Annotated in this window: 103 protein-coding genes, 1 tRNA gene and 1 pseudogene (1 of these 105 running past the window's edge); 42 read left to right on the forward strand and 63 right to left on the reverse strand. The window is 66.3% G+C overall.

Features of this window, described 5'->3' with window-relative positions; all coding sequences use genetic code 11:
* On the forward strand, positions 1 to 578 hold the 3' portion of the coding sequence (locus L5G33_RS18655) for an SDR family oxidoreductase (protein WP_236999679.1). The gene continues 199 nt to the left of window position 1, outside the view; only the last 578 of its 777 coding nucleotides appear in the window; its start codon lies beyond the left edge, outside the window; its stop codon occupies positions 576 to 578.
* Positions 579 to 636: 58 nt separating this feature from the next.
* On the opposite strand, the gene L5G33_RS18660 is transcribed toward L5G33_RS18655, so the two are convergent.
* The 3 genes from L5G33_RS18660 to L5G33_RS18670 form a co-directional block, all read right to left on the reverse strand.
* The gene (locus L5G33_RS18660; RefSeq protein ID WP_236999680.1) at positions 637 to 1,470 is read right to left on the reverse strand and encodes a PDDEXK family nuclease; all 834 of its coding nucleotides are present in this window, start codon (positions 1,468 to 1,470) and stop codon (positions 637 to 639) included.
* A 126-nt stretch (positions 1,471 to 1,596) separates the two neighbouring features.
* Positions 1,597 to 2,214 (reverse strand): phosphoribosylanthranilate isomerase, encoded by a 618-nt coding sequence (locus L5G33_RS18665; RefSeq protein WP_236999681.1) that lies wholly within the window; start codon positions 2,212 to 2,214, stop codon positions 1,597 to 1,599.
* A gap of 23 nt (positions 2,215 to 2,237) precedes the next feature.
* Positions 2,238 to 4,265, reverse strand: coding sequence for a PTS sugar transporter subunit IIABC (locus L5G33_RS18670; RefSeq protein ID WP_236999682.1), 2,028 nt, complete (start codon positions 4,263 to 4,265; stop codon positions 2,238 to 2,240).
* 164 nt (positions 4,266 to 4,429) lie between these two features.
* Between L5G33_RS18670 and L5G33_RS18675 the strand changes: the two genes are divergently transcribed.
* The 6 genes from L5G33_RS18675 to L5G33_RS18700 are packed head-to-tail and all read left to right on the forward strand — an operon-like array spanning position 4,430 to position 10,688.
* Positions 4,430 to 5,449, forward strand: a complete 1,020-nt coding sequence (locus tag L5G33_RS18675; protein ID WP_236999683.1) for an iron-siderophore ABC transporter substrate-binding protein — start codon at positions 4,430 to 4,432, stop codon at positions 5,447 to 5,449.
* Positions 5,446 to 6,435, forward strand: a complete 990-nt coding sequence (locus tag L5G33_RS18680; RefSeq protein ID WP_236999684.1) for a FecCD family ABC transporter permease — start codon at positions 5,446 to 5,448, stop codon at positions 6,433 to 6,435. Before L5G33_RS18675 ends, L5G33_RS18680 begins: the two co-directional genes overlap by 4 nt.
* Positions 6,432 to 7,490: a FecCD family ABC transporter permease gene (locus tag L5G33_RS18685; RefSeq protein ID WP_236999685.1), complete on the forward strand. Its 1,059-nt coding sequence runs from the start codon at positions 6,432 to 6,434 to the stop codon at positions 7,488 to 7,490. The genes L5G33_RS18680 and L5G33_RS18685 overlap by 4 nt, the downstream gene beginning before the upstream one ends.
* The gene (locus tag L5G33_RS18690; protein ID WP_236999686.1) at positions 7,487 to 8,287 is read left to right on the forward strand and encodes an ABC transporter ATP-binding protein; all 801 of its coding nucleotides are present in this window, start codon (positions 7,487 to 7,489) and stop codon (positions 8,285 to 8,287) included. The genes L5G33_RS18685 and L5G33_RS18690 overlap by 4 nt, the downstream gene beginning before the upstream one ends.
* Complete coding sequence (locus L5G33_RS18695) at positions 8,277 to 9,245, forward strand: siderophore-interacting protein (RefSeq protein WP_236999687.1); 969 nt, start codon at positions 8,277 to 8,279, stop codon at positions 9,243 to 9,245. The genes L5G33_RS18690 and L5G33_RS18695 overlap by 11 nt, the downstream gene beginning before the upstream one ends.
* A gap of 42 nt (positions 9,246 to 9,287) precedes the next feature.
* A complete protein-coding gene (locus tag L5G33_RS18700) occupies positions 9,288 to 10,688 on the forward strand; it encodes a class II fumarate hydratase (protein ID WP_236999688.1) in 1,401 nt (466 codons plus the stop codon).
* Between the two features lie 9 nt (positions 10,689 to 10,697).
* Here the strand turns inward: L5G33_RS18700 and L5G33_RS18705 are convergent, their stop codons facing one another.
* The 5 genes from L5G33_RS18705 to L5G33_RS18725 all read right to left on the reverse strand — a co-directional run bounded on the left by L5G33_RS18705 (position 10,698) and on the right by L5G33_RS18725 (position 16,191).
* Positions 10,698 to 11,825: an NAD(P)/FAD-dependent oxidoreductase gene (locus L5G33_RS18705; RefSeq protein WP_236999689.1), complete on the reverse strand. Its 1,128-nt coding sequence runs from the start codon at positions 11,823 to 11,825 to the stop codon at positions 10,698 to 10,700.
* Between the two features lie 98 nt (positions 11,826 to 11,923).
* Positions 11,924 to 13,621, reverse strand: a complete 1,698-nt coding sequence (locus L5G33_RS18710) for a fumarate hydratase (protein WP_236999690.1) — start codon at positions 13,619 to 13,621, stop codon at positions 11,924 to 11,926.
* A 65-nt stretch (positions 13,622 to 13,686) separates the two neighbouring features.
* Positions 13,687 to 14,460: a patatin-like phospholipase family protein gene (locus tag L5G33_RS18715; protein ID WP_236999691.1), complete on the reverse strand. Its 774-nt coding sequence runs from the start codon at positions 14,458 to 14,460 to the stop codon at positions 13,687 to 13,689.
* A 13-nt stretch (positions 14,461 to 14,473) separates the two neighbouring features.
* Entirely contained in the window at positions 14,474 to 15,649 is a 1,176-nt protein-coding gene (locus L5G33_RS18720) for a MalY/PatB family protein (protein WP_236999780.1), read from the reverse strand.
* Positions 15,649 to 16,191: a DinB family protein gene (locus L5G33_RS18725; RefSeq protein ID WP_236999692.1), complete on the reverse strand. Its 543-nt coding sequence runs from the start codon at positions 16,189 to 16,191 to the stop codon at positions 15,649 to 15,651. Before L5G33_RS18725 ends, L5G33_RS18720 begins: the two co-directional genes overlap by 1 nt.
* Before the next feature lie 366 nt (positions 16,192 to 16,557).
* On the opposite strand from L5G33_RS18725, the gene L5G33_RS18730 reads away from it, so the two are divergent.
* Genes L5G33_RS18730 through L5G33_RS18740 form a run of 3 tightly spaced genes read left to right on the forward strand, consistent with a single transcriptional unit; the run spans position 16,558 to position 18,141 of the window.
* On the forward strand, positions 16,558 to 17,469 hold the full coding sequence (locus L5G33_RS18730; RefSeq protein ID WP_236999693.1) for an aminoglycoside phosphotransferase family protein: 912 nt from the start codon (positions 16,558 to 16,560) through the stop codon (positions 17,467 to 17,469).
* 7 nt (positions 17,470 to 17,476) lie between these two features.
* Positions 17,477 to 17,830, forward strand: coding sequence for a DMT family transporter (locus tag L5G33_RS18735; RefSeq protein ID WP_236999694.1), 354 nt, complete (start codon positions 17,477 to 17,479; stop codon positions 17,828 to 17,830).
* Positions 17,827 to 18,141 carry a DMT family transporter gene (locus tag L5G33_RS18740; RefSeq protein WP_236999695.1) on the forward strand — a complete coding sequence of 105 codons (315 nt, stop codon included), beginning with the start codon at positions 17,827 to 17,829 and terminating at the stop codon, positions 18,139 to 18,141. Before L5G33_RS18735 ends, L5G33_RS18740 begins: the two co-directional genes overlap by 4 nt.
* A 5-nt stretch (positions 18,142 to 18,146) precedes the next feature.
* On the opposite strand, the gene L5G33_RS18745 is transcribed toward L5G33_RS18740, so the two are convergent.
* From L5G33_RS18745 to L5G33_RS18770, 6 genes are all read right to left on the reverse strand, one after another.
* Entirely contained in the window at positions 18,147 to 19,583 is a 1,437-nt protein-coding gene (locus tag L5G33_RS18745) for a cytochrome P450 (protein ID WP_236999696.1), read from the reverse strand.
* A 112-nt stretch (positions 19,584 to 19,695) separates the two neighbouring features.
* Positions 19,696 to 20,475: an oxygenase MpaB family protein gene (locus tag L5G33_RS18750; protein WP_236999697.1), complete on the reverse strand. Its 780-nt coding sequence runs from the start codon at positions 20,473 to 20,475 to the stop codon at positions 19,696 to 19,698.
* Positions 20,472 to 21,245: an oxygenase MpaB family protein gene (locus tag L5G33_RS18755; RefSeq protein WP_236999781.1), complete on the reverse strand. Its 774-nt coding sequence runs from the start codon at positions 21,243 to 21,245 to the stop codon at positions 20,472 to 20,474. Before L5G33_RS18755 ends, L5G33_RS18750 begins: the two co-directional genes overlap by 4 nt.
* Positions 21,246 to 21,416: 171 nt before the next feature.
* Positions 21,417 to 23,057 carry an MFS transporter gene (locus L5G33_RS18760; protein ID WP_236999698.1) on the reverse strand — a complete coding sequence of 547 codons (1,641 nt, stop codon included), beginning with the start codon at positions 23,055 to 23,057 and terminating at the stop codon, positions 21,417 to 21,419.
* Positions 23,054 to 24,598, reverse strand: coding sequence for an MDR family MFS transporter (locus tag L5G33_RS18765; RefSeq protein ID WP_236999699.1), 1,545 nt, complete (start codon positions 24,596 to 24,598; stop codon positions 23,054 to 23,056). The genes L5G33_RS18760 and L5G33_RS18765 overlap by 4 nt, the downstream gene beginning before the upstream one ends.
* Positions 24,599 to 24,715: 117 nt before the next feature.
* On the reverse strand, positions 24,716 to 25,342 hold the full coding sequence (locus L5G33_RS18770) for a TetR/AcrR family transcriptional regulator (RefSeq protein ID WP_236999700.1): 627 nt from the start codon (positions 25,340 to 25,342) through the stop codon (positions 24,716 to 24,718).
* Positions 25,343 to 25,424: 82 nt separating this feature from the next.
* Between L5G33_RS18770 and L5G33_RS18775 the strand changes: the two genes are divergently transcribed.
* The 3 genes from L5G33_RS18775 (at position 25,425) to L5G33_RS18785 (ending at position 28,338) form a co-directional block, all read left to right on the forward strand.
* The gene (locus L5G33_RS18775) at positions 25,425 to 26,597 is read left to right on the forward strand and encodes an alpha/beta hydrolase family protein (protein WP_236999701.1); all 1,173 of its coding nucleotides are present in this window, start codon (positions 25,425 to 25,427) and stop codon (positions 26,595 to 26,597) included.
* Between the two features lie 110 nt (positions 26,598 to 26,707).
* Complete coding sequence (locus tag L5G33_RS18780; protein WP_236999702.1) at positions 26,708 to 27,547, forward strand: mycofactocin-coupled SDR family oxidoreductase; 840 nt, start codon at positions 26,708 to 26,710, stop codon at positions 27,545 to 27,547.
* Positions 27,547 to 28,338, forward strand: a complete 792-nt coding sequence (locus L5G33_RS18785; protein WP_236999703.1) for an SDR family NAD(P)-dependent oxidoreductase — start codon at positions 27,547 to 27,549, stop codon at positions 28,336 to 28,338. Before L5G33_RS18780 ends, L5G33_RS18785 begins: the two co-directional genes overlap by 1 nt.
* A 2-nt stretch (positions 28,339 to 28,340) precedes the next feature.
* On the opposite strand, the gene L5G33_RS18790 is transcribed toward L5G33_RS18785, so the two are convergent.
* Both L5G33_RS18790 and L5G33_RS18795 read right to left on the reverse strand, forming a co-directional pair.
* Positions 28,341 to 28,739: a hypothetical protein gene (locus tag L5G33_RS18790; protein WP_236999704.1), complete on the reverse strand. Its 399-nt coding sequence runs from the start codon at positions 28,737 to 28,739 to the stop codon at positions 28,341 to 28,343.
* A gap of 113 nt (positions 28,740 to 28,852) precedes the next feature.
* Positions 28,853 to 28,926: transfer RNA gene (locus tag L5G33_RS18795), tRNA-Leu, on the reverse strand.
* Positions 28,927 to 28,999: 73 nt separating this feature from the next.
* Between L5G33_RS18795 and L5G33_RS18800 the strand changes: the two genes are divergently transcribed.
* Positions 29,000 to 29,854, forward strand: coding sequence for a 3-hydroxyacyl-CoA dehydrogenase (locus tag L5G33_RS18800; protein ID WP_236999705.1), 855 nt, complete (start codon positions 29,000 to 29,002; stop codon positions 29,852 to 29,854).
* Here L5G33_RS18800 and L5G33_RS18805 read toward each other — a convergent pair.
* Positions 29,839 to 30,444 carry a TetR/AcrR family transcriptional regulator gene (locus L5G33_RS18805; RefSeq protein ID WP_236999706.1) on the reverse strand — a complete coding sequence of 202 codons (606 nt, stop codon included), beginning with the start codon at positions 30,442 to 30,444 and terminating at the stop codon, positions 29,839 to 29,841. The two genes, L5G33_RS18800 and L5G33_RS18805, sit on opposite strands and share 16 nt — an antisense overlap.
* Positions 30,445 to 30,514: 70 nt before the next feature.
* Between L5G33_RS18805 and L5G33_RS18810 the strand changes: the two genes are divergently transcribed.
* Together L5G33_RS18810 and L5G33_RS18815 are read left to right on the forward strand one after the other, a co-directional pair.
* A complete protein-coding gene (locus L5G33_RS18810; protein ID WP_236999707.1) occupies positions 30,515 to 31,891 on the forward strand; it encodes an MDR family MFS transporter in 1,377 nt (458 codons plus the stop codon).
* Between the two features lie 126 nt (positions 31,892 to 32,017).
* Positions 32,018 to 32,728, forward strand: coding sequence for a DsbA family oxidoreductase (locus tag L5G33_RS18815; protein ID WP_236999708.1), 711 nt, complete (start codon positions 32,018 to 32,020; stop codon positions 32,726 to 32,728).
* 7 nt (positions 32,729 to 32,735) lie between these two features.
* Here L5G33_RS18815 and L5G33_RS18820 read toward each other — a convergent pair whose 3' ends face one another.
* Positions 32,736 to 33,872, reverse strand: coding sequence for an Rv3169 family protein (locus tag L5G33_RS18820; protein ID WP_236999709.1), 1,137 nt, complete (start codon positions 33,870 to 33,872; stop codon positions 32,736 to 32,738).
* Positions 33,869 to 35,002: a phosphotransferase family protein gene (locus L5G33_RS18825; RefSeq protein ID WP_236999710.1), complete on the reverse strand. Its 1,134-nt coding sequence runs from the start codon at positions 35,000 to 35,002 to the stop codon at positions 33,869 to 33,871. Before L5G33_RS18825 ends, L5G33_RS18820 begins: the two co-directional genes overlap by 4 nt.
* A 217-nt stretch (positions 35,003 to 35,219) precedes the next feature.
* Here L5G33_RS18825 and L5G33_RS18830 point away from each other — a divergent pair, with 217 nt between their 5' ends.
* Positions 35,220 to 36,110: a Bax inhibitor-1/YccA family protein gene (locus L5G33_RS18830; RefSeq protein WP_236999711.1), complete on the forward strand. Its 891-nt coding sequence runs from the start codon at positions 35,220 to 35,222 to the stop codon at positions 36,108 to 36,110.
* A 100-nt stretch (positions 36,111 to 36,210) separates the two neighbouring features.
* Here L5G33_RS18830 and L5G33_RS18835 read toward each other — a convergent pair whose 3' ends face one another.
* From L5G33_RS18835 to L5G33_RS18870, 8 genes are all read right to left on the reverse strand, one after another.
* The gene (locus L5G33_RS18835; protein ID WP_236999712.1) at positions 36,211 to 37,218 is read right to left on the reverse strand and encodes a glycine betaine ABC transporter substrate-binding protein; all 1,008 of its coding nucleotides are present in this window, start codon (positions 37,216 to 37,218) and stop codon (positions 36,211 to 36,213) included.
* A complete protein-coding gene (locus L5G33_RS18840; protein WP_236999782.1) occupies positions 37,215 to 37,928 on the reverse strand; it encodes an ABC transporter permease in 714 nt (237 codons plus the stop codon). Before L5G33_RS18840 ends, L5G33_RS18835 begins: the two co-directional genes overlap by 4 nt.
* Before the next feature lie 107 nt (positions 37,929 to 38,035).
* A complete protein-coding gene (locus L5G33_RS18845) occupies positions 38,036 to 39,280 on the reverse strand; it encodes an ATP-binding cassette domain-containing protein (protein ID WP_236999713.1) in 1,245 nt (414 codons plus the stop codon).
* Positions 39,277 to 39,921: an ABC transporter permease gene (locus tag L5G33_RS18850; protein WP_236999714.1), complete on the reverse strand. Its 645-nt coding sequence runs from the start codon at positions 39,919 to 39,921 to the stop codon at positions 39,277 to 39,279. Before L5G33_RS18850 ends, L5G33_RS18845 begins: the two co-directional genes overlap by 4 nt.
* A 177-nt stretch (positions 39,922 to 40,098) precedes the next feature.
* Positions 40,099 to 41,376: a competence/damage-inducible protein A gene (locus L5G33_RS18855; protein WP_236999715.1), complete on the reverse strand. Its 1,278-nt coding sequence runs from the start codon at positions 41,374 to 41,376 to the stop codon at positions 40,099 to 40,101.
* Positions 41,377 to 41,432: 56 nt separating this feature from the next.
* Positions 41,433 to 42,056 carry an MspA family porin gene (locus tag L5G33_RS18860; protein WP_236999716.1) on the reverse strand — a complete coding sequence of 208 codons (624 nt, stop codon included), beginning with the start codon at positions 42,054 to 42,056 and terminating at the stop codon, positions 41,433 to 41,435.
* A gap of 37 nt (positions 42,057 to 42,093) precedes the next feature.
* Entirely contained in the window at positions 42,094 to 42,726 is a 633-nt protein-coding gene (locus tag L5G33_RS18865; protein WP_236999717.1) for an MspA family porin, read from the reverse strand.
* A 336-nt stretch (positions 42,727 to 43,062) separates the two neighbouring features.
* Positions 43,063 to 44,286 (reverse strand): acetyl-CoA C-acetyltransferase, encoded by a 1,224-nt coding sequence (locus tag L5G33_RS18870; RefSeq protein WP_236999718.1) that lies wholly within the window; start codon positions 44,284 to 44,286, stop codon positions 43,063 to 43,065.
* Positions 44,287 to 44,383: 97 nt separating this feature from the next.
* Here L5G33_RS18870 and L5G33_RS18875 point away from each other — a divergent pair, with 97 nt between their 5' ends.
* Together L5G33_RS18875 and L5G33_RS18880 are read left to right on the forward strand one after the other, a co-directional pair.
* The gene (locus L5G33_RS18875; protein ID WP_236999719.1) at positions 44,384 to 45,793 is read left to right on the forward strand and encodes a cystathionine beta-synthase; all 1,410 of its coding nucleotides are present in this window, start codon (positions 44,384 to 44,386) and stop codon (positions 45,791 to 45,793) included.
* Between the two features lie 4 nt (positions 45,794 to 45,797).
* Positions 45,798 to 46,955, forward strand: coding sequence for a cystathionine gamma-synthase (locus L5G33_RS18880; RefSeq protein ID WP_236999720.1), 1,158 nt, complete (start codon positions 45,798 to 45,800; stop codon positions 46,953 to 46,955).
* Between the two features lie 75 nt (positions 46,956 to 47,030).
* Here the strand turns inward: L5G33_RS18880 and L5G33_RS18885 are convergent, their stop codons facing one another.
* Both L5G33_RS18885 and L5G33_RS18890 read right to left on the reverse strand, forming a co-directional pair.
* The gene (locus L5G33_RS18885; protein ID WP_236999721.1) at positions 47,031 to 47,930 is read right to left on the reverse strand and encodes a DUF559 domain-containing protein; all 900 of its coding nucleotides are present in this window, start codon (positions 47,928 to 47,930) and stop codon (positions 47,031 to 47,033) included.
* Between the two features lie 154 nt (positions 47,931 to 48,084).
* Positions 48,085 to 48,582 carry an SRPBCC family protein gene (locus L5G33_RS18890; RefSeq protein WP_236999722.1) on the reverse strand — a complete coding sequence of 166 codons (498 nt, stop codon included), beginning with the start codon at positions 48,580 to 48,582 and terminating at the stop codon, positions 48,085 to 48,087.
* A gap of 295 nt (positions 48,583 to 48,877) precedes the next feature.
* On the opposite strand from L5G33_RS18890, the gene L5G33_RS18895 reads away from it, so the two are divergent.
* Positions 48,878 to 49,240, forward strand: a complete 363-nt coding sequence (locus tag L5G33_RS18895) for a helix-turn-helix domain-containing protein (RefSeq protein ID WP_236999723.1) — start codon at positions 48,878 to 48,880, stop codon at positions 49,238 to 49,240.
* Between the two features lie 110 nt (positions 49,241 to 49,350).
* On the opposite strand, the gene greA is transcribed toward L5G33_RS18895, so the two are convergent.
* The 3 genes from greA to L5G33_RS18910 all read right to left on the reverse strand — a co-directional run bounded on the left by greA (position 49,351) and on the right by L5G33_RS18910 (position 51,144).
* Positions 49,351 to 49,842, reverse strand: a complete 492-nt coding sequence (greA, locus tag L5G33_RS18900) for a transcription elongation factor GreA (RefSeq protein WP_236999724.1) — start codon at positions 49,840 to 49,842, stop codon at positions 49,351 to 49,353.
* 97 nt (positions 49,843 to 49,939) lie between these two features.
* The gene (locus tag L5G33_RS18905; protein ID WP_236999725.1) at positions 49,940 to 50,689 is read right to left on the reverse strand and encodes a queuosine precursor transporter; all 750 of its coding nucleotides are present in this window, start codon (positions 50,687 to 50,689) and stop codon (positions 49,940 to 49,942) included.
* Positions 50,686 to 51,144 (reverse strand): DUF4307 domain-containing protein, encoded by a 459-nt coding sequence (locus L5G33_RS18910; RefSeq protein ID WP_236999726.1) that lies wholly within the window; start codon positions 51,142 to 51,144, stop codon positions 50,686 to 50,688. The genes L5G33_RS18905 and L5G33_RS18910 overlap by 4 nt, the downstream gene beginning before the upstream one ends.
* Positions 51,145 to 51,192: 48 nt before the next feature.
* Here L5G33_RS18910 and mca point away from each other — a divergent pair, with 48 nt between their 5' ends.
* The 5 genes and pseudogenes from mca to L5G33_RS18935 all read left to right on the forward strand — a co-directional run bounded on the left by mca (position 51,193) and on the right by L5G33_RS18935 (position 57,801).
* A complete protein-coding gene (mca, locus tag L5G33_RS18915) occupies positions 51,193 to 52,074 on the forward strand; it encodes a mycothiol conjugate amidase Mca (RefSeq protein ID WP_236999727.1) in 882 nt (293 codons plus the stop codon).
* Positions 52,071 to 52,409, forward strand: coding sequence for a hypothetical protein (locus L5G33_RS18920; protein WP_236999728.1), 339 nt, complete (start codon positions 52,071 to 52,073; stop codon positions 52,407 to 52,409). The genes mca and L5G33_RS18920 overlap by 4 nt, the downstream gene beginning before the upstream one ends.
* A gap of 99 nt (positions 52,410 to 52,508) precedes the next feature.
* Positions 52,509 to 54,503, forward strand: a complete 1,995-nt coding sequence (locus tag L5G33_RS18925) for a thioredoxin domain-containing protein (protein WP_236999729.1) — start codon at positions 52,509 to 52,511, stop codon at positions 54,501 to 54,503.
* Positions 54,504 to 54,672: 169 nt separating this feature from the next.
* Positions 54,673 to 56,389: pseudogene (locus tag L5G33_RS18930) on the forward strand (FAD-binding dehydrogenase).
* Positions 56,390 to 56,667: 278 nt separating this feature from the next.
* Entirely contained in the window at positions 56,668 to 57,801 is a 1,134-nt protein-coding gene (locus tag L5G33_RS18935) for a 3-deoxy-7-phosphoheptulonate synthase (RefSeq protein WP_308191600.1), read from the forward strand.
* Between the two features lie 143 nt (positions 57,802 to 57,944).
* On the opposite strand, the gene L5G33_RS18940 is transcribed toward L5G33_RS18935, so the two are convergent.
* From L5G33_RS18940 to trhA, 18 genes are all read right to left on the reverse strand, one after another.
* Positions 57,945 to 60,038: a xanthine dehydrogenase family protein molybdopterin-binding subunit gene (locus L5G33_RS18940; protein WP_236999731.1), complete on the reverse strand. Its 2,094-nt coding sequence runs from the start codon at positions 60,036 to 60,038 to the stop codon at positions 57,945 to 57,947.
* On the reverse strand, positions 60,035 to 61,033 hold the full coding sequence (locus L5G33_RS18945) for an FAD binding domain-containing protein (RefSeq protein ID WP_236999732.1): 999 nt from the start codon (positions 61,031 to 61,033) through the stop codon (positions 60,035 to 60,037). Before L5G33_RS18945 ends, L5G33_RS18940 begins: the two co-directional genes overlap by 4 nt.
* A complete protein-coding gene (locus tag L5G33_RS18950; protein ID WP_236999733.1) occupies positions 61,030 to 61,554 on the reverse strand; it encodes a 2Fe-2S iron-sulfur cluster-binding protein in 525 nt (174 codons plus the stop codon). Before L5G33_RS18950 ends, L5G33_RS18945 begins: the two co-directional genes overlap by 4 nt.
* Positions 61,555 to 62,169 carry a nucleotidyltransferase family protein gene (locus L5G33_RS18955; protein ID WP_236999734.1) on the reverse strand — a complete coding sequence of 205 codons (615 nt, stop codon included), beginning with the start codon at positions 62,167 to 62,169 and terminating at the stop codon, positions 61,555 to 61,557.
* Positions 62,156 to 63,265 carry an XdhC family protein gene (locus L5G33_RS18960; RefSeq protein WP_236999735.1) on the reverse strand — a complete coding sequence of 370 codons (1,110 nt, stop codon included), beginning with the start codon at positions 63,263 to 63,265 and terminating at the stop codon, positions 62,156 to 62,158. The genes L5G33_RS18955 and L5G33_RS18960 overlap by 14 nt, the downstream gene beginning before the upstream one ends.
* Positions 63,266 to 63,491: 226 nt before the next feature.
* A complete protein-coding gene (locus L5G33_RS18965) occupies positions 63,492 to 65,225 on the reverse strand; it encodes a sigma-54-dependent Fis family transcriptional regulator (protein ID WP_236999736.1) in 1,734 nt (577 codons plus the stop codon).
* A 200-nt stretch (positions 65,226 to 65,425) separates the two neighbouring features.
* Complete coding sequence (locus tag L5G33_RS18970) at positions 65,426 to 65,746, reverse strand: putative quinol monooxygenase (protein WP_236999737.1); 321 nt, start codon at positions 65,744 to 65,746, stop codon at positions 65,426 to 65,428.
* Between the two features lie 15 nt (positions 65,747 to 65,761).
* Entirely contained in the window at positions 65,762 to 67,411 is a 1,650-nt protein-coding gene (groL, locus tag L5G33_RS18975) for a chaperonin GroEL (protein WP_236999738.1), read from the reverse strand.
* Between the two features lie 30 nt (positions 67,412 to 67,441).
* A complete protein-coding gene (locus L5G33_RS18980; RefSeq protein ID WP_236999739.1) occupies positions 67,442 to 68,467 on the reverse strand; it encodes an NAD(P)-dependent alcohol dehydrogenase in 1,026 nt (341 codons plus the stop codon).
* Positions 68,464 to 69,234: an iron-sulfur cluster assembly protein gene (locus tag L5G33_RS18985; protein WP_236999740.1), complete on the reverse strand. Its 771-nt coding sequence runs from the start codon at positions 69,232 to 69,234 to the stop codon at positions 68,464 to 68,466. The genes L5G33_RS18980 and L5G33_RS18985 overlap by 4 nt, the downstream gene beginning before the upstream one ends.
* A 10-nt stretch (positions 69,235 to 69,244) precedes the next feature.
* Positions 69,245 to 70,285 (reverse strand): amidohydrolase family protein, encoded by a 1,041-nt coding sequence (locus L5G33_RS18990; RefSeq protein WP_236999741.1) that lies wholly within the window; start codon positions 70,283 to 70,285, stop codon positions 69,245 to 69,247.
* Positions 70,286 to 70,430: 145 nt separating this feature from the next.
* On the reverse strand, positions 70,431 to 70,775 hold the full coding sequence (mimD, locus tag L5G33_RS18995) for a propane 2-monooxygenase effector subunit MimD (protein ID WP_236999742.1): 345 nt from the start codon (positions 70,773 to 70,775) through the stop codon (positions 70,431 to 70,433).
* The gene (locus tag L5G33_RS19000; RefSeq protein ID WP_236999743.1) at positions 70,772 to 71,875 is read right to left on the reverse strand and encodes an aromatic/alkene monooxygenase hydroxylase subunit beta; all 1,104 of its coding nucleotides are present in this window, start codon (positions 71,873 to 71,875) and stop codon (positions 70,772 to 70,774) included. Before L5G33_RS19000 ends, mimD begins: the two co-directional genes overlap by 4 nt.
* An 82-nt stretch (positions 71,876 to 71,957) precedes the next feature.
* Positions 71,958 to 73,001, reverse strand: coding sequence for a 2Fe-2S iron-sulfur cluster-binding protein (locus L5G33_RS19005; protein WP_236999744.1), 1,044 nt, complete (start codon positions 72,999 to 73,001; stop codon positions 71,958 to 71,960).
* 93 nt (positions 73,002 to 73,094) lie between these two features.
* On the reverse strand, positions 73,095 to 74,744 hold the full coding sequence (locus L5G33_RS19010; protein WP_236999745.1) for an aromatic/alkene/methane monooxygenase hydroxylase/oxygenase subunit alpha: 1,650 nt from the start codon (positions 74,742 to 74,744) through the stop codon (positions 73,095 to 73,097).
* A 213-nt stretch (positions 74,745 to 74,957) separates the two neighbouring features.
* Positions 74,958 to 76,340, reverse strand: a complete 1,383-nt coding sequence (locus tag L5G33_RS19015) for a PepSY-associated TM helix domain-containing protein (protein ID WP_236999746.1) — start codon at positions 76,338 to 76,340, stop codon at positions 74,958 to 74,960.
* Between the two features lie 114 nt (positions 76,341 to 76,454).
* Positions 76,455 to 76,961, reverse strand: a complete 507-nt coding sequence (locus tag L5G33_RS19020) for a hypothetical protein (protein ID WP_236999747.1) — start codon at positions 76,959 to 76,961, stop codon at positions 76,455 to 76,457.
* A gap of 43 nt (positions 76,962 to 77,004) precedes the next feature.
* Positions 77,005 to 77,706 carry a PAQR family membrane homeostasis protein TrhA gene (trhA, locus tag L5G33_RS19025; protein ID WP_236999748.1) on the reverse strand — a complete coding sequence of 234 codons (702 nt, stop codon included), beginning with the start codon at positions 77,704 to 77,706 and terminating at the stop codon, positions 77,005 to 77,007.
* A 60-nt stretch (positions 77,707 to 77,766) separates the two neighbouring features.
* Between trhA and L5G33_RS19030 the strand changes: the two genes are divergently transcribed.
* Together L5G33_RS19030 and L5G33_RS19035 are read left to right on the forward strand one after the other, a co-directional pair.
* Complete coding sequence (locus tag L5G33_RS19030; protein ID WP_236999749.1) at positions 77,767 to 78,543, forward strand: isoprenyl transferase; 777 nt, start codon at positions 77,767 to 77,769, stop codon at positions 78,541 to 78,543.
* Positions 78,540 to 79,025, forward strand: coding sequence for an aminoacyl-tRNA deacylase (locus L5G33_RS19035; protein ID WP_236999750.1), 486 nt, complete (start codon positions 78,540 to 78,542; stop codon positions 79,023 to 79,025). Before L5G33_RS19030 ends, L5G33_RS19035 begins: the two co-directional genes overlap by 4 nt.
* 31 nt (positions 79,026 to 79,056) lie before the next feature.
* Here L5G33_RS19035 and coaA read toward each other — a convergent pair whose 3' ends face one another.
* On the reverse strand, positions 79,057 to 79,998 hold the full coding sequence (gene coaA, locus L5G33_RS19040) for a type I pantothenate kinase (RefSeq protein WP_236999751.1): 942 nt from the start codon (positions 79,996 to 79,998) through the stop codon (positions 79,057 to 79,059).
* Positions 79,999 to 80,069: 71 nt separating this feature from the next.
* On the opposite strand from coaA, the gene L5G33_RS19045 reads away from it, so the two are divergent.
* From L5G33_RS19045 to phoH2, 4 genes are all read left to right on the forward strand, one after another.
* Entirely contained in the window at positions 80,070 to 81,293 is a 1,224-nt protein-coding gene (locus L5G33_RS19045; protein WP_236999752.1) for a DUF885 domain-containing protein, read from the forward strand.
* 9 nt (positions 81,294 to 81,302) lie between these two features.
* Positions 81,303 to 82,595: a serine hydroxymethyltransferase gene (gene glyA, locus L5G33_RS19050; protein ID WP_236999753.1), complete on the forward strand. Its 1,293-nt coding sequence runs from the start codon at positions 81,303 to 81,305 to the stop codon at positions 82,593 to 82,595.
* Positions 82,596 to 82,645: 50 nt separating this feature from the next.
* The gene (locus L5G33_RS19055; RefSeq protein ID WP_236999754.1) at positions 82,646 to 83,515 is read left to right on the forward strand and encodes an acyl-ACP desaturase; all 870 of its coding nucleotides are present in this window, start codon (positions 82,646 to 82,648) and stop codon (positions 83,513 to 83,515) included.
* Positions 83,516 to 83,865: 350 nt separating this feature from the next.
* On the forward strand, positions 83,866 to 85,167 hold the full coding sequence (gene phoH2, locus L5G33_RS19060; protein WP_236999755.1) for an RNA 5'-3' helicase PhoH2: 1,302 nt from the start codon (positions 83,866 to 83,868) through the stop codon (positions 85,165 to 85,167).
* 27 nt (positions 85,168 to 85,194) lie between these two features.
* On the opposite strand, the gene L5G33_RS19065 is transcribed toward phoH2, so the two are convergent.
* Positions 85,195 to 86,052 carry a putative endonuclease domain-containing protein gene (locus tag L5G33_RS19065; protein ID WP_236999756.1) on the reverse strand — a complete coding sequence of 286 codons (858 nt, stop codon included), beginning with the start codon at positions 86,050 to 86,052 and terminating at the stop codon, positions 85,195 to 85,197.
* A gap of 167 nt (positions 86,053 to 86,219) precedes the next feature.
* Entirely contained in the window at positions 86,220 to 86,825 is a 606-nt protein-coding gene (locus tag L5G33_RS19070) for a class I SAM-dependent methyltransferase (protein ID WP_236999757.1), read from the reverse strand.
* 119 nt (positions 86,826 to 86,944) lie between these two features.
* Here L5G33_RS19070 and L5G33_RS19075 point away from each other — a divergent pair, with 119 nt between their 5' ends.
* Positions 86,945 to 87,814: a L,D-transpeptidase family protein gene (locus tag L5G33_RS19075; RefSeq protein ID WP_236999783.1), complete on the forward strand. Its 870-nt coding sequence runs from the start codon at positions 86,945 to 86,947 to the stop codon at positions 87,812 to 87,814.
* 69 nt (positions 87,815 to 87,883) lie between these two features.
* On the opposite strand, the gene L5G33_RS19080 is transcribed toward L5G33_RS19075, so the two are convergent.
* From L5G33_RS19080 to L5G33_RS19090, 3 genes are read right to left on the reverse strand one after another with little or no spacing between them, the layout of a single operon-like run.
* On the reverse strand, positions 87,884 to 88,561 hold the full coding sequence (locus L5G33_RS19080) for a PIG-L deacetylase family protein (RefSeq protein WP_236999758.1): 678 nt from the start codon (positions 88,559 to 88,561) through the stop codon (positions 87,884 to 87,886).
* Between the two features lie 39 nt (positions 88,562 to 88,600).
* Positions 88,601 to 89,230 carry a response regulator gene (locus L5G33_RS19085; protein WP_236999759.1) on the reverse strand — a complete coding sequence of 210 codons (630 nt, stop codon included), beginning with the start codon at positions 89,228 to 89,230 and terminating at the stop codon, positions 88,601 to 88,603.
* A complete protein-coding gene (locus L5G33_RS19090) occupies positions 89,230 to 90,405 on the reverse strand; it encodes a sensor histidine kinase (protein ID WP_236999760.1) in 1,176 nt (391 codons plus the stop codon). Before L5G33_RS19090 ends, L5G33_RS19085 begins: the two co-directional genes overlap by 1 nt.
* Before the next feature lie 131 nt (positions 90,406 to 90,536).
* Between L5G33_RS19090 and L5G33_RS19095 the strand changes: the two genes are divergently transcribed.
* Both L5G33_RS19095 and L5G33_RS19100 read left to right on the forward strand, forming a co-directional pair.
* Positions 90,537 to 91,583 (forward strand): FtsX-like permease family protein, encoded by a 1,047-nt coding sequence (locus L5G33_RS19095; protein WP_236999761.1) that lies wholly within the window; start codon positions 90,537 to 90,539, stop codon positions 91,581 to 91,583.
* A gap of 37 nt (positions 91,584 to 91,620) precedes the next feature.
* On the forward strand, positions 91,621 to 92,307 hold the full coding sequence (locus tag L5G33_RS19100; protein WP_236999762.1) for an ABC transporter ATP-binding protein: 687 nt from the start codon (positions 91,621 to 91,623) through the stop codon (positions 92,305 to 92,307).
* A 79-nt stretch (positions 92,308 to 92,386) separates the two neighbouring features.
* Here the strand turns inward: L5G33_RS19100 and glpX are convergent, their stop codons facing one another.
* Entirely contained in the window at positions 92,387 to 93,376 is a 990-nt protein-coding gene (gene glpX, locus L5G33_RS19105; RefSeq protein ID WP_236999763.1) for a class II fructose-bisphosphatase, read from the reverse strand.
* A 103-nt stretch (positions 93,377 to 93,479) separates the two neighbouring features.
* Between glpX and L5G33_RS19110 the strand changes: the two genes are divergently transcribed.
* Positions 93,480 to 94,061, forward strand: a complete 582-nt coding sequence (locus L5G33_RS19110) for a DUF4245 domain-containing protein (protein WP_236999764.1) — start codon at positions 93,480 to 93,482, stop codon at positions 94,059 to 94,061.
* Positions 94,062 to 94,070: 9 nt separating this feature from the next.
* On the opposite strand, the gene L5G33_RS19115 is transcribed toward L5G33_RS19110, so the two are convergent.
* The 3 genes from L5G33_RS19115 to L5G33_RS19125 are packed head-to-tail and all read right to left on the reverse strand — an operon-like array spanning position 94,071 to position 96,271.
* The gene (locus L5G33_RS19115; protein WP_236999765.1) at positions 94,071 to 94,289 is read right to left on the reverse strand and encodes an exodeoxyribonuclease VII small subunit; all 219 of its coding nucleotides are present in this window, start codon (positions 94,287 to 94,289) and stop codon (positions 94,071 to 94,073) included.
* Complete coding sequence (gene xseA / locus L5G33_RS19120) at positions 94,286 to 95,536, reverse strand: exodeoxyribonuclease VII large subunit (protein WP_236999766.1); 1,251 nt, start codon at positions 95,534 to 95,536, stop codon at positions 94,286 to 94,288. The genes L5G33_RS19115 and xseA overlap by 4 nt, the downstream gene beginning before the upstream one ends.
* 36 nt (positions 95,537 to 95,572) lie before the next feature.
* On the reverse strand, positions 95,573 to 96,271 hold the full coding sequence (locus tag L5G33_RS19125) for a lipid droplet-associated protein (RefSeq protein ID WP_236999767.1): 699 nt from the start codon (positions 96,269 to 96,271) through the stop codon (positions 95,573 to 95,575).
* Here L5G33_RS19125 and L5G33_RS19130 point away from each other — a divergent pair.
* The 6 genes from L5G33_RS19130 (at position 96,270) to L5G33_RS19155 (ending at position 100,919) form a co-directional block, all read left to right on the forward strand.
* Complete coding sequence (locus L5G33_RS19130; RefSeq protein WP_372476938.1) at positions 96,270 to 97,259, forward strand: 4-hydroxy-3-methylbut-2-enyl diphosphate reductase; 990 nt, start codon at positions 96,270 to 96,272, stop codon at positions 97,257 to 97,259. The two genes, L5G33_RS19125 and L5G33_RS19130, sit on opposite strands and share 2 nt — an antisense overlap.
* A gap of 137 nt (positions 97,260 to 97,396) precedes the next feature.
* Positions 97,397 to 98,227, forward strand: a complete 831-nt coding sequence (locus L5G33_RS19135) for a hypothetical protein (RefSeq protein ID WP_236999769.1) — start codon at positions 97,397 to 97,399, stop codon at positions 98,225 to 98,227.
* A 101-nt stretch (positions 98,228 to 98,328) separates the two neighbouring features.
* Positions 98,329 to 99,174 (forward strand): polysaccharide pyruvyl transferase family protein, encoded by an 846-nt coding sequence (locus L5G33_RS19140; RefSeq protein WP_372476939.1) that lies wholly within the window; start codon positions 98,329 to 98,331, stop codon positions 99,172 to 99,174.
* A gap of 11 nt (positions 99,175 to 99,185) precedes the next feature.
* Positions 99,186 to 99,383 carry a hypothetical protein gene (locus L5G33_RS19145; RefSeq protein ID WP_236999771.1) on the forward strand — a complete coding sequence of 66 codons (198 nt, stop codon included), beginning with the start codon at positions 99,186 to 99,188 and terminating at the stop codon, positions 99,381 to 99,383.
* A 73-nt stretch (positions 99,384 to 99,456) separates the two neighbouring features.
* Positions 99,457 to 99,915, forward strand: coding sequence for a hypothetical protein (locus L5G33_RS19150; protein ID WP_236999772.1), 459 nt, complete (start codon positions 99,457 to 99,459; stop codon positions 99,913 to 99,915).
* Positions 99,916 to 100,247: 332 nt separating this feature from the next.
* Positions 100,248 to 100,919: an MspA family porin gene (locus L5G33_RS19155; protein WP_236999773.1), complete on the forward strand. Its 672-nt coding sequence runs from the start codon at positions 100,248 to 100,250 to the stop codon at positions 100,917 to 100,919.
* Between the two features lie 759 nt (positions 100,920 to 101,678).
* On the opposite strand, the gene L5G33_RS19160 is transcribed toward L5G33_RS19155, so the two are convergent.
* A complete protein-coding gene (locus L5G33_RS19160) occupies positions 101,679 to 101,930 on the reverse strand; it encodes a hypothetical protein (RefSeq protein ID WP_236999774.1) in 252 nt (83 codons plus the stop codon).
* 1,828 nt (positions 101,931 to 103,758) lie between these two features.
* Here L5G33_RS19160 and L5G33_RS19165 point away from each other — a divergent pair.
* Positions 103,759 to 105,138 carry a hypothetical protein gene (locus tag L5G33_RS19165; RefSeq protein ID WP_236999775.1) on the forward strand — a complete coding sequence of 460 codons (1,380 nt, stop codon included), beginning with the start codon at positions 103,759 to 103,761 and terminating at the stop codon, positions 105,136 to 105,138.
* Here the strand turns inward: L5G33_RS19165 and L5G33_RS19170 are convergent.
* Both L5G33_RS19170 and L5G33_RS19175 read right to left on the reverse strand, forming a co-directional pair.
* Positions 105,083 to 105,871, reverse strand: a complete 789-nt coding sequence (locus tag L5G33_RS19170; protein WP_308191601.1) for a helix-turn-helix transcriptional regulator — start codon at positions 105,869 to 105,871, stop codon at positions 105,083 to 105,085. The two genes, L5G33_RS19165 and L5G33_RS19170, sit on opposite strands and share 56 nt — an antisense overlap.
* 175 nt (positions 105,872 to 106,046) lie before the next feature.
* Positions 106,047 to 106,901, reverse strand: a complete 855-nt coding sequence (locus tag L5G33_RS19175) for an SDR family NAD(P)-dependent oxidoreductase (RefSeq protein WP_236999776.1) — start codon at positions 106,899 to 106,901, stop codon at positions 106,047 to 106,049.
* Between the last annotated feature and the right edge of the window lie 701 nt (positions 106,902 to 107,602).

Genomic DNA, 107,602 nt, shown 5'->3' on the forward strand with positions numbered 1-107,602 from the left:
ACGGTCTCGTCGCGACCGCCAACGAGTGGCTCGGCGGTGTCGACGTCTGGTTCGGCAACGCGGGCATCGACCGAGGGCGCGGGCTCGCGGCGTCCGACGACGACTGGACCGACTCGTGGGAAGTCAACGTGATGGCGCATGTGCGTGCGGCCCGCGCGCTCGTCCCGCAGTGGGTGGCGCAGGGCGGCGGTCGCTACGTCGTCACCGCGTCTGCCGCGGGCATGCTCACCATGCTCGGCGCCCCCGCGTACTCGACGACCAAACACGGCGCGATCGGCTTCGCCGAATGGTTGTCGGCCACGTACCGCCACCAAGGTGTCGTGGTGCAGGCGATCTGCCCGCAAGGCGTCCGCACTCGCATCTACGAGGAGTCGGGCGACCTCAAAGAGGTCCTGTCGCACGACGCCGTGCTCGAACCGTCCGACATCGCCGACGCCGCCTGGAATGCGCTGCAGACCGACGAGTTCTACATCCTGCCGCACCCGCAGGTCCGCGACTACTACCTGGCGCGCGCGACCTCGCCCGACCGCTGGCTCGGCGGCATGAACCGGATTCAGCGGAGCCTCGACGGGCGATGAGCGGGCACAACTCTCACGTATATGGACACTCGGAGCCGAAATCGGCTGTTTCGGCCCCCTACGTGAGAGTTGTGCCCAGCGGGGGTACGTCGACGCGTCGCATGTGTTCACCGCGGCGGACCAATTCGACGATGAGCGGGCCGACTGAACTCCACTGGTAGACGACTTGCGTGTACGTCAGCCGCACCGGGTGATACCCGAGCGCGTGCGCCTGTAGGTCGCGGAGGCGGTCGTTCTCGTAGGCGTCGGTGCTGAGATGGAATGCGGCGCCGTCGACTTCGATGATCAACGAGGTCCCGATGAGGAAGTCCACACGGCCGACCAAGGGGATCACCGCCTGTGGCCGGGCCCGGATGTGTTCGGCCTGCAGGCGTAGGCGCACCATCGTCTCGATGCCCGACTCTGCGCGGCCATCGACCCGATTGAGGACCCGACGTAGTCGGCGCGGCCCGCCCGCGAACTCCGCGGCCAGGTCCGAACCGGTCATCAGGCCGAGGTTGATGACGGAGTCGCACACCACGACGAAGTCCTCAGGCGACAGACACCGGGATGCGTGGCGGAGTGCTGTGAGCAGGTCGTCGACCGCGGAGAGTTCGGGCGGCTGGCGTCCCGACTGCCGGCACCAGTCGGGGTGCTCTCGGCTTGCGCCGTCGTTCCCCCGGATGTGGAGCTTGTCGGCGGGCGGCACCCACACTCCGTGCATCCGCAGCGCGGACGCACACGAGAGGACGCCGCCCGCGCGGACCGCATGGACCGTCTCATTGCGCGCGGACGCGAGTGCGTACCAACCGCGTCTGAGACGGACGAGTGTGCCGTCCGCAATAGCGTGCCGCAACTCGATTCGCGGCGCACGCTCCGTCAACTGTCCCCACCGATAGACCCCCGTGTCCATGTCGGAATTGTCGTCTAGGTGGAGGCTGTCTGGCACGGTTTCCGAATACCGGCACAACTCTCACGTATACCGGCACAACTCTCACGTATATGGACATTGGAGGCCGAATTCCACTGTGTCGGCCGCCTACGTGAGACTTGTGCCAGCGGCCTTGGCGTTGACGACGAAAGCGCGCACGGCCGTGTGGTCTTTCACGCCCGGCGCCGACTCCACGCCGCTGGAGACGTCGACGCCCCACGGGCTCGCCTGCGCGACCGCGTCGGCGACGTTGTCCGCGGTGAGACCGCCCGCGAGGAGCCAGCGGCCGGTGACGCCGCGGTCGGTGAGAACCGACAGGTCCCACCGTTCGCCCGAGCCGGGCCGCGGCGCGTCGAGCAGCAGACTCTCCTCGCCGTAGGCTCCGACCTGCAGCGGGGGGTCGTTCGCGAGCGACGTTGCACGCCACAGCCGCGGAAGTACGGCGGCAGCGGCGGCGAAGTCGTCGGCCGCGTAGCGTCCGTGCAGCTGCAGCACCGAGAAGCCCAGGTCGGCGGCGATGTGCGCGGCGTCGACGGCGAGCATGTCGTTGACGACGAGGACGGTGTCGACGCGGCCACTTGTCCGCTCGATGATCGTCCGCGCGGTCTCGGCGTCGACGGCACGTGCACTGGTCCGGTTCATCACGACGCCGATCGCGTCGGCTCCCGCGTCGACGGCGACGTCGACCGTCGCCGGATCGGTGAGCCCGCAGACCTTCACATACATGCGGCCAACGGTACCGGCCCCGGTCAGGTCAGTTCGACGACGGCGGACTTGTTGTTCATCACCACCACCGGGGTCACCGTGAGGTAACCGGCTGCCTCGATCTTGCCGAGGTCGACGTTCAGGATCGGCTGGCCGCGGGAGACCGTGTCACCCGCGGCGACGAGCGGCTCGAATCCGTCGCCCTTCATCTTGACGGTGTCGAGCCCGACGTGGATGAGGACTTCGGTGCCGTCCTCCAGGCGCAGCCCGATCGCATGGCCGGTGGGGAACACGGTGACCACGGTCGCGTCGGCCGGTGCCGTCACTTCGCCCGAGGTGGGGACCACCGCTGCGCCCGGGCCCATCATGCCCGACGAGAATGTCGCGTCCGGCACCTCCGACAGGGCGATCGCATAGCCGGGGATCGGTCGGTGCAGGACGACGGTCTCGGCCGTCTTCTCCAGCACCGCGACCGATGCCGACGACTCGTCAGCATCGGGCACGACGTCGGGGACATCAGCTGCGGCCGGTGCTTCGATGTCGCCGGCCAGGACCTTCTCCATCGCGTCCTTCACGAACTGCACGTTGAGGCCGTAAATCACTTGGACCGATCTGCCCCCGGGCTTGATCGTTCCCGCGGCGCCTGCGCGTTTGAGGGCGGGCTCGTCGACGATCGACGGATCGTTGATCTCCATCCGCAGGCGGGTCGCGCAATTGTCGAGTTCGGCGATGTTGCTCTTGCCGCCGAGCGCGTCGATGAACTTGACGGCGGTGCCCACGAAACCCGCCGACCCCGAGTCGCCGCCGTCGACGTCGTCCGGGTCGTCGTCTTCGCGCCCGGGGGTCTTGAGTCGGAACTTCAGGATGACCCACCGGAAGACGAAGAAGTAGATGACGAACCACACCGCACCCATTACGAGGATGATCCACGGGTTCTCGGCCAGCGGGTTGGTCCAATTGAGCATCAGGTCGACGAAGCCGCCGGAGAACCCGAAGCCCATGCGGACCGGGAGTAGGGAGCTGATCGCCATCGAGATGCCCATGAACACCGCGTGGATCAGATACAGCGGCGGCGCGAGGAACATGAACGCGAACTCGAGCGGCTCGGTGACGCCGACGAAGAACGACGACACCGCGCCGGACAGCAGGATGCCGTAGGCGATCTTCTTGCGCTTGGTCTTCGCCGTCACGTACATCGCCAGCGCCGCACCGGGCAGGCCGAACATCATGACGGGGAAGAAGCCGGTCATGTATTGACCGGTGACACCGAACTCGCCGTCGCCCGCGAGGAAGTTGTTGAGGTCGTTGATGCCGGCGACGTCGAACCAGAACACCGAGTTGAGGGCGTGGTGCAGCCCGAACGGGATGAGGAGCCGGTTGAAGAAGCCGTAGAGTCCGGTGCCGACGGCCCCGAGGTCGACGATGTGTTCGCCGAACCACACGAGGCCGCTGTAGATCAGCGGCCACAGGAACAGCAGGACCAGACCGACGATGAGCGAGACGCCCGCGGTGACGATGGCGACCGATCGTCGGCCGGAGAAGAACGAGAGGGCGTCGGGCAGCTTGACCGACTTGAACCGGTTGTAGCAGGCGGCGCCGATGATGCCGCACAGGATGCCGATGAACGCGTTCTGGAACGAGCCGGGGGCGAACGCCGCGTTGATGTCCGGCGACGCGAGCATCCACTGCCCGTGCTCTTGGACGATCTTCTCGCCTTCGGCGAGGGTCGCCCCATCCTCGAGTGGTGTGCTCGTGTAGTCGCGGGAGAGCAGCGTCATCACTGATGACGGGGCGAGGAGGCTCGTGATGACCAGCCACGACACGAGCCCGGCGAGCGCGGACGTGCCGTCGGACTTGCGGGCCATGCCGATCGAGACACCGACCGCGAACAGCAGTGCCATGTTGTCGAGGATCGCCAGGCCTGCGGTCTGCAGGAACGATGTGACGACGTTGGTCTGATCGTCGTTGATGCCGATGATCCAGTTGGCGATACCGACGAGGATCGCGGCGACCGGCAGCACCGCGACCGGCAGCATGATCGACTTGCCGAGATTCTGCAGGAACTTCATCATGCGGGCGCCCCATCGTCGAAAGGAACTGTGCGTGGTTTCACAGGGACGATACAAGGACGGCCGGGGGTTTCGAGGGCGATCGTGAGGGCCCGGCTTTCTAGTGTTAGATTAAGGGAGCCTACCCATAGTTTGGGTCGTCTCCCAACCCCCGAAAGGCACCCGGCGTGCGAACCTCCCGATTCCTCTCCCTCGCGTGCGCGGCCGTTCTGGCCGTGACAGTCAGCGCTTGCTCGAACTCAGACGACGACGCGTCAGGCGGTGGCACCGGGGGCGAAGGCTTCCCGGTGACTATCGAACACGCACTCGGCACCACGACCATCGAAGAGGCTCCCGAGCGAGTCGCCACCGTCGGATGGGCGAACAATGAGGTGCCGCTGGCGCTCGGCATCGTGCCGGTCGGCATGGCGAAGGCCACCTGGGGCGACGACAATGGCGACGGAATCCTGCCCTGGGCTGACGCCAAGCTGAAGGAACTCGGCGGTGAGACGCCGGTGCTGTTCGACGAGACCGACGGCATCGACTTCGAAGCGGTCAGCGACTCCGCACCGGACGTGATCCTCGCCGCGTACTCGGGTCTCACCCAGGAGCAGTACGACAAGCTCGAGAAGATCGCGCCGGTCGTCGCCTACCCGAAGACCCCGTGGGGCACCACGTGGCAGGAGATGATCCAGTACGACTCGAAGGCCCTCGGCCGGGAATCCGACGGAGACGAACTCGTCACCGAACTCACCAGCCAGGTGAACGCGGCGGTCGATCAGCACCCCGAGTTGAAGAACACCAAGACGATGTTCGCGTACCTCGATCCGACGGACACGAGCAAGCTCATGTACTACAACCTGCATGACCCGCGCGCGACGTTCCTGCGTGACGCCGGGATGCCGGTGCCGTCGGCGGTCGAGCGGAACACCGCCGATACCGAACAGTTCTACACCGAGGTCAGCGCCGAGAAGGCCGACCAGTTCAACGACGTCGGGCTGATCATCACCTACGGTGACGAGAACACGGTGAAACGTCTGCAGGCGGACCCGCTGCTCGGCAAGATCCCCGCCGTCAAAGCCGGTCACGTCGCGATCCTGCAGGACGGCACGCCGCTCGCCGCGTCGTCGAACCCGTCGCCGCTGTCGATCCCGTGGGGCATCGATAAGTACATGGACGTCCTCGGCGGCGCCATCGCGGTTCCTTGACCCGTAAGGTCGGCTGGCTTTTCGCGAGCGTCGTCGTCCTCGTCGCGCTCGCCGCCGTGTCGATCGCGTTCGGCGCCCGAGACGTCGCATTCGGTGACATCGCCGACGCGCTGTTCGGCGACGCGGACTCGTTCTCGGCGGCAGCCGTCGAGAAGCGGATGCCGCGGACCGTCCTCGCGATGATCGTCGGTGCGGCGCTCGCCCTATCGGGCGCGGGCATGCAGGCCGTGACCCGCAACCCCGTCGCCGATCCCGGCATTCTCGGAGTGTCGGGCGGCGCGTCGTTGGCCGTGGTGTGCGGCATCGTCTTCTTCGGCATGTCCGACCCGTACTCGTACATCGTGGTCGCCATCGCGGGTGCGGCGGCGGCAGCGGTGTTCGTGTACGCGATCGGGTCGATGGGGCGCGGCGGTGCGACGCCGCTCAAACTCGCGCTGTCGGGCGCGGCGACGGCTGCGGCATTCACCTGCCTGATCAGCGCGGTGCTACTGCCGCGTGTCGACGTGATGACCCGCTTCCAACACTGGCAGGTCGGTGGCGTCGGGGGCGCCGACTGGCATCGGATCGCAGTCCTCTCGCCGGTCCTCGGGGCCGGCGCGCTGATCGCATTCGCGTGTGCGCGTGGGATGAACTCGCTCGCGCTCGGCGACGACGTAGCGACCGGGCTCGGCGAGAACGTCGGACGCACCAGGATCCTGACCGGGGTGGCCGCCGTCGTGCTGGCAGGCGCGGCGACCGCCATTGCGGGCCCGATCGCGTTCGTCGGTCTGCTCGTCCCGCACGCGTGCCGCGCGCTGATCGGCACCGACCACCGCTGGTTGCTCCCGTTCTCCGCGCTCGTGGGCGCGTCGCTGCTCGTGGCGTCCGACGTCGTCGGTCGACTCGTGGTGCGACCCGAGGAGGTCGACGTCGGCGTCGTCACCGCGATCATCGGTGCGCCGCTGTTCATCTGGATCGTCCGTCGGCAGAAGGTACGTGAACTGTGACCACCCCGCCTACTGAACGAACCAGGTCGACCGTCGACGTCGTGAAGGCCGGACGGCATGCCCGCTCCCGGCGTCGCGCGGTGCTCTTGGCGGTGCTCGTCGTGCTGGTCGTGGCCGTGTTCTTCGTGTCGTTGATGGCGGGGCAGCGCTTCTATCCGCTCGACGACGTGTTCCGCGTGATCGTCGGCGAGACGGTGCCGGGCGCGTCGTTCACCGTCGGTGAGCTCCGACTTCCGCGCGTGTGCCTGGCGGTGCTGTCGGGCTTCGCCTTCGGTTTCGCAGGCGTCACCTTTCAGACGCTGCTGCGCAACCCGCTGGCGTCGCCGGACATCATCGGGATCTCGTGGGGTGCGTCGGCGGCCGCAGTGGTGGCGATCGTCGTCTTCGGTCTGACCGGGACGTCGGTCTCCGTGCTGGCGCTCGTCGGTGCTCTCGTTGCGGCGGCGGCCGTGTACGGGCTGTCGGGCAACGGCGGCTTCTCGGCCACTCGACTGATCCTGATCGGCATCGGCATCGCGGCGATGCTCAGCAGCGTCGTCTCGTATGTCCTTGCGCGGGCAGCCGACTGGGACATCGCGAACGCTCTGCGGTGGATTACCGGATCGCTTGCGGAACCCGACTGGGGCAAAGTGGTGCCGTTGGCGGTCGTGGCGGTGATCGTCGTCCCGATCATGCTGGCGTGCTCGCGCGACATGAACATGCTGCGCCTCGGCGACGACGCCGCCGCGGGCATGGGCGTGCGGGTCGAAGCGACCCGGCTGCTCGTCCTGTTCGGCGCGGTGGTCCTGCTGGCGTTCGCGACGGCGGGTGCCGGCCCGATCTCGTTCGTCGCATTCATGTCCGGGCCCATCGCGATGCGTCTGTTCACGCGCGCCGGCGGGTCGATGCTGCTGCCCTCGGGCCTCGTCGGTGCGCTCCTGGTCATGTCCGCCGACCTCGTCGCGCAGTTCGCGTTGCCGCACCGCTACCCGGTCGGCGTCGTGACCGGTGTGCTCGGCGCCCCGTTCTTGATCTATCTGCTCATTCGCGTCAACCGGTCGGGAGGAACCCTGTGACCGTCCACCATCAGTTGTCCGCTGAGAAGGTCCGTCTCGCCTACGGCGACCGGGTGATCGTGGAGGGCCTCGATCTGGAGGTGGCTCCGGGACAGATCACGTCGATCGTCGGCGCCAACGGCTGCGGCAAGTCGACGTTGCTGCGAGCCCTCGCCCGACTGCTGTCGCCGTCGTCCGGTCAGGTGGTGCTCGACGGACACGACATCTCGGCGCGACGTTCCCGCGAGGTGGCCCGGATGCTCGGGCTGCTGCCGCAGAGTCCGGTCGCACCGGAAGGCATCACGGTGTCCGACCTCGTCGGACGTGGCCGCCACCCGCACCAGAAGGTTCTCGCCCCGTGGAACTCCCACGACTACGAGGCCGTCGCAGACGCGCTCGACGCGACCGGGACCGCAGACCTGGCGGACCGGCCGGTCGACGAATTGTCCGGCGGGCAGCGTCAACGCGTGTGGATCGCGATGGCGCTCGCGCAGGAGACTGACATTCTGCTGCTCGACGAGCCGACGACCTTCCTCGACCTGGCCCACCAGGTGGAGGTCCTCGACCTGCTCACTGACTTGCGGGAGCGGCGCGGCACCACCATCGTGATGGTGTTGCACGACCTCAATCTCGCCGCCCGCTACGCCGACCGGCTGGTCGCGATGCGGTCGGGAAGCATCCACGCGACCGGGACGCCCGACGAGGTGATGACCGTCGAACTCGTCGACGAGGTGTTCGGTCTCAAGAGTCAGATTCTGCAAGATCCAGTGTCGGGGAAACCCGCTGTCATGCCGATAGGGAGGCACCATGTCCGTTGACAGTAAGACCGATGACAGTAACACCGTTGTCGAGGAGGGCGCCTACGTGATCGGTCGGGCGAGAGTGGGTCTCGTCGAACCGGTGTCGCCGAACTTCGTCCGGATCACGTTCGTCGGCGACGACGTCGACCGGCTCGGCAATCCGGGGCAGACGTTCGACCAGCGAATCAAGGTGATCTTCCCGCCGTCCTCGGGTGTGCTGCCCGAACTGGCCGGAGGCGACGACTGGTATCAGCGGTGGCTGGAGATCCCGGAGGATCGACGCGGCGCGATCCGCACCTACTCGGTCCGCGACCTGCGGGTCGCCGACGACGGCACCACCGAGCTGGTTGTCGACTTCGTCCTGCACATGGCACCGGGCGCGACGGGGCCGGCGTCGTCGTGGGCGTCGCGGGCCTCCGCCGACGACGAAGTGATGCTGGTGGCGCCGCGCCGCGGTCGGCTTGACGGCGGCGGGCTGGAATACCGGCCGGGCGATTCGGGGTCGGTGCTGTTGGCCGGCGACGAGACCGCGGCGCCTGCGATCGCGCGGATCCTGGAGGATGCGCCCGCCGATCTGCGCGGCACCGCGTTCATCGAGGTCCCCACCGGCGCCGACGTGCTGCCCTGCGCCGCACCCGCCGGGGTGAGCGTGCACTGGTTGGCGCGCGACGGCGCCGACCACGGGGAGCGACTGCGTCCCGCAGTCCTCGACCACCTAGGGGCCGCCGACTCGGCGGACGACGCCGACGTCGACGAGAATCCAGACGATCCGATGGTGTGGGAGACTCCCGTCTTCTCCAATCTCGGTGAGGATGTCGGCCCCGAACCGGCGCCGGGCGAGCGCTACTACTGGATCGCGGGAGAGAGCAAAGTCGTCACCGGCTTGCGTCGTCACCTGGTGAAAGAGCTCGGCATCGCCCGCTCTCAGGTCGCGTTCATGGGTTACTGGCGCCACGGCGTCGCCATGAAGGGCTGAGCCCCAGGGAACACGGACCACTCACGAAAGGTTGTACTGACCATGGCTGACCATGAGTACCGGATCGAACACGACACGATGGGCGAGGTGCGGGTTCCCGTGGCCGCGCTGTGGCGGGCGCAGACGCAGCGGGCCGTCGAGAACTTTCCGATCAGCTTCCGTCCGCTCGAGCGCACGCAGATCCGTGCGCTCGGTCTGCTGAAGGCGGCGACCGCGCTGGTCAACAAAGACCTCGGTCTGCTCGACGCGCAGAAGGCCGACGCGATCGCCGCAGCCGCCCGCGAGATCGCCGACGGCGCGCACGACGACCAGTTCCCGATCGACGTCTTCCAGACCGGGTCGGGCACCAGTTCGAACATGAACGCCAACGAGGTGATCGCGTCGGTCGCCGCGAAGGCAGGCGTCACCGTCCACCCGAACGACGACGTGAACATGTCGCAGAGTTCCAACGACACGTTCCCGACAGCGACGCACGTCGCGGCGACTGAGGCCGTGGTCCGTCAGCTGATCCCCGCATTGGGTCGGCTGCACGAGGTGCTCGCGGCGAAGTCCGGCGAGTGGGCGACGGTCGTAAAGTCGGGCCGCACGCACCTGATGGACGCGGTGCCGGTGACTCTCGGCCAGGAGTTCGGCGGTTACGCGCGGCAGGTCGAGGCGGGGGTCGAACGCCTGCAGTCGACGCTGCCGCGTGTCGGTGAGCTCCCGATCGGCGGCACCGCCGTCGGCACCGGGCTCAACGCACCGGAGGGGTTCGGTACGCAGGTCGTCGCGAAACTCGTCGAACTGACGGGGGTCGACGAGTTGAGCTTGGCGAAGGACAACTTCGAGGCGCAGGCCGCCCGCGACGGCCTCGTCGAACTGTCGGGCCAGTTGAAGACGATCGCCGTGTCGCTGACCAAGATCGCCAACGACGTCCGGTGGATGGGATCGGGGCCGTTGACCGGTCTCGGCGAGATCGCCCTCCCGGACCTGCAGCCGGGCAGCTCGATCATGCCGGGCAAGGTCAACCCGGTGCTGCCCGAAGCTGTCACACAGGTTGCGGCGCAGGTCATCGGCAACGACACCGCCGTCACCTGGGGCGGCGGCAATGGTGCGTTCGAGCTCAACGTGTACATCCCGATGATGGCGCGCAACGTCCTCGAATCGGTGACCCTGCTGGCCAACGTGTCGCGGCTGTTCGCCGACCGATGCATCGACGGCTTGGTGGCGCACGAGGACCGGCTGCGGACACTCGCCGAATCGTCGCCGTCGATCGTGACGCCGCTCAACTCGGCGATCGGCTACGAGGAGGCCGCTGCCGTCGCGAAACAGGCGTTGCGTGAGGGCACGACGATCCGTCAGACCGTCATCGACCGCGGTCTCGTCGGCGACGAGTTGTCGGAAGAGGAACTCGACAAGCGCCTCGACGTCCTCAAGATGGCCAACGTCGACCGCAAGCGGTAGCCGACCGGGTCAGAACCGGTCCGGCGCGAGCACTGTGGCCTGCACCCCGCGTGCGACGACGTCGTCCGGCAGTGCCTCTCCGCGGAAGACGGCTGCGCCGGACCGGGCCAGACCGTCCGCCATCTGGATGCCGTAGCCACCCTGGCCCGCGAACCAGAAGAAGCCCTCCACACCTGGGTCGAAGCCGACGACGGGGGAGCGGTCGGGCGCGAACGTGCGCAGGCCCGCCCACGACGAGCGGACGTGCCGGATGCGCAGATCGGTGACCTCGTTGATCGAGTCGATGGCGCGGGCGATCTCCAGGTCGCCGGGCCGAACGTCGTGCGGATGGCTCGGCGTATCGTCGGCTGGCGAGCACAGCAGTCCGTTGGCTTCGGGTTTGATGTAGAAGGCGTCGTCGAGATCGTTGACGACCGGCAGGTTCGACGTCTCGAGCCCTTCGGGCGCGTCGACACCGAAGATTGTCCGGACCATCGGCCGTACGCCGATCGGGGCCGCGCCTGCGCACTCGGCGACGGTATCGGCCCACGCCCCCGCTGCGTCGACGACGACGGGCGCGCGCACGGTGCGGCCGTCGCCGAACGCCGCCGTCCACACCCCGTGTGCTCGATCGAGTGCGGTCACCGCGGCATGTGTCCGAATCTCGCCGCCGCGCCGTCGGAGTCCGCGGACGTACCCCTGGTGCAGGGCGTGGACGTCGATGTCCATCGAGGCAGGGTCGATCAGCGCCGCCTCGATCGCCGCGCGCCTCAGATACGGCGCGAGGCCGACCGCGTCGTCCGCGGACAGCAGTTCGACGGCCGGCGCCTGTCGGCGGACGTCGTCGTAGAACGCGGTCAGCGCATCACCGCGCCCCTCTCGGGCGAATACGAGGTAGGGGCGCGACGCGAGGATCGGGCCGTCGAAGTCTGCGGGCGGATCGGTGAGCTGTGCGCGGCTCGCACCGGTCAGCGCGCGCACCGACGCGTTGCCGAACGTCTCCAGATAGAGGGCGGCCGAACGCCCGGTCGTGTGGAAGGCGAGCGTGCCCTCCTGTTCGACGAGGCAGACCCGGCGATCGGCGGCCAACTCGTAGCCGATGGACACTCCGGCGATTCCGCCGCCGATCACGACGACGTCGAACTCTGTCGGGGTCACGCCGAAACCGCCTCTCGTGTGTACCGGTGATGGCTCCAGGATAGGAGACGACGCCAGCGGTACGGGGTTTCTGGCAGGGCCGATGAGCAGAGCTGCGGCTACCGTTCCTTGGAACGCACTCGGATGCCGCTGATCGGGACGTTGACGGTGCCGGCCGGGTCGGTGAAGAAGTCATTGCCCTTGTCGTCGACGACGATGAAGGCAGGGAAGTTCTCGACCTCGATCTTCCACACGGCTTCCATGCCGAGCTCCGGGTATTCGATGACTTCCTGGCTCTTGATGCAGTCGAGGGCCAGACGCGCGGCCGGACCGCCGATGGAGCCGAGGTAGAAGCCGCCGTGGGTTCCGCACGCGGTGGTGACCTGCTTGGACCGGTTGCCCTTGGCGAGCATGACCATCGAACCGCCCGCGGCCTGGAACTGCTCGACGTAGCTGTCCATGCGACCCGCGGTCGTCGGGCCGAATGAGCCCGACGCCATGCCTTCGGGTGTCTTCGCCGGTCCCGCGTAGTAGACGGGGTGGTTCTTCAAGTACTCGGGCATCGGTTCGCCCGCGTCGAGGCGTTCCTGGATCTTGGCGTGCGCGATGTCGCGAGCCACGACCAGCGGGCCGGTCAGCGACAGACGCGTCTTGACCGGGTGCTTCGACAGTTCCTGGAGGATCTCCGGCATCGGACGATTGAGGTCGATGTCGACGACTTCGCCACCCTCGATGTCCTCGGCCACGCCTGCGTCCGGCATGTACTGGGCGGGATCGGTCTCGAGCTGTTCGAGGAAGACGCCGTCGGCAGTGATCTTTCCGAGCGCCTGGCGGTCGGCCGAGCAGGAGACGGCGATCGCGACCGGCAGCGAGGCGCCGTGACGCGGCAGCCGAATGGCGCGGACATCGTGGCAGAAGTATTTGCCGCCGAACTGTGCGCCGATGCCGAACGATTGGGTGAGCTTGAAGATCTCCTCTTCGAGCTCCGGGTCGCGGAAGCCGTGCCCCGACATGTCGCCCTCGGTCGGCAGATTGTCGAGGTAATGCGCCGACGCCAGCTTGGCCGTCTTGAGTGCGAACTCCGCCGACGTGCCGCCGATGACGACGGCGAGGTGGTACGGAGGGCAGGCCGCGGTGCCGAGCGAGCGGATCTTCTCGTCGAGATAGTCGAGAAGTCGCTTGGGGTTGAGGATGGCCTTGGTCTCCTGGAACAGGAACGACTTGTTGGCCGAGCCGCCGCCCTTCGCCATGAACAGGAACTTGTACTCCGGTCCCTTAGGGCCCTGCTGCGTCGCATAGATCTCGACCTGTGCGGGCAGGTTGGTGCCGGTGTTGCGCTCCTCGTACACGGTGATGGGGGCGTTCTGCGAGTACCGCAGGTTGAGCTTGGTGTAGGCGTCGTACACGCCGCGCGAGACCCACTCGCCGTCTTCCACACCGGTCAGGACGCCTTCACTCTTCTTGCCCATGACGATCGCGGTGCCGGTGTCCTGGCACATCGGGAGGACGCCGCCCGCCGAGATGTTGACATTCTTCAGCAGGTCGAGGGCGACGAAGCGGTCGTTGCCTGACGCTTCCGGGTCGTCGATGATCTTGCGGAGCTGGCTCAGGTGCGCGGGCCGCAGGTAGTGGCTGATGTCGTGCATAGCCTCGGACGTCAGCTTCGTGATCGCTTCCGGATCGACCTTCAGGAACTTCTGGCCGTCCACGTCGAACGTCGAGACGCCCTCGGTGGTGACCAGGCGATACGGGGTGTCGTCCTGGTCGGCCGGAAGGAGGTCGGAGTAGAGGAATTCGGGGGCTGCAGACTCACTCACGCACCGAATGGTAGCGATCGCGCACACATCGATGCAGGTAAGGATGACCTATGCTGGCGCGCGGCTCAGCTGACCGACATCTCGATGTGGTCGGCGGGGTGGTCGCGCCGACCGCCGACGGTGACCGGGCTCGGCGGCGGGATGACGATCAGTTCGGCGTCGGCGGAGTACTCGCGGACGTCCCGGATCAGTCGCTTGTGGATCAACAGTGCGACCGTGTGCAGCAGCGTCTCGGCGACGGTCGTCGGCGGTTCGACATCGCCGGACGGGTACCCGCACGGCAACACGTAGATGCGGTCAACCGCGGCGTCGATCGCATCGGAGATCGGCGCATTGTCGGCGATCCCGCCGTCGACAAGCTTGCGGCCGTTCCAGTCGACCGGCGGCAGCAGTCCGGGGATCGCGGAGCTGGCGAGAATCGCCTCGGTGGCCGGGCCCGCAGTGATGCCGACCTCATTGCCCGACAGCAGATCGGTGGCCACCACGCGGAGTGGGATGAGCGCGTCCGCGACGTCGTGAAACGTCAGATGGCGGTCCAACAGCGATCGCAGCCCGTGGTCGCCGACGAGGGCGGGCCGGTGGCCTGTCAACGCGCCGATGATGCGAATCGGGTTCGGCGGGAACAGCTTCCACGCCGATAGTGGACGCCAGACGTCGGCGAGCTCGTTGACGGTGGTCGCCGTTACGCCGCGGCCGGCGAGGAACCCTGCGTTGAACGCGCCCACCGACGCACCGATCAGCACGTCCGGGGTCGTTCCGCGCTCGACCAGCGCCCGCAGCATGCCGACCTGGAACGCGCCGAGATTCGCTCCTCCCGCCAGCACGAACGCCGTCGTCATGGCAGTACCCGAGTCATGGCAGTACCCGACCCATTCGCGTGACTGCCTCGGTCAGGATTGCCTGCGACGTCGCGAAGTTGAGGCGCACGTGCCCGCCGCCGCCCGGGCCGAATGCGTGGCCGGAACTGAGCGCGACCCGACTCTGATCGAGGAACGCCCGGGCCGGGCCTGCCACGTCGGCGACGGCGCCGGGCGTCGCGTCGTCGCCGAATCCGAGCGGTCGACAGTCGAGCCACGCCAGATACGTGCCGTCCGGTGGCGTGTAGCCGACCGTTGGAAGGTGTTCGGCCAGCAGGCGACCCACGAGTTCGCGGTTGGCGGCGAGAGCGGCGAGGAGGGCGTTCAGCCACGGCTCGCCGTCGGTGTAGGCGGCGGTGTGCGCGAGCACTCCGAAGTGGCTCGGACCGTGGCTGACCTCTTCGGGCATGCGGCGCAGATCGTCGGCGCCCGCGGTGCCCGCGATTGCCAGCGCGGCCTTCACGCCGGGGAGATTCCACGCCTTCGACGCCGACGTGACGACGAACGCGTCCTCTGTGCCGTCGACCGACAGGTACGGCGTGAATGTGGCTCCCGGGAGGACGAGCGGAGCATGGATCTCGTCGACGATCACCCGTACCCCGTACTCGCGAGCCAGCGCCGCGACGGCGACCAACTCGTCGACGGTGTGCACGGCTCCGGTCGGATTGTGCGGGTTGGCCAGCAGGAACGCTGCTGGAGCGGTGTCGCGGAACGCCGCCTCCAACGCCGCGACATCGATCCGTCCGTCGGTACCCAGCGGCGCTCCGACCACCCGCCGGTCGGCGTGCTCGGTGAACGCGAAGAACGGGGGATAGACGGGTGTGTTGACGACGACGGAGCTCCCGGGCTCGGTCACGAGCTTGAGGACCTCGACGATCCCCAGCATCACATCGGGCACGATCTGCGCGGAGTCGACGTCCACGCCGTCCCACCCCCATCGTCGTCGCGCGAACCCGGCGAGTGCCTCCGCGTAGGCGCGTGCGCCGGATGGATACCCGGTGTCGCCGAGCTCGAGCGCCTGCCGCAACACCGCGGCCACCGGTTCGGCTGGCAGCACATCCATCTCGGCGACCCACAGCGGAAGCACGTCCGGCGGGTACGTCCGCCACTTCAAGCTGGTGCGGCGGCGCAACGCATCGACCGACAGCTGTTCGAACGGGCTGTCGACGATCATTCCGCGTGCTCCGGTGTCGCGGGGAGCCCGACGTCCACCCGGTGGTGTTCGAGGTCGTGCAGCGCGTACGCCGCGAGCGACCACACGGTGAACGCGGCGCCGTTGCCTCGGAGGCCTTCGCGCTCCCACTCGTCGTCGGCGACGGCGCGGTAGGCGGTAGCGAACGCGGCGGCGTTCGCTTCGAGCCGATCGGCGACGACGCCCGGATCCTGCTCGCCGTACCGCCCGTCGACGGCCGCCTCGTCCTGATCCCAGTTCGCGAAGGTCGCGGGTGTCACGGTGAGCATCAATTCGAGCCGTTCGCGCATCACGGTGTGCACGTCGCGGACGTGGCAGCCGTACTCCAGCGGCGACCACGTGTGGTCGTTCCGACGATGGTCGGCGTCTGCACGCGCCAGCACCTCTCGCCATCCGTCGGCCGATTCGGCGATCCGATCCGCGATCTGCGTGCGGTGGACGCCGCCCGGATCGAATCCGCAGAAGCCGCAGCGGCGGGTCGTGACCCAGGTCCAATCCTTGTCGTCAGGCGTGATCGGCATGGTCACAAGCGTAGTCCGACGCCCCGAGGCGGATACCCGATTGCGCGCGTGGCGATCGGGCGGGCCAGTACATCGTTCGAACGGCGTCCGGTCACCTCCGGCACGTCCGCCCCGATAGTCCAGTTGTCGGGTACGCACGTCGGGCGAGCACAGGAGTTGTACGTCGGCCACCGCGTACACGATGCCCGATGGTGTCACACAGGTGATGGAAGTCAGCTTCGAATACTCGGTGGCAGTGGCGGCCGACTGCGGTGCACCCGGCCGAGGCGCACCATGACGCGATGAAGGGGAATAGGCGAGCTACCACACTGGTCGGCCGCAAGTCGGAGGGCTGTACGTGACGCACGGGTACGTACGCTCGGACGCGTGGACATCCCCGCCGCGTTGAACTCCCAGCGTCGCCTCGGCGACGACTGGGCGCACTGGCTCGACCGACTCCCGCGACTGTGCGACGACCTCCTCGACGAATGGGCGTTGACGTCGACCGGCGACCCGATGCACGGGTTCGCGTCGATCGTCCTCCCGGTGCGCGGCAGCATCGGCGACGCGGTCCTCAAGATCGGCTTCGACGGGTCGCCGGAGACGCGGCAGGAACACCTCGCGCTCCAGCATTGGGCTGGCGACGGTGCCGTGCAGATGCTGCGGGCCGACCCGCGCCGTCGGGCACTCCTGCTGGAACGGTTGCACGAGCAGGATCTGAGCCAGGAGTGGGATCTGCAGGCGTGCGAGATCGTCGCCGACCTGTACCGGCAACTGCACCGGCCCGCGCCGCCACGGTTGGCGCGGCTCACCGATTTCCTCGGCCCGTGGATAGAGGCGCTCGACCGCGACGCTGCCGACATTCCGATGCCGCCCCGGCTCGTCGAGCAGGCGCTGGCGCGGGGACGGGCGTTCGTCGACGATCCGGCGTCGGACGGCGTGATGATCCATGGCGACCTGCACTACGAGAATGTGCTCGCCGCCGACCGGCAGCCGTGGTTGGCGATCGACCCGCAGCCGATGTCTGGCGACCCGCACTATGAGATCGCCCCGCTGCTGTGGAACCGGTGGGACGAGATGTCCGGCTACCTGCGTGAATCGATCCAGCGCCGCTTCTACACGACGGTCGAGGCGGCCGGGTTCGACGGCGAACGTGCCCGCGACTGGGTGATCGTCCGAATGGTCCTCAACACGCACTGGGCTGTCGCCGATGCCAAACGCATGCGTCGCGACCTCACCGACGACGAGCGGGCGTGGATCACCACGTGTATCAGCGTCATCAAAGGGGTGCAGCGATGATGTTCGGATGAACGCCCGCCTGCTCCTCGTCGCCGCGATCGTCGCCGAAGTGATCGGCACCCTCGCACTCCGCGCCACCATCGACCATCGCGCATGGATCGCCGTCGTGATCGTCGGATACGTCGCGGCGTTCACTCTGCTCGGGCTGACCCTGCGCTCCGGGATGTCCATCAGCGCCGCCTACGGGATCTGGGGCGCGAGCGGTGTCTCCCTCGTCGCACTTCTCGGCATGATCGTCTTCGGTGAGACGCTCAGCCCGAGTGCACTGGTCGGGATCGCACTGATCGTCGTCGGGGTCGTGCTTATCGAGACCGACCCCAGACGGGCCGAACCGGGCAGCGTGCAGGACGTGAACGTATGACGTGGGTCTGGCTCCTCCTCGCAATCCTCGCCGAAGTGGCGGGCACACTGTGTCTGCGCGCCGCCGACGGCCTGCGACGACGCCTGTGGCTGATACCGGTCGTCGTCGGCTACCTCGCGGCCTTCACCTTCCTCGCGATGTCGCTCGCCGAAGGCATGCCCATCGGTGTCGCGTACGGGCTGTGGACGGCCACCGGCATCGTGCTGGTCGCGCTGTCGGCGCGCGTCATCTGGCGGGACGCCATCACGCCGCGCACGCTGGTCGGCATGGCCGTCATCATCGTCGGCGTGATGCTGGTCGAGATGGGGTAGGGCGCCTAGCGGCGCCGGAAGTCGATGGGGAGACCGTCGGCGGGGGTGGGGCCGGTCCCGTACTCGAGGCTTAGCTCGTAATCGTCGGGCACCGACCACTCGAAGTTGAGGAGGAGTTGGTGCATGATCGACTTCACCTCCATTCCGCCGAAGTACAGGCCGATGCATTTGTGGGCTCCACCGCCGAACGGGCTCCACGCGAACCGATGGACCTTGTCTTCGCGGCGTTCCGGTGAGAATCGATCCGGGTCGAACTTCGTCGGCTCGGGCCACCACTCCTCCCGGAGCATCGTCGCCCACGGGTGGATCGCGACCAGCGTGCCGGACGGGATGTAGTGGCCGAGGATCTCGGTGTCCTCGATCGACTTGCGGAACAACATGCCGACCGGTGCGTTCAGGCGCAGCGTCTCCTTGAACGCCAGGTCCAGACTCGGCAGAGCGTCCTGGTCGTCGTAGTCGAGCGTCGGCTTACCCAACGCAAGTGACTCGTCCCGCAACCGCTGCTGCCAGTGCGGGTCACGGCCCAGGAAATAGGTGAGCATCGACAGCGCGATGGTGCTCGTGTCATGGGCCGCCATCATCACGAAGATCATGTGGTTGACGACGTCCTCGTCGCTGAACGTGTTGCCTTCGTCGTCCTCGCTGTGGCACAACACCGTGAACAGGTCGTCGGCGTCGCCTGCGCGACGAGCCGCGATCTCGGAGCGGAAGTACTCTTGCAGCCGTTCCCGTCCGCGAAGCCCCCGCGCCCACGTGAAGTTTCCGACGTCGCGCCGGAGCATGGCCTGCCCGCCGCGGACCGCGGCCTCGAAGGCCTGCTCCAGTTCGTGGTTCTCGTCGCGGGACAGCGACGAGCCGACGAACACCTCCGATGCGAGCGACAGCAACAACTCCTTCGTCTTGGTGTACATCGGGAAACCGTCGCCCACCTGCCATTGTGCGAGCGATTTCTCGATGTGCGGTGTCATCAGATCGAGATAGCCTTCGAGCCGCGGTTTGGCGAAGGCCTGCTGCATGATCCGACGGTGATGCATGTGCTCGCCGAAGTCCATCAGCATGATTCCGCGTCGGAAGAACGGCCCGATCATCACCTCCCAGCCCTGTTCGCTGGAGAACGCCTTCTCCCGATTCATCCACGCGGCTTCGACGGCGTCCGGTCCGACGAGCGTCACCAGGTTCATGCCGAGCACACCGGACCACGAGACCGGACCGTACTTCTCGAACCGTTTCATCGTGTTGGCGAGCGGGTCGGCCAACGCTTCGATCGTGGTGCCGATGACCGGAAATCCCGCGCTTCCCATCACCGGCTTCAAACCGGACCCGGCGGGCGGCTCGGCGAGCGGCGCATCGGGACTCGGATACAGGCTCGTGGCCTTGGCCAGGACGCGCTGCAGCGTCTTGGTGGCCGTCGTCGTCAACTCCGCCGTCGATGGAACCGACATCGCTCTGTCCCCGCAATCGTCTGGTAGTCGTGAGTCGTGTCACTCCGACACTTGGAACGTAACTAAAGTTATGTACCAAGTCCAGTGATTCGCCGAATCCGGTCGGGCGCGCTCAACTCCGTGCTCGGGCCGCCAGGACGGACGGCGCGACCTGGTCGGGGAAGATGTTCCGCGTCGGCGAGAGCTGGTCGATCGCCCGCAGCCGCGTCGCGTACCAGGTCAACGCTCGACGGTCAGAGTCCGACGGCTCGATGCCCAGGTGTGTGCACGCCACCGGATGCTGGATCGCACGGACCGCGGCCGCCGGCAACTTCTTGAAGTACCAGTCGTCCGGGCGCAGCAGTTGCTCTCGGTACCAGTCGTATCCGGGACTCGGGTCGAGTTGTGTCGCGAGCGCCTCGTCGAAGTACTCGTAGAACTCGCCGACCGTCGCAGGCATTAGACGGTCGGAGAACCCGTAGCGCCGATACCACTCGCACGTCTCTCGATACAGCTGTTCGCGGCCGTCGTCGTCGAGCCCGTTGAAGAAGAACTCGACACACGCGAACAGCGCGTCGACGTAGGTGGCGTGCTCGAAGAAGAAGATCGCCGGATTGAGCGCGTGATAACGCGTCCCGTCGGGCGTCTGACTGCGGAAATGGTCGTGGGCGTAGCGGATCAGGCGGACCTCGTCGAAGTCCGATTCGTACGCTGCGCGGATGATGCACGGCGCCGTCCGCCTCTTGTGCACGAACACTCGCTGGCGGACGAGCGAGAACTCGTGTGTCGCCGACGCGATCGCCGGATGCAGCATCTGCAACGAGACTGCTCGACAGATCGACATGACGAACCGCCGATCTCCGAGGTAGCGCCAGATCAGGGAGTCGGCGTCGAGCGTGACGTGAGTCCTCACATCAACGGGCGGCCGAAGCGGTTCCGCCTGCGGGTGTCCCACAGCAGGATCTTGAACGACAGCTGGGACAGCCACAGCGGTTTGCGCCGCTCTTTGCGGACCTGCGTGGCGACGTAACTGTCGAACCAGCGCTGGTCGTCGGTGGACCACTCGACACGTAGGGCATCGCGGAACTCCTGCGGGAGGTAGCCGATCGTGCGGCGGTATTTGACCGGGCCGAACTTGCGTTGGACGAACTCGCTCGCATATCCGAAGTTCGCGATGTCGAGGAGGAAGTCGCGTACCTCGTCGCTGATGTCGATCTTTGCGACCTGCTCGTTCCAGTACACGTCGAACGCGGCACGGTCGGCCGGCCACATCTCGGCGGGCATCTGCAAGGTGGTGCCGCACACCTTGCCCTGCTGATAGAACTCCTCGCGCAGGTCGCCCGTCAGCGGGCCGCGGGCGCGTTCGTAGATGTCCTCCCAGCCGAAGTACAGGCACGCGGCCACCCACAGCTGCAGGTCGGCGTGCATCGCGTTGTACTCGACGGGGCTGTCGTCGGTGGACCGCACCTGCGCGTGCTGGCGATTGACGGCTTTGCGGTAGCGACGACGGTCGTCGGCGTTCCCGAACACCGCGACGGCCAGGTACGAGGCCGTCGTCCGTGCCCGCTTGACCGGATGCGTGTCGAGTCGACCGTTCTCGACGGTGCTGCGCGCGACACCGTAGCCGACGGCCGGGTTGGCCAACTGCATGATGACGTTCGCTGTCGACATGGTGCTGCCCATCGACAGCAGCGATCTGCCGAAGACGCTCGCGTCGAGCGCATCGAGCTCTTCTCGGCTCGACTTCTTCGGTTTCGCGTCGTCGATCTGCTGTTCCGGTGAGGTCACGACACTCCTAATCTGAATACAGTTGTGTTCAGATTAGCGTATGGTGCCGAGATCAACGCATGGTGCTCAGTCCGTCGACGTCGCGCCCGCCCCTTCGGGGATCTCACGCCGCTGATAACCGGGGAGTCGGGACGCCGGGATGATCGCAGTCGCGCTGATGCCAGCCAGAATCAACAGGCCGTATTTCAACGTCTTCAGGCGGGCGTCTTCGTTGACTTCGACCGCGGCGTCGATCTGTCGATCGGTCGCATCGGTCTCGGTGGCGAGCAACTCGCGCAGGCTGTCGTTGCCGACGAAGTTGACGTTGTCCAGGTTCACCTGGGAGACGAGTTCGTCCGGCAGCTCCGGATGCTCGGCGACCGACGTCGCGACAGCAAAACCGAGTAGCGAGACGAGGAGTGCGCCGATCGTCGCCGTGCCGACCGCCGACGCCAGGTTCTGGGCGGTGCCGCGGATGGAACCGACGTCGCCCGCCCGCTCCTTCGGGGCCGACGTGACCAGAACGTTGAACACGAGCGTGACGAGGGCGCCCTGGCCGATGCCGAAGACGACGAGGCCGAGGATCGTCGAGAACGTCTGCCAGTCGTTCGTGACCACGAACGCCAGCCAGACGAGTGCCACCGTCGTCAAAATGAACGAGGCGGTGCCGATGGCGCGCGGGCTGTACCTCTTGTAAACGCGGACGACGAGCATCGCGGTCACGAACACGGTCAGGTTGAACGGGATCATCGCCAACGACGTGTCGAACGGACTGCGACCCTGGACGATCTGAATGTACAGCGGCACAGTGAAGTTCAATGCCGCTTCCATCGCGACGATGATGAACATCGCGTACACCGCCGCGCGTTCACGCGAGCTGCCGAGGACCGACAGGTCGACCAGCGGCACGCGTCCGCTGCGCTGCCTTCGTCTGGTCCACGTGACGAACGCCTGCCCCAGGATCAGGCCGACGATGATGAAGACGGGAGCAGGGGAGACGCCGACGAGGTCGAACGGTGCGTTGTCGTCGGCGAAGAAGACGCCCCAGGCATTGAGGTTGTTGAAGCCGAGCGTCAACAGCACGATCGCGGCGCCGATCAGGACGGCGGCCACGACGTCGATGTCGATGGTGCGATCGCCGTTGTCGGGCCGGAGGGTGAAGCTCAACGCGAACACGATCACGGCGAGTGCGAGGACGATCATGAACACCGGGCGCCACCCGACGAGAGACCCGAGCGCGCCGCCGAGGAAGAAGGCCGACATGCCGGAGATCGCGCGCGCCGAACCCAGCGACCCGACCGCGCTCGCCTGCTGATCGCCCTTGTAGTTCTCGGCGATCAATGCGACGAGAGCAGGCACGATGATCGCCGCGGACGCGCCGGCCAGCGCCTGACCGGCGATCACCCACGCCACCGACGGTGACACGATCATCAACACCGACGATGCCGCGAAGGTGAAGGTGACGGCCCGGAAGATCTTCACCCAGCCGACACGTTGACCGAGCTTGCCGCCCAACATGACGAGCGCGGCGACCGCCAGGCCGTACGCGACGATCGTCGTGCTGACCACCGTCGGGGCGACGCCGAAGTCGTCCACCATGCCGCCGATGGAGACCGGCAGCGCCGCCACGTTGAACGACATCAACACCTGGCCGAAGAAGAAGCAGACCATGGGAAGCCACGACGCGCGTTCGGGTACTTCCGCTCGATGGTCGTCAGCGGTGGTCATCGGTTAGGCTCCGCAGCCTCGACAGCCTCGACAGCCTCGACAGCCTCGACAGTCTCCTCAGCGCTCTTGGGGCGCCGGACGAGGAGTGAGAGGACGACGGCGAGGATCGCGAAGCCCGCACCCCAGTAGAACGCCTGGTGGATGCCGTTCGCCTGGGCCAGGACCGGTTCGACGCCGTCGTTGATCTCCGCCGTCATCGACCGGGTCATCACCGTGATGAACAGAGCGGTGCCCGCGGCTCCGGCGAGCTGCTGCAAGGTGTTCTGGATGGCGCTCGCATGCGAGTACATCAGCGGCGGCACTGAACCGAGCGCCGATGTCATGAGCGGCGTCATCATCGAACCGAGTCCGAGACTCAACAGCACGTGGATGCCGACGACCTTCCACTCCTGGTTGGTGAAGATCCAGAATTCCGACGTCGCCGGTTCGGCGTTGAGCGTCGTCAGCAGGATTAGCGCGACGGTCACGAGGATCGCTCCTGGCGTTACCAGCGGTCGAGGCCCGACCTTGTCGTAGAGCGCGCCGACGAACGGCGCGATCAGACCCATCACGAGGCCGCCGGGCAGCAGGACCAGGCCGGTCTCCATGGTGCTGGCGTGCCACACGTTCTGCATGAACAACGGCAGCAACATGATCGCGCCGAACAGCGCGGCCATCGCGACGAGCAAGATGATGATGCCGACGGTGAAGGTCCGGGTCTTGAACGGGCGGAGATCCAGGAGCGCGGACTCGCTGGCCTGCAGGTTGATCTGCCGCCACACGAAGAGGGCGAGCCCGACGACGCCGATGACGATCGGCACCCACGGCGGCATCGGGGTGTCGCCGGTCGCGGCTTCGCCGATGCTGTTGAGTCCGTAGATCAGACCGGCGAATGCGACGACCGACAGGAGGACGGACGCGACGTCGAACGGCGCCTTGCGCGGCGTGGTGATGTTGCGGACCAGGACGACGCCGAGGATCAGTGCGATCGCGGCGATCGGCAGCATGAAGTAGAACATCCACCGCCAGTCGAGGTGATCGAGGATCGCGCCGGAGATCGTCGGCCCCGTCGCGGGGGCGACGGCGATGACGATCGAGATGAAGCCCATGACGGTGCCGCGTCGTTGTTCGGGAATGAACGTGAGGACGGTCGTGATCATCAACGGGATCATCACCGCGGTGCCGGAGGCCTGGATGACGCGGCCGATCACGAGGATGGCGAAGCCTGGCGCGACGGCGGCCAGCAATGTGCCCGCGGTGAACAGCGACATCGCGGTTATGAACACGGCGCGCGTCGAGAAGCGTTGTAGCAGGAAGCCTGTGGTCGGAATGACGACGGCCATCGTCAACATGAACGCGGTGGTCAGCCACTGCGCGGTGCTGGCGGTGATGTTCAGATCGACCATCAGCACGGGAATCGCGACGCTCATGATCGTCTCGTTGAGGATCATCACGAACGTCGCGACCAACAGCAGTCCGATGACGAGTTTGACCGAGGCGGGTGGTGGCGCGTCGGGTGTTTCGGGGGTGGCCGCTTCAGGTGTGCGGTCGTCGACACTCACGACGTGTCCTTTCACAGAGATGTGCGTGGAGGTGAATCAGCGAACGTGACAAAATGCTCTTAAGCAGAGTCCTCGGTTCGGACTACACGTGTCAACTGATTTCGCTGGGTGCGGCGGTCATGTTCGGGCCTGGAGCATTGCGCACGCCATCTCCTCCACCTCGGATTCGAATGCTTCCGGCTCGGGTGCGCTATGGCCTTCCCGGTCGCGCTCCCACGCCGCGTACGCATTGATCACGAACCGCACCACTAGCCCGACCCGTCGTCGGGCGTCGGCCTCGGGGAGGTCGACGGCCAGTGTAATCCGGTGCAGAAGCGTGGACAGATCGTTGAGTGAGTCGTCGAGCGGGTAGTACTCGGCGCTGTCGCCGTCGAACCGCGGCCCACCGAGCACGTCGAGTGGCACCGACGCCAGCCACTGCTCGTTGAAGCGTGCCCAGTAGCTGGGATGTCGGGTGACTTCGGTGGTCAGTGGGCGCACGTAGGCGTGGACCAGCTGCTTCATGTCGGGTTCGTCGATCGCCGCGACCAGCGCCGCTCGTTCGGCGTTCATCTGCGGCGAGTGTCGTGCCCAGATCGCGTCGAGCAGTCCGTGCCACGACCCGAAGTGGTAGCTGATCGCCGAACTGTTGCGGTGGCCGGCGTCTTTGACTACCTCCCGCGCCGACACTCCGTAGATGCCGCGCGCGGCGATGAGCCTCTCGGCGGAGTCCAGCAGAGCGGACCTCCCTGTTGACAGCGACATGGATCACACATTACTAATGGATTCATCCAGCTGATTAATGCACGTTTATTAGACCGGCTCGGGGCTTGGTCACGGAGGATCCATGCGCAACACGGCTACCCGGCTCGCTGTCGTCGTGTCGGCTGTCGGCGTGCTATTCACTGCTGTGGCCTGCTCCGACTCGAACGATGACGATGCGTCGCTCGAGCCGGGCACACTGATCTCTGACCGCACGATCACGGGCGCCCCGGCGCTGCCGAGTGCCGATCGCACCGTCTTGGTCACCTACACGTCGCAGACCGCCGCGGGCGCGCGAGACCTGGTCTCGGGGACGGTCGCGATCCCGCAGGGCGACGCACCAGACGGCGGCTGGCCGGTGATCAGCTGGGCGCACGGCACTGTTGGTGTCGGCGACGCGTGCGCTCCGTCGGCCGACACTGTGCACGGGCCGTCGCACGGCTACCTCGGACGTACATCGGCGATGCTCGATCGTTGGGTAGCGGCAGGCTATGCGGTGGTGCAGACCGATTACGAAGGTCTCGGTACGCCCGGCGACCACCCGTATATGAACGGCGACAGCGCGTCGAATACCGTTGTCGACATCGTGCGGGCGGCTCGTGATCTCGACCCGAACATCGGCACGAAATGGATCGCGATGGGCCACAGTCAAGGTGGTCACGCCGCGATCTATGCCGCGGCACGTGGTCAGGACCGCGCTCCGGAACTCGACTTGCAGGCGGTCGTCGCGATGGCGCCGGGGTCTCGCACCAGCGACGTAGTCTCCTACTTTCAGGCGGGTAAGGGGCTCGACCAGGCGATGCGCTTCCTGCCGATCCTGCTGCTCGGTGCCCAAGGGGCGCGGCCGGACCTCGACGCCGACGCCATGCTGACGCCGGAGGCGCTGCCGCTGTTGACTGCTGCTCGCACTGGGTGCATGGACGACGTGCAGGCGGCTGCAGCCGAGGCGCCCACCGGTGGGATCTTTAATCCCGGTGCGAATCTGCAAGGGCTGCATGACTATTACACCGGCCAAGAGCTCGAGTCGCTGAAGCTGACCGTGCCAACGATGATCGTGCAGGGCGGTGCCGACCAGCTCGTGTTTCGCGCCGTGACAGACAAGGAGGTCACTGCACTGTGTGGTGGTGGCGCCGACATCGCCTACCGCGTGTACGACGGCGCAGATCACCGTGCTGTGCTCGAGCGTTCATTCGACGATGTTCGCGCTTACGTCGATGGCGTCCGTACTGGTGAGGAGCCTGCGGGAACGTGTGTCTGAGCGAGAGATCGTGCCGGACCGTCTCGATCGGTGGGGAACGCGCGACAGCACACCCGACAATGAACCCCGAGTTTCGTTTAGCCCGGTTCTGATGAGGAGTTTTGATTTTCATGGCAGATGAGTTCAAGGGGCAGGTCGTTCTGATCACCGGCGGGGCACGGGGCCAGGGCCGGGCGCACGCGGTGGCGTTCGCTGAGCGCGGCGCGGACATCGTGCTGTGCGACCGGTGTGCGGATTCGCCTGCGGTGGCGTACCCGTTGGCCACCGAGGCCGATCTCGCGGAGACGGTCCGATTGGTGGAAGCCACTGGGCGCAAATGCATTTCGGCAGTGTTCAACACCACCGACCGGGCGGCGCTGAACGAGCTGGTCGCACGCGCAGAATCCGAGTTGGGTCGCATCGACATCGCGGTCGCGAATGCGGGCGTCTCGGTCGCTGTTCCGGTCCAATACATGACGGATGAACAGTGGTCGGAGGTCATCGGCTCCAACCTGACTGGTGTCTTCAACACGGTCGCGGCGGTGTCGCCGGGGATGATCAAGCGCGGGTACGGCCGCATCGTCACCATCTCGTCGATGCTCGGTCGCGCGGGCAACACGAACATGGTCGGCTACTCGGCGTCCAAGTGGGGTGTCATCGGCCTCACCAAGAGCGCCGCGCTCGACCTCGCCGACCATGGCATCACGGTCAACGCCATTGCGCCGGGCAACATCTCGACTCCGATGGTGCACAACGACGCGCTGTATTCGATGATGCGCCCGGACCTCGAGAATCCCGGCCGCGAGGACGTCGCTTCGATCTTCGAGTCGCTGCATGCGCAACCGGTGCCGTGGCTGGAGCCGGAGGAGATCACGCGCGTGGTGCTGTTCCTGGCCGATCGGGCCAGTTCGCACATCAGCGGCATCGTCGTTCCGGTCGACGCGGGTAATGCCGGCCGGGTCACGGGCTGATGGGCGCAAGGCTCGAGGGACGCGTCGCGGTGGTCACCGGTGCTGGTATGGGCATCGGTGAGGGCATTGCGACGGCGTTCGCACGTGAGGGCGCGTCGGTGCTCGTCGCCGAGATCGACGAGGCCGCAGGCGAATCCGCTGCGGCGTCGTTACGTGCTGACTGGGGTGTCCAGGCGGAGTTCATCCGCACTGACGTCACCGACAAAGCGCAGGTGCTCGCAATGGTGGACCGTGCCGTGACTCGGTTCGGGCGGCTCGATGTCCTGGTCAACAATGCGTGGCGCTCATCGGGTTACGCGCATCTGGAGAAGATGACCGACGAGCAGCTGCGTGGCGGGTTCGACATGGCCGTGATGGCTGCCTTCTGGGCGATGCGGGCGGCCTTGCCCGAGCTCGAGAAGCACGGGTGTGGGCGGGTCATCAACCTGTGTTCGCTGAACGGTGTCAACGCGCACATGTACTCGGTGCAGTACAACGCGGCTAAGGAAGCGCTGCGCACGCTGACGCGTACTGCGGCGCGCGAATGGGCGCCGAAACAGGTGTGCTGCAATGTGATCGCACCCGGAGCTCAGAGTGCGGCCTACCGCCGGGTGGCCGAAGGCAATCCGGCGATGGCTGCAACCATGGCGTCGGCGAACCCGATGGGGCGCATCGGCGATCCGCTCGACGACATCGGTCCGGTCGCAGTGTTCCTCGCCTCCGACGACAGCCGCTACCTGACCGGCAACACGCTGTTCGTAGACGGCGGAGCCCACATCAACGGCGTCCAGTGGGCGCCGGAGGTCGACTAGCGCTAGCCGGGACTGTGATGCGGCCGCTTGCGGAGGTGCCAACGACCAGCTGGAGCGCTGTGTGGTGTGGCTTCTCCCGCATGCCTGACGATCAGGTCGTCGCGGTCGTGGCCGAGGCTCGTGGCGCGTTGTTCGGACCTGTCGAGATCCTGGCGGGCGCGACGTCCGCGCCGTGCCGTGCGTCGTGCGCCGGCGAGGATCAGCGCGAGCCCGAACATTGCGATGGCCCCGAGCGCTACTCCGTAGAGAAACAGCGTTCCGGTGGAACCGCTCACGTGGTACCCGAAGACAGAGAAGCTGTCGGTCGTCAGCACGTGGGTTCCGCCGTTGTTGTTCAAGACTCCGACGGTCACCAGAATCACGGCAGCGACGAGAATGACGACTCCGAGGACGATAGTCATAGGAGATCCCTCCTTGCGACTGGCCACCCTGGGGTGGTCGACACGATCGGCGACGTTGACAGAGCCCTGTCAGATGTGACGTCGATCACTATCTATCGTACGCTTTATCCCAGTGCCCCCAGTCGGACTCGAACCGACAACACGCGGATTTTAAGTCCGCTGCCTCTGCCAATTGGGCTATGGGGGCGCGAAAGCAAGCATGCCAGGTGTGCCGAATGCGTAGATTGGGGTCCACCTGTTGAGCTATCAAGGAGTTCAGTATGACCGACATCAAAAAGGTAGTGGTCCTCGGTACCGGTGTACTCGGTTCGCAGATCGCGTTCCAGACCGCCTATAGCGGCTTCCATGTCACCGCCTACGACATCAACGATACGGTCATCGCCGCAGCCAAAGAGCGGTTCGCAGGTCTGGTCGAGACGTACAAGAACGAGGTCGCGGGCGCAGCGGACGGCAAAGCCGAAGCGGCGCTGGGCAACCTGAGCTACGCCACCGATCTCGCGGACGCCACGGCCGATGCCGATCTCGTCATCGAGGCCGTGCCGGAGGTCCTTGACCTCAAGCGCAGCATCTACACGACGCTCGGCCAGGTGGCGCCTGCCAAAACGATCTTCGCCACCAACTCGTCGACGCTGCTGCCGAGTGACATGGCCGAAGCGACCGGCCGTCCCGACCGCTTCCTGGCCCTCCACTTCGCCAACCGGGTCTGGTCGTCGAACACCGCAGAGGTGATGGGGACCGCTCAGACGTCGTCCGACATATTCGATACCGTCGTCGAGTTCGCCTCCGAGATCGGCATGGTTCCGATTCCGATCCACAAAGAGAAGGCGGGCTACGTCCTCAATTCGCTCCTCGTCCCGTTCCTTAACGCCGCCCTCGACCTCGCTGCGGGCGACTATGCGGCTCCTGCCGACGTCGACAAGACGTGGCGAATCGGTACGGGCTCGCCACTCGGCCCCTTCCAGATCTACGACATCGTCGGCCTGAATACCCCGTACAACATCCTCGTCAACGGCGGTCCGCACGAAAAGGAACTCGCCGCGTGGCTCAAAAGCAACTACATCGATGAGGGCAAGCTCGGCGTCGCCGCGGGCGAAGGCTTTTACAAATACGGCTGAGCCGCTGCGACCAGCGGTAAGAACACCTCGTCGACGATGGCCTCCAGCGTCTCGTCGGGAACCGCCCGCAACGTCATCATCACCTCGTGTCGGTAGAGGCTGTACGGAACGGCGCGGACCAGCGGAGTCAGCCGTGCGGGATCGATCTCGCCGCGCTCCACGCCGCGGTCGAGAATGTCATCGACCGCGGTCCGCGACCGGCCGAGTAGTAGTTCGCGGACCTCGCTCGGTGTCGACCCTGTCTCCGCGTAGTAGTCACCGAGACTCGCGCTGAGTAGGACGAGGAAATTGGACCGTTGACGGTTGGAACGCCGCAACACGGTGAGAAGATCACTCCGCACGCTGCCGGTGTCCGGGGCGGTGGTGTCCTCGGCGGCCCCATGGTGCCTGATCGCAGCCTGCAACAGTTCCGCACGCGTCGCCCACCTGCGATACAGGACCGGCCTGCTGGTCCCTGCGCGTTCGGCGACCGCCTCGAACGTGAACCCCTCATACCCTCGGTCCGTCAACTGATGCCATGCGGCGTCCAGGATCGCCGCTTCCAGTTCCGCGCCGCGCCGGCGCGTAGTCCGGCCGTCATTAAGAGCCACTTGCGCATCTTAACGCAGCCTCGTATCGTCGCATCTGTCATTTAAGATACAGATCTGAACCTAAGGGGTAATGGTGTCGACGACGGCAGTGGAGGCAGTCCCCACCGAAGCCAAGCGTGTCGCCGTGGCCGTGATCGCAGGTCTCATCGCACCGATTCTTGACACCACCATCGTCACGATCGCGTTCGACGAGCTCACCCGTGAACTCGGCTCGACCGTCGACACCGTCCAATGGACCAGCACCGCCTATCTGCTCGCGCTCGCCGTCGCCGTGCCGTTGGCCGGATGGGCGGCTACCCGCTACGGTTCGCGCCGCGCCTGGCAGGTCGGCGTCGCTGCGTTCCTCATCGGTTCCGTGCTCTGCGCCGCCGCGTGGAATGTGCAGGCGCTCATCGCGTTCCGCGTGCTTCAAGGGTTTGGCGCCGGACTGCTGTTTCCGCTGATGACGTCGATCCTCGTCGCAGCGAGCGGAGGGCGCGCTCTCGGTCGACTCGTCGCCATGGTGTCGCTGCCGACCGCGCTCGGCCCCATTCTCGGCCCGGTGATCGGCGGCCTCATCCTGCACTGGCTCAACTGGCACTGGCTGTTCCTCGTCAACGTGCCCGTCTGCGTCATGGCACTCGTGCTGTCGTCGCGCATCCCCGACGATCGCCGAGCCCACGCGCCCGCCCTCGACTGGACAGGCCTGCTCCTATTGGCTCCCGGACTCGCGGTGTTCTTGCTGGGACTTTCGAACGCGCACGCCGGAATCGTGCGGACCGATGTCCTCGTACCGCTCGCGATCGGAGCCGTGTTGCTCGCGGTGTTCGCGATACGATCCGTGTGCGCGCGAGGGGAGACCCTCCTCGATGTCGGCGTCCTCGCCGTCCGCAACGTCGCCGCGTCGTCGATCGGACTGTTCTTCTTCGGTCTCGCCACGTTCGGCGCGATGCTCGCGCTGCCGCTCTACTTCCAGCAGGTGCGTGGCGAATCGGTCCTCGGCGCCGCCCTCATCCTCATCCCACAGGGCGTTGGAGCCCTGGCGAGCCGATCACTGGCAGGTCGTTTCACCGATACGATCGGCGCGCGATGGGTGGCCGTCTCCGGTTTCGCCGTCGTCGCCGTCGCGACGATCCCGTTCGCCGTCGCCGACGATGCCACGAGTACCGTCTGGCTTGGCGTCGCGCTGCTGGTCCGCGGCCTGGGGCTCGGGATGCTCCTCAGCCCGGTGATGGCGTCCGCGTTCGTCGGCCTACCGAACGCTTACCGGCACGACGCATCGATGACGACCCGCACCTTCCAGCAACTCGGCGGATCGGTCGGGACCGCGATGGTCGCAGTGGTCATCACCGCCGGCGTGAGCGCCACCGCGGGCTTTCACGGAGCCTTTTGGTGGACGACTGTGCTCACCGCCGTCGGCGGTGTGCTCTCGCTACTGCTGCCCGGCCGGGAAGCGCGAACCCTGTGAGAACTTCGGCACTTGTTTTCGGCCTGACGCCGAAAATAAGTGCCGAAGTCCTCGTAGGTTCGGAACAACGGCGGAGCACCCGGTGTTGGATACCTCTGACAGCCCGCCCATCGGAGGAACGCCATCATGCAGGTCGAGATCTGGACCGACGTCAACTGCCCGTTCTGTTACCTCGGGAAGAAGCGGTTCAACGACGCGCTCGGCCAGTTCGAGCACGCCGATTCCGTTCAGGTGACGCATCGCTCGTTCGAACTCGACCCGACGGTGCCCGCCGGGACGTCGGGCAGCGTCGTCGAACACCTAGCGCACAAGTACGGGCGGACCCTCGAACAGGCCGCCGACGGCGAGCGTCAGCTCGGCGCCGCCGCGCACGACGCGGGCCTGGCATACGTGACGACGGGCCGCGACTACGGCAATTCGTTCGACATGCACCGGCTCCTGCACTGGGCGAGCGCCCTCGGCCGCCAAGAGGAGATGCTCGACGCGCTGTACCTCGCGAACTTCGCGGATGAAGCCGCCCTGTTCGGCAGCGACGAGCGGCTCATCGGAGTCGCCGTCGACGCCGGATTTGACGAGGCGGCAGTCGCCGACGTGGTCGCCGACAAGACGCGTTACGCCGACGACGTCCGCCGCGACGAGGCACAAGCCGAAGAGTTCGGCGTGCAAGGCGTCCCGTTCTATGTCTTCGACCGCAAGTACGCGGTGTCTGGCGCCCAACCCGTCGAGTCATTCGCGCAGGTCTTGGCCCAGGCGTGGGGCGACCGGCCCGCCGCGCCCCAACTGTTGAACACCGACGGCGACGCCTGCGGACCGGACGGGTGTGCGGTGCCGCAGTAGAACCCGACTACGGGGCGGTCGCCAGGTAGTCGGCGAAGCCGTACTGGTCGTGGGGGCCGATGACGGCGAACTCGAAGAGGCCGTCGCCGGTGAACACATCGCCGCCGACTGTGCAGGTGAACGTCGAATAGTGGTCGACCGGGCAGAACATCTTCATCGTCGGATCGAGTTCGGAGATCTTGTTCCGCAGCGCCTCGACCTTCTCGTCGCCCTGCCACATACCGTGCCGCCAGTCCTGTTCCAGTCCGTAGCCGGTGCCGAAACCTATGTAGTTGGCGACCTGCGGCTCACACTCCACCCGCGTGATGGTGCCGTCGGGCTTCACGAAGCGCAGCGTCGCGCGGGCGGGTTCGCGTGTGCCCGAAACGAACTCGATCTCGTGCTCTACCCGGCCCAACCATTCTGGCTCGCGCGCGGGGTCGTTCCACACGCGTTTCGCGTCGCCCATGATCCGTTCGCCCGTCCGCAACTCCTGGACCACCACGACGATCGCGAACTCGTCGAACCGCATAACCGCATAGATCCAGAAGAACGACGACGCACCGCTGTCGGCGGCTCGACGTCCCGGCGGCTCCGCCTCGCCGACGGGGCGTACGCCCCATGATCGGTCGCGGTTGCCGCGCCAGGTGTCCGGCTGTACGTCGAAATCGACGCCGTCGACGGTCAACGCGCCCGTCCAGGCGCCGCTCTGGACGAACCGCATCGTGTCGAACGTGACCCGCTCCAACTGTCGCTGGAAATGTCTCGGCTCCAGCACCGCGGGCCCGGCGGCGTCGAAGACCAGGTCGAACGAGACATCGCCGTGCCCTGGCTCCAACGAGATCCGCAGCCGTTGCAGTCCTTCCAGGACCTGTACTTTCAACGGTCCGATCGACAGGTCGTTCCGATTGTCGCCCAATGCCTTCGACGCACGCACGACGATGTGGTCGTCCCCACGTCGGACCACCGCGAAGCCGTCCACCACGCCGAGGTTCGGGTAGACGCCCAGCCCGACGATCAACCAGGGGTCCGGGTCGTCGCCGCGCATATCTCCGTGGCAGTTGAAGTAGTAGCGGTCGTAGAAGTTGCGGTCCGACGTCCCGACGTGCCGGATGACCTCCGACACCTGGTGGATCGGGTAGTCGTCCATCTCCGAGAGCGTCATGACTCACCTCGTTCGGCGACCGACGACCAATATGTTCCCGCCATCATCGCTTCGACACTCGCGCGGTGCATGATCATGTCGTCGGGATCGGCGGGCTCGTCGGCCTGGCCGAAGTGGATTGCGCGACATTGGATTCGGTACATGACGACGGCGTGGATCAACGCCGCGTACAGAGTGTAGAAGTCGAGGTCGGCGGGTGGGTGGCCGGTCTGCCGCTTGTACTCCGCGGCCACGTCGTCGCGCGTCAGGAAGTCGGGCAGGCCCGCCATGCCGGCGAGTTCGGTGATGTCCTGGAAGAAGCGGTGGATGAAGATCATCCATGCGACGTCGAGTTCACGTGGGCCGAGCGTTGCCATCTCCCAGTCGAGGACGGCCACCGGCGTGAAGTCGCGGTACATTATGTTGCCGATACGGGCATCGCCCCAGCACAACACCGGCTCCGACGGCTCGGGCATATGCTCGTCGACCCACGCGAATCCGCGCTCGATCAACGGCGCACCCGCACGCCCCTCGGACGCCCAGCGATAGAACTCGCGCAGTCTGCGGACATGCGAGCGCAACGGATCTTCACCCGGCTCGACGACGGGGACGCCGACGCTCGGCAGGGGAGCGGCGTGAATCTTCGCGAGCACCCCGACCGACTCGGTCATCAGCCGTCGCTGTTGCTCGGGCGTCCCCTCGGACACCCACGACCCGAACGTGTATGGCATCACGTCCGGCGGAACGTCGCCGTCGACGCGACTCATCACGAAGAACGGCGCGCCCAGCGGTGCCGGGTCGGGTTCGGACCACCACAGTCGCGGCACCGGTACGTCGGTGTGCTCGGCGACGTGGCGGATCAGCCGGTACTGACCGTCCAAGTCGTAGGACCCGAACACCGGATCGCTGTCGGGCATCGGGGCGACACGGGCGACGAGGTCGTGGTCGGCGCCGTCGACTCGCGCGGAGACGAGGAGCGTCTCGCTCGACATCCCGTTGGCTGACGGAATGTCGACCGCGGTGACCTGCGCGCCCGGTCCTTCGTGCGACTTGAGCCACGTGTCTAAGCGTTCGCGGAGCCAGCTCGGGTCACGGCGCGACTCGCTCGGTCGCGCGACCTGGGCTCCGTCGTCTTCTGTGAGTGGGGACACAGTTGGATTGGAACACGTTTCAATGCGCAGTGGGGCCGGATGGTGACGATCCGGCACTAGACGTCCGACGGGTCCGACGACCTGCTGGGCGGTTTGTGACGGGCTCGGTCAAGAACCGGTAAAGTAGGGAACACAGCGGGTCCGACGTTCGTTCAACCATCGAGTCAGTCGTTCGCAGACACATTTGATGCGCACCGTAACCGTCTAAGGAGCACACGTGCGAGAGAGCAGTAACCCGATCATGCGAGGCGTGGTCCGAGACAATAAGAAGGACGCGGCCGGCTACGCGACCTTCGGCACCGGCATGGCCGGCGTGGGCCAGGCTTCGGCGATGCAGGGCCAGCAGCAGTACGCGGACCAGTACACGCAGCCGGGCTACGCGCCGTCGACCACCACGCGCACCCTGACCATCGACGACGTCGTCACCAAGACCGCGATGACGGTGGCCACGGTCATCGCCTTCGCGGCGGCGACCTACTTCATCATCAGCGGCCGCGAGACCGTCGACGACCAGATGGCGCTCGCCGCGCCGATCATGGGTGTCGGCGCGATCGCCGGCCTCGTCCTCGTCCTGGTCGCGACCTTTGGCCGCAAGCAGGACAACCCGGCGATCGTGTTGGCATACGCCGCATTCGAAGGTCTGTTCGTCGGCGCCATCTCGTTCGTCTTCGGCAACTTGATGGTCTCCGACGTCTCGGCGGGCGCCCTCATTGGCCAGGCCGTGCTCGGCACGATGGGTGTCTTCGTCGGCATGCTCGTGGTCTACAAGGTCGGCGCGATCCGCGTGACCCCGCGCTTCACCCGCATGTTGACCGCAGGCATCTTCGGCGTACTCGCCTTGGTGATCGGCAACTTCGTAATCGCCATGTTCACCGGCGGCGACGGCCTGGGCATCCGCTCGGGCGGGCCCATCGCGATCATCTTCTCGCTGGTCTGCATCGCGCTGGCCGCGTTCTCGTTCCTCATCGACTTCGACTCCGCCGATCAGCTGATCCGCGCGGGCGCGCCGTCTAAGGCAGCGTGGGGCGTCGCCCTCGGCCTCACCGTCACCCTGGTGTGGCTGTACGTCGAGATCCTGCGCCTGCTGAGCTACCTCAACAGCGACTAGTCGTCGACCAGTCACAACGGCCCGGCCCCCACGGAAAACCGTGGGGGCCGGGCTTTTTCTCATCCCGTGTGCTCCACCGGTGGGTGCTCCACCCGCCGGGTCAGTTCGGGACGATCAACTTCTCACTGACCAGCCAGTCGAAGGCGACGTCGGCCGGGTCTTCGCCTTCGATGTCGACGCGTCCGTTGAGGTCCCGCATGACATCGTCGTTCAGCTTCGACGACACCGTCTCCATGAGTTCCGCGATCTGCGGATACTCGTCGAGCACAGGTTTGCGGACCACGACGCTGCCGCTGTACGGCAGGAAGTACTTGCGGTCGTCGACGAGCACCTTGAGGTCGAGGTTCGGTATCCGGCCGTCGGTGGAGAACACCATGCCGAAGTTGCACGGCGACCCCTTCGCGGTGGCCGTGTAGATGACGCCGGAATCCATCCGGGTCACGTTCGACTGAGGAACACCGTCAGCGGTGTCGAACGGGATGCCGTACGCCTCCAGCATGGGCAGGAAGCCGTCGGACCGACTGAAGAACTCGTCGTCGATGCAGAAGGTGCGCTGGTCAACGGGCAACGCCGCCACGTCCGACAATGTTGTGACACCGAGACGGTTCGCCGTCTCCTGCGACGCGGCGAAGGCGTACGTGTTGTTGAGCGATGACGGCGGCAGCCAGACGAGGTCGTTCTCGGCTGCCTCGATATCCCGCACCTTGTTCCACAGTTCGGTGGGGTCACTGATGGGGTCGGTGCGCTCGTGATACACGACCCAACCGGTGCCGGTGTACTCCCACTGCAGGTCGGTCTCGCCGCGGAGCTGAGCTTGCCTGGACGACGCGGCGCCGGGAGCGCCGGTCATGTCCTTGATGTCGGCGCCGGCCGCAGCCAGGTAGGTGGCTGCGATCTTTCCGAGCACCACCTGCTCGGTGAAGGCCTTGGAGGTGACGGTGATCGCCGCGCCGTCCAACGGCTTGTCGCCGTCGGGGAGATGTGCGGAGCGCAGCGTCCCGGACGAACTGATGAGACCGCAACCGGCCAGCGCGACTGCCAGGAGTACGGCGACGAGCACGACGGGGACAACAGTGGCGGGGCCACCTCGTCGGAGTAGGCGGCTCATCGCATTCCCTTCGGAGTGGCGAAGTATTCGACCAACCGGCCGATCCAGTCGACAGCGAGCGCGAGCAGTGCGACGAGCACGGCTCCCGCGATCAGGACTTTGGGCAGGAACACGGTGATGCCGGTGGTGATCAGCGTCCCGAGGCTGGTCGCGCCGATGAACGTGCTCAGCGTGGCGGTACCGACGAGGATGACCAGCGCCGTCCGCACACCGTTGAGGATTACCGGGACGGCCAACGGCAACTCCACCTGGAACAGCGTGCGGCGGGTCGAGTACCCGATGCCGCGCGACGCCTCGATGACGTGCTGGTCCACTTGGCGCAGGCCCGCGATGGTGTTCTGCAGAATCGGCAGCACCGCGTAGACGATCAGGCCGAGTACCGCGGTGCGAAAGCCTGTGCCGAGCGCGAAGGTGAGCAGGACCAGCAGGCCGACCGCGGGCGCGGCCTGGCCGATGTTGCCCAAGCCGACGGCGATGGGCGCGAATCGTGTCATCGACGGCCGGGTCAGCAGGATGCCGAGTGGAATGGCGATCGCGAGCACGACGACGGCGGCCGTCGCGGTGAGCTTGATGTGGGCGATGATCGTGTCGACCAACACCGACGAGTTGAGCTGTGCCGACTCGTTCGCGGTGAAGTCGGTGAGCGCATGCCACGTGATGAAGCCGACGCCGACGACGACGATGACGAGCGGCTCGAGCCAGACGTCCATCGGGAGGCGACGCGACGACGCCCAGAGCGACGCCGCCCGTGTCGGCGCTGAACCCGGTGCGTTCGAACCCGGCGCTTCGACGCCGGTCAGGTCACCTGCCTGTGAGCTCACGGTGCAGTACTCCCCGGGTTGGCACTACTCCCCGGTTTGGTACCCGGCTGGCCGTTCTCGGCCTCGGCGAACTCGATGTAACCGATCTCGTCTGGTTGCGCCTCGTCGAGCTGGCCGCGGATGATGTCGATGACGCGACCGATCCGCAGCCAGCCGAGGAGACCGCCGTCGCCGTCGGTGACCAGCGCACCGCCCTGGCTCGCGGCGAGCATCACGTCGAGCGCGTCCTGGAGCGTCGACGACGGCGCCACCGTGGGAAGCCTGGCGTCGACGTACGCGGACACTCTCGGCACGGACGCCACTTCCTCGATGGACGGCCAGGCGCGGGGCCTGCGCTGGCCGTCGACCACCACGACCCAGCTGCTGTTGGCGGCTCGCGCTCGCGTGACCACGTCGTCCGACGCTTCGTCCACCGTCGCGGTCGTGACCGTATCCAGTTCGACGTCCTTGACCCGGGTCAGCGACAGCTGCGCGAGGGTCGCGCCCGAGCCGATGAACTCGCGGACGAAGTCGTTCGCCGGGTTCGCCAGGATCTCGGCGGGAGTGCCGTACTGCTCGACATGTCCGCCCTTGGAGAAGATCACGACTCTGTCGCCGAGCTTGGTGGCCTCCTCGAAATCGTGGGTGACGATGACGATCGTCTTGCCGACCTTCTTCTGGATCTCGATCAGGCTGTCCTGCAGGCGGACCCGGGTGATCGGGTCGACGGCGCTGAACGGCTCGTCCATGAGGAGGACGGGCGGATCCGCGGCGAGGGCTCGTGCGACGCCGACGCGCTGCTGCTGGCCTCCCGACATGTCTTTGGGGAGCCGCTTCCCGAACTCGGCGGGGTCGAGCCCCACCAGGTGCAGCAGTTCGTCGGTGCGTCGTGCGATCTCCGACTTGTTCCAGCCCAGCACGCGGGGGATCGCGCCGACGTTCCGTTCGACGGTCCAGTGCGGGAACAGGCCGCCCGATTGGATCACATACCCGATGGACTGCCTCAACTCGTCGGGATTCTCGTGTGTCACATCGCGGTCGCCGATGTAGATCTGACCGCTCGTCGGCTCGACGAGACGGTTGATCATCTTGAGCGTCGTCGTCTTGCCGCAGCCGGACGGGCCGACGAAGGCGACGATTTCGCCTGCGCTGATCTCCAGGTCGAGTTCTGCGACGGCGGGTTCGCCCTGCCTCTTGTATTGTTTGCGCACTCTTTCGAGCCGAATCGACGATCCGGCGTTCTGGCCATCGGTGGTGGTCATTGGATTCCCCTCGGAATAGTCAGCCGTCCGAGCAGGACCAGCAGAGCGTCGAAGATCAAAGCGATGATGATGATGAGGACGGTCCCGGTGAGCGTCATCTCCAGCGCGTTGGCGCCGCCGAGTCGGGCGAGTCCGTTGAAGATCAGCGACCCGAGCCCCGGACCGAGCACATACGCCACGATCGCGGCGACGCCGACGATCATCTGTGTCGAGACCCGAATGCCGGTGAGGATCACCGGCCACGCGAGGGGCAGTTCGACGGTCAGCAGGATCCGTCGCCTGGAGAAGCCGATACCTCGAGCCGACTCGACCACGCCCGGCGGAACCGACCGGAGCCCGACGATCGCATTGCCGACGACGGGCATCGCCGCGAAGAAGGCCAACATGATGAATGACGGGACGACCCCGAGCCCGAACGGAATGATCAGAAGAGCAAGCAGAGCGAGTGTCGGGATCGTGAGTGCGATGCGGCTCGTGGTGACCGTCAGTGCTGAGCCGAGCGGCAGGCGGTAGACGAGCAGTGCCACGGCGATCGCGATGACCGAACCGACGAGCACGGTCTGGAACGCGAGGGACGCGTGCTGATACGACAAGAACGCGATCGTCCCTTCGCGACCCTGCAGGTAACCCCAGATATTCACGGTATGCGCCGATCGGGTCTCGGTGGACGATCGACCGTCGGCGGATCGAGTCTGGCGGTCATCTGGCCCACTTCCCGTTCGATTCGGTGCCTGCAGGCACCGAACGTTTCTACGATCCCCACATCTTTACGGGGTCGGAAGCGAGCATCCCAGAGTTGGAATCGCGGTGAGCAGAAGTCAGTCGAATCCGAGTGTGTCGACGACGAGGTGGAGCGCAGCCGCGACGGTCAGTTCGCGGACCTGCTGCCGGTCGCCGGGGAACTGACGGGTGACGGCGAACGTGTCGCGGCCGGCCACCGCGACGCCGATGCAGACGGTGCCGACGGGTTTGCCCGGCACGGCGCCGCCCGGACCCGCGATACCGGTGGTGGAGACGGCGACGTCGGCGTGCAGGCGTGCGGCGACGCCGTCGGCCATCGCGACGGCGACCTCCTCGCTGACCGCACCGTGTTCGGCGATCATGTCGGCCGGAACGCCGATCGCGCCGGTTTTGACGTCGTTCGAGTACGAGACCACGCCGCCGAGCATGTACGCCGACGATCCGGGGCGGTCGGTGAGGCGCGCGGCGACGAGGCCGCCCGTGCACGATTCGGCCGTCACGATGGTGCGATCGGCGAGTCGTTCGATGAGTAGGTCGTCGACCGCACGTCCGTCGGTGGAGTAGATGCGGTCGCTGTGCCGCTCGAGGAGGAACGATGCGAGCGCGTCGTACGCGGAGGCGTCGTTCGCGGCGAACTGTGTGCTGATCTCGAGTTCCCCGCCCCGCATGCAGGTGGTGACCTCGAGCGCGTGGAACCCGGCCACCGTCGTCTCGGCGTCCACGAGTGACGCTGCGAGGTCGGGTTCGGACAACCCGTATGCGCGGAGCGTCTCCAGGGTCGCGGGGACGCGGTCGCGGAGGGCGGTGGTGACGGTGTCGGTGGTCAGGGCGGTCGGCCACATCGATTGCAGTTCGCGGGGCGGCCCGGGAAGGACGAGGACGGCCGGCCTGGCTTCGCCGGCGGGGACCGCGACCCCCGGTGCTGTCCCGGTCGGCGGAATCGCTTCGGCCCCTTGGGGAATCAACGCCTGCTTCTCGATCGCGGCGATCGTCGACGAGGGGAGTTCGTCGACGGTGGAGTACCGGCGCCAGGAACGGATCACCGATTCGATGGTGTGCGCCATCTCCGGATCACGAGCCAGCGGGCGGGATGTGAACTCGGCGACCGTCGCGACGGTCAGGTCGTCGGCGGTCGGGCCGAGTCCGCCGGTCGTCACGATCAGGTCGACGCCCTGCGTGGAGAGGAAGTCCAGTTGTGCGCGAAGGTCGTCCGGCCGGTCGCCGCACACCGTCAGATGGGCGACGTCGACGCCGAGTTCGAGAAGTCGCTGCGACACCCACGGGCCGTTCCGGTCGGCGATCCAGCCGCTCAGTACTTCGGTCCCAGTGACGACGATCCCCGCACGTGTACTCACGAATTCGAGAGTACGCGTGCGGGGATCGTCCGAAACTGCTCTGGCGCTGAGAGCTGTCAGCCGATGCTGAACGGCTTGCCGAGCAGCGTGATATTTCCCTTGAAGGTGTCGGTCTTGACCTGAACCTTCACAAGGGCACGCGCCGAGGCGTAGCCGGCGCAGCCGTCGACGCTGAAGCGCTCCTGGCTGTAGGCGAGACCGCCGCGGCCGTTGGAGAAGCTGATGGAGTTGATGTCGGCGTCATCGCCGGCGACGTTGATGATCGGCTTGAAGCCGGCTTCGCCTGGGCCCAGGTTGAACTCGCCCGAAGCGCTGGGCTCGGGAGCGCCCTCAGCAAGCTCGCCGGTCTCGGCACCGCTCTTTGCGCCGAAGTTGAGCTGGCAGCCGACGAGGTAGCCCGCGGTCAGAGTCGCGCCCTTGACGTCGCCCTTGGTGCTGATGGCGATCTTGCCGGAGACCCAGGCCTCACGGCTGGTCGGGACGTTGGTGACGGCCTTCGAGCGGGTCACCGACTCGTCGTAGAGGCGGATCTGGACGCTGTTGCCGTCGCCCAGGTTCTTGCTCTTGAAGCCGCCGGGCAGCTTGCCCGCGTCGGCGGTGCCCGCGACGGTGCCCGACGCGGCGATGAGCGCGGCGCCTGCGATGGCGGCGCCTGCGACGATGCGAGAGTTCTTCTTCATATCAGTTCAAGTCCTTGTGCAGTCAGTCGTCGGGAGGTCAGTTGAGGCTGAACGGCTTGCCGTACAGGGTGGACTGCACGTAACCGCTGTCCGCGGAGATCGCGTCGTCCTCATTGGTGAAGCCGTCGGCGGCTAGAACCTGGACCACCGAGCGTGCCGACGCGTAGCCGCCGCACTGCTCGACGTTGATCTGGAAGCCGTCGACCATCACGGTGCCCTTGCCCTTCTTGAGAGCAAGGGAGTCACCCTTGATGAACTTGACTTCGCCCGGCTGCAGCGGCACGGACAAGGCACCACTGAGGGAGGGGCCGCTCTGCGAAATGGATCCCGAGAGCCCACCGGAGAGTCCGGTGATGTTGACCTGGCAGCCGACCAAGTAACCCACGGTCATCGAGCCGGTGCCCTTGCTGAGCGTGGCCTTGTACGTGCCTGAGACGGCGGCCGAGCGGCCTGCGCCGTTATTCGCGACCGAGTGCAGCCCGCGAGCGCTCTCGGCGGAACGCTTGAGCTTGACCACCTGGCCGTCGATGCCGGTAGAGGTCTTGCTGCCGCTGGGGAGGCGCGCCGCATCGGCGTCGCCCGCGTTGATCATCAGACCGGCGGCGCCGACTGCTGACACAGCGGCGACCGCTGCAGCGCGACGCGCGATCGTTGTGGCCTTCTTGCTCATTCAAGGTCTCCTACAGAGTGCGGGGAGGGTCGGACGTTCGTATGGTTTCCCGGGGGGAACTGTAACGTAAGGACACCCTCAGTGCGAACGTAAGATTCAGGCAGATTCATATACAACCTGATGGAATCCTCATAGTTGGCACAGAATTAACTTTGTGTTCGTTTGAGCTGATCGGATGATCATCTTTCTTGTCCGGATTGGGCACTTCCCGGCCACTTCCGGTAACGCGCCGTCGCAGATGTGAACATCTTGTTTCGTTGTCGCCCAAGGCGTCCCGAAACGACGACGGGCGGCCCCAGAGAAACCGGGGCCGCCCTTTCGGTGAGTCGCGTCAGGTCAGTTGAGGCGCTCGATGATCATCGCCATGCCCTGGCCGCCGCCGACACACATCGTCTCCAGGCCGAACTGGCCGTCGTACGTGTTGAGGTTGTTCAGCAGGGTGGTGGTGATGCGGGCGCCGGTCATGCCGAACGGGTGGCCGAGTGCGATGGCGCCGCCCGACACGTTCAGCTTGTCGTGGTCGATGCCCAGTTCGGCCGCGGATCCGAGGACCTGGACGGCGAACGCCTCGTTGATCTCGGTCAGGTCGATGTCGCTGATCGACATGCCTGCCACGCGCAGCACTTTGCGGACCGCTTCGATCGGGCCGAGGCCCATGATCTCCGGGCTGAGGCCCGTCGCAGCGGTCGCGACGACGCGTGCGAGCGGCTTGAGGCCGAGCTCCTTGGCCTTCGTGTCGCTCATCACGACGAGAGCGGCGGCGCCGTCGTTCAACGGGCAGGCGTTACCGGCCGTGATGGTGCCGTCCGGACGGAACACCGGCTTCAACTGCGAGATCTTCTCGTAGGTGGTGCCGGCGCGCGGCCCGTCGTCCGTCGACACCTGGGTGCCGTCGGGCAGCGTGACCGGATCGATCTCGCGGGCGAAGAAGCCGTCGTTGATGGCCTTCTCCGTGCGGTTCTGCGACAGGACGCCCCAGCGATCCTGGTCCTCACGCGAGATGCCCGTGTAGCTGGCGACGTTCTCAGCGGTCTGACCCATCGCGATGTAGACGTCCGGGATCAGGCCGTCCTCACGGGGGTCGTGCCAGGTGCCCGCGCCGCCCTCAGCGGCCTTCTCGGTGCGGGCTTGCGCGTCCGCGAACACCGGGTTCTTGGAGTTCGGTGCGCCGTCGGCCGCGCCCGAGACGCCGAAGCTGGAGACACTCTCGACGCCGCCGGAGATGAAGACGTCGCCCTCGCCCGCCTTGATGGCGTGCAGCGCCATGCGAGTCGTCTGCAGGGACGACGAGCAGTAGCGGTTTACGGAGACGCCGGGAATATGGTCGTATCCGAGCTGGACGGCGACGCTACGGGCGATGTTGTAGCCGCCCTGTCCGCCCGGCTGGCCGATGCCGAGGTGCAGGTCTTCGATGAGCGACGGGTCGAGCTCGGGCACCTTGGCGAGAGCGGCCGCAACCATCTGGCGAGCCAATTCGTCGGGGCGGACGTCCTTCAACGATCCCTTGCCTGCGCGGCCGATCGGGGAGCGGGCTGTTGCAACAATCACTGCTTCTGTCATGCGCGTCACGGTACCCCTGTTACAAGAACGTGTGTTTTGTTCAGGCCAGTGACGGGGTGCGCAGGCCCGAATGCCGCGAAGGTGCGAACATGGAGGCATGCGCATCGCGAATCACGTCGTCGACCTGGTCGGAAACACTCCGCTCGTGAAGCTCAACTCGGTTGTGAAGCCGGGTGCGGGCCTCGTCGCAGCGAAAGTGGAGTACCTCAACCCCGGTGGCAGTTCCAAAGACCGCATCGCCACCCGGATGATCGACGCGGCCGAAGCGTCCGGCGAACTGAAGCCAGGCGGCACCATCGTCGAGCCGACATCGGGAAACACCGGTGTCGGGCTGGCGCTCGTCGCCCAGCAGCGCGGCTACAAGTGCGTGTTCGTGTGCCCCGACAAGGTCGCCGAAGACAAGCGAAACGTGTTGCGCGCGTACGGCGCCGAAGTGGTCGTGTGCCCGACGGCGGTCCCGCCGGAACACCCCGACAGCTACTACAACGTCTCCGACCGGCTGACTCGCGAGATCCCCGGCGGGTGGAAGCCGAACCAGTACGCGAACCCGAACGGGCCGCTCTCGCACTACGAGACGACCGGCCCCGAGATCTGGCGCGACACCGACGGCACGGTGACACATTTCGTCGCGGGCGTCGGTACCGGCGGCACCATCACCGGTACCGGCCGCTACCTGAAGGAAGTCTCGGACGGTGCGGTGAAGGTCGTCGGCGTCGACCCCGAAGGCTCCGTCTACTCCGGCGGCTCGGGGCGCCCGTACCTCGTCGAAGGCGTCGGCGAGGACTTCTGGCCCGACGCCTACGATCCGACGATCCCCGACGAGATCATCGCCGTCAGCGACTCCGACTCGTTCGAGATGACCCGTCGTCTCGCCCGTGAGGAAGGCCTCCTCGTCGGCGGGTCGTGTGGCATGGCCGTCGTCGCCGCGCTCGAAGTCGCCGAACGTGAAGGCCCCGACGCCGTCGTCGTCGTCCTGCTGCCCGACGGTGGACGCGGCTACATGTCGAAGATCTTCAACGACGAGTGGATGAGCAGCTACGGTTTCCTCCGGACTCCGCTCGGCGGTGCAGCGGTGCCCGAGTCGACCGTCGGCAGCCTGCTGCGCGACAAGGCCGGATCGCTGCCCGACCTCGTCCACACCCACCCGCAGGAGACGCTGCGCGACGCCATCGAGATCCTCCGCGAATACGGGGTGTCGCAGATGCCCGTCGTCGGAGCCGAACCGCCGATCATGGCGGGCGAGATCAACGGAGCTGTCAACGAACGCGACCTGCTGTCGGCCGTGTTCGAAGGACGCGCCAGCCTCGCCGACCCGGTGTCGGCGCACATGGGTGAGGCTTTTCCGCTGATCGGCGCGGGCGAGCCGGTCGCGACCGCGATGAGCGCGCTCGGCGAATCGGACGCATTGATGGTCGTCGAAGAGGGCAAGCCCGTCGGCGTCATCACCCGCCACGACCTGCTCGCGTTCGCGAGCACCCACCCGATCCCCGCGCAGAAGGAAGGCTGAGAAGATGACCGACTCGGGCGAGCCCACCCAGGGTTTCTCCACGAAGGCGATCCACGCAGGCTGGGATCCGGACCCGCAGACCGGTGCCGTCAACGTGCCCATCTTCGCGAGTTCGACGTTCGCGCAGGACGGCGTCGGCGGCATGCGTGACGGTTTCGAGTATGCGCGCACCGGCAACCCGACACGTCGGGCGCTCGAAGCGAACATGGCGGCGATCGAGGGCGGCACGTACGGGCGCGGATTCTCGTCCGGCATGGCCGCCACCGACGCGATGCTGCGGGCCGGGCTGCGTCCCGGCGACCACATCGTCATCCCGAACGACGCGTACGGCGGGACGTTCCGACTCATCGACAAAGTCTTCACCCAGTGGGGGATCTCCTACTCGGTGGCGCCCGTCGTCGACCCGGACGCCGTCGCCGCCGCGATGACCCCGCAGACCAAGCTCGTCTGGATCGAGACGCCGACCAACCCGCTGCTCAACGTCGGCGACATCGCGAAGCTGGCCGACGTCGCGCACGCGGGCGGCGCACGTCTGGTGGTCGACAACACGTTCGCGACGCCGTACCTGCAGCAGCCGCTGTCGTTGGGCGCCGACGTCGTCTTGCATTCGACCACCAAATACTTGGGCGGCCACTCCGACGTGGTCGGCGGCGCGATCGTCACGAACGACGAGCAGACCGACGCCGACATCGCGTTCCTGCAGAACGGTTCCGGCGGGGTGCCCGGACCGTTCGACGCCTACCTGACGATGCGTGGCATCAAGACGCTGTCGGTGCGCATGGACCGTCACTGCGACAACGCGGAGAAGCTCGTCGAATTCTTCTCCGCGCACAAAGCGATCGAGACGGTCCTGTACCCGGGGATCGACGGCCATCCCGGCCACGCGACCGCGGCCGCGCAGATGCGCCGATTCGGCGGCATGATCTCCGTCCAGCTCGCGGGCGGGCGCCAGGCCGCGCTCGACTTCTGCGCGAAGACCAAGGTGTTCACGCTTGCTGAATCTCTCGGCGGCATCGAGTCGCTCATCGAACACCCCGGTGCGATGACCCACGCGTCCACCGCCGGTTCGCTCCTCGAAGTCCCGGACAACCTCGTCCGACTCTCCGTCGGCATCGAAGACGTCGAGGATCTCGTCGCGGACGTCGATCAGGCACTGCGCTGACGGAGCTTTCCATACGCTGTTTGCACTTCGGCACTTTCTTTCGGCGTCACGCCGAAAGAAAGTGCCGAAGTCGTTTCAGGCCACGCGCTGACGGAGATCGATCGCTTCGGTGAGTTCGCGCAGCACCTCGTCGGGGGCGAACTCGAGTCGTTCCCACGTGAAGATCAGCGGGAGCCAGCCCGCTTTGCTGAGCATGTTCGTGGTCTGCTGGTCGCGTTCCCACCGGGTGTGGTCGTGATGGAACGCCCAACCGTGCATCTCCACCGCGATCTGCAGCTCGGGCCAAACGAAGTCGAGGCGGCGGCCGCCGAACCAGACCTGCTGCCGCCAGCCGGTGATCTTGTGTCGGTGAAGGAAGCGAACGAATTTTCGTTCCAGTTCCGATTCGGACAGGTCTTCGGCTGAGGCCAGGAGTTTGCGCGCTTTCGCCATCCCGTACGCGCCGCAGTTGCGGTCGAGTGCGGCGCGCAACTGTGTCAGCGTCACTCTCCTCGCCTGGAGCGCGCGGTCCATGATGGCGATGCCGTCGTCGAGGTCAGCAGCTGCCGCGAGCACTGTCAGCGGGAGAGCGGTGGTCCGCACATCGCGCACCGTGGCGAGGTCTTCCGCGGGGAACGTGCGCCGCCGAACGGTCGTGTCGACGGCGCACCTCGCGCCGTGGGACGAGCGAGCGACCGATAACGTGACCGGGGTCGGCAGATCGACGAGGAGACCGTGCAGCGACGCCGCTGACACCCGGTCGATGACACCGCCGTGCGCGAGTGCAGCGATCCGGAGGAGCGCGATGTCGGTCATCCGATGCTCAGCGGACAGGAACGTCGAGTGGGCGTGCCGAACCCACAGCCCGGCAATGGATTTCCCGTATACCTCGTCGTGCGACATACCGAGGTGCCTCGCCTGATCTGTCGAGATCACACCGTCGTGGTCCGCTAAGAACTCGGCGACTTTCACCGCCTTCGACCGTTGTTCCCCCATACTCAGTCAGACGCAACGGCCGCCGAAACGGTTCCGCACAACCCTCTCGGGCGTGTCGAACCATCACACCGTCAGGCCTCTACGACTTCGGCACTTTCTATCGGCTGTACGCCGAAACAAAGTGCCGAAGTCGCATTACAACGGACCCCCTCGGTCAGAACGTCGCGAAATGCTTGATCGTGTCGGTCCGCACGGTGCCGAACGCGCCGTTGGCGATGGGGCCGGAGAGTGCAGGCGGGAGGCCGACGCCCGCGAGTTCCATCGCGAACTTCCAGACCAGGCGCGTGCCGTGCGCGGCGGGAGAGACCTCGGTGTACTCGCCGAACTTTCGCAGGCCGGGGATGTTGGCTCTGACCGCGCGGAACCCGTGACGGTACGTTGACGCCGCAGAGTCTTCGTCCCAGATGAAGAATTCCTCGTCCATCTTGATGAAGCCGGGAGCGAGGACGACCGAACGCGTAGTGCCGACGTGGTGCGGCTGCGCCGAAGTGAAAGTGACCGAGGTGAGTGCGCGACACCAGTCGAGCGTGTTCTGGCGCGTGAACTCCGCCCACGCGACGTCCGGGGCGACGGGCAACGTCACGTCGATCTCGTAGCGCATGGGCGCGGCGTCGTAGAACTGCTCGTCAAAGGATTCAAGATCGTATGCCATGCCGCGCAGTGTAGCGCCCGCCACAGAAGCCGGGGTGACCGAACGCCCGGCCCGAGATGGAACCGAACAGCGACCCAGTGCGTCTAAACGAGTAGAGAGACTCACCGGCGCGGGGGATCGGTCGGGGTGGGGTCGCGGGCGCGAATGGGGGAGCCCGCGGGCCCACCCCGGCGCGAGCATCGCGACGAACTCTGCGAATCCCGACCGTTGTGTATTGCTGAATCCTCTTCCGCGGCAACAAGATGCACAATCTGTTGTGCGGACAATGTGTTGTGTATCCACCAGTGTTGAACAGGTGGACGAGACGCGCTGGGGTGCCCTGGAATGGGGCACGTACGCGGATGCGTTCGGGCATCGGCTCGTCGTGATCCGCAAAGCGCGCGGGTACTCGCAAGAGACGCTCGCCGAACGTTCCGGCATGCACCGCAACCAGATCTCCAACCTCGAACGCGGCACCAGCAACCGCGAACCGCATGTGGCCGATCCGCTGCTGTCGACCGTCTACCGGCTGGCGGGTGCGCTCGACGTCCCGCCCGCCTACCTGATGCCCGACCTGCGGTCCGCAGTCGCCAAACGGTCATTCGAACAGTCCTCGCGCGCGGAACTGTCCGCCGTCGAAACGGCGCTACGGGACGTGCTCGATCACCGGGCGTTCTAGAGTCGCCGCCGCACCAGGCCCCACAGAAACGAACAGCGGCACCGAACGTGATGTTCGGTGCCGCCGTCGATGTATCGATCAGTCGAGGTCTCGATCAGTCGAGGTGTCGATCAGGAGTGGTACGGCTCCGCGCTGACGAGCGTCACCTTGATCGTCGCACCGCTCGGCACGGTGTACTCGCGGGATTCACCGACCTTGGCGTCGATGATCGCTGCGCCGAGCGGTGAGCTCGGCGAGTAGATCTCGAGGTCGCTCGACGCACCCTCTTCGCGCGTTGCGATGAGGAACGTTTCCTTGTCCGACTCGTCGCCGTCGAAGTAGATGGTGACAACGGACCCGGGGAGGGCGACACCCGACTCGGCGGGGGCCTCTCCGACCTTCGCGTTGTTCAGCAGATCCTGCAGCTGGCGGATACGCGCCTCCTGCTGCCCCTGCTCCTCACGGGCCGCGTGGTAGCCACCGTTCTCCTTGAGGTCGCCTTCTTCGCGACGCTCGTTGATCTCGGCGGCAATGACTGGCCGATTCGCGATCAGCGAATCCAGTTCACCCTTCAGGCGCTCGTACGACTCCGGCGTCAACCAGGTCACCCGAGTATCAGTCATTGTGGTCTCCTTTGCTGTCCGCGAATGGACTGCTCTAAATGCAGCAACACGACCCCTCGCGAGGTCGTGCACCGTCTAGCATACCAGTTCGTGTGTTTTATGGCACATAGGATGTGCCGGCGTCGCCCGCGTCGAGACCTTCCTGGTACGACGGCTCGGCGCGCTTCAGGTACGCCACGATAGCGTACGTAGCAGGCATGACGACAATCTCGACGAGCGTCTTCCACACGAAGCCGATCACCACGTAGTTGATGAAATCCGACCACGTGCTGATCCCGATCGCGGTCGCTGCGATCGAACAGAACACGAGCGTGTCGAAGAACTCGCCGACCACGGTCGACGAGATCAGGCGCGCCCACAGGTGACGTTCGCCCGCGCGCTCCTTCATCTTGACCAGAACGTACGAGTTCAACAGTTCGCCGACCACATAGCCTGCGAGGCCGGCGGCGACGATCTGCGGGACCGATCCGAGAACGGTGTCGAACGACGACTGCGCATCGTAGAAGTCGGCCGCCGGGAGCTCGATCGCGATCCAGAAGCACAGCGCTGCGAGGAGGATCACCACGAAGCCTGCGGCGACGGTGCGCCGCATCGCGCGGAACCCGTACACCTCGCTGATGACGTCACCGATCACATAACTGAGCGGGAACAGGAAGAATGCACCGTCGGTGACCAGGCCGTTCACATGCAGCGGGCCGAAGTCGAACTGCAGCCAGTCGAACAGGACGACGGCCTTGGTGGCGGCGATGTTGCTGATCAGCATCACGCCGACGAAGAGCGCAGTCAGGATCGGGAAGTACGGGCTGGAGACACGTGCGAATACGGCCCGACCGGCGGTCACCGTCATGCCGCCGGCTTCAAGTACGGCGGAACGTGGGTGGTGCAGCCGAAGACCTCACCGATCACCGCGGGCTCCGAGGTCAGCACCTCGGTGTTCGCGCCGACCTGGATCTCGCCGCCCGCCGGGACCAGCACCTCGCGTCGTCCGACCTCGGAGCCGTCGTCGGCTCGGGCGCGGACGACGCACGAGACGGCGTCGCTCGGGTCGTTGCGGTTGACCGTGTACTGGACCGATACCGTGTCGGACGACACGATCTCGAAGGCTGTCGCGTCGCCGGACACCTCGGGGTCGGCGAACTGCTTATATCCGAGGACGGCGATCCCCAGGCCGACCAGGACAACGGCTACAGACGCGATGTAAAACCATCGCCGTCGGCTCGACGCCGTACGTTCGGTCGGATATGTCGCGCGGGGACCGCTCCGCGGTTCGGGGTCGATGCCGCCCCCGTCTGAACTGCTCACGTGTCAATACCTACCATGAGTAGTAACAGCGAGCGAAGGTGAGGAAGCGTGAGCGAACACGCGAACGGTCTGCGTCTCATGGCCGTGCACGCACATCCCGACGACGAATCGAGCAAGGGTGCAGCGACCTTGGCGAAATACGTCGCAGAGGGTCACGACGTGATGGTCGTGACGCTCACCGGTGGTGAGCGCGGCGACGTGCTCAATCCGGCGATGGACAGGCCGGGCATCCTGGAGAACCTCCCGGAGGTCCGCCGCGACGAGATGGCGAAGGCCGCGGCCGCGCTCGGCGTCCAACATCACTGGCTCGGCTACATGGATTCGGGTCTGCCCGAAGGCGATCCGCTGCCACCGCTGCCCGACGACTGCTTCGCCCTGGTCCCCCTGGAGGAGGCGACGGGTCGGCTCGTCGAGGTGATCCGGTCGTTCAAACCGCACGTGATCATCACGTACGACGAGAACGGCGGCTACCCGCACCCCGACCACATCAAATGCCACGAGGTGTCGGTGGCGGCGTTCGACGCGGCCGGCGACCCCGAGCAGTATCCGGACGCGGGCGAGCCGTGGACGCCGCTGAAGCTCTACTACACGCACGGTTTCATCCGCGCCCGAATCCTGCGGTTCTCCGAGGCCTTCGAAAAGGAGGGCGCGGAGAATCCGTTCGCTGACTGGCTCAGCAAGTGGAAGACCGATCAGGGCGACCTGATGGCGCGCGTCACCACCCAGGTTACGTGCGGGGACTACTTTCCCCAGCGCGACGACGCACTGCGCGCGCACGCCACGCAGGTGGATCCGAACGGGTTCTTCTTCGCGGTGCCGCTCGAGTGGCAGCAGAACCTGTGGCCGACAGAGGAGTTCGAGCTCGCGCAGACCCGCGTGAAGACGTCGATCCCCGAGTCGGACCTTCTCTCCGGAATCGAGCAGCCATGACGATCGCCGCATGGGCCACGAACGCTGCGGTGCTGGCCGCCGACCAGGAGCCGAAGGGCCCCGAGTTCGGTAAGGCGTCGCCGCTCGGCCTGCTCATCATCATCTTGCTGCTCATCGCCGTCTTCTTGCTGATCCGGTCGATGAACCGGCAGCTCAAGAAGCTGCCCGAGAGCTTCGACACCGAGCATCCCGAGGCCGACCAGGCGTTCGACGAGGGGACCGAGGCGTCAGCCGCCGACGAGCCGGGCGCCAAACCGGGCGCAGAGCGCGGCGACGAACCCGGTGGCGAACCCGGTGGCGAAACCGCACCGGGCCAGCGGCCCGAGGGGTCGTGACGTCAGCTTCCCCGCTCAGGGCAGGCAACCGTCTGGGAGCCGATACGGCCGCTGTGCGGGGAAGCTGAGGTCAACGGGGCGACGTGGCACGCTGGAGACATGGCGAATCGTCTTCAGCAGAGCAACTCTCCTTACCTCCGCCAGCACGCGGACAATCCCGTCGACTGGCAGGAGTGGGGCGACGAGGCGTTCGCGCAGGCGCGTGACCGCGACGTCCCGATCCTGCTGTCCGTCGGGTACGCGGCATGCCACTGGTGTCACGTGATGGCGCACGAGACGTTCGAGGACGCCGAGCTCGCCACCCAGATGAACGCCGGGTTCGTGTGCGTGAAGGTCGACCGCGAGGAACGGCCCGACATCGACTCGATCTACATGGCGGCGACCGTCGCGATGACCGGTCAGGGCGGTTGGCCGATGACCTGCTTTCTCACGCCCGACGGTGACCCGTTCTACTGCGGCACCTATTTCCCGCCGCGCTCGCGCCATGGCCAGCCGGGATTCGCCGAGCTGCTCGACGCGGTGTACGGAACGTGGACGACGCGCCGCGACGAGGTCGACGTCGCGGCAGGCAAGATCACCGCGCACCTGCGCGCCAGTACACAGACGCTGCCCGAGGGCCCGCAGTTGGACGTGCAACTCCTCGCCGACGCGACGACAGCAGTCCTCGCCGACGAGGATGAGGCACACGCCGGTTTCGGTCGGGCGCCGAAGTTCCCGCCGTCGGCACTGCTGGAAGGGCTGATCCGCGCCCAGGAGTACCGCGGCGACGAGGCGCCCCTGCACGCCGCGAGCCGCACCCTGCACGCGATGGCACGCGGCGGCATCTACGACCAGCTCGCGGGCGGGTTCGCCCGGTACGCGGTCGACGAGAAGTGGGTCGTCCCGCATTTCGAGAAGATGCTCTACGACAATGCTCTGCTGCTGCGCGCCTACGCCCACCACGCGCGCAGCACCGGCGACGACCTGCCGTTGCGCGTCACCGACGAGACGGTCGCGTTCCTCGACGAGTACCTGTGGACCGGGCGCGGGTACGCGTCGTCGTTGGACGCCGACACCGAAGGCGTCGAAGGCCTCACCTACGTGTGGCGGCGCGACGAACTCGATCAGATCCTCGGCGACGACGCGGCGTGGGCGGCCGAACTGTTCACCGTGACCGAGACCGGCACGTTCGAGCACGGCTCGTCGACCCTCCAGCTGTTGCGCGACCCCGACGACGTCGCACGGTACGAGTCAGTGCGCGCTCGACTCTCCGCTGTCCGTGCGCAACGTCCGCAGCCGGACCGCGACGACAAGGTCGTCACCGCGTGGAACGCTTTCGCGATCACCGCGCTCGCCGAAGGCGGGGCGACACTCGATCGGCCCGCGTGGCTCGACCGCGCAGCCCAGGTGGCCTCCGAACTCCTCGACGTCCACCTCGTCGACGGTGACCTGCGTCGATCGTCGCTCGACGGCGTCGCGGGCGCGCCGCTCGGGGTGCTGGAAGACTACGCCGCGCTGACCACGGCGCTGATCACCCTGCACGCGGTGACCGGCGACGCGAAGTGGCGCACGGCAAGCCTGGCGATCCTCGACCGCGCGATTGACGTGTTCGCCGACCCCGACGAGGCGGGGGCGTGGTTCGACGCGCACCCCGGCGGCCTGCTCCTGCGCCCGCGCGACCCGGTGGACGGTGCCACCCCGGCCGGTGCGTCGCTGATGGCCGAGGCGCTCGTCGCGGCGACCGCGGTGGCCGACGTCGACACTCAGCAGCGGTACGCCGACCTCGCGGACGCGACCCTGGCCCGCGCCGGAATCATTCTCGCCAAGGCCCCACGCTCGGCAGGACACTGGTTGGCCGTCGCACAGGCGTACGTCGCAGGCCCCGTCCAGGTCGCGGTGGCGCAAGCTCCCGACAGTGACGGCGAGTTGGCGGAGCAGTTGCGTCGACGTGTGCCCGGCGGTGTCCTGGTGATCGCGGGCGAGCCGGATTCGGCTCCGCTCCTGGCTGATCGTGGACCGGTCCCGACGGGCGGCCGACTCCGCGACGCCGCGTATGTGTGCCGCGGTCGCGTCTGCGATCTGCCGGTCACAACGGTGGAGGCCGCTCAGATCTGAGCCGATCCCACCCGTTTCCTGATCGACCGATCGACTTCTCGGCTACTGTGTCCGCGACCCCCTTTCGACGTAGACCCTGGAGACACGCGTGCCCGACGAACACAACGCCGGACCTGACGGATTCCACCGACGAGATGTCCTGATCGGGGGTGGGGTCGCGGCAGCGGGCCTGCTCGCGGGTTCGCTCGCGGGCAGCGCGGGCGCTGCACCCCGGCAGGACGCCGACGTCATCGTCGTCGGCCACGGATTGGCGGGCCTCGTCGCCGCGACCGAACTCGCAGCGGCCGGGCGAAGCGTGATCGTCGTCGACCAGGAGTCCCGACAGAACCTCGGCGGGCAGGCACACTGGTCGCTCGGTGGCCTGTTCTTCGTGAACTCGCCGGAGCAGCGGATGTGGAACATCAACGACTCCGTCGAACTCGCCAGGCAGGACTGGTTCGCGAGCGCGGGCTTCGACCGCGGTCCGCACGACAAGCTCGGCGAGGACTATTGGGCGCGCCAGTGGGCCGAGCACTACCTGGACTTCGCGGCGGGCGAGAAGCGGAGCTGGCTCGAACGCAAAGGCATGCACTGGGTTCCGGTGGTCGGCTGGGCCGAACGCGGTGGCACGTCGGCGAGTGGCCACGGCAATTCGGTGCCCCGCTTCCACATGACGCTGGGCACCGGCCCCGGCGTCGTCGAACCGTTCCGCAACGCCGCCCTCGACGCCGAACGCAGACGTCGGATCACGTTCAAGTTCCGTCACCGTGTCGACGAACTCGTTATGAGCGGCGGGCTGATCACCGGGGTGCGCGGCAAACGACTCGTGCCGTCGACCAAGCCGCGCGGTGTCGCCACGTCCCGCGCCACGGCAGGCGACTTCCTACTGCGCGCACCGGTCACGATCGTGGCGTCCGGCGGTATCGGCGCCAACCACGACCTCGTCCGCGCCAACTGGCCGTCCAGGCTCGGTAAGGCACCGAAGACTCTGATCACCGGTGTGCCCGCGCACGTCGACGGCCGGATGCTCGGCATCGCCGAGGACGCGGGCGCGCGCATCGTCAACCGCGACCGCATGTGGCACTACACCGAAGGGCTCCGCAACCACACGTCCATCTGGCCCGACCACGGCATCCGCGTGCTTGCCGCCCCGTCGTCGATGTGGTTTCGACGCCGAAGGCAACCGCTTCGAGAGTCCGGCGTTTCCCAGCTACGACACCATCAAGACGTTGGAGATGATCGGGAAGACCGGCTACGACTACTCGTGGTTCGTCCTCAACAAACGCATCATCGCCAAAGAGTTCGTTCTGTCCGGGTCGGAGCAGAATCCCGAACTCACCCGCAAGGATCTTGCGGCCTATCTCGCCAACCGGGCGCTCGACGACGTGCCGAAGCCGGTGCAGAAGTTCATCGACAAGGGTGTCGACCTCGTCCAGGCCCGGAGCGTCGACGACCTCGCCCGCAAGATGAACCGGCTGGCCCGCAACGACCTCATCGATGCCGGGAAGCTGCGCAAGCAGATCGTCGAACGCGACCGCCAGATCGGCAACCCGTACACGAAGGACGCCCAGGTGATGGGTATCCACAATTCGCGGAACTTCCTGGGCGACAACATCGTCCGCACGGTGGAACCCCACCGGATCCTGGACCGGGCAGCCGGTCCGCTGATCGCGATCCGGATGAACATCCTCACCCGCAAGACGCTTGGCGGCCTGCAGACCAACCTCGCGGGCCAGGTGTTGAACGCCGGCGGCGCAGTGGTTCCGGGACTGTACGCGGCGGGCGAGGCGTCGGGTTTCGGCGGAGGCGGCGTCCACGGGTACAACGCGCTCGAGGGCACGTTCCTCGGCGGCTGCCTGTACTCCGGGCGCGTCGCCGGCCGAGCCGCTGGACGTGCGACGGCGTAGCGACAGCGCGGTCGCGTTCGACACGTCGTCGAGCCGGTGCTACGGTCGACGGCGTGTCGATGACCTCGTATTGGCGTTTCTTTATCCAGGCTCCGGGTGAGCCTGCGATGAAGCGGTAATACGCGCGTCGAAGATCCCGGAGCCTGAAGCAGTGACCGAATCGGTCGCTGCTTCTGTCGTTTCCGGGATCGTCTGCGCGACGTGGAGCGTTTCCGGAGGCGGCGCCGGACACCCATTGCCCCCGCGACCAGCGCACCGAAAGGCCTCAGCACGTGACTATCACGACCCCTCCCGCCACAAGCCTCACAGCAACGACCACCACCGCAACGACCACCACCGCAACGACTAGGACCACCTCCGACCGGCGGGTGACAGCGTTCTCGCCGATCCCGTCGCCGGACGCGTTGCGCACCGAACTCCCGTTGACGGGGCGGCGCGCCGAGATCGTCGCCCGCGACCGGGACGAGATCGCCGCGATCCTCGCCGGACGCGATGATCGACTGATCGTCGTCGTCGGGCCGTGCTCGGTGCACGACCCGGAAGCCGCCCTCGACTACGCGCGCCGACTCGCGCCGTTGGCCGCCGAATACGCTGACTCGCTGAAGATCGTGATGCGCGTGTACTTCGAGAAGCCGCGGACCACGGTCGGATGGAAGGGGCTCATCAACGACCCAGGGATGGACGAGACGTACGACGTCGACCGCGGCCTGCACGTGGCCCGCCGACTCCTCCTCGATGTGATCGACCTCGGCCTGCCCGTCGGCTGCGAGTTCCTGGAACCGACCAGCCCGCAGTACATCGCCGACGCGGTCGCCTGGGGTGCGATCGGCGCACGCACCACCGAGTCGCAGGTGCACCGTCAACTCGCGTCCGGACTGTCGATGCCGATCGGATTCAAGAACGGGACCGACGGCAACGTGCAGGTCGCGATCGACGGCGCGCAGGCCGCCGCCGCCCCGCACGTGTTCTTCGGTGTCGACGACCAGGGACGCGGCGCCGTCGTCCAGACCTCCGGGAACGAGGACTGCCACATCATCCTGCGCGGCGGCACGCCGGGCCCGAACTACGACGTCGACTCGGTCCTCTCGGCTGCCGACGCGTTGGCGAAGGCAGGCCAGTCGCCGAAGGTGATGGTCGACTGTTCGCACGCCAACTCTGGTAAGGATCACGAGCGGCAGGCGGTCGTCGCCGCCGATGTCGCGCAGGCGTTCGCGGCCCGCCGCGCCGCAGGCGAACCGGTCCGGCTGTCCGGCGTCATGCTGGAGAGCTTCATCGAGCCCGGTAACCAGCCGGTCCCAAGCGACGCCGCAGGTCGCGCCGCCCTCGTCTACGGCAAATCCGTGACCGACAAGTGCATGGGTTGGGATGCCAGCGTCGATGTCTTGGCCACCCTCGCGCAGGCCGGACGGTAGGAGTCTCGACGGTCGGTCCTCGGCGGGCGGACAAACCTACACCGCTCAGGGGAGACGTCGCCGTGACAGTGTCGTAGGCGCTGAGCGGTGTAGGTTTGCGGTGTCGATCAGCGGGAGGACGTCTCCGACTCGTGCGGACCGGCTCACCCCAGCAGACGGTCGGCTGTGATCGGCAGGTCGCGCAGTCGTATCCCGGTGGCGTGGTAGACCGCATTGGCGACCGCCGCTGCGGCTCCGACGATGCCGATCTCGCCCGCGCCCCTGGAGCCCATCGGGTTGACGTGCTCGTCCACCTCGTCGAGCCAGATGGCCTCGATGTCGTGAACGTCGGCGTGTGCACTGATGTGGTACGCGGCCAGATCTTGCGTCACCACGTGGCCGAACCGATGATCGCGCACGCTCTCCTCATGCAGTGCCATCGACAGTCCCATCGTCATTCCACCGATCAGCTGTGAGCGCAGGGTGCCTGCGTTGATGGCGCGGCCGACGGAGAACACGCCCAACATCCGTGGCACTCGTATCTCGCCGGTGTCGCGATTCACTTGGGCTTCGACGAAGTGTGCGCCGAAAGAATGCATCGCGAACTTATCCGCGTCCGGGTTCTCCGGTGCCTCGGTGATCGTGTGAGCGCCGGTGGACGGCTTGTCGCCGTGGGCCTGCCGGAAGGCGCGCGCGGTCGTGACGATCGCCGTGCCCCACGATGTGATGCCCGACGACCCGCCGGCCACCGAAGCCGACGGCAAGTCGGTGTCACCGATCTGCACGTCGACCGAGTCGGTGTCGCAGCCGAGGGCGTCGGCCGCGACCTGCGTCAAGGCGGTCCACGTGCCGGTGCCGATGTCGGCGGCACCGATCTGCACTGCGTACACGCCGTCGGCGCGGTACTCGATGCGAGCTGTGTTGCCGGGCATCGACAGCGCGGGATACGCCGAGGAGGCCATCCCGGTGCCCAGCCACCATTGCCCGCGGGCCCGGTTCCGTGGCGTCGGATCGCGCTCTGCCCAGCCGAACCGCTGCGCGCCGGTGCGTAGACAGTCGACGAGGTGGCGTCCCGACCACGGGTTGCCCGACTCCGGGTCGACGTCGGGTTCGTTTCGGATCCGAACCTCAATCGGATCGAGGTCGCAGGCGACGGCGAGTTCATCCATGGCGACCTCGCCGGCGAACATGCCGGGGCACTCGCCGGGCGCACGCATCCAATTGGGCACTGGCACGTCGAGCGGGACCAACCGGTGTGAGGTCCGCCGATTCGGCGCAGCGTACATCGTGCGGGAGGGCACAGCAGTCTGCTCGGCATACTCCTTGACCGCGGATGTCGGCTCGACCACCTCGTGCGAGATGGCCGTCAACGCCCCATCGGGGTCGGCGCCCAGCCTGACCCGTTGGATCGTCGGAGGGCGGTACCCGACGAGCGAGAACATCTGCTGGCGGGTGACGGCGAACTTGACCGGCCGGCCGCCGCTGCGCTGGGCGGCGAGGACGGCGAGCACGTTGTGCGCGTGCGGGGCCCCTTTGGACCCGAAGCCGCCGCCGACGTGCGGGGATCTCACGCGCACCTGCTCGAGTTCGAGGCCGAACAGTGGCGCCAGCATCTGGCGCACGGAGTGCACGCCCTGCGTCGAGTCGTAGAGTGTCAGCTGCGGGCGACCAGGAGTCTCGTCCCAGATGGCCACGCACGCATGGGGTTCCATCGGGTTGTTGTGTTCGATCGGAGTGGTGTAGGTCTGATCGACCGTCACTGCCGCATCGTCGAGGGCGGCATCGACATCGCCTGTCTCGGTATCGGTGGGATGACCGCCGTTCACCGTGTCCGGGGCGTACAGCCGAGGATCGTCGACACGCAGTTCGGTGCGGTGTGCTTCCTCGCGATAGTCGACGCGCACCAGATCGGCTGCCTCGCGCGCGATCTCGGGAGACTCGGCGACCACGGCTCCGATCAACTGTCCGCGGAAATGGACCTTGTCGTCCTGCAGAATGCTTAGTTCGCCGTCCGACGTGTCGGCGAGATCGGGTGCGTCGAACACCGTGAGCACGGCGACCACACCGTCGAGCCGTCCGGCCGCGGACGTGTCCATTGCGGTGACGCGCCCATGTGCAACGGTGGCCTGGACCGGGTGCAGGTACGTCGGGTGCTCGACTGGGTGCTCGAACGCGTAACGCGCGGTGCCGGTGACCTTCGCCGGCCCGTCGAGTCGGGTGAGGGACGCGCCCATGGACGTGGCTGGGATCAGTGTCATCGTGATGCCTGTTCGGTGAGGCTGCGCAGCGTGGCCGCGAGGAGGCGTTGGGTCAGCTCGACTTTGAACTCGTTGCCGTCGAGTGGCTGTGCCCGAACGAGTTCAGCGTGCGCCGCCCGGGCGAACGTGTCGTCGGTGGGCGCTGCGCCATTCAGCACAGCCTCAGCCTCGCCGGCTCGCCACGGCTTGTGCGCGACGCCGCCGAACGCGATGCGGGCTGACGTCATCCGGTCACCGTCTACGTCGAGGACCACTTCGGCGGCGACGGAGACGAGGGCGAAGGCGTAGGAGGCGCGGTCACGCACCTTGCGATACGTCGACCGTGCACCGACCGGCGGTGCGGGCAACTCCACTGCGGTGATGAGTTGGCCATGGGTCAGCACGGTGTCCAGATCCGGGTGGTCGCCGGGCAGCCGATACAGGTCGGTGAGTGGGAGGCGCTTCTCGCCGTCGCTGTCTTCGATCACCACGACGGCGTCGAGCATGATGAGGGCAACCGCCATGTCCGACGGGTGCGTCGCCACGCACTGCGGCGAGGCACCCAGGATCGCGTGGTAGCGGACGTACCCGCCGATGGCCGAACACCCGGTACCGGGCTCGCGTTTGTTGCACGGTGTGGTGATGTCCTGGAAATAGGGGCACCGGGTTCGTTGCAGTAGATTGCCGCCGGTGGTGGCCAGATTGCGCAGCTGTCCGGACGCACCGGCAAGCAGTGCCCGGGACAGGGCGGGATACCGAGTGCGCACGAGGGGATGTGCGGCGAGGTCGCTGTTAGGCACCGCCGCCCCGATGCGCAGGCCGCCCCCGGGCAACTCCTCGACGTCGGTGAGCGGGAGACGGCTCACATCCACCAGCAACTGCGGTCCGGCCACGCCGAGCTTCATGTGGTCGACGAGGTTCGTACCGCCGCCCACGTAGGCGGCATCCGGTCGCGACGATACCGTGCTCACCGCATCCTGCGTACTGGCCGCGCGTCGGTACTCGAACGGGATCATGGCGTGGCCGCCTGTCGGATCGCGGCCAGGATGTTGGGATAGGCGGCGCAGCGGCACAGGTTGCCGCTCATCCGTTCCCTGATCTCGTCGTCGCTGAGTTGATCAGGCTCCGCGGCCAAGTCGTCGGTGACATGGCTGGGATGACCGGCCTTCACTTCGTCGAGCATGCCGATCGCCGAACAGATCTGGCCGGGAGTGCAGTAGCCGCACTGGAAGCCGTCGTGATCGAGGAAGGCCTGCTGCATCGAGCACAACTCATCGCCGCTGGCCAGCCCGGCCGCAGTGGTGATCTGGGCGCCGTCCTGGGCTACGGCGAAGGTGAGGCACGTGGTGACTCGACGACCATCGAGCAGCACGGTGCACGATCCACACTGACCGTGATCGCACCCCTTCTTCGGTGACGTCACGTCGAGATGCTCGCGCAGCGCGTCGAGCAGGGTGGTGCGATTGTCGACTGTCAGCGACCGGCGCTCACCATCGACCTCCAGCGAGATGTCCGACCGAGCTTTCGAGGCTTCCATTCAGCCCGGGTACCCTCCCTCGGGCCGCGCGAAACCGAGCGCATCCACGAGATCCTGCGGGGTGTCAACGTCTGCCGCGGTTCCGGTGTCGTCGCAGGGCACTGCACGCACCAGGTAGGCGTGCGTCGCGAGATACTCACGCGCACCGATGTCGCCGACCGCGGTCGCGGACACCTCGGGGAAGTGCTGGGAACCGATGAGGACCGGGTGACCTCGACGGCCGTGGTACGTCGCCACCGCGAGGGTCGAACCCGCGAATCGCAGCCGTCGAACCGCCTCGGCGCCGAGCCACGGCATGTCGACGGGTATCACTAACGCCGCAGACTCGCGCACGGCAGCGAGACCCGTCACCAGAGATGAACCCATGCCGGTTCGCCACCGTGGGTTGTGTACCACGTCGGCACCGTCGACCTGCAGCGGAGCCGCTCCGGACACCACCACGACTCGTCGACACCCGCCGCTGATCAGCAGGCGCACGGCACGATCGACGAGGCGCTCACCGTGAAACTGCACGAGGGCCTTGGGCTGTCCGAAACGCCTGCCCGCGCCGGCCGCCAACACGACACCGGTCGCGTCGACCGAGGGCGAGCCGTTCGGCAGTTCAGTCGACGTCATGGTGTACGGGCACATCGAGGTCGCTCAACCGGGTGCCGCTACCGCGCCAGCGCTGGGCGACGATTTCTGCGGCGATCGACGTCGCCGTCTCCTCCGGTGTTCGCGCGCCCAGGTCGAGCCCGATCGGGGCGGCCAGGGACGCGACCTGTCCGGCGGTCAGGCCGGCGTCACGTAGTCGCGAGACTCGATCGGCGTGGGTGCGTCGGCTGCCCATCACGCCGATGTACCCGGCGTCCGTTCGCAGCGCCACCTCGAGTACGGGGACATCGAACTTCGGGTCGTGGGTGAGCACGCAGATCGCCGTCGAGGCGTCGACCTGCGTCTCGGCCAGATAGTGGTGCGGCCAGCCGACGATCACCTCGTCGGCATCCGGGAATCGTTCGGCGGTAGCGAACGTCGACCGCGCGTCACACACGGTGACCCGATAGCCGAGGAACTGTCCGATCCCGCTCAGCGCCGCGGCGAAGTCGTTCGCGCCGAAGATCAGCATCCGCGGCGGCGCGCCGAACGATTGCACGAACACGGCCAACTCGTCGTGTCGACGCTGCCCTTGGACACCGAGATGGACGACACGCGTCGTGCCTGACGCCAACAGGCCTCGCACGTCGTCGATCGCGGCATGATCGAGGCGGGAATCGCCCAGCGAGGCGAGTGATTGTCGGGCGCCGACGAGAAGATGCCGACGCGGGCCGGCGTCCGCCATCACGGTGGCCAGGGCCACCGGATCGCCGTCCCGCACCGAGTCCATGAGCGTGGGCAGCACCGCAGCCAGCGACGAATCCACCGGTTCGACGAACACATCGACGGTGCCGCCGCAGGGCAGCCCCGGCGCGAAGGCATCCTCGGTGTCGCTGCTGTAGGACGAGGTCACCGGAGTGCCGGAATCGATCACCTCCTGTGCCAGCGCGACCACATCACCCTCGATACAGCCTCCGGAGAGGCTGCCGACGACCTGGCCGGATTGCGTTACACCCATCGCAGCACCGAGACCGCGCGGAGCCGAACTCGAGGTGTGCACCACCCGGGCGAGCGCCGCCGGCTCACCGCAGGCATACCAACGCTGCAGTGCGTCCCAGACTGTCTCGGCGGACGGCACGTCGGTACTCCTTCCCACTCTGGGCCCTACCCCTGGGCAGCTGGCGTCATCGTTTCGGCCGGACTACCCCTCGACCAGTCGAACCAAACGTGTGTGAGCGCGCAAACCTACACCGCTGAGGGGACACGTCGCCGTGACTGTGTCGTAGGCGCTGAGCGGTGTAGGTTTGCGGCCTCGGTCAGTGAGTGGACGTCTCCAACTCCGTGCGGGCGCGTCTCGGCCGGAACTAGGTCGCGATGCTGAACTGTTTGATCTTGCGGTAGATCGTGGCGCGGCTCAGTCCGAGGGATTCGGCGGCGGCACGCTTGTTGTAGTCGTTCTCGGTGAGCGCCCGGACGATCGCGTCGCGTTCGAGGGCCTCGATCTGCGAGAGGGTGTGGCGGCCGAACGTGCGGCACACCGGTGGCAGCTGATCGACTTCGACGACGCCCGTGCGCTGTTTGCGGACCACTGTCAGCAGGGTGTTGCGGAGCTCGGCGACGTTGCCCGGCCACCCGTACTTCGCGAGCTGCCGCATCGCCGCCGGCGCCAGCTGGAGGTCGCCTCCGCGCGTGATCCGCCGCAGCAGCAGGGGCACCAGATCCTGCAAGTCCTCGATGCGGTATCGCAGCGCTGGAATCGTGACGGTGCGGACGAACATCGGCATGAGCACCGTGTCGAGTGTGGTGTCGACGTCTCCGAGGTCCACTGTTATCCCCAGCCAGCCGTCGTCCATCCGTCCGGAGAGGAGGTCGGCGAGCTCTTCGACGGTCGCCGGCCCGAGGGTGTCGATGTCGCGGAGAATGATGTTGAAGCCCTCGTGGTCGAGTTCGCCTGCCAGGTCAGCGAGGCCCTCAGCGGTGAGCGACTCCGGTCCGAACACGCGGACATGACCTGGCCGGTACGCTTCCGCGGCGGCTTTGAGCGCTGAGCATCGGCCCGTGCCCTTTTCACCGGACGCGACCGTCCACTGCGAGGTCTCCAGCGTGCGGAGCAGTTCGGTGCAGGCCTGCCGCCACACGGAGCTGCGGCCGACCAGTCCTGGCAACGACGGGGGCGCTCGGCGCGGACTGGGCGTGTGGCCGACGGCGTCCACGATGTGCACCGTGAACAGTGCGGCCGATCCGAGGGCCTCGACGGCGTCGACGCGTGTGATGCGAACGGTGAGCCCGCTCGGCAGCTGGTCGACCGCCGATCGCGTCCCGGTCGCGGCGCAGTCGACGGCGTGCTCCAGCATGGCGGCCTGATCGGACGATTCGACGGTTCGCCGCAGCCGCTGGTTCATCAGGACCAGATCGTCGCTGACTGCCAGCACCATGGTGCCCGCGTGGCGACGACAGGCGATGTCGTACGCCTGTAGCAACGACGACGCGAGCGTCCCCGACATCTCGAGCAGCCGGTCCTCGATCTGTTTCGCGGTGGACAAGGCGAGCGTCATCATCAGGCCGCCGCCGTGCTCGACTCGCCCCGTCAGGTCGATGACGCCGAGCATCCGCCCCGACATCGGGTCGACCACGGGGACGCCGGCGCAGGCGAGGTCCACGAGCGATTCCCGATAGTGTTCGGCGCCGACGACGAGCGTCGGCTTGCGCGTCTCCAGCGTCGTGCCGATGCCGTTGGTGCCGACGAAACTCTCCGCGTAACTGAACCCCGGCGCAAGGCGTACCGTGTCGAGATCGCGACCCAGCCTGCCGACGGCGCCGACCCTGCTCAACACGACTCCATCGTCGGAGGTGAGGATTGCGCTGACCGGCTCGGACTCCAACCCTTCGGCGAGACGCCGCATGATCGGACGTGCGGCTGCCACGAGCGGACTGTCCAGCTCGGGTTCCCGCACGAACGGCAGATCGATCGGATCGGCGGAGATGTCCATCGCCTTCGATCGTCGCCACGAACTCGAGATCGACTCCCGGACGCCGTCCGTCGGCGCCGCGTCGGTGAGGAAACGGTGGCGTACTGCGATCAGATCGTGTGCAGGCATACTTCTCTCTTCTGGACTGCCGGACTGAGGCCTCCCGCTTCTAGACTATGACGTGAGTCACTGGATGGTGTCTCAACTTGAGACAACTTGCAGATGCAAGTCAAGCGAGCGAAGTGGAGTCCGGAACCGTTCCGGTGTGGAGGCGTCGGGACGGCACCGGTTTCACTTCGCTCGCTCAACCAGCCGGGATGGGCGTGGCCTCAGATCGTGAGCTCGCCCATCTCAGACCAGTCGGAGCCCTCGACGTCGCGACTGATGATGCGTGGGGTCTCCTTCAGGGCCGGCCTCATGGCGTCGAGGCCGGCTTTGAAGTGTTGCGAGTTCACGTGGGCGGCACCTGCGTCGCCGTCGGCGAAGGCCTCGACCAAAGCGAACTCCGACGGGTCGTCAGCGCTCCGGAACCAGTCGAACCAGAGGTTCCCCGGCTCGCTCCGCGTCGCCTCGGTGAACTCGCGCGTGCGGTCCAACCAACCGTCGACGTGCTCGTCGGCCACTGCGAATCTGACCACGATGAAGATCATCCGCGCGTTCCTCTCTCAGTAGATGTTGGACGGCCGGACCATGCCCTCGGCGAGATCGCCGAAGCCGGGAGCCTCGATGGCGCCCGGATGGCCCATGACCTCTTCGACGACCGCCGTCTCGGTGGTGAGCAGCAGAGCGGCGATCGAGGCTGCGCTCTCGAGCGCGGCTCGCGTGACCTTCGTCGGATCCATGATCCCGTCCTCGAACATGTCCGTGTAGCCGCCGTCCAACGCGTTGAAGCCGTGCCCGGACGGCAGGTCGGCCACGACGTCGACCACGGCGTCGCCGTCGTATCCTGCGTTCAAGGCGATCCATCGGAGCGGTTCGGCCAGGGACGCGCGGACCACGGCGACCCCGACGCCTTCGTCGGCGTCGAGGGTGAGCGACTCCAACGCCCGGTGCGACTGTGCGAGCGCGGTGCCGCCGCCCGCGACGACTCCGGACTCGACGGCGGCCTCGGTCGCGGCGAGCGCGTCCTCGACGCGGAGCATGCGCTCCTTGAGCTCGACGCTCGTGTAGCCGCCGACCCGGATCACCGCGACGCGGCCGGTCAGGCGCGCGATCCGTAGTTCCAGGCTGTCGCGGTCGGCGTCGATGCGCGCCCGATCGCGTTGCGCGCGGAGCTGCGCGACCCGCGCGTCGACCAGCGACTGCTCGCCGGTGGCGCCCACGATCGTCGTCGTGTTCTCGGTGACGGTGACCCGGCTGCACCGACCGAGGTGTTCGCCGGTGACGTCCGCCAGTTCTACGCCGGTGTCCTTGGCGATGACGTGTCCACCCAGCGCGACGGCGAGATCTTCGAGTTCGGCGACGCGGCGGTGACCGAAGCCGGGCGCCCGCACGACCACGGACCGCATGTGGTTGTGCATGTTGCCGCCGACGAGGAACTGCAGCGCCGGACCGTCGACGTCCTCGGCCAACACCAGCAGCGGCCGGTCGGCGCGTTTGGCCGACTCCACGGCGGGCATGATGTCCTGCACCGAGGTGATCTTCTTGTTGGTCAACAGGATCACCGGCTCGTCGAGGACCGCCTCCATCCGCTCCTGGTCAGTCACCATGTAGCCCGAGATGTAGCCGTGGTCGAACTCGATGCCGTCCACGACGTCGACGGTGAGCCCCGGTGTGTCGCTTTCCTCAGTGGTGATCACACCGCTGTCGCCCGCATATACGACCGCGTCGGCGATGGCCGCACCGATCACGTCGTCGTCGCTGGCGGCCAGGGACGCGACACGGAGGAGGTCGTCGCGTTCGCTGATCGCGACCGATTGGCCGTTCAACGACTCGAGGACCTGTTCGACGGCGCGTTCGATGCCACGTCGAACGCGCATCGGGTTGGCGCCCGCTTCCACGGCGCGCATGCCTTCCCGCACCATCGCCTGCGCGAGAACGGTGGCCGTCGTCGTGCCGTCGCCGACGACACCGTTCGTCTTCATCGCCACCTCCTTCACCAATTGGGCGCCCATGTTGGCGAACGGTTCACGCAACTGGATCTCGCGGGCGATCGTGACACCGTCGTTGGTGATGGTGGGAGGGCCGGTGAGCTTCTCCAGGACCGCGTTGCGTCCCTTCGGGCCGAGTGTCACCTTGACGGCGTCGGCGAGCGCGTCGACCCCACGCTCGAGGAGGACGCGTGCGTCGGCGTTGTACCGCAGTTCTTTAGCCATGGTCGGTAGACCTTTCGATGAGAGGGGTGATCAGGGGATGAGGATGGCGCGGCCTCGGACCTTGCCCGCGTCGAGATCGGCGAGCGCGTCGGCGAAGTCGTCGAGGGGATAGGTGCTGGTGTGCAGTGCGACCTTGCCTTGCGCGGCGAGCGTCATGAGGTCGCCGAGATCGTTGTACGAGCCGACGAGGTTGCCGATGAAGTTGATCTCGCTGGAGATGATGTCGATGGTCGGGACGTCGATGTTTTCGCCGTACCCGACCACGTAGTAGCTGCCGGCCTGACGCAGCATGGCCACGCCTTCCGCGGTGGCTCCGCCTTCGCCGACGAAGTCCAGAACCGCTTCGGCGCCGTGCCCGCCGGTCATCTCGAGGACCTTCTCGACCTGCGTGCCGTCGGCGACGACGCCGTGGTGAGCGCCGACCTCGACGGCGAGCTTCACGGCGTCGGGGTTGCGGTCGACGACGATCATCGTGACACCCGAGATCGCGTTCAACACCTGGATGCCGATGTGGCCGAGCCCGCCGGCGCCGATCACGACGCACGTCTGTCCGGGACGTGTGTCCCGCGCGACTTTGGCTGCCGCGTGGTAGGCGGTCAAGCCCGCGTCGGCCAGCGCAGCCACGTCGGCAGGCTCCAGGGAGTCGTCGAGCTTCACGACGCTGCGGGCCGTGGTCTTCAGGTACTCGGCGTAGCCGCCGTCGGTGTCGATGCCGGGGAACTGGCTGTTCTCGCAGTGGACGTCATCGCCCGCACGGCACGCGCGGCACAGCCCGCACGTGATCAGCGGGTGCAGGATCACCTTGTCGCCGACGGCGACGTTGGTGACCGCCGAGCCGACGGCGTCGACCCACCCCGCGTTCTCGTGGCCGATCGTGTAGGGGAGTGTGACATTCGACTTGGCCTCCCACTGGCCTTCGAGCACATGCAGGTCGGTGCGGCACACACCCGCGCCCCCGATTCGCACGATCACATCCAGCGGCCCGCTGATCTCGGGTTTCGGGATCTCGGTCATCTCCATCGGCTGGTGGTAGCCGACGACTCGTACTGCTCTCATGGCTGCTCCTGTGCGGTGTGGCGAGTGTTGGTGACGAGCGGTCCCGACGTGCCGTCGCAGTCGTCGTCGGCGTATCGGGTGGCGAGCACGCCCCGGCACCAGTGCCCGTTGCCCTCGATCGAGATCCGCACCGACCGCGCGAACCGGAGCTTCACCGGCACCTCGTCGTCGGGGATCGCGTGCCCGTGATCGTCGACGAGTACTCGGCTGTTCGGGCACGCCGACAGGCCGATCGCGACGCGTCGCCGCATCAACGCCGACGTGAATCGGCCGGCCGGCAGGTCGCGGAGCAGCACGTGGCCGACGTCCTCGTTGGTGATGACGCCGTCCCGGATGAGTGCGGTCAGACTGCGTTCCATCGCGGCCGTGTGCGCTTTGCGCATGAACGTCAACCGCAGGGCGTCGAGGCTCTCGTCCGCTTCGTCGCCGAACGTGCCGCGGTAACCTGCGTGCGCCGCCAGGCCCACGTTGATCTTGTCGCTGTCGTGGTGGTCGTCGAGCATCACCCGAACCACGCCGATGTCGTCGATCGACTCGAGCGCGTCGAGTGAATCCGAAGCCATCAGATAGGCGAAGTTCGGCGAACAGAACGACGTGGGGAGCCGTAGATGCACCTCGACGCCCGCGTCGTCGATCGCGATGGACCGCACGAAGAACAGATCGGTGATCGGCTCGTCCAGTTCGGGATCGATGACGGTGTCGAGTGCTGCCATGATCTGCGATTCGAGGGAGCCGACCCTGGTGGGCCGTTCGTGAAGGGTCGTCATCATCGACCCCCTACACGCCTGCGCCGACTGCAGGACTCGAGCCGACCGGAGTCTCCTCGCTCGGGGCCTTGACCTTGAGCTCCTCGGGGACCTGGATGTGCGGGTACAGGTTCGCGGCGTTCAAGCCGAGCACCTTGCGCTTCTGATCCATGGTGAGGGGCGCGTACTCGGTCATGTCCTCCGGGATCTGGAAGTCGACGAACCGCTCGATCAGCCATCGCGGCGTCCACAGCGCGTAATCGCTGGAGAAGATGATCTTGTCCTCGCCGATCCAGTACATGAGTTCGCCCATCATCTGCGCGAAGTAGCGGGGGCGCGTGTGGATGAACGGCATCGCGACCGCCATACCGCCGTAGACGTTCGTCTCCTGGGTGGCGATCCAGCAGAAGTCCTCGAGGCGCGGCAGGCCGATGTGCTCGACCACGAAGTTCAGGTCCAGGTAGTCGGTCGCGACCTTGTCGATGTCGCCGACGTCGAAGGCGTCCTTGTCGAGGGGGCGGATGGTCGGTCCCTTGTGGACGTGCACGTTCTTGATGCCGAGTTCTACACACTCGTCCAGGTACTTGCGCGACCACATGTCGTCGAGCTTGTATCCGCGTGATTCGCCGTGCCATTCCGCGGTGTACAGCTTGACGCCGGTGAAGCCGTACTTCTTGTGGGCCTCGCGCATCGCGACGATGCCGTCTTCGCCGTCGCGTGGGTCGTACGCGTAGTTGTGAGTGAGCTTGCCCGGGTTGGCTTCCACGAGGTCCTGCGTCTCCCGGAACTGGGAGAAGTTGTGGTTGTAGAAGTCCCGCAACAGAGTCGTCTGGAAGATGGCGTGGTCGACGTAGCCGTCGGTGAAGAGATCCTTCATCAGACGTTCGCCGCCGTAGTAGAGGTAGGTCTCGTAGTCCCACTTCTCCGACTCCGGGCTCAAATTGCGGTGATAGTCGTAGAAGCAGTCGATGAACTGCTTGCCGTGAATGTTCTTCAGGTTCTCCTCGCGTGCGTCCCACAGGTGCACGTGCGCATCGACGATGAAGAACTTCTCGCCATTCTTCTCATACATGACAGACTCACTCTCACTTGGGCTGAAACAGCGGCTGGTCGTTTCGACCCGCGTCGCACACGCGAACAGCGGGAAATCGTGGTGGGAATCGGTGGTAGCCCCGCCGGGAGCCGAGTGTGTTCTCGACTCCCGGCGGGGAGTCTTGTTACGACATCGCCGTCAAGTCGAATCCGATGAATTCGGCGGCGTCTTCCGGGCTGGCGAACAGCATCGTCTTCTCGTCGAGGTGGACCATGCGTCCGTAGTGGGTGGACGAGATCTCCTCGAAGACCGATCCGTCGAATTCCTGGCCGAGCGCGTCGGTGAGTTCGTCGTAATCGAATTCGAGGCGGTTGGCGCCGTCGACGCGGATCATCGACGGATACTCGGTCAGCTCCACTCCGTCCTTCTCGCCCATCACTTCGGCGACGACCCGGCCGATCGGAGTGTTCATCAGGGTGACCCCGCACATGTTCGAGAACTCTGTGGCGGATCCGAATTCCATACTCACTTGTTCAACTCCTCTGGGACTGGGACCTCGATGGACTCAAGGACCTCGGTGAACTTCGCCTTTGCGTTGTCGAGGCTCGTCGCGAAAGTGACCGACTGCTCGGCCGGCTGGGACCAGATCGGCTGCAGTGCGTTGGCCGCGTCGAGGCAACGGGGCACCCACTCGGCCATCCACTCGGCGAACTGTGCGCGGTTGCTCTCGCCGAACTCCTCGTCGCGCGAGAGCATGCGGAACAGGTTGCGCGTGTAGCCGAGGTCGCGGGAGTAGTCGTGCTCGCCAGTGCCCACGATGGTCGGGGTGATGTAATCGCCGTTGCGGGCGGATACCTGCATAACCAGTTCCGTGCGGAACAACGATCCGACGAGCTGCTCGAAGACGATGTTGGTGACGAACAGGAGCTGGCACCAGTCGCCGATCGCGGTGAGGCGTTCGACGGCCTCCCTCGTCGGCTGCCACTCCGGAGCGTTGCGCCAGACGTCGACGTGGGCGCTGCCGTCGAACCCCTCGACCTCGTCGTCGAGATCGAGGTTGAACAGTGCGAGGTCCTGGGCGAACCGCATCTTGTGGGCAGCGTTCACGGCGACCGCCGTGTTGATCATGTTCGAGGGGCCCGACCGCTGGATGGAGGTGAATACGTGCAGCGCCATCCCGTTCTCGGCGTGCATCCACGCACCGAGATTGCGTGCGATGAAGTTCAGCCATGGACGGTTCCAGCCTTGGTAGGCATGGGCGCGTTTAGCGTTGGACAGGCACAGCTCCACCTGGTGGACCACCGCCGAGTTGTTGCGGAAGATGGTCTGCTCCCACTCCTCGTTCGGGTCGAGGAAGGCGTGCCAGTTGCTCGACTGCGCGGAGGTCCAATTCTGTGGGTAGCCACCGGGTCCGTCGCCGAAACCGTAGATCCAGCCCTGGGTCAGATACCTCTCGGGGTCGGGCTGCACGTCGACGGTGACGTCCTCGTACATGGTGGCGCGCTTCTTCGCGGGCTCGAAGTAGCTGTACTTGCGGCTGCGGGAGCTCGGGAACTCCAGTGCGCCTGCCTCGGCATCGGTGAATTCGATGCTCGGGAAGCTGCGCTTGGGTGCTGCTGGTGCGGACATACCTTTCGTTCCTGTCGTCGGGCCAGTCGTCGGTGGCGGCTGGCTGATGGCTCGCTGATCTCGGCGGGTCTCGCCGGGCGACTCAGTCGAACGCGGGGCTGGTGAACTTGTCGTAGAAGACCTGATCGTGGGGGACCGCCATGGCATCGGCGAGCGCGAGCGCTGCGTCGACCATGGGCGGCGGACCGCACAGATACACCTCCGTCCTTCGCAGCTCGGGTTCGGCTTGCTCAACGACATCGGTGACGTTCCCGTGCGCGACTGTGACGCCGTCGGGCGGATCGTCCATCGACTCGGACAGGCAGGCGGTGAACGTGAAGTCGGGCAGTTGCGCGCCGAGCCGGGCGATCTCGTCGAGATAGAAGAGGTCGGCTGCGGTCCGCGCTCCGTAGTAGAAGCGGATCGGGCGGGTCAGTCCGATCTCGCTGGCGTGCCGGAGCAGCGCGAGGACCGGAGCCATGCCTGCCCCGCCGCCCATCAGGACGATCGGAAGGACGTGTCCGTCTTTGAGCGTGAACGAACCGTACGGACCGGTGATCGCCAGTTCATGGCCGGCCTCGAGTCCCTCGTCGAGCATTCCGGCGAACAGGCCGCCCGGATACTTCTTGATCAGGAACTCGAGTTGCTTCGGGTTCGACGGCGTCGTCGCCAGTGAGAACGACCGGGTGGTGCCGTCGTGGCCGGGGATCTTGATGTCACAGAACTGGCCTGCCTTGAATTCGAACGTCTCCGGTACGGTCAGATCGAGTTTGAGCGAGACGATGTCGCCGGTCATCGGTTCGATCGAGGTGACCCGGGTGGTGATGTCTTGGAGAGGGGCGCCGCCGAGGAGCTCGTCCTCGTCGAAGTTGAGGAGTTCGATCTCGCAGTCGTCGTACGCCCAGGTCTTGCACAGGAGGACGTAGCCTTCGTCGGCTTCGGCGTCGTTGCAGGCGAACGTCGAATGCCCGTCCATCTGGACGTCGCCGTCGAGTACGAACGACTTGCAGGCCGAACAGCGACCTTCGCGGCAGCCGTGCATCAGGTGGATGCCCTGGCGGAATGCGGCGTCGAGGATCGTCTCGTCCTCGCTGACCTCCATCTCGATGTCGACGGGGACGAAGGTGACGCGATGAGTGTCGCTCACGGGTTTCTCCTGCTCGGGAAAGTCTGACATGTCTGCGGAGGGGGCGACGGTGTGGGCGGGAGCGGACACACCCACACCGTCGCCGGTGCGCGCTCAGGCGCGGGAGTAGTACTCGGCGGCCACCGTGTCGGCACGGTAGTCGTCCAAGTGCTTCTGGCGGTCCTCGTCGCTCATCTCGTTGAGCACGACGTTCGGGCTCTGGAACGTGATGCCGCGGATGTCGTCGAGCGTCCACAGCTTCTTCGGATCGTCCAGGTGCAGATGCGGTTGCCCGATGAGGGTCTTGCCGTCGTCGCGGACGTAGCCGAGGTTGCTCACCACGTCGGCCAGATCGGTGTTGTGGTGCAGCGTCTCCCATTCGCGGAAACCGGTGAGACGACCCATGTTCGGGGTGTCCCGGCCCTCGTACTCACCGCGGAAGGCTGTCGTGTCGGTCCACCGGCAGGTCTCCGAGCAGTAGGTACGCCACTGGCCGTCCACCTTGTCCTCGACCAAGTCCTCACGGATGAGGCACGGCACCATGCAGGTCCAGCACCGGTGCGGGTACTGGTAGCCGACGTCCTCGAACGCGATTGGCTTGTTGCGGCCGGGGTAGGCGAGACGGTTGTAGTTCTCCCACCACTTGCCGAACTTGCTGTACCAGCCCGGGTACTTCTCTTCGAACCACTCGAAGTCGGCGTCGGTCATGGCGTCGATCCGCCAGTAGTTGACGGGCCAGCCGGTGGCGAAGAAGCGGGCCACCTCGTGCACGTAGTGCTTTTCGGTGATGCGCTTCCACGACTCCTCGACCAGATCGTGCGGGATGGTCAAGCCGTACTTCTCCAGCGGGAGAAGATAGCTGCGGTAGTAGTCGTCGTAGATCCAGCGACGCCACATCTCGGCGTAGCTCTCGCGATCTTTGCGGCGGTCCTTGGTGCCGTACTCGATGAACGTGCCGATCGCCGCGTCGACGACGCAGTGGTTGTTCCACCACGCGTACCGCAGGTCGCGTTCGAGGAGCGGGCGGTTACGCTCGTCGGCCAGCGCCATCAGGAGGATGGAGTAGCCGTTCGAGATGTGCCGCGACTCGTCGGACTGCACCGAGTGGAACACCGTCGGCAAGAGGTAGTCGCCGTTGGCGGCAGCCTCGTCCGGCATCGCGACGAACAGGGTGTTGGTGAACGCGGTCTCGGCGACGACCGTCAGGTAGATGTTCGCCGCGGTGATCGCGTCACCGGTGATGAATCCTTCACCGAACTGCCGGCCGATCGTGCCAGCGTAATTGTTCGCGAACGCTTTCTCGGTGATGTCGAACCCGGCGGGATCGATGTAGTTGTTCATGTACAGCTTCTTCAGATTCATCTGAATCGTCGAATGCCGCACCTCGTCGATCATCTGGACGGCGAGCCCGTTGTGGATCTCGGGGTTCGGGACGGCGTCGATGGCCATTGGCATCGCGCGGGCTGCCGAGATCTCGGGGAACGGAATGATCGACAGGAACAGCTTCTGCCATTCGAGCCACCGCTCCTGGACCTGGCGGAACATGTTGCCGCGGATGGCGCCGTCCATTGCGCCGTAGACGCGGTTGTCCTTCTCCTCCTCCATCGGGAAGTACGAGCGCATGATCTGCTTGAGAGGGTCCTTCTTGGGGGCCTTCTCGAATGTGTAGTCGGTGCCGAATCGTGTCGCCGGGGTGGCGAAGGTCGGTTCCCACGACAATTCGGTGATCTTTGCATGAGCCTTGGTAAGGCTTTGCCTGCTCAAAGTGCGCCTCCTCATTGTGCGAAGCCGACCGGGATGTCGACTTCGGTTGACGTGGTAGGAGCAATTCAAGTGGCTGAACCGCAGTGTTCACGTCTCACTATGAGACTCAGGTCACAATGCTGGTCAAGGTGGGTGCGCAAACCTACACCGCTGAGGGGACACGTCGCCGTGACGGTGTCGTAGGCGCTGAGCGGTGTAGGTTTGCGGCCTCGATCAGTGAGTGGACGTCTCCAACTCCGTGCGGGCGGGCGGCGGCTGCGGGGCGCGTCGGGACCGGTACGCGCCCACTGCCACGTCAATGACCACGAACGCCAGCAGCGGCCAGCCGAGCAGCGGGATGAACCAGCCGACCGCGACGGCGACCGCGGCTACCGCAACGCTCATGCCGAGCGGGGCGTCGCGCAGCGCGCCAGACGTCGGGGCCTTCCCGACTCTCGAGTTCTTGCCGTGCCGCTGGAACCAGGCGCGGTATCCGAGCACGATGATCGTGATCAGCGCGATCATCAGCACGAACAGCACGACCTGATTGGCGACGCCGAACAGGAGGCCCATGTGCAGCGCGATGCCCCAGGTGGCGAGTTTGGCGGCCAGCGGCCAGTCGGCGAAGCGGTTCTCGGAGACCACCGAGTCGGTGGACGGGTCGACGGCCACCTCATCGGGGGAGACCTGCCAGGCACGGCGCACTTCGGCCACGGTGAACGCGGTGGAGGCGTCGGCCGGGAGAGTGATCTCGACGCCGTCCCCCAATCCTGCGGATCTGGCCAGGGCGAGGGCCGCGTCGATCTTCGGGACGGCCGCTGCCGTGTCGCCCGCCGGGGTCACGCCACCGCCGTGGCCCGCGTGCTCTCCACCGGACGGCGCGGGGGCCGCACTGCCCGGCAGCGCGGTGTTCGTGGCGGGATTAGTCCAGCTCAGCGCGCTGCGCAACGCGGTGACGTTCTCTCCCGCGTAGGTCGACCAGGTGAGTCCTGTCGCCGACAGGAACAGTAGTCCGGCGGCGATCCACACGCCGATCGTCTGGTGCCTGCTGACCGTTCGGGCTCGGCCCGTCTTCCGTCGCTTGGTCCGAGTGCGGGTGAACCAGAGGACGAGGCCCGCGAGTGCGATCACCCACAGCCACGACGCGGCGAGCTCGCTGTACAGCCGGCCGACGTCGCCCAGATGCAGGTCGCGGTGCAGACGGTCGAGCCACTGCCGCACGGGTAGGGCGAAACCGCTGCCGTACACCGGGAGGTCGCCGAGCGTCTGGCCCGTGATCGGGTCGACGAAGACGGCGCGGCGCACCGATTCGCCGAGCGTCGGATCGTCGAAGATCACCGCAGTCGTGTCGCCCGGCTCGGCGGGCGGTCGGACGGCGGTCACGGTGAGGTCGGGCAGGGTCGTCTGCGCGGAGTGCACCTGGGTGGCCAGTGGCGTCGGCTGCCCGGTCTCGGACGTGTGCAGCTGACTGCGGTAGACGACGTTCTCGATCGACGGCGACAGCGCGTACAACGCGCCCGTCACCGCCGCGACGAGGAGGAACGGGGCCACGAGGACACCCGCGTAGAAGTGGAGTCGATGCAGCATGCGGGTACCCGCACGCCGGTATGCAGACATGGTGAGGAGAGCCTTTCGCGTGAAGTGTCGTCAGGCTGCTGGATCGATCGAGTGCAGTCGAGAGCCATAGCAGCCTGCCGGATCGACGATGTCGATCCGGTGAGTCGAAGAGCTTCAGCGAACGGGTGGCCCTCGGAGCCCGACGGCGCCCAGATGGAGGTGGACGACGGGGGCGGCGACCTCGGGGACCACGGTGGGTCGAGTCGTCGAGCGGCGCATGCCGCGGTACGTGAGCAGCGAGACGACCACGACGATCACGTCACGCAGTGTCGACGCGAGTGCTTCGAGCGCGGCGATCGCAGCGAGTGCCGCCAGGGTGCCGAGAGCGTGGGTCGCCGCCATCGACGGCTGAATCAGATCATGGTGGTGGCCCGACAAGAGGACGAGCAGAAGGTGAACGGCGCCCTGCCCGACGATGAGCGCGGCGAGATTCGGGAGCCGGGGCGTCGCGGCGACGGTGGTGCCGATCGCGGCTGCCGCCCCGATCACGACGAGCAGTGTCGACGTCGACGGGAGCATTCCCTGGGCGGCGGCGTGCGCCGCGATCCCGGTCAGTGCGCAAGCCCCGCCGACGATTCCGCCGCGCATCCGCGCGGGGACCTGGTTGGCGGGTACGGGCACGCGCTGAGCATACGGGAACCTCGGCCGGAGACGGCAGTGTGGCTCAGCCGAGCACGACCAGCCAGACGGCGATGTAGTGCAGCAGTGCGGCTACCGCGGTGCAGGCGTGGAACACCTCGTGGTGGCCGAAGGTCCCCGGCCACGGTTCGGGCCAGCGCAGCGCGAACAGTACGCCGCCGATGCTGTAGAAGACGCCGCCGACGGCCAGCAGGACCAGGACGGGCACCCCGACGTTGTGCACGAGGGTGGGCAGGACGGCGACGATCACCCAGCCGAGCAGGATGTAGAGGATCACGCCCAGCCAGCGCGGCGAGCCCGGCCACAGCAGCTTCAGCGTGACCCCAGCGAGTGCGCCGCACCAGACGATGCCGAGCACCCACCAGCGGGCGGGGCTGTCCAGCCCCATCATGCAGAACGGTGTGTACGTGCCCGCGATGAACACGAAGATCATCGAGTGATCGGCCCGCTTCATCGCGACCCGGTGGGCGGGCGACGTCCAGTTGACGCGGTGGTAGACGCTGCTCACCGTGAACAGGGCGCAGATCGTGATTACGTAGACGATCACCGAGACGAGCGGTCCGACGGTGCGCAGCATCGCGGTGCCGACGATCAGCATCACGCCGATGGCGGCGGCGATCACCGACGAGTACTTGTGGATCACTCCGCGTAGTCGTGGCCTGCCGGCGACGTCCAGCTCAGGGGCGGCGGCCGGGGCGGGCTGCTCGGCGTCGGACAGGTCCATCATGACACCTACGATACCGTAAGTTTCGCGTCGGTAACTTGCTCCACGCGTAACATCGCCAACGTGAAACTGCTTCCCGACGCTCTCCGAAGTGGCATGTACCGAGTCTACGAGGGTCGACTCGTACAGCTGATGGATCCGGACCGGATGCCACGGCACGTCGCCATCATCTGCGACGGCAATCGCCGGTGGGCGCGCGAAGCGGGTTTCGACGATGTCAGCCACGGGCACCGCGTGGGAGCCAAGCGGATCGCGGACATGCTCAGCTGGTGCAGCGAACTCGGGATCGGCGGGGTCACCATCTACCTCCTGTCGACGGAAAACCTGTCGCGCGAGTCCGAAGAGCTCGACGCGCTGATGCAGATCGTCCCCGACATCGTCGACGAGATCTCGCACGGCGACTGGCGGGTGCGGATCGTCGGCAACCTCGACAGTCTGCCCGCGCCGGTCGCCGACCGTCTGCGTGACGCGTCGGCGCGCACCGACGGACTCTCCGGGATGAACGTCAACGTCGCCGTCGGCTACGGCGGGCGTCAAGAGATCGTCGACGCCGTGCAGAAACTGCTGGCCGAAGCCGCAGCCAAAGGTGCGACCCCCGCCGAGATGATCGAAGCCGTGTCGGTCGCCGGAATCGACGCCAACCTGTACACGTCCGGGCAGCCCGACCCGGACCTGGTGATCCGCACGTCCGGCGAGCAGCGTTTGAGCGGGTTCCTGCTGTGGCAGAGCGCGTACTCGGAGATTTGGTTCACCGACGCGTACTGGCCCGAGTTCCGTCGTGTCGACTTCCTGCGCGCACTGCGCGACTACGCCGCCCGCAACCGCCGATTCGGCAAGTGAGCGCGTCCACCCCTGCGATCGCCGCGCTGGAGAAGGCGGGCATCGACTTTACGGTCCACAGCTACACCCACGATCGCCGCAGCACCGATTACGGCGCCGAAGCCGTCGAGGCGATGGCCGCGCGGGGATTCGCCGCCGACCAGATCTTCAAGACACTCGTGGTCGATCTCGGCGACGGGTTCGGTGTCGCGGTGGCGCCCGTGCCGGGGAAACTGTCGTTGAAGGCCGTCGCCCGCGTGCTCGGTGCGTCGAAGGCGGTCATGGCCGACGCTGCGAAAGCCTCCCGCGCCACCGGGTACGTCCTGGGCGGCGTCTCGCCCGTCGGGCAGAAGACAGCACTGCCGACCGTCGTCGACGAGACCGTCGTCCTGTGGGACTCGATCCTGTGCAGTGCCGGGCGGCGCGGGCTGGAGGTCGAACTGTCGCCCGCCGACTTGGTGGCCGCGACCGGAGCTGCGGTCGCGGCGATCACGGCCGGATAGAAGCTCGACCAGTCGCGACAGAGGCCGCCCGCTACAGCTTGCGTAGACGGACCTTGTTGATCGAGTGGTCGCGGTCCTTGCGGAGGACCAGCGTCGCGCGGGGCCGCGTCGGCAGGACGTTCTCGATGAGGTTCGGGCGGTTGATCGACGTCCAGATGTCGCGGGCCGCGATCTTGGCCTGCTGGTCGGTCAACGACGCGTAGTGATGGAAGTGCGAGTTCGGGTTTTGGAAAGCGGTACTGCGCATCTGCAGGAAACGCGAAATGTACCAGCGTTCGATGTCTGAGGTCTTCGCGTCCACATAGATCGAGAAGTCGAAGAGGTCCGAGACGGTCAGCGTCGGACCGGTCTGCAAGACGTTCAAGCCTTCGACGATCAGAATGTCGGGTTGCCGGATCTCGATGAACGCGTCCGGCACGATGTCGTAGCTGACGTGCGAGTACACCGGAGCCGTCACCAGCGATGCGCCCGACTTGACCTCGGTGACGAATCGCAACAGCGCGCGCCGGTCGTACGACTCGGGGAAGCCCTTGCGGTGCATGATGCCGCGCCGCTCCAACTCCGCGGTCGGGTAGAGGAAACCGTCGGTCGTCACCAGGTCGACCTTCGGGTGAGTCTCCCAGCGCGACAACAGTTTGGCCATGACGCGCGCCGTCGTCGACTTGCCGACCGCGACACTGCCCGCAATGCCGATGACGAACGGCACCTGACGGTTGCGTTGATGCTCGCCGAGGAACGTGCTGGTCGCCGCGAACAGGCGACGGCGTGCCTCCACCTGCATGTGGATGAGACGCGAGATCGGCAGATAGACCTCGGCGACCTCGGTGAGGTCTATCTGTTCACCCAGGCCGACGAGCTCTTCGAGTTCCGCCTCGGTGAGCACCATCGGCATCGACTGCCGCAGTTCACGCCACTGCTTGCGGTCGAGTTCGAGGTACAGGCCGGGGTCGCGGTCACTGGAATGGCGCGCCATTGGAGTAACGCTACAGCGCGGGCGATGAGTGCGACATGCCCGGCACTGTGTAGGCAACTACCCTGTGTCGCATGACTGTCCCCGCGCGCTCGTCCGATGACCCGGTCGTCGAATACCTCCGTATCGGGCTGGCATTCGACCGGCTCGAAGAAGGTTTCGTCGACGCGTACACCGGCGACCCGGCGTTGCGCGCCGACGTGCAGAACGCGACGCGGCCCGACCCCGCCGATCTCGCTGCCCGAGCGCGCGGACTGCTGAGTCGACTGCCGGACGGGCTGCCCGCCGACCGCGCCGAGTTCGTCGGCTCCCACGTCCGGGCGCTCGAATGCTCGGCTCGCAAGTTCGCGGGGGAGGACGTCGGCTTCGTCGACGAGGTGCGCGCCTACTTCGACGTCGACATCGCGCCCGCCGACCCCGCGACCTACCGGCAGGCGCACGCCGACCTCGCCGAAGCACTCGGGGTGCCGGGAGCGACTGGCGACGCCCTCCGCGACGAGTACCAGCGATACCGCCGAGCAGAGGAGATCCCGGCGCAGCTCACCGAACCGCTGATCGCCGCGTTCGCCAGCAGCCTGCGCGACGTCGTTCGCGCCGAGTTCCCGATCCCGGCCAGCGAAGTCGTGGACTTCGACGTCGTCTCCGACAAGCCGTGGTCGGGCTTCAACTACTACCTGGGCGACTACCGGTCGACCGTCGCCGTCAACACCGACCTGCCGCAGCATCTGTCGGGGCTGCCCGGCCTGATCGCGCACGAGGCGTACCCCGGCCACCACACCGAACACTGCCGAAAAGAACAGAGACTCGTCGGCACCGGACAGCTCGAACACCAGATCTTCCTCGTCAACACACCGCAGTGTCTGATGGCCGAAGGCCTCGCCGACCACGCGCTCGCCGCCGCGATGAGCAGCACCTGGCAGGAGTGGGCCGCCGAGATCTACGCCGACTTCGGTCTGCGGTTCGACGCCGAGAAGGCTCGTGCAGTGTCGGCCGCGACTGCGGGGCTGCTCACCGTCCGGCAGGACGCCGCGCTCCTCCTGCACGACACGCACGCCGACGCAGACACCGTCGCCGCCTTCCTGCAGCAGTGGCTGCTGGTTAACCCCGACCGCGCACGGCAACAACTGCGGTTCCTCACCTCGCCGCTGTGGCGCGCCTACATCTCCACATATGTCGAGGGATACCAACTGCTCGGGCTGTGGCTCGACGACGCGCCGGGCGCTCGGCTCGCACGATTCGGTCGACTGCTCGACGAACCTCTCACCCCTGCGGTTCTTCGTACCGAACTGTCGATTTAGACTAAGATCATGAGCCTGTTCACGCAGTCCCTGGCCGATCTCGACCCCGATGTGGCTGCCGCCATGAACGGCGAGTTGTCCCGCCAGCGCGACACCCTCGAAATGATCGCTTCGGAGAACTTCGTGCCGCGCGCCGTCCTGCAGGCGCAGGGCAGCGTGCTCACCAACAAGTACGCCGAGGGCTACCCGGGACGCCGCTACTACGGCGGCTGCGAATACGTCGACGTCGTCGAAGACATCGCGCGCAACAGGGCCAAAGAACTGTTCGGCGCCGAGTTCGCAAACGTCCAGCCGCACGCGGGTGCGCAGGCCAATGCCGCTGTCCTGCAGGCACTCATGGAGCCGGGCGAGACGCTGCTCGGGCTCGACCTCGCGCACGGCGGGCACCTCACCCACGGTATGCGCCTGAACTTCTCGGGCAAACTCTACGAGAACGCCTTCTACGGGGTCAGCAAGGAAGACTTCCGCATCGACATGGACGAGGTGCGCAAGATCGCCCTCGACGCCAAGCCGAAGGTCATCGTCGCCGGCTGGTCGGCCTACCCGCGGACCCTGGACTTTGCGGCGTTCCGGGCGATCGCCGACGAGGTCGGCGCCTACCTGTGGGTCGACATGGCGCACTTCGCGGGCCTGGTCGCCGCCGGACTGCATCCGAACCCGGTCGAGCACGCCGACGTCGTCTCGACCACCGTCCACAAGACTCTCGGCGGCCCGCGCTCGGGCATGATCCTCGCTAAGAAGGAGTGGGCCAAGAAGCTCAACTCGGCGGTCTTCCCGGGCCAGCAGGGCGGTCCGCTCATGCACGCCGTCGCCGCTAAGGCCGTCGCACTCAAGGTCGCGGGCACCGAGGAGTTCGCCGAGCGTCAGCGTCGCACCCTGTCGGGCGCCAAGATCCTCGCCGATCGCCTCCTTGCCGACGACACCGCGAAGGCTGGCGTCACCGTCCTCACCGGCGGCACCGACGTCCACCTGGTGCTCGTCGATCTGCGCGACTCCGACCTCGACGGGCAGCAGGCCGAGGACCTCCTCCACGAGGTCGGCATCACCGTCAACCGCAACGCGGTGCCGTTCGACCCGCGCCCGCCGATGGTCACGTCCGGTCTGCGCATCGGCACCCCGGCGCTGGCCACTCGCGGCTTCGGCGACACCGAGTTCGCCGAGGTCGCCGACATCATCGGGACCGCGCTCGCGGCAGGCAAGTCGGCAGACGTCACCGCCCTCCGCGCCCGCGTCAGCGCGCTGGCCCTCGACTTCCCGCTCTACGATGGACTCGAGGACTGGGGTCTGATGAGCGGTCGGTAACCCGATCGCCGATAACCGGTTTCCGTCGAACGTCGATTAGGGTGGTTCACGTGCCAGTACTTAGTGAAGACGAGTTGATCACCGCACTGGAGAAGGCGCTCCCCGAGATCGCCGAAGAACATGCGGAAGCAGCCCTGCACTGGAACCCGGGCGACTGGGTTCCGTGGGACAAGGGCCGCAACTTCGCGTTCCTCGGCGGCGAGGACTTCGAGCCCGGTCAGGAGACGCTGTCGCCGACCGCGGCCGCAGGCCTGCTCGCGCTGCTGCTGACGAAAGACAACCTGCCGTCGATCCACCGGGTCCTCTCGATCCACTTCCCGCCGTTCTCGGATTGGCGGCAGTTGATCGGCGTGTGGACGGCCGAGGACAACCGGCATTCGATCGTGCTGCGCGACTACCTCGTCGTGACCCGCGCGATGGATCCGGTCGACGCGGAGAACCGGCGTCGCATCCATGTCGTCGCCGGATGGAAGCAGACTCCCGAAGGCATCGAGGGGCTCGGCCCGCTCGACGTTCTCGCGATCCTCGCCGTCCACGAGAACCAGTGCGCGCACTTCATCACCAACCTGATCGAGTACGCCGAAGATCCTGACCTCGTCACCATCCTGGAGAAGATCCGGACCGACGACGCCGCGCAGGCCGCCATGTTCCAGGCGTACCTGATGGCCGGTGCCGTCGCCGACCAGGAGGCGACAGTCCTCGCCGTCGACCGGGCCCTAGCGGGCATCGAGCACATCGGTTCGGACATCGCCGACTTCGATGCGCAACGCGAATACATCAGCGACTTCGAAGACGTCGCGTCCGACGCCGCCATCGCCGCCAAGCTCGCACAGGAACTCAAACTCGAGAGTCTGCAGAGCCTGAGCGACGAAGCGCAGGCCGCACGTGCCCGGATCCTGGAGCGCGCCGCAGGCCACTGAGCCGGCTGAACAACGTACCGAGCCCACAGGTCGATGTCCCACGGGACGTCGACCTGTGGGCTCTTCGCGTCCGGTTCTGACACGAAGCCCGGACACGACTCAGTAACCGGACGTTCACTGACACGCAGAGCTGCGTTGACAGGTTCGTGGTGTGACGCGGCGTACGTTGGGTCGTGACGGGCCGTGGGGAAGCGGTTCGTTCGGGAGGTTCGATTCGTGGACGATCACGTCACGAGAGGACCGGCCCCGGTCCTCGCCTACGCGGCCTGAACTACAGGCTGCACGGCACGAACCGGCCGGCCGGAGACACTCGGTCCGTGCGGGAGCCGCACGGCGCCAAGGAGCCAGACGTGACCGCACGCACCTACGTCCTCGACACCTCTGTCCTGCTCTCCGATCCGTGGGCAGTGACTCGCTTCGCAGAGCACCATGTGGTTCTGCCACTGGTCGTGATCAGCGAACTCGAGGGCAAACGCCACCACAGCGAACTCGGCTGGTTTGCACGCCAAGCCCTCCGTCTGCTCGACGACATGCGCGTCGAACACGGTCGGCTCGACGCACCGCTGCCGGTCGGTGACGACGGCGGGACCGTCCAGGTGGAGCTCAACCACACCGATCCTGCGGTGCTGCCCGCCGGGTTCCGCAACGACACCAACGACTCGCGGATCCTCGCCTGCGCGCTCAACCTGCGAGCCGAAGGCCGTGACGTCACCCTCGTCTCCAAAGACACGCCGCTGCGAGTCAAGGCGGGAGCCGTCGGACTCGCCGCCGACGAGTATCACGCCCAGGACGTCGTCGTCTCCGGGTGGAGCGGGATGGCCGAGCTCGATGTCGTCGACTCCGACGTCGACACCCTGTTCGCCGACGGCGTCGTCGACGTCGACGACGCACGTGACCTGCCGTGCAACACCGGCGTCCGCCTCGTCGGCGCCGGCAACAGCGCGCTCGGCCGGGTCACCGACACCAAACAGGTCCAGCTGGTCCGCGGCGACCGGGAAGTGTTCGGTCTGCGAGGCCGGTCCGCCGAACAGCGCGTCGCTCTCGATCTGCTGCTCGACGAGTCGGTCGGCATCGTCTCCCTCGGCGGCAAGGCAGGAACCGGAAAGTCGGCGCTCGCCCTGTGCGCCGGACTCGAAGCAGTCCTGGAACGTCGCACGCAGCGGAAAGTCGTGGTGTTCCGGCCGCTGTACGCGGTCGGCGGACAGAACCTCGGGTATCTGCCCGGCAGCGAGCAGGACAAGATGGGGCCGTGGGCGCAGGCCGTCTTCGACACACTCGAGGGGCTCGTCTCCACCGAGGTCATCGACGAGGTGCTCTCCCGCGGCATGCTCGAAGTGCTCCCACTCACGCACATCCGCGGCCGCTCCCTGCACGATTCGTACGTCATCGTCGACGAGGCACAGTCGCTCGAGCGGAACGTGCTGCTCACCGTCCTGTCCCGGTTGGGGTCGGGGTCGAGGGTGGCGCTCACACACGACGTCGCCCAGCGCGACAATCTGCGCGTCGGCAGGCACGACGGTGTCGCCGCCGTGATCGAGAAGCTGAAGGGACACCCGTTGTTCGCGCACGTCACGCTCACCCGCAGCGAACGGTCGCCGATCGCGGCCCTCGTCACCGACATGCTGGAGGAGTTCGCACCCGGGTCGCCGTAACCTACACCGCTCGGCCCGGACATTGGTCTATCGATCGATGTCCGGGCTGAGCGGTGTAGGTCGTGCGAGCTGGGAGGGTCGCAGGTGCGCGCCGTTGCGGATCGCGGTCATGATCCGACGGTTGGTTGCGGCTCGGTCGAACACCACTTGTTCGTAACTGAACGCGAGCGGCGTATATCCACGGAGGTGCGCGTCCGCGAATCGGATGCGGTCGCGCGTGAACATCGGCTTGCCGCCGTGGTACTCGTAGCCGTCGATCTCGATGATCAGCCATTCTCCGACGAGGATGTCGACTCGTCCGACTCCGTCGATCTGCACTTGGATGTCGAGCTTCACGTGCTTGTTGCGGAGTCGGAAGCGGATCATCGACTCGGGGCCGGACTCGGCCCGGGCGTCGAGCATCGACAGCAGCCGTTGGAGGCATCCGGGCGCAGCCCGAAACAGGTACTCGATCTCATCGAACGTCATCAGGCGCAGATGGAGAATCGAGTCGCACACCACGACGAAACCCTCGGCGTCGAGGCAGCGGGCCGCATAGGTGAGCGCGGTCGGAACGTCGTCTATCGCGCCGTACTCGGGTTCGGGGCGTCCGAAGCGTCGACAGAACGGACCCTTCCGGTTGCGGGTCGCCCACTGATTTCCGCGAACGTGCAGATCGATGTCCTCCGGGACCCACACTCCGTGTCTCTTCAGTGCGGACACGCAACTCAGGACACCGCCACGCTTCACCGCGAGGACCTGGTCCGCCGGAGCATTGCCGACCCTGATCCAGCCTTTCCGGATCGGTTCGGCCTTCTCCTCTCTGATCAGTCGTGCGACTGCTGCCGGGCCAAGCGTCTGGCGCAGGCTCTTGGTCGGGTACACACCTGCCGGAATCGGTTCCATGCCAGCACCGTGGCATGACGACGCCGATCAGATAGGTACTAATCGGACATTGGTCGGCATCTGGGGAATCTCTGATGACTATCCACAAGTCGACGTGCGGTGGCGACCTACACCGCACAGGACGTGCAGTGCCCGATAGGTGAATGTCCGTGCTGTCCGGTGTAGGTTCACGCGCGCCGCAGGATCGACACCGCGAAGTCGGCGTCGTCGTGCCACGGCCGGACGTCCCACGTGGACAGTCGGAGGTCCAGTCGGAGGCTGGTTTCGGCGAGTGCGGCGTCGAACGCGTCAATCGGCAGCTTCTCCGTGTGGAAACCGACGGCGATGAAGCCGCCGTCGGCGAGGTGGTCGGCGAGTCGGTTCAGCACGAGCGCCTCGGTGTCGGGTGCGACGAACGCGAGTACGTTTCCCGCGCAGATGATCGCGTCGAACTCGCGGCGGGACCGATCGTTCGCGGGGAGGTCGAGAGTCGCCAGGTCGTGGACCTGCCAGTCCGGTCCCGGGTAGTCGGTCATCGCGGCCTCGATGAGGACGGGATCGACGTCTACGCCGACGACGTCGTGTCCCACCGAGTGTAGGTATCCGCCGACGCGGCCGGGCCCGCATCCGGCATCGAGAATCCGCGACGACCTGGCCACCATCGCATCGATGAGTCGGGCTTCGCCGAACAGGTCCGCGCCGTCGGCGGCCATCGAGCGGAAACGCTCGATGTACCACTCGCTGTGTCCTGGGTCCGTGTCGGTGATCCAGCGGGGAGGGGGAGGGGTGGTCATGACTCCGACCATAGCCGCCGGTCATCGCGTTGCGGAAAGGTGACGATGCTCTCGCAGGGTGGCGGAGTGTCCATAACCGCTGGCACACTAGGGTGGTGCTGAAGTTACTGATGAGGCGAATGTGGCAAGTGGGGCTGCTGGTGGTGGCGAGTATCGTCGCTCTGGTAGTCGGAACCGGGCAGGCGTCCGCCGCGCCGACGACGCCCGATTCCACACCGAACACCGACGTGACGTCGCTGATCGATGGCATTCTGAAGAACTTCCAGATCCCCGGCGTGCCGTCGGCGCCCGGTAAGGCCGTCGACAACACCGGCCAAATGATCGTCGTGACCGCGCCGGTCGCGTCGTCGCAGACCGCTACGCTCACCGGATTCGAGAAAGACGCGGAGGGCGTGTGGAAGCCGGCCGAGGGAATCGGTCCGGTGAAGGCGTACCTCGGCGAGAAGGGCATGGGTAAGGCGCAGGACAACGTGTACCGCACGCCGCAGGGCACGTTCCCGCTCGACCAGGCTTTCGGCCGCCAGGCGAATCCGGGCACCAAGATGCCGTACTTCCAGGCGAACCAGCAGGACTGGTGGGATGCGAACCCGAAGTCGCCGACCTACAACCAGCACGTCCAGCAGGCGAAGAGCCCCGGCGGCGACAGCGAGAACCTGTACGACATGGGGCCCGTGTACGACTACGCCGTCAACATCAACCACAATCCGACGCGCACCCCGGGCGACGCGTCCGCGATCTTCCTGCACGTCGACAACGGCGAGCCGACGTGGGGCTGCGTCGCGACCGAGCGCCAGACGATGGTCAACATCCTCAAGTGGCTCGACCCGGCGAAGAACCCGAAGGTTACGATCGGCGTGAACGTCGACGCGCCCGATCAGGCTCCGAAGGCCGAGACCAGCCCGAACGGTGACGTCCTCGGCGGCCTGCTCGGCAACCTCGCCGCGCTGCTCCCGGACACTCTGCGCTCGCTCATCCCCAGCGGCAGCTGACGCCGCACCGACCCTTCAGCGACCCGAGGCCGCACGCGATCACGCGTGCGGCCTCGGGGCTTTCTGTCGCTATGCGGTGCCGCGCAGGAGCTCGAATCCGGAGGCGCGAGCGGCGTCGAAATCGTCGATCGGGCCGGTGCCGCGGTCGACCTGGAACGTCGCCTGCTCGACGACGGGCGTCTGTGGGTCGAGGACCTCCAGGTAGACGCGGTGGCATTCGAGTGCGCGGATCGCGGTGTCGGTGAATCCTTCGACGTCGGCGGCGTGCGTGATGTTCGGTCCGTTGCAGAACAGTGCGCGAGGCGCGGTCTCCAGCGCATCGAACGCTTCGACGACCGCATCGGAGAACTGCATGTGATCGCGCTGGTTGGGCACTCCGGGCACCCATTCTGGGCCGCCGAACAAGCTGAGGACGATGTCGGGCCGGACGCGCTCGATGGTCTCGGCGACTTTTGCGCGGAGCTCGGGGGTATTGAAGATCTCGCTGTCGGGGAAGCCCCAGAACTCGACCTCGTCGACACCGACCACTGCCGCCGACGCGATCTGCTCGCCTTCGCGCAGCGGGCCGCACTCCGCGGGCGGCATGCCCTGGATTCCCGCTTCTCCGCTGGTGGCGAGCGCGTACACGACTCGCTTGCCCTGCGACGTCCACCGGGCGACGGCAGCCGCCATCCCGTACTCCGGGTCGTCGGGGTGGGCGACGAGGACGAGAGCGGTCGACCAGTTCTCCGGGAAAATCTCAGTCATGGGCCGAGGGTACGCTGGGCCGGCCGGGCCCGGCACCACTTACGGGATGAGACCGCGCTCCCGCGCCGCGGCAAGGACTTTCGTGCGGCTGTTGACGCCGAGCTTGTCGAAGATGTGGACCAGATGCGACTTGACCGTCGCCTCCGAGATGAACATCTTGCGAGCGATCTCTCGATTGGAGCCGCCGTCGGCGAGACTCTGGACGATCTCGAGTTCCCGCGCGGTGAGGGGCGCTTCGCGTGAGGTGACGCGGGTCAGCAGCTTGGCAGCGATGGCCGGGCCTAGCACAGTCTCACCGGCGGCAGCGGACCGGATGGCGCCGATCAACGTGTCGGGCGACGCGTCCTTGAGGAGATAGCCGACGGCACCGGCTTCGACGGCGCGCACGATGTCGGCGTCCGACTGGTACGTGGTCACGATCAGCACCTGCGGCGGATCGGCGAGCGCACGGATCGCCTGAGTCGCGTACACCCCGTCCGCGGCCGGATCCGCACCGTGCAGCCGCAGGTCCATCAAGACCACGTCGAGACCGATCGTCGACGCGATCTCGACGGATTCGGCTGCGGCTGCGGCCTCGGCGACGACGGTGAAGTCGGGGACGGCCCCCAATACGGCGCGCAGACCCGCGCGGACCACGGGGTGATCGTCGACGATCATGATGCGGATCATCAGTGCCTTTCGATCGGGACGTTGACGTGGATCGTCGTGCCGTCGCCGGGCGTCGACTCGACGGTGAGCTCCCCACTGCACGAGCGGATTCGGGCGCGCATCGCGCGAAGGCCGAACCCGCTGCCCGCAGTGTGGTCACCGGCTGGCGACGGATTGTCCGGGTCCATGCCCACTCCGTCGTCGACGATGTCCAGGTGCACCTCGCCCGGCAGGTGCGTGAGGGTGACGGCGGCCGACCGGGCGCCTGCATGGCGTCGCACGTTCAGCAGCGCCTCCTGCACTGTCCGCTGCAGCGCGACCTGCACCGGTTCGGGCAGTAACCCCGGGACACCGTGCTCGGCGAAGACGGTGGGGACTCCGTCGTGCGACAGCGCCGCGACCTGCTCGGCGAGCGCTCCGGACAGCCCTTCGGCGGGCGACTGCGGTCCGTCGAGACCGCGGAGGAAACGCCGGGACTCGGCGAGTGCGGTCTGTGCCGTCTCGAGTGCCGTCGCAGTCTGCGACGCGCGCTGCTCGGGCGACGTCGACGGCGACGTCGCCGCCCGAAGCAACATGATGATGCTGGCGAGCGACTGCCCGGTGCCGTCGTGGATCTCGCCGCCGAGACGTTCACGTTCGGCCAGTACACCGGCGTCGCGTTCACGCTCGGCGAGTTGTTCCCGTGTCGCGATCAGTTCGTCGACGAGTCGGTCGCGCTCGACCACCATCGTCGTGATCCGGCCGAACGCCTCGGTCACCGCGACCGCGGTCGCGATGCCGATGAGTGGGCCGATCACGCCGCCGACGGTGAACCCGCCGGTGTCGACACGCACCGTGGTCACCGCGGTCGCCGCGATCACCACCGCGACGGCGACGGCCACACCGCGCGGCAGGAAATGCCAGCACAGCATGGCCACCACGAACGCGATCCACACGAAGTCCGACGACACGACGGAGAGCCCGATCCAGCCGGCCGTCAAGATCAGGACCCACGGGATCACCAGATCGCTTCGGCCGCGGGCGGACCAGACCGCGCCGATCGCATACCAGGCGGCGAACAGGCCTGCGCACACGAGGGTGAGGGCATGCGTTCCGTCGTCGGCGACCGTCCTGGCGACGCCGACGATCATCAGCGTCGTGAACAGGATGTGCCCCGCCCATTCGGCGTAGCGGTCGGTGCTGCGATCGTCGGCCATGCCTCCCAGTATCGCTGTGATCCGGTGCGGGCTGCGACGTCTACACCTTTCGATGGATGCCGCGTCGCCGATAGGTGGAGCCGAAAGTGGGAATCCGGGGCGATGCCGGGGGAGGGGGCTGCACGACAAGCTTGAGTAGTCCCGGCGAACTGCTGGGCGAGCAGCTCTCAGGAGGATTCGACGTGTATATCGGCTGGCGCGAGATACGTGACGCCAAAGGAAGATTCGCACTGATCAGCGGTGTGATCGCACTGCTGTCTCTGATGGTGGTCATGCTGTCGGCGTTGACTTCGGGACTCGATGCGGAATCGACGTCGGCGGTACGTGCACTGCCCGGCGACACGGTGATCACGCAGGCGGCTGCCGGCGGAGAGGCGTCGAGCCTGACCGACAGCCGCGTCGACGACGCAGCGGTCGGGCACGTCCGCGACGACGACCCGCAGGCGACGGTCCTCGGCGTCGCCACCACACGCGTCACCGCAGACGGCCGTGCGGCCGCCGCAGCGGCGTTCGGATTCAGCGACACCGACGAGGTGACCGTCGACTCCGAGACCGCGGCGTCGCTCGGACTCTCGGCCGGATCGACCGTGGTCGTCGGTACCGAGAAGGTCCGCGTCGACGACGTCGCCGACACCGGCAAGTACGCACACACCCCGGTGATCCGCATGCCGTATTCGACGTGGGTGTCGGCGACGGGCCGGGACGCGGCGTCCGCGGTGCTGACAGCGGCCGCCTCCGCGCCGGGAGGGATGGTCGCCACCTCGCACGGCGACGCGGTGTCGCTCGTCCCGGGCTACAAGTCCGAGCATTCGTCGCTGCTGCTCATTCAGGGACTCCTGCTGGCGATCTCGGCGATCGTCGTTTGCGGCTTCTTCGCCGTGTGGACGGGCCAACGGGTGCGTTCGCTCGCGGTGGTCCGCGCCATGGGCGCCGGCCGCAACTACCTGATTCGCGACGGGCTCGGCCAAGCCGCCGTCGTCCTCTTCGCAGGCCTGCTGGCGGGCGGGGGAGTCGGCGCGATCGGCGCCGCGATCGCCTCGGGCACCGTGCCCATCGCGTTCGATGCGTGGTCGATGATCGCGCTGCTCGCGGGCATGGCAGTACTCGGACTGGCGGGTGCGGCGGTCGCCCTACGACCGCTGGTCAAGGTCGACCCGCTCACCGCACTCAACCGCTGACTTCTCCCTCGATCCACTTCTCAGCAAGGAGTTACCGATGTCTCTCGTACTCGACAACGTCACACTCACCTACCCGGACGGCGACCGTGACCGCGTGCTGGCCGTCGACGGCGTCAGCCTCTCCGTGCCCCGCGGTCGCCTCGTCGGCCTCACCGGCCCGTCCGGCTGCGGCAAGTCCAGCGTCCTCTCGGTGGCGGGAACGCTCATCACCCCCGACTCCGGTCATGTGGAGGTCGCAGGCGCGACGGTGGAGGACCTCGACGCAGAGGACCGTGCGCGACTGCGCCGTGAACAGGTTGGTTTCGTGTTCCAGCACGACAACCTGCTGCCCGATCTGACCGCGCTCGAACAGGTCCTCCTGCCCGTCCACCTGGCCGGGGGTCGGCCGAGCCGCCACCGGGCTCGTGCCCGGGATCTACTCGCCGAGGTCGGGCTCGCCGATGCGGTGGACCGTCGTCCCGGTCAGTTGTCTGGCGGTATGCGGCAGCGCGTGAACATCGCCCGCGCCCTGATGGGGGAGCCCGCCGTGCTGCTCGCGGACGAGCCGACGTCGGCTCTCGACTCGCACCGTGCCGCCGAGATGATCGACCTTCTCGTGCGCCTGGTGTCCGAGCACGACGTGGCCGCGCTGTTCGTCACCCACGACATGCGGGCGCTCGACGACGCCGACGAGGTGGTCCGCATGCTCGACGGCCAGGTCGCCGAACTCACGCACGCACGGTAGGCGACTCGAGAGGACAGCCGTGGGCCTCGGTCACTCGACCGGGGCCCACGGCTGTGTCAACGTGCGGTGAGGAGGAGGACTAGATGTCCAGTCGCGCGTACTCGCGGAGCTTGGACGTCTGGTGGACGGCCTCGACGGTGCGGATGGTGCCCGACCGGGAGCGCATGACGAGCGAACGCGTCGTCGCGCCGTTCGGGCGGTAGGTGACGCCGCGGAGCATGTCGCCGTTGGTGACGCCGGTCGCGCAGAAGAAGGAGTTTTCGCCGCCGACCAGGATGTCGTTGGTCAGCACGCGGTCCAGGTCGTGTCCGGCGTCGATCGCCTTCTGGCGTTCGGCGTCGTCCGTCGGCCACAGCTTGCCCTGGATCTCGCCGCCCATGCACTTCATGGCGACCGCGCTGATGATTCCCTCGGGGGTTCCGCCGATGCCCATCAGCATGTCGACGGTGCTGTAATCGCCTGCGGCGGCGACCGCGCCCGCGACGTCGCCGTCGGAGATCAGCCGGATTTTCGCGCCCGCCTCGCGGATCTGCGAGAGCAGATCGGCGTGACGCGGACGGTCCAAGACGACGACGGTCATGTCGGCGACGTCGATGCCCTTCGCGGCAGCCACCGAGTTGATGTTCCACTCGACCGACTGGTTGATGTCGATGGCGCCCTTGGCCGCCGGCCCGACTGCGATCTTGTCCATGTAGAACACCGCGGACGGGTCGAACATCGTGCCGCGCTCGGAGACCGCGATGACCGCGATCGAGTTCGGCCGGCCCTCCGCCATCAACGTGGTCCCGTCGATCGGGTCGACTGCGACGTCGACCTCGGGGCCCTCACCGTTACCGACGACCTCGCCGTTGTACAGCATCGGCGCCTCGTCCTTCTCGCCCTCACCGATGACGACGGTGCCGCGCATCGAGACAGTGGAGAGGAGTTCGCGCATCGCGTCGACCGCGGCACCGTCGCCGCCGTTCTTGTCGCCGCGACCCACCCAGCGTCCGGCCGCGAGAGCTGCGGCCTCAGTGACGCGGACGAGTTCCATCGCGAGATTGCGGTCGGGGGCTTGCTTCGTCGACATGGGTCTCCGCTCGTTAGGCACAACTCAGACCTGGACATTCTTTCACGCACAGTCGACGACCCGCGCCTCAGGGTGCCGCCGGTGCTGATGGATAATGGCAGGCATGGCCGACAAACCCAGGATCCTGCAAGACGGCAAGGACCTCATCTGGTCGCTCATCGCCCTGGGCGTGATCGTCCTCGTCGTCGCCGGGGTCGCAGGCAGCTGCAGTTGGGGTTTCGGGTCGGACGCCACCGAGCAGAACATCCCGCACTTCGACGTCTCCGAAGGGCTCCGCGCAGACGCCAACACCATGGGCTTCCCGATCCGGGACCCGAAGGTGCCGAACGACTGGCAGGCCAATTCCGGTTCAACCCAGGAGATCGCCGAGACGATCTCCAGCAACGTCGGCTGGATCACCGACGGCGGCGCCTACGTCCAACTCACACAGACCGACGCCACCGAAGAATCCTTGATGCGCAAACTCCTCGGCGACGACACCTCCGGCAACGGAACCCGCGACATCGGTGGCCAGATGTGGGTCACCTACGAGAACCTCGAACACCAGAAGGCGTGGATCGTCGATCTCGGCAACGTCCGGATCGGTGTCAAGAGCCGCGGCAAGGACGACTCCATGCAGACTCTCGCCGAAGCGGTCCTCGCGGCGAAACCCCTCGCAGCCGACCGGCCGATGCCGACGGGCTAGCTGGCCCGGTCAGTCGTCCTCGTCGGAGGGGTTGAGCGCGGCTTCGATACGGCTGCGGGCGCCTTCCAGATGGGCGGTGCAGCGGGCGGCGAGCGCTTCGCCGCGCTCCCACAGGGCGAGTGACTCGTCGAGACCGAGGCCGCCGCGCTCGAGCGCGGTGACGACCTCCGACAGTTCGTTTCGCGCGTCCTCGTAAGCGAGTTCGTCGACGGGGGCGGGTTCGGTCATGCGTCGTCTCCTTCACGGATGCTCGCGAACGCCGAGCCGTCGGCCACCCGGATGCGCACGTGCGCGCCCGCGGGCAGGTCGTCGACGCTCGCCACAGCGTGCGGATGGTCGATGTCGGTGCGCTGCACCACAGCGTAGCCGCGCGCCAACGTCTGGGCGGGGCCGAGCGTCGCCAGCCGAGCGGCGAGCTGCGAGTTCCGGTGCTCTTCCACCGTCACCAGATGTCGGACGCTGCGTCGCACGTCGACGAGAGCCGCGTCCACCCGCTCCTGTCGACTGTCGATCATGGACAGCGGCCGCGCCAGCACCGGCCGGGCGAGCAGTCCGTCGAGGACACGTTGCTCACGGTGCACCCAGTTGCGCAGAGCGTGCGCGCTGCGCTCCCGCAGCGACGCGATGGAAGCCAGCTCCGCGGTGACGTCCGGGACGGCGCGTTTCGCGGCGTCGGTCGGGGTGGCGGCGCGCACGTCGGCCACCAGATCGAGCAGCGGACTGTCCGGCTCATGCCCGATCGCGCTGACCACCGGCGTCGAACACTCCGACACCGCGCGCAGCAGCGTCTCGTCCGAGAACGGCAGCAGGTCTTCGACGCTGCCGCCGCCGCGCGCGATGATGATCACTTGGACACGCGGATCGGCGTCCAACGCCGCGAGCTCGGTGAGAATTGCGGGGACCGCCGTCGGACCCTGGACCGGTGTGTCTCGGATGTCGAAACGGACCGCAGCCCACCGTTGTTCGGCGACGGCGACGACGTCGCGCTGGGCGGCGCTGGCGCGCCCCGAGATCAGTCCGACGGTGTGCGGGAGGAAGGGGAGCGGTCGTTTGCGGCGCGCGTCGAACAGCCCTTCGGCAGCGAGCAGCCCGCGGAGCCGTTCGATCCGAGCCAGCAGTTCACCGATGCCGACCGGCCGGATCTCGGTGATCCGCAACGACACCGTGCCACGCCCGGAATAGAAGTTCGGCCGTCCGCAGACGACGACGCGTGTCCCGTCGGTCAACGGAACGGGACTGCGCCGCAGGATGCTCGGGTCACAGGTCACCGAGATCGACATGTCGGCTGCCGGGTCACGCAGCGTGAGGAACGCGGTGCGGGTGCCCGGGCGAGCATTGATCTGAGTGATCTGACCCTCCACCCACACCTGCCCCAGTCGGTGAATCCATTCACCGAGTTTGAAGCTGAGCGTGCGCACCGGCCACGGCGCGTCGGCCGAACTCGCCGGCGTCTGACCTCCTGATCCGGACGTCACTGGCCTGATCCCGACATCACTGGCCTGATCCCGACATCACTGGGCGCTGTCGGCCTTCTTCTGTTCGGCGGCGACGCGGTTGTCGATCATCGTCACGAACGGCGACCGGTTGCGGTTGGCGCGCTCGTACTCGGCGAGCGCCTGCAGATCGGCGAGCGACAGCGAACGGACCTTGGCGCGCACCTGGGCGAGCGTCAACGTGTCGTAGTCGAGGTCGACGACGATCTGCGGCCCCGTGGGCGACGACGACGCAGCGGGCGCGGCCTCGGTCGCACCGGGCGCGACGTCGGCGGTCGACGAACTGTAGAGCGCGAACCGACCCGCACCAGGCTCGGCCGCGGGTTCGGTCTGGACTGGTTCCGTCTGGACGGGTTCCGTCCGGACTGGTTCAGCGGCCGGCTTCACTGCGACGGGCTCGGCTGCCTCCGGCGTGACCGCAATGGCCTTCGCCGCCGCCGGTTTCGCAGGCGCGGGCGGCAGCGTGTCATCGTCGTCTTCGTCGAATGTCGCCCACGCAGGCTGCTCTTCGGCCTTGTCGAAGATCGGCGCGAGCACGTCGTCGCCCTTGATGGCGAGTTCGGCGATGTTCTGCTGCAGACGCATCCCGGCCTGCAGTGCAGAGCTGACCGCCGACATCGGCAGCGTGACGACGCGCGTGGGCAGTTTCCGGGTCTCCTCGACGGTCGTGGCCAGCAGACCGGCGACCACACGAGCGGGGTACGGAGGACGATTCATGTACTTAGCTTCTCACAGCCGTACGATTGGTGTTATGGCTGAATCCAAGCGTGTCCTTCTTGCCTCCCCGCGCGGCTACTGCGCGGGAGTCGACCGTGCCGTCGAGGCCGTGGAACGGGCGCTCGACAAGCACGGTGCGCCGGTATACGTCCGAAAGGAGATCGTCCACAACCGGCACGTGGTCGAAACCCTCTCCGATCGGGGCGTGATCTTCGTCAACGAGACCGACGAGGTGCCGGAGAGCGCGATCGTCGTCTTCTCCGCGCACGGCGTGTCCCCGGAAGTGCACCGCACCGCGGCTGAACGAAGCCTGCAGACCATCGACGCCACCTGCCCGCTGGTCACCAAGGTGCACCAGGAGGCGAAGCGTTTCGCCCGCGACGACTACGACATCGTCCTCATCGGCCACGAGGGCCACGAGGAGGTCGAAGGCACGTCAGGCGAGGCGCCCGAACACATCCAGCTGGTGGACGGCCCCGACGCCGTCGATGAGGTGCAGGTCCGCGACCCCGAGCGCGTCGTCTGGCTGTCGCAGACCACGCTGTCGGTGGACGAGACGATGCAGACGGTCAAGCGGCTGCGGGAGAAGTTTCCGCTGCTCAACGATCCGCCGTCGGACGACATCTGCTACGCCACCCAGAACCGCCAGGTGGCCGTGAAGGCGATGGCTCCGAAATGCGATCTGGTGATCGTCGTCGGGTCGAAGAACTCGTCCAACTCGGTCCGCCTCGTCGAAGTGGCGCTGCAGAACGGTGCGAAGTCCTCGTACCTCGTCGACTACGCGCGAGAGATCGATCCGACGTGGCTCGACGGTGTGACGACAGTCGGCCTGACCTCGGGCGCATCGGTGCCCGAGGTGCTCGTGCGCGGTGTGGTCGACCTGCTCGCCGAGCACGGCTTCAACGACGTCGAGACCGTCACCACCGCAGAGGAGACGTTGACGTTCGCGCTCCCGCGGGAGTTGCGGCCCGCACGAACCGCCACCTGACGGGCCCATCGAGACCTCTGTGCGCCTGCGCCAGAGGTCTCGTGAGGCGCTCGCGGCTTCGACGCAGAAGTTGAGAGCGCGCTGATTTGAACACCGTCGCGAGTTCGCGGGGTGGCGCAATAGCACGTCACCCGGCGGTGTTCGCAGGTCAACTCATCGCCGAGAATCGCCGAGGCGGCGCAATCGCCGAGTTTTCGATCGGCGGCGGATCGGTCGTCACCGAAGCCGCGAAGATCCTGGTTACGGTCCTAACCATGGCGTTGATGTTCGTGCCTCGAGCGACAGCGACAGCGGCCGCACCCGACCCCGACCTTGTCGTGTCGTCGAAGCTCGAAGCGCCTGTCGTATCGAGCGGCGGCGAAGCGAAGGGCGCGAGGTACTTCGTGTCAGCGATCCTCGACGTGCCGGTGGCGATCGTCTACCCGCCGACCGTCGCCGAGACGCCCGCACTGTCGGCATGGCATCGCATCAGCGTGACCGGGCCTGCCGTGTCGAACGTATCGGCCGTCGTGCCGACGCTACGAGCCAGCCACGTCATGCCCGTGCCGACCGTGTCGGGCAGCGGCGACGCGAGGACACCGGCCGTCGCGGTTGGTGCGTCCTTCAACCGCCAACGGGTGAGTAAGAACAGCAACTTCACGATCGGCGCGTCGGGCTGGAATCTCCTCACCGGTTGGTCGTCGGACAGTACATATCCCGCGACGATCGTGGGGGAGAAGCTGGTCGTTCAGGGCAGCGGCGCGGCGACGATCACCTGGTCGGTCACCCAATCTGGCTCGGGCACGCAGTCGGCTCGCGCCTATTACAACGGTGTGGCGGTCGGCGCAGAGTTCGGCACGGGGACAGGTGGCGGCACCCGCACCACAACCCGCGAAGTGTCGGCAGGCGACGAAATCTACGTGATGGTCACCGGCGTCTTCACGTCCGTCGCGGCGGCAGGCACCTACATCGACGTGGTACCGGTATGAGAGGGAGGCTGTGATGGATAACCCTCCTTCACAGCCTCCCGACCAGGAGCTCGTCCGAACAATTGGACGAAATCTGCGGAGTTTGACCGTATGATCACTGAATGACTTCTGGTGTCGACGGCATCAAAACGTTCTGGTGGAGAAAACCAGGACTGACCGCTACCCTCCCGAACTTTGGCGACGAACTCACCACGCAACTCGCGCAGCGCCTGTTCAACCGCACATGCATTCGCACGCCAGCACGGCGCGCTGACCTTATAGGTTCAGGCTCCATCGTGGAAATGGCGCAGATAGGGCGCGCCAAACCCGGACTCAAAGTGTGGGGATCAGGGTTCATGGCAGACCGCCAGGCGCGGAAAGACCTCAGCTTCCCGGACTTCGACTGCTACGCAGTCCGAGGGAAACTGACCCGAGACAGGATCCGAGCAGACCGGGACGTAGCGCTCGGTGATCCCGGCTTACTCGCCAGCCGGGCCTACCCGCGCTCGACCACGATCCCCGGCAAGATCGGACTCGTCTACCACTACGTCAACAAGAACGATTCGGCAGTGCGGGACGCCGGGCGGCACGCCGTTACCCTCATCGATCCGCTACGTGACCCGGACGCGGTGACCGCAGACATCACGTCATGTGAGTTCGTGTTCTCGAGCAGCCTCCACGGGCTGATCGTCGCCGACTCCTACGGCATTCCGAACGCGTGGGTCACGTTCAAGCGGAAGCTCGGTGGCGGCAGTTACAAGTTCGATGACTACTACTCGGCATTCGACGGCGCCGCGACCATGATCTCGCCAGACAGCGTCACGGACGTCGCGGAGATCCGGAGACTCGAGCGCACGTATCGAGGCATCCCTGACCTCGAAGAGATCCAGAACAGACTGATCGCGGCATTCCCATACTCGCCATCGACCGCCGCGGGTAGAACGCGTACAGCCAGAGCGACTACGTAACCGTTCACCGCATGATCGACGTCGAACTCGCGGGCGGCTTCCACGACGGCAAACCGTGGGAGGTCGCGTCAGTCGCCGACGACATCCTCATGCCCGTCATCCACCGCCGTGGTGCCGAAGTGCCCGGCCTCGAGATGGTCGTCTACAGGCATGCCGGGCGACTGCATGACGGCGTGCCCGTCTACGAACTCGCACCGCCACCCGAATAGAGTAGCGGTGCGCTTTCGTCGTCTCTGCTCGAAAGCGCCGAACGAATCGCACGGATCTAAGGACCGAACATCCATGGCCTCGACTTCACCGAGTTCGCGCACTCCCTGGACCCTCGATCAGGTGCGGGCGATCATCCCGGCCGGACTTGCGCACCTTTCTTCACAACTACGCCAGTGTGACCCCGCGGATATGGATCGCGGGACGCTCGTGTGCGCCACTATGTTCGGGAGCGGCGAACTGGCAGGCCAGGCGGCTTGGTTGAAGGCCGTCCGCAAGACGAGTCCGGTCACCGCCGATGATTTCGACAATGAGGACGAGATCTATCGTCCGCCGATGTTCACGGTCGTCCGCGTGCCGGCGGGTGACCGGGATGAGTTTGGCGAATTCGCGTATACCTCCCAGAAGGATGACGAACCGCAAGTTTGGTCGCTCGTCGCGGACCGGGCCTTCATTCAGGTCGGCTACACGCAGGGTTCGGTCAGCCAGGATGAGCTCTGGAGCATCGCCCGAAGAATCATTGAGGATTCCTGAAGTAGGGAAGATCGCGTCCTACGCGCTGGCTTACGAGGTTGGTGGCGGGGCGGTTTCGTCGTCTCGAGTGCTGTCTGTCGCTCCGATCTTGTCCGGTCCGGACAAGATTTTGTCCGGACCGGACAAAATCTTTATACCTCTGACCAGGCACTTCGCTACAAATGTTTGCTGGACGTTTGTTGGGCGGGTGTTCCCAGGATGAAATGACGCGTAGGAGCACACACGCTCCTGCCACGCCGGGTGTAGACGTTTGTCGTCGAGCCGGAGGGGGTTGTTACGCAGGGCTGCAAGGGTTCTGCACTCATCGAGGGGGATCGTCGATGTTTCGACGCATGACCATATCGCTGCTACTCGTAGGCGTTGCTGCCTTCACATTGGCAGCAAGTTTGCTTGCCGGGCCAGCCGAGGCCCGCACTCACCACACGCGCGAGGGTGTGGACATCACGCTGACCGCATCGAAACTCAAAGCCAAGAAGATCCCGGCACTGGACTCCTCGCCGTTCTCCGGCGAAGCGTTGTTGTCCTCGGATGTGCACGCAGGGCTTAAGGGGATCGATGGCAAGACGGTTCGCGCGACTGTCGAAGTCGGTTACAAGATCGGCTACCCGGTCTCGGTCGCACCGAACGGGGTGAAGGTCACTGCGCACACGCCCGAACTCAAACTGACCGGCGGAGTCAACGCGAAGATCGCTCCGGAGGTGACCATCTCCGGTAGCGGCGGAGGCGGCAAGATCGGCGAGATCGGCGCTGAGCTCGGTGCCGAAGCAACCGTGATCCCGGCAGCGGACCTCGAGTTCGAGGTCGGAGCAGGCAAGATCACCACCGTCACACTCGCCGACATCGCACTGACCCAGCCCGTCGCCGACATCGTCCTGTCCGGCGTCGAACTGAACGTCTCGAACGCTCTCGGACCGATCAGCGTCCGGCCGTTCGCCAAGATCAGCGTCACGACTGACACTGGTGTGTACGTGTACTACGACCACGGCCCCACCAGCCGCATCTGAGTGGGGTCACCTGATGAGAACAATCTTTCATTTCAAATGGCTAGAACGGCGTGACGCTTTTGCGGGTGCTTTGGTGGGCATAACCGCAATGATCGTCGTTCTCGTTCTCGCCGTCTCGTTTGCGCCTTCGCCAGCTTCGGCGGAGACACCGGCCGAACGATGTAAACGCGAGACGGCCGCGTATAACAGTGCCTGGGCGGCGATCGGGAAAAAGCCCCCTGCGCCCTATCGCTGTGGAGGAAGCAACCAGGCTCCCCCGACGTTGCCGCCAACGATGTCGGAGGAGGCGCCAGAAGAAACGGTGGCGCCAACGACGTCGGCACCAGACTCCGACAGTGGTGACGGTTCGGGGCCAAACATGAATGCGCCTACGGATCGACGTGAAATCGAACATCCGACCGGGGGACCGACGGTCGGGAATAGCGACCGATCACAGAATCGTACCCCAGTTGTTCCTGGTCGAAGCCCCGTGTCGAAGCCAAACGAGGACGACGAAACAGATTCTCCTGCTCAATCAACGCCGGAGATAGACCCGTTTGTAGCTCGTATGGCATCGGGCCCCGGAGTGACAATGGTTAGCTGCTGGACTCCGTCCTGCCTGTGGAATAAATGGCAGGAGCCGCTAATTCAGATACCGAGATACACCATCATGTGTGCCTGGAGTATCACAATGTTAATCCTGCCAGCGGCTAAAGCTCCTAGTTTCATCATTAAGTTGGGTAGGGCTGCAGAGCAGTTTCCAAAGTTGAAGCCGGCGCTTCAAAAGCTGATTGGCATCGTCGAGAAGATGATCACGCAGCCGAAGACCGAAAGGCTGACGGTCAAGCCGTTTGTCCAATGGTTGAAAGATTTTCCGAATGCCGCCGACTTTGTCGCGGAACTGCTTGGCATCAAATCGGTGATGGTGAATTGCGGCAAGTTGGTTGAACAGATAAGCAAGATCTCTTTCAGCGGGAACGGTGACGGCCCCGGAACAGGGGCTGGACCGGGATCTGGGTCGGGATCGGGCAATGGGTCAGGCTCAGGGTCGGGCTCAGGTGGTGGCGGTAACGACGGTGGGGGCGCGACGTCTCCCCCTACTTCGCCGCCTGCCACCACGACGCCGCCGCCCGCTCCGGAGACAACGACGCCGCCGCCCGCTCCGGAGACAACGACGCCGCCGCCTCCGCCACCCACTACCACGCCGCAGCCCCCTCCGGAGACAACGACGCCGCCGCCTCCGCCACCGCCGCCTACAACGACGCCGCCGCAGGGGCCGAATCCTCCCTCCTCGTGTACTCCCTATCCGGACTGCATCATGTGACGGTAGACATCGATAGAATGGACAATCATATGAAATCGAAGGATCTTGGGAAATACGGACTCCCGTCGATCGTTGTAGCTGTAACGATCCTGATAAGTGGTTGTTCCGGAGCCGCGGAGGACGTAGAGGATAGGTCTACTCCGACGCTTGAACAGGTTGCACAGAAGTGGGCTGAGGCGCTAACCAGTGACGATGTTGACACTCTGTATCGTCTTCGTTCGACGAAATGCAAGAAGGCAATTGGTTACTCGGACTACAAGTCTCAGCTAGAGTCTCTGGTCGGAGATTCCTCTGCTCCGAAGTCGGCGCCGCGAATCAGCGTCCGTCTGGATGGGTCAGAGACCGGCTACGTTTCAATATCATTCGCGCAAGCCAAAGGAGCGTGGAAGAGCCTGGAGGCTGGTAGGCGATGGTCTAGATCCGACGGAGAGTGGAGGTTCGACAACTGTGATTCGTAGTCAACCTGACGTAGGCTTTGCAGAAAATGGGGTGTCGTGATGACTGATGATCAGCCGGAAGTTGACGCGGGAAGTCGACGATTTCGATGGCGTGCCCGGGCGGTTTCTGCCGCACTGGCCGCTATCGTAGTGGCGTTGGTTCTCGTTCTGGTCGGGTATCTCATTGGGGCGCGGACCTCAACGAGCGAGTCCAACTCCGAGCGGGACGACTCCAGTGGGACGGTCGCATCCCAGACTGCAGATATTGTTGCCGCCATAGGTCGAAAAGACACTGGATACCTGAAACAGAGGACGTGTGGACAGCTTCTGTTGATGGTGGAGGCCGGGAAATTCGACCCGTTGTCGATTGAGGGTGCTTCCGTGGGGCCGGAAGTTCCCGGGGCCTGGGCTGGAGGAGTCGTAGAAATTAGCGACGTCAGTCTCGTGTCTGAGTATGGAGGTGTGTCTACTTCGTATGGTCGACTGGTATACGCCACCCGCCTGGATCCGACGATGCCATGGCCAGTGGTTCGGGCATCAGGCGAGCGTCAAGAAGATGGATCGTTCAAGCTCTGCACGATAGAGCGGGCCTAGCGTGAACCCTAGTCGTCGCGATCGTGGCGACTAGGGTTCTCTCCTTCGTCTTGCTCCGTAGGCCCCTTTCCGGATGTCTTCCTGTACAGGTCGTAACCCGATCCGAGTAGAAACCCAACAATCTTAAACGGAATGCTATAGACAAAGTTTATCGCGTTTATTATTCCGACAAGGCACCACGTCAATCCCGCACCGACATAGCCCACTGCGGACCTGAAAATTGAGTCGCCAGGTTCTCCCGGGTCGGGTGTGTGATTTGTATCTGCTGCCATGCACCAATCCTACCCGTGCTTCGGCTCGATTGATGCGTCCGAACCCGGGCCGCCTGCCGGTGAGCCAAGTCCGTTCTCGGAACCTGTCTCGCCCTGGGTGTTGGATCGTGGAGCGACTTCCGCACCGCCTCGGTGGGGCATTGCCTCCGACGTTTCCCGAGGAGCATTGCGGTTGGCCGACCGATTACGACGACGCGGACCTAAACAATGGCCCTTGTACAGCGTTGGTTGGAATGATCGCCATGATGGCCGTGACCGGCGGTCGGTCGGCGTTCGCGAACCCGCTGTTCCTCATGTTTCCGCTGATGATGGTGATGTCGATGGTCGGGATGGTGGCCTCCGGCGGGCGCGGCGGCCCCGCCCGGGCCGCCGAAGTCAACGAGGACCGCAAGGACTATCTCCGGCATCTGGCGACATTGCGCGACACTGCGGACGAGGCGGCCGCCGTCCAACGTGCGGACACCGAACGCGATCATCCCGACCCGCGGTCGCTCGCGTCACTGATCGGGACGGCCCGCATGTGGGAGCGGCGGCCGTCCGACGATGACTTCGGCGACGTCCGGATCGGGCTCGGCGCGCATCGGCTCGCAGGCGACCTGACGCCGCCGGAGACCGCGCCCGTGGAGAACGTCGAACCCGTGTCGGCGGTGGCGCTGCGCAGATTCGTGCAGGCCAGGTCGGCGGTGCCCGGCCTGGCGACGGCGCTTGCCCTGCGTGGGTTCCCCGCGGTCAGCCTGTCCGGACCGCACGACGACGTCCACGCTCTCATGCGGTCGGTGGTCTGCCGGCTCGCCGTTCAACACGGTCCCGACCATCTCGGCGTCGCCGCCGCCGTCGCCGACCCGATCGCCCCGCACTGGGACTGGATCAAGTGGTTGCCGCACGTCGGGCACCCCGAGCGGGTGGACGGGCTCGGTCCGACACGGATGATCTACCGATCGCTCGCCGCACTCGAAGACGATCTGGCCGACCACCTCGCCGACCGTGGCCGCTTCTCGCGGACCGACCCGTCGCCGGGGTTACGGCATCTTCTGGTGATCGTCGGCGACGAGGCGTTGACCGGCGAGGAGGAGTTGATGCTCGGTTCGGGCCTCGACGGCGTCACCGTCCTCGAACTCGGCGAGATCGCCGACTCGCTGGCTGCCCGCCGCGGACTGTCGTTGAGCGTCGACGGGGATCGACTGTCGGCGAGAACTGCTGCAGGAGTTGAGGAGTTCGCGACCGCCGACGCGTGCGGGCTCGCGAACGCCGAGGCCATCGCGCGGCGGCTGGCACGGTATCGGCCCGCGTCGTTCGGTGCGCTCGCCGACCTCGACACCCCGATCACCGCCGCCGACCCCGGTCTGCCCGGGCTCCTCGGCGTCCCCGATGCGGGCGGTTTCGACCCGTCCCTGGCCTGGCGTGGCCGACACGGTGCGCAACGTCTACGCGTCCCGATCGGCTACACGGTCGACGGGACGCCCATCGACCTCGACCTCAAAGAGAGCGCCCACGGCGGGATGGGGCCCCACGGGCTGTGTGTCGGCGCGACCGGATCAGGTAAGTGTGATTCGATACCTACGAAGTATTCCCGCCGTGGGGAATTGGTTGCGTCCAACTGCCGAGTAGCTTGAGTGCGTTCTCGGAGGGGGATCCAGGTTCTGCGCTGTAGAGGTAGAGCGACTGTTGGTTGTCGCCAGGTAGGTTCAGTGTCTCAAAGTGGACATCTAGGGGGCCTACGATGGGGTGCTGCAAACGTTTGGTTCCGTGGGTGCGTTGGTGGACGCGGTGCTCGGACCACCACAGTCGGAATTCGGGGCTTGCGAGGGACAACTCCCCGATAAGCTGCTGCACTCCGGGCTCTCCGGTCGTGGCGGCCGCATCTAGGCGGAGCGATTCGACTGCGTTTCGTGCTTGCTGTTCCCAGTCGAGGAACAAGGTGTGAGCCTGCGCGTCGAGGAGTATCCAGCGGGCATAGTTGCGGTGCCTCGGGGGCATTGCGTCAAAGTCAGCGAACAGTGCCTTGGCTAGCGTGTTCGATGCAAGTACGTCTGTGCGGCGACCGAGGACTATCGCGGGGTTGTCGAGAGAGTCCAGCGTCTGCCGCAAGGCTGGTCGTACGCGTTGCACGGCGGTACGGGAACGAACTGGGCCTGTCCCTACCGTGCTGACGAGAGCACGCAGGTAGGCCTGGCCTGCTGAGTCGAGACCCAGAGCGCGGATCAACGCGTCCACAACTTGGTTGGACGGCGTAATGTGCCGTCCTTGTTCCAGTCGAGTGTAGTAGTCGGTGGAGACACCGGCGAGCAAAGCGACTTCTTCCCGACGAAGCCCCGGGACACGTCGAACTCGCCCATCGGGTATCAGCCCTGACTAGTGTGGGTCGCGGTGAGCGCGGGCACGGCGCAGGAACTCGCCGAGCTCACGATGCGGATCGCTCATGCGAACATCCTCCCTTAATGATTGCGCGACTGCCGACGGGGTGGATCAGGCGGTGGGGCGGAGACGACATAGAGGCTCGTTTCCGCCCCACCAGCTACGTTCAGCGCACGTAGTCGGTGCTGTGTGCGAGGTCGCGGCCCGCGAGAATTTCAGCCTTGAGGGAATCGACCTTCTCTTCTGCCATGTTCGATAAATCCGAGCCGAGTTGCTGGCGGAGCGGTCCGCCGGTCCGGCATGCGATGGACACCAACGCCGCCGCTGCTTGGGCAGGGTCTCCGAGCTGGGAACCGGACATTTCCTGATGTTCGGTAACGATCTGACGAATCCCTGGATATGCGTCAGAAATGTCAGCTGCCACAGCGAGCGAGTCGTCAGTGAGGAAGTCGGTTCTGAAGTATCCGGGCTCGACGATTGAGACTTCAATTCCATAGTCAGCAACCTCGGCGGCGAGAGACTCGGAGAGTCCCTCCAGCGCAAACTTTGCGGCACAGTACAGCCCCCACCCGGGGAAGGAGAGTATGCCTAAGATCGAGGACACGTTGATAATGTGTCCGCTGTGAGCAGCACGCATCGGTGGCAAGGCGGCGCGAATCACGTTCCAGGTGCCGCCGATTTGCACGTTTAACATGTCGGTGACAGCGGTGCTGCTGGTTTCCTCGACGGCTCCGAGGTATCCGTATCCGGCGTTGTTCACCACGACGTCGACTCGGCCGAATCTGTCGTTTGCCTGCTTGAATGCCGTGTTGACCTCGGCCTCGTCGGTGAGTGAGACCTCAAGGGCTAGCAGATTCGTGGTATCGACCTCCGCAAGAGCTGCCTGCAACCGCTCGGTGGAGCGTGTCGTAGCTGCGACCTGAGCGCCGGTGCTCAGCAGATGGGCTACTAGGGCCAGGCCGAGACCGCGGGAGGCACCGGTGACAAACCAGACGGCGGGCCGGTCAGTAGGGTAAGGCATGAGGTTCCTTTCGTGAGTGACACTTCAACCTTGCCCCCTGTGGTACCCGAGAAGATCGGGATATCAGGCCCCCTTGTGCCTAGGAACGAGAGTCCCACCCAAGCATCACGGGCGTGCGCCTTGGCGGAGTCCTACTACAAGCTCATCGGCACTAGCGCTACTCGATGCGGTAAGAGCTGGGAACTGCAACCGTGAACAGTCACTATCAGTATTCTGATAACTCTGGTTAGATGTCGCCTAACTGCGCAGCGGGACCAGCTGAGTTGTGGATTCCCTTTGCTTGGGTCCATTCGTCGAGTATGTCCAGGGTTTTCTGCATGAATGGTCCGGTGATCATCATGTGGTCCGCGCCTGCGACCTCTACATAGTCACTGCGGTTTCCGTATCGCTTTGCGGTTGCTTTAACCATCCTGGGCACGCAGCATTTGTCCTCTGACCCAGCGACCACCAGGACTGGGCCGGAAATCTTGTCGTAGTCGACTCGTGAGTGTTGGTTGCGGCGTCGGTAGAACATCCAGAACACCATCTCGCGGTACGCCCGACCTGATTCGGCACATAAGCCGCTGTAAAGCTGTGAATCGCCCCGGCAAGTCCGGAGACTTTTTAGTTTGAGGCTCCAGCGGTGGCTGGGGCCTGGTGGTGAGCGTAGTGCGCTTGCTCTGCTTGGACCGGCGTGAGGTCGTCGCAGTATTCGAATGGCC

The sequence above is a fragment of the Gordonia liuliyuniae genome, assembly GCF_021738805.1.
GTDB lineage: Bacteria > Actinomycetota > Actinomycetes > Mycobacteriales > Mycobacteriaceae > Gordonia > Gordonia liuliyuniae.

Coding starts and splice junctions, on each gene's coding strand:
- greA (WP_236999724.1), bottom strand. CDS start 49,842: ATGACTGATACTCGGGTGACCTGGTTGACGCCGGAGTCGTACGAGCGC.
- coaA (WP_236999751.1), bottom strand. CDS start 79,998: ATGGCGCGCCATTCCAGTGACCGCGACCCCGGCCTGTACCTCGAACTC.
- L5G33_RS19150 (WP_236999772.1), top strand. CDS start 99,457: ATGGCCTCGACTTCACCGAGTTCGCGCACTCCCTGGACCCTCGATCAG.
- L5G33_RS18800 (WP_236999705.1), top strand. CDS start 29,000: ATGACCGACATCAAAAAGGTAGTGGTCCTCGGTACCGGTGTACTCGGT.
- L5G33_RS18785 (WP_236999703.1), top strand. CDS start 27,547: ATGGGCGCAAGGCTCGAGGGACGCGTCGCGGTGGTCACCGGTGCTGGT.
- L5G33_RS19000 (WP_236999743.1), bottom strand. CDS start 71,875: ATGTCCGCACCAGCAGCACCCAAGCGCAGCTTCCCGAGCATCGAATTC.
- L5G33_RS18920 (WP_236999728.1), top strand. CDS start 52,071: ATGACGATCGCCGCATGGGCCACGAACGCTGCGGTGCTGGCCGCCGAC.
- L5G33_RS18870 (WP_236999718.1), bottom strand. CDS start 44,286: ATGACAGAAGCAGTGATTGTTGCAACAGCCCGCTCCCCGATCGGCCGC.
- L5G33_RS19110 (WP_236999764.1), top strand. CDS start 93,480: ATGGCCGACAAACCCAGGATCCTGCAAGACGGCAAGGACCTCATCTGG.
- L5G33_RS18840 (WP_236999782.1), bottom strand. CDS start 37,928: ATGGACGTCTGGCTCGAGCCGCTCGTCATCGTCGTCGTCGGCGTCGGC.
- L5G33_RS18700 (WP_236999688.1), top strand. CDS start 9,288: ATGGCTGACCATGAGTACCGGATCGAACACGACACGATGGGCGAGGTG.
- L5G33_RS18985 (WP_236999740.1), bottom strand. CDS start 69,234: ATGACGACCCTTCACGAACGGCCCACCAGGGTCGGCTCCCTCGAATCG.
- L5G33_RS18715 (WP_236999691.1), bottom strand. CDS start 14,460: ATGACGACGGCGTTCGTGCTGGCGGGAGGAGCGAATCTCGGCGCGTTC.
- L5G33_RS19140 (WP_372476939.1), top strand. CDS start 98,329: ATGACTTCTGGTGTCGACGGCATCAAAACGTTCTGGTGGAGAAAACCA.
- L5G33_RS18770 (WP_236999700.1), bottom strand. CDS start 25,342: ATGTCGCTGTCAACAGGGAGGTCCGCTCTGCTGGACTCCGCCGAGAGG.
- L5G33_RS18925 (WP_236999729.1), top strand. CDS start 52,509: ATGGCGAATCGTCTTCAGCAGAGCAACTCTCCTTACCTCCGCCAGCAC.
- L5G33_RS18940 (WP_236999731.1), bottom strand. CDS start 60,038: ATGACACTGATCCCAGCCACGTCCATGGGCGCGTCCCTCACCCGACTC.
- L5G33_RS19090 (WP_236999760.1), bottom strand. CDS start 90,405: ATGGCCGACGATCGCAGCACCGACCGCTACGCCGAATGGGCGGGGCAC.
- L5G33_RS18815 (WP_236999708.1), top strand. CDS start 32,018: ATGCAGGTCGAGATCTGGACCGACGTCAACTGCCCGTTCTGTTACCTC.
- L5G33_RS18660 (WP_236999680.1), bottom strand. CDS start 1,470: ATGGACACGGGGGTCTATCGGTGGGGACAGTTGACGGAGCGTGCGCCG.
- L5G33_RS18740 (WP_236999695.1), top strand. CDS start 17,827: ATGACGTGGGTCTGGCTCCTCCTCGCAATCCTCGCCGAAGTGGCGGGC.
- L5G33_RS18845 (WP_236999713.1), bottom strand. CDS start 39,280: ATGACCACCACCGATGGCCAGAACGCCGGATCGTCGATTCGGCTCGAA.
- L5G33_RS18790 (WP_236999704.1), bottom strand. CDS start 28,739: ATGACTATCGTCCTCGGAGTCGTCATTCTCGTCGCTGCCGTGATTCTG.
- L5G33_RS19155 (WP_236999773.1), top strand. CDS start 100,248: ATGACCATATCGCTGCTACTCGTAGGCGTTGCTGCCTTCACATTGGCA.
- glpX (WP_236999763.1), bottom strand. CDS start 93,376: ATGTCGACGAAGCAAGCCCCCGACCGCAATCTCGCGATGGAACTCGTC.
- L5G33_RS18835 (WP_236999712.1), bottom strand. CDS start 37,218: ATGAGCCGCCTACTCCGACGAGGTGGCCCCGCCACTGTTGTCCCCGTC.
- L5G33_RS18820 (WP_236999709.1), bottom strand. CDS start 33,872: ATGACGCTCTCGGAGATGGACGACTACCCGATCCACCAGGTGTCGGAG.
- L5G33_RS18735 (WP_236999694.1), top strand. CDS start 17,477: ATGAACGCCCGCCTGCTCCTCGTCGCCGCGATCGTCGCCGAAGTGATC.
- L5G33_RS18665 (WP_236999681.1), bottom strand. CDS start 2,214: ATGTATGTGAAGGTCTGCGGGCTCACCGATCCGGCGACGGTCGACGTC.
- L5G33_RS18775 (WP_236999701.1), top strand. CDS start 25,425: ATGCGCAACACGGCTACCCGGCTCGCTGTCGTCGTGTCGGCTGTCGGC.
- L5G33_RS18955 (WP_236999734.1), bottom strand. CDS start 62,169: ATGACGTCGACTGAACTGCCGAACGGCTCGCCCTCGGTCGACGCGACC.
- L5G33_RS18865 (WP_236999717.1), bottom strand. CDS start 42,726: ATGAGCAAGAAGGCCACAACGATCGCGCGTCGCGCTGCAGCGGTCGCC.
- L5G33_RS19100 (WP_236999762.1), top strand. CDS start 91,621: ATGTCTCTCGTACTCGACAACGTCACACTCACCTACCCGGACGGCGAC.
- L5G33_RS18905 (WP_236999725.1), bottom strand. CDS start 50,689: ATGACGGTGACCGCCGGTCGGGCCGTATTCGCACGTGTCTCCAGCCCG.
- L5G33_RS18670 (WP_236999682.1), bottom strand. CDS start 4,265: ATGATGAAGTTCCTGCAGAATCTCGGCAAGTCGATCATGCTGCCGGTC.
- L5G33_RS18810 (WP_236999707.1), top strand. CDS start 30,515: ATGGTGTCGACGACGGCAGTGGAGGCAGTCCCCACCGAAGCCAAGCGT.
- L5G33_RS19045 (WP_236999752.1), top strand. CDS start 80,070: ATGACTGTCCCCGCGCGCTCGTCCGATGACCCGGTCGTCGAATACCTC.
- L5G33_RS19065 (WP_236999756.1), bottom strand. CDS start 86,052: ATGGAACCGATTCCGGCAGGTGTGTACCCGACCAAGAGCCTGCGCCAG.
- L5G33_RS18860 (WP_236999716.1), bottom strand. CDS start 42,056: ATGAAGAAGAACTCTCGCATCGTCGCAGGCGCCGCCATCGCAGGCGCC.
- L5G33_RS18725 (WP_236999692.1), bottom strand. CDS start 16,191: ATGCCGATCACGCCTGACGACAAGGATTGGACCTGGGTCACGACCCGC.
- L5G33_RS19175 (WP_236999776.1), bottom strand. CDS start 106,901: ATGCCTTACCCTACTGACCGGCCCGCCGTCTGGTTTGTCACCGGTGCC.
- glyA (WP_236999753.1), top strand. CDS start 81,303: ATGAGCCTGTTCACGCAGTCCCTGGCCGATCTCGACCCCGATGTGGCT.
- L5G33_RS19145 (WP_236999771.1), top strand. CDS start 99,186: ATGATCGACGTCGAACTCGCGGGCGGCTTCCACGACGGCAAACCGTGG.
- L5G33_RS19115 (WP_236999765.1), bottom strand. CDS start 94,289: ATGACCGAACCCGCCCCCGTCGACGAACTCGCTTACGAGGACGCGCGA.
- L5G33_RS18760 (WP_236999698.1), bottom strand. CDS start 23,057: ATGACCACCGCTGACGACCATCGAGCGGAAGTACCCGAACGCGCGTCG.
- L5G33_RS18755 (WP_236999781.1), bottom strand. CDS start 21,245: ATGGGCAGCACCATGTCGACAGCGAACGTCATCATGCAGTTGGCCAAC.
- L5G33_RS19125 (WP_236999767.1), bottom strand. CDS start 96,271: ATGAATCGTCCTCCGTACCCCGCTCGTGTGGTCGCCGGTCTGCTGGCC.
- L5G33_RS18780 (WP_236999702.1), top strand. CDS start 26,708: ATGGCAGATGAGTTCAAGGGGCAGGTCGTTCTGATCACCGGCGGGGCA.
- L5G33_RS19015 (WP_236999746.1), bottom strand. CDS start 76,340: ATGTCTGCATACCGGCGTGCGGGTACCCGCATGCTGCATCGACTCCAC.
- L5G33_RS18980 (WP_236999739.1), bottom strand. CDS start 68,467: ATGAGAGCAGTACGAGTCGTCGGCTACCACCAGCCGATGGAGATGACC.
- L5G33_RS18965 (WP_236999736.1), bottom strand. CDS start 65,225: ATGCCTGCACACGATCTGATCGCAGTACGCCACCGTTTCCTCACCGAC.
- L5G33_RS19130 (WP_372476938.1), top strand. CDS start 96,270: ATGTACTTAGCTTCTCACAGCCGTACGATTGGTGTTATGGCTGAATCC.
- L5G33_RS19165 (WP_236999775.1), top strand. CDS start 103,759: ATGATCGCCATGATGGCCGTGACCGGCGGTCGGTCGGCGTTCGCGAAC.
- L5G33_RS19080 (WP_236999758.1), bottom strand. CDS start 88,561: ATGACTGAGATTTTCCCGGAGAACTGGTCGACCGCTCTCGTCCTCGTC.
- L5G33_RS18885 (WP_236999721.1), bottom strand. CDS start 47,930: ATGGGGGAACAACGGTCGAAGGCGGTGAAAGTCGCCGAGTTCTTAGCG.
- L5G33_RS19070 (WP_236999757.1), bottom strand. CDS start 86,825: ATGACCACCCCTCCCCCTCCCCGCTGGATCACCGACACGGACCCAGGA.
- L5G33_RS18745 (WP_236999696.1), bottom strand. CDS start 19,583: ATGTCGGTTCCATCGACGGCGGAGTTGACGACGACGGCCACCAAGACG.
- L5G33_RS18945 (WP_236999732.1), bottom strand. CDS start 61,033: ATGATCCCGTTCGAGTACCGACGCGCGGCCAGTACGCAGGATGCGGTG.
- L5G33_RS18890 (WP_236999722.1), bottom strand. CDS start 48,582: ATGGCATACGATCTTGAATCCTTTGACGAGCAGTTCTACGACGCCGCG.
- trhA (WP_236999748.1), bottom strand. CDS start 77,706: ATGATGGACCTGTCCGACGCCGAGCAGCCCGCCCCGGCCGCCGCCCCT.
- L5G33_RS18875 (WP_236999719.1), top strand. CDS start 44,384: ATGCGCATCGCGAATCACGTCGTCGACCTGGTCGGAAACACTCCGCTC.
- L5G33_RS18990 (WP_236999741.1), bottom strand. CDS start 70,285: ATGTATGAGAAGAATGGCGAGAAGTTCTTCATCGTCGATGCGCACGTG.
- L5G33_RS18695 (WP_236999687.1), top strand. CDS start 8,277: ATGTCCGTTGACAGTAAGACCGATGACAGTAACACCGTTGTCGAGGAG.
- L5G33_RS18880 (WP_236999720.1), top strand. CDS start 45,798: ATGACCGACTCGGGCGAGCCCACCCAGGGTTTCTCCACGAAGGCGATC.
- L5G33_RS19085 (WP_236999759.1), bottom strand. CDS start 89,230: ATGATCCGCATCATGATCGTCGACGATCACCCCGTGGTCCGCGCGGGT.
- L5G33_RS19075 (WP_236999783.1), top strand. CDS start 86,945: ATGTGGCAAGTGGGGCTGCTGGTGGTGGCGAGTATCGTCGCTCTGGTA.
- groL (WP_236999738.1), bottom strand. CDS start 67,411: ATGGCTAAAGAACTGCGGTACAACGCCGACGCACGCGTCCTCCTCGAG.
- L5G33_RS18970 (WP_236999737.1), bottom strand. CDS start 65,746: ATGATCTTCATCGTGGTCAGATTCGCAGTGGCCGACGAGCACGTCGAC.
- L5G33_RS18950 (WP_236999733.1), bottom strand. CDS start 61,554: ATGGAAGCCTCGAAAGCTCGGTCGGACATCTCGCTGGAGGTCGATGGT.